The sequence below is a fragment of the Pseudomonas cremoricolorata DSM 17059 = NBRC 16634 genome (assembly GCF_000425745.1).
In the GTDB taxonomy this organism is placed as follows: domain Bacteria; phylum Pseudomonadota; class Gammaproteobacteria; order Pseudomonadales; family Pseudomonadaceae; genus Aquipseudomonas; species Aquipseudomonas cremoricolorata.
Genome location: NZ_AUEA01000006.1, coordinates 1 through 110224 on the forward strand (window position 1 = coordinate 1; position 110224 = coordinate 110224).

The 110224-nt window shown below is 62.8% G+C and carries 116 protein-coding genes, 3 tRNA genes and 1 pseudogene (1 of these 120 cut by a window edge); 32 read left to right on the forward strand and 88 right to left on the reverse strand.

All coding sequences use genetic code 11. The features are described from left to right. Window positions 1-722: 722 nt before the first annotated feature. The 42 genes from H618_RS22335 to H618_RS0106815 all read right to left on the reverse strand — a co-directional run bounded on the left by H618_RS22335 (window position 723) and on the right by H618_RS0106815 (window position 33293). A complete protein-coding gene (locus tag H618_RS22335) occupies window positions 723-1418 on the reverse strand; it encodes a GNAT family N-acetyltransferase (protein WP_081673726.1) in 696 nt (231 codons plus the stop codon). Window positions 1419-1465: 47 nt separating this feature from the next. Next, complete coding sequence (locus H618_RS22735) at window positions 1466-2248, reverse strand: hypothetical protein (RefSeq protein ID WP_154660627.1); 783 nt, start codon at window positions 2246-2248, stop codon at window positions 1466-1468. Window positions 2249-2450: 202 nt separating this feature from the next. Then, window positions 2451-2852 (reverse strand): hypothetical protein, encoded by a 402-nt coding sequence (locus H618_RS23435; protein WP_211232353.1) that lies wholly within the window; start codon window positions 2850-2852, stop codon window positions 2451-2453. After that, entirely contained in the window at window positions 2849-3145 is a 297-nt protein-coding gene (locus H618_RS0106615; protein WP_028694322.1) for a hypothetical protein, read from the reverse strand. The genes H618_RS23435 and H618_RS0106615 overlap by 4 nt, the downstream gene beginning before the upstream one ends. Before the next feature lie 77 nt (window positions 3146-3222). After that, window positions 3223-3432, reverse strand: coding sequence for a hypothetical protein (locus H618_RS0106620; RefSeq protein ID WP_028694323.1), 210 nt, complete (start codon window positions 3430-3432; stop codon window positions 3223-3225). A gap of 71 nt (window positions 3433-3503) precedes the next feature. After that, window positions 3504-4298 (reverse strand): DNA adenine methylase, encoded by a 795-nt coding sequence (locus tag H618_RS0106625; RefSeq protein WP_028694324.1) that lies wholly within the window; start codon window positions 4296-4298, stop codon window positions 3504-3506. A 151-nt stretch (window positions 4299-4449) separates the two neighbouring features. After that, window positions 4450-5001 carry a lysis system spanin subunit gene (locus H618_RS22340; protein WP_081673737.1) on the reverse strand — a complete coding sequence of 184 codons (552 nt, stop codon included), beginning with the start codon at window positions 4999-5001 and terminating at the stop codon, window positions 4450-4452. 2 nt (window positions 5002-5003) lie between these two features. Then, complete coding sequence (locus H618_RS0106640; RefSeq protein ID WP_028694326.1) at window positions 5004-5573, reverse strand: glycoside hydrolase family 19 protein; 570 nt, start codon at window positions 5571-5573, stop codon at window positions 5004-5006. 37 nt (window positions 5574-5610) lie between these two features. Next, window positions 5611-6654, reverse strand: a complete 1044-nt coding sequence (locus tag H618_RS0106645) for a phage late control D family protein (RefSeq protein ID WP_028694327.1) — start codon at window positions 6652-6654, stop codon at window positions 5611-5613. Window positions 6655-6709: 55 nt separating this feature from the next. Then, window positions 6710-6916 carry a tail protein X gene (locus tag H618_RS0106650; RefSeq protein WP_028694328.1) on the reverse strand — a complete coding sequence of 69 codons (207 nt, stop codon included), beginning with the start codon at window positions 6914-6916 and terminating at the stop codon, window positions 6710-6712. Further along, a complete protein-coding gene (locus H618_RS0106655) occupies window positions 6891-7745 on the reverse strand; it encodes a phage tail protein (protein WP_028694329.1) in 855 nt (284 codons plus the stop codon). Before H618_RS0106655 ends, H618_RS0106650 begins: the two co-directional genes overlap by 26 nt. 9 nt (window positions 7746-7754) lie before the next feature. Beyond that, window positions 7755-11702: a phage tail tape measure protein gene (locus H618_RS23140; RefSeq protein WP_050577237.1), complete on the reverse strand. Its 3948-nt coding sequence runs from the start codon at window positions 11700-11702 to the stop codon at window positions 7755-7757. A 128-nt stretch (window positions 11703-11830) separates the two neighbouring features. Next, complete coding sequence (locus H618_RS0106670; protein WP_028694330.1) at window positions 11831-12127, reverse strand: phage tail assembly protein; 297 nt, start codon at window positions 12125-12127, stop codon at window positions 11831-11833. Window positions 12128-12169: 42 nt separating this feature from the next. Further along, window positions 12170-12679: a phage major tail tube protein gene (locus tag H618_RS0106675; protein WP_028694331.1), complete on the reverse strand. Its 510-nt coding sequence runs from the start codon at window positions 12677-12679 to the stop codon at window positions 12170-12172. Window positions 12680-12691: 12 nt separating this feature from the next. Next, entirely contained in the window at window positions 12692-13858 is a 1167-nt protein-coding gene (locus H618_RS0106680) for a phage tail sheath subtilisin-like domain-containing protein (protein ID WP_028694332.1), read from the reverse strand. Window positions 13859-13942: 84 nt separating this feature from the next. Beyond that, complete coding sequence (locus tag H618_RS22745; protein ID WP_154660628.1) at window positions 13943-14089, reverse strand: hypothetical protein; 147 nt, start codon at window positions 14087-14089, stop codon at window positions 13943-13945. A gap of 33 nt (window positions 14090-14122) precedes the next feature. Further along, entirely contained in the window at window positions 14123-14263 is a 141-nt protein-coding gene (locus H618_RS22750; protein WP_154660629.1) for a hypothetical protein, read from the reverse strand. 66 nt (window positions 14264-14329) lie between these two features. Then, entirely contained in the window at window positions 14330-14794 is a 465-nt protein-coding gene (locus tag H618_RS0106695) for a hypothetical protein (RefSeq protein ID WP_028694333.1), read from the reverse strand. A gap of 10 nt (window positions 14795-14804) precedes the next feature. Beyond that, the gene (locus H618_RS0106700; RefSeq protein ID WP_028694334.1) at window positions 14805-15560 is read right to left on the reverse strand and encodes a hypothetical protein; all 756 of its coding nucleotides are present in this window, start codon (window positions 15558-15560) and stop codon (window positions 14805-14807) included. Between the two features lie 6 nt (window positions 15561-15566). Next, a complete protein-coding gene (locus H618_RS0106705) occupies window positions 15567-16433 on the reverse strand; it encodes a phage tail-collar fiber domain-containing protein (protein ID WP_028694335.1) in 867 nt (288 codons plus the stop codon). Beyond that, on the reverse strand, window positions 16430-17152 hold the full coding sequence (locus tag H618_RS0106710; protein WP_028694336.1) for a phage tail protein I: 723 nt from the start codon (window positions 17150-17152) through the stop codon (window positions 16430-16432). The genes H618_RS0106705 and H618_RS0106710 overlap by 4 nt, the downstream gene beginning before the upstream one ends. After that, a complete protein-coding gene (locus H618_RS0106715; protein WP_028694337.1) occupies window positions 17149-18114 on the reverse strand; it encodes a baseplate assembly protein in 966 nt (321 codons plus the stop codon). The genes H618_RS0106710 and H618_RS0106715 overlap by 4 nt, the downstream gene beginning before the upstream one ends. After that, window positions 18111-18437 (reverse strand): GPW/gp25 family protein, encoded by a 327-nt coding sequence (locus tag H618_RS0106720; protein ID WP_028694338.1) that lies wholly within the window; start codon window positions 18435-18437, stop codon window positions 18111-18113. The genes H618_RS0106715 and H618_RS0106720 overlap by 4 nt, the downstream gene beginning before the upstream one ends. Before the next feature lie 2 nt (window positions 18438-18439). Continuing rightward, complete coding sequence (locus tag H618_RS0106725; protein ID WP_028694339.1) at window positions 18440-18664, reverse strand: hypothetical protein; 225 nt, start codon at window positions 18662-18664, stop codon at window positions 18440-18442. A 43-nt stretch (window positions 18665-18707) separates the two neighbouring features. Next, complete coding sequence (locus tag H618_RS0106730; protein WP_028694340.1) at window positions 18708-19289, reverse strand: phage baseplate assembly protein V; 582 nt, start codon at window positions 19287-19289, stop codon at window positions 18708-18710. Further along, window positions 19286-19822 (reverse strand): hypothetical protein, encoded by a 537-nt coding sequence (locus H618_RS0106735; protein ID WP_028694341.1) that lies wholly within the window; start codon window positions 19820-19822, stop codon window positions 19286-19288. Before H618_RS0106735 ends, H618_RS0106730 begins: the two co-directional genes overlap by 4 nt. Next, window positions 19815-20474, reverse strand: a complete 660-nt coding sequence (locus H618_RS0106740) for a hypothetical protein (protein WP_028694342.1) — start codon at window positions 20472-20474, stop codon at window positions 19815-19817. Before H618_RS0106740 ends, H618_RS0106735 begins: the two co-directional genes overlap by 8 nt. Further along, the gene (locus tag H618_RS0106745; protein ID WP_028694343.1) at window positions 20471-20791 is read right to left on the reverse strand and encodes a head-tail joining protein; all 321 of its coding nucleotides are present in this window, start codon (window positions 20789-20791) and stop codon (window positions 20471-20473) included. Before H618_RS0106745 ends, H618_RS0106740 begins: the two co-directional genes overlap by 4 nt. A 2-nt stretch (window positions 20792-20793) precedes the next feature. Continuing rightward, on the reverse strand, window positions 20794-20979 hold the full coding sequence (locus H618_RS0106750; protein ID WP_028694344.1) for a hypothetical protein: 186 nt from the start codon (window positions 20977-20979) through the stop codon (window positions 20794-20796). 1 nt (window position 20980) lies between these two features. Beyond that, window positions 20981-22012, reverse strand: a complete 1032-nt coding sequence (locus H618_RS0106755) for a major capsid protein (protein WP_028694345.1) — start codon at window positions 22010-22012, stop codon at window positions 20981-20983. Between the two features lie 10 nt (window positions 22013-22022). Beyond that, window positions 22023-22373 carry a head decoration protein gene (locus tag H618_RS0106760; RefSeq protein WP_028694346.1) on the reverse strand — a complete coding sequence of 117 codons (351 nt, stop codon included), beginning with the start codon at window positions 22371-22373 and terminating at the stop codon, window positions 22023-22025. Window positions 22374-22385: 12 nt separating this feature from the next. Continuing rightward, window positions 22386-23606, reverse strand: a complete 1221-nt coding sequence (locus tag H618_RS0106765; RefSeq protein WP_028694347.1) for a S49 family peptidase — start codon at window positions 23604-23606, stop codon at window positions 22386-22388. A gap of 2 nt (window positions 23607-23608) precedes the next feature. Beyond that, window positions 23609-25216 (reverse strand): phage portal protein, encoded by a 1608-nt coding sequence (locus H618_RS0106770; RefSeq protein WP_028694348.1) that lies wholly within the window; start codon window positions 25214-25216, stop codon window positions 23609-23611. Window positions 25217-25218: 2 nt separating this feature from the next. Continuing rightward, window positions 25219-25434 (reverse strand): hypothetical protein, encoded by a 216-nt coding sequence (locus H618_RS0106775; protein WP_028694349.1) that lies wholly within the window; start codon window positions 25432-25434, stop codon window positions 25219-25221. A gap of 12 nt (window positions 25435-25446) precedes the next feature. After that, entirely contained in the window at window positions 25447-27453 is a 2007-nt protein-coding gene (locus H618_RS0106780) for a phage terminase large subunit family protein (protein WP_342663821.1), read from the reverse strand. Next, on the reverse strand, window positions 27377-27898 hold the full coding sequence (locus H618_RS0106785; RefSeq protein ID WP_028694351.1) for a terminase small subunit: 522 nt from the start codon (window positions 27896-27898) through the stop codon (window positions 27377-27379). Before H618_RS0106785 ends, H618_RS0106780 begins: the two co-directional genes overlap by 77 nt. Window positions 27899-28040: 142 nt before the next feature. Further along, window positions 28041-28385, reverse strand: coding sequence for a phage holin family protein (locus tag H618_RS0106790; protein WP_028694352.1), 345 nt, complete (start codon window positions 28383-28385; stop codon window positions 28041-28043). Between the two features lie 203 nt (window positions 28386-28588). After that, complete coding sequence (locus tag H618_RS0106795) at window positions 28589-29077, reverse strand: hypothetical protein (protein WP_033727553.1); 489 nt, start codon at window positions 29075-29077, stop codon at window positions 28589-28591. Between the two features lie 388 nt (window positions 29078-29465). Beyond that, window positions 29466-32258 (reverse strand): bifunctional DNA primase/polymerase, encoded by a 2793-nt coding sequence (locus tag H618_RS0106800; protein WP_028694354.1) that lies wholly within the window; start codon window positions 32256-32258, stop codon window positions 29466-29468. After that, window positions 32255-32458 (reverse strand): TraR/DksA C4-type zinc finger protein, encoded by a 204-nt coding sequence (locus H618_RS0106805; protein ID WP_028694355.1) that lies wholly within the window; start codon window positions 32456-32458, stop codon window positions 32255-32257. Before H618_RS0106805 ends, H618_RS0106800 begins: the two co-directional genes overlap by 4 nt. Then, window positions 32451-32939 (reverse strand): phage regulatory CII family protein, encoded by a 489-nt coding sequence (locus H618_RS0106810; RefSeq protein ID WP_028694356.1) that lies wholly within the window; start codon window positions 32937-32939, stop codon window positions 32451-32453. Before H618_RS0106810 ends, H618_RS0106805 begins: the two co-directional genes overlap by 8 nt. A gap of 129 nt (window positions 32940-33068) precedes the next feature. Continuing rightward, on the reverse strand, window positions 33069-33293 hold the full coding sequence (locus tag H618_RS0106815; protein ID WP_028694357.1) for a transcriptional regulator: 225 nt from the start codon (window positions 33291-33293) through the stop codon (window positions 33069-33071). A gap of 98 nt (window positions 33294-33391) precedes the next feature. On the opposite strand from H618_RS0106815, the gene H618_RS0106820 reads away from it, so the two are divergent. The 6 genes from H618_RS0106820 to H618_RS0106840 all read left to right on the forward strand — a co-directional run bounded on the left by H618_RS0106820 (window position 33392) and on the right by H618_RS0106840 (window position 36286). After that, a complete protein-coding gene (locus tag H618_RS0106820; protein ID WP_028694358.1) occupies window positions 33392-34096 on the forward strand; it encodes a LexA family transcriptional regulator in 705 nt (234 codons plus the stop codon). 303 nt (window positions 34097-34399) lie between these two features. Further along, the gene (locus H618_RS0106825) at window positions 34400-34909 is read left to right on the forward strand and encodes a hypothetical protein (protein ID WP_028694359.1); all 510 of its coding nucleotides are present in this window, start codon (window positions 34400-34402) and stop codon (window positions 34907-34909) included. After that, complete coding sequence (locus H618_RS0106830) at window positions 34906-35154, forward strand: pyocin activator PrtN family protein (RefSeq protein WP_028694360.1); 249 nt, start codon at window positions 34906-34908, stop codon at window positions 35152-35154. Before H618_RS0106825 ends, H618_RS0106830 begins: the two co-directional genes overlap by 4 nt. Before the next feature lie 84 nt (window positions 35155-35238). Further along, window positions 35239-35736, forward strand: a complete 498-nt coding sequence (locus H618_RS0106835) for a hypothetical protein (RefSeq protein ID WP_028694361.1) — start codon at window positions 35239-35241, stop codon at window positions 35734-35736. Beyond that, window positions 35733-36020, forward strand: coding sequence for a hypothetical protein (locus H618_RS22755; RefSeq protein ID WP_154660630.1), 288 nt, complete (start codon window positions 35733-35735; stop codon window positions 36018-36020). The genes H618_RS0106835 and H618_RS22755 overlap by 4 nt, the downstream gene beginning before the upstream one ends. Further along, window positions 36017-36286 (forward strand): pyocin activator PrtN family protein, encoded by a 270-nt coding sequence (locus tag H618_RS0106840; protein WP_028694362.1) that lies wholly within the window; start codon window positions 36017-36019, stop codon window positions 36284-36286. The genes H618_RS22755 and H618_RS0106840 overlap by 4 nt, the downstream gene beginning before the upstream one ends. A 290-nt stretch (window positions 36287-36576) precedes the next feature. On the opposite strand, the gene H618_RS21385 is transcribed toward H618_RS0106840, so the two are convergent. Both H618_RS21385 and H618_RS0106850 read right to left on the reverse strand, forming a co-directional pair. Next, complete coding sequence (locus H618_RS21385; RefSeq protein WP_050577238.1) at window positions 36577-38325, reverse strand: AIPR family protein; 1749 nt, start codon at window positions 38323-38325, stop codon at window positions 36577-36579. 314 nt (window positions 38326-38639) lie between these two features. Further along, window positions 38640-39773, reverse strand: a complete 1134-nt coding sequence (locus H618_RS0106850) for a site-specific integrase (protein WP_028694363.1) — start codon at window positions 39771-39773, stop codon at window positions 38640-38642. A gap of 137 nt (window positions 39774-39910) precedes the next feature. Between H618_RS0106850 and dusA the strand changes: the two genes are divergently transcribed. Beyond that, a complete protein-coding gene (gene dusA / locus H618_RS0106855; RefSeq protein WP_161628443.1) occupies window positions 39911-40888 on the forward strand; it encodes a tRNA dihydrouridine(20/20a) synthase DusA in 978 nt (325 codons plus the stop codon). A gap of 121 nt (window positions 40889-41009) precedes the next feature. Beyond that, window positions 41010-41930, forward strand: coding sequence for a transaldolase (gene tal, locus H618_RS0106860; protein WP_028694365.1), 921 nt, complete (start codon window positions 41010-41012; stop codon window positions 41928-41930). Between the two features lie 46 nt (window positions 41931-41976). On the opposite strand, the gene H618_RS0106865 is transcribed toward tal, so the two are convergent. The 9 genes and pseudogenes from H618_RS0106865 to oxdA form a co-directional block, all read right to left on the reverse strand. Beyond that, window positions 41977-42546 (reverse strand): TetR/AcrR family transcriptional regulator, encoded by a 570-nt coding sequence (locus H618_RS0106865; RefSeq protein ID WP_033727554.1) that lies wholly within the window; start codon window positions 42544-42546, stop codon window positions 41977-41979. Between the two features lie 12 nt (window positions 42547-42558). Beyond that, on the reverse strand, window positions 42559-44199 hold the full coding sequence (locus tag H618_RS0106870) for an AMP-binding protein (protein ID WP_028694367.1): 1641 nt from the start codon (window positions 44197-44199) through the stop codon (window positions 42559-42561). Window positions 44200-44318: 119 nt separating this feature from the next. Then, window positions 44319-45596, reverse strand: a pseudogene (locus H618_RS23270) (methyl-accepting chemotaxis protein); the annotation flags it as partial. A 107-nt stretch (window positions 45597-45703) separates the two neighbouring features. Next, entirely contained in the window at window positions 45704-46933 is a 1230-nt protein-coding gene (locus H618_RS0106880) for a GTP-binding protein (protein WP_028694369.1), read from the reverse strand. After that, a complete protein-coding gene (gene nthB, locus H618_RS0106885; protein ID WP_028694370.1) occupies window positions 46930-47589 on the reverse strand; it encodes a nitrile hydratase subunit beta in 660 nt (219 codons plus the stop codon). Before nthB ends, H618_RS0106880 begins: the two co-directional genes overlap by 4 nt. Before the next feature lie 35 nt (window positions 47590-47624). After that, on the reverse strand, window positions 47625-48224 hold the full coding sequence (gene nthA / locus H618_RS0106890) for a nitrile hydratase subunit alpha (RefSeq protein WP_028694371.1): 600 nt from the start codon (window positions 48222-48224) through the stop codon (window positions 47625-47627). A 77-nt stretch (window positions 48225-48301) separates the two neighbouring features. Continuing rightward, window positions 48302-49816 carry an amidase gene (locus H618_RS0106895; protein WP_028694372.1) on the reverse strand — a complete coding sequence of 505 codons (1515 nt, stop codon included), beginning with the start codon at window positions 49814-49816 and terminating at the stop codon, window positions 48302-48304. 171 nt (window positions 49817-49987) lie between these two features. After that, window positions 49988-50857 (reverse strand): transporter, encoded by an 870-nt coding sequence (locus H618_RS0106900; RefSeq protein ID WP_028694373.1) that lies wholly within the window; start codon window positions 50855-50857, stop codon window positions 49988-49990. A 92-nt stretch (window positions 50858-50949) separates the two neighbouring features. Continuing rightward, window positions 50950-52008 carry an aliphatic aldoxime dehydratase gene (oxdA, locus tag H618_RS0106905; protein WP_028694374.1) on the reverse strand — a complete coding sequence of 353 codons (1059 nt, stop codon included), beginning with the start codon at window positions 52006-52008 and terminating at the stop codon, window positions 50950-50952. A gap of 354 nt (window positions 52009-52362) precedes the next feature. Between oxdA and H618_RS0106910 the strand changes: the two genes are divergently transcribed. Then, window positions 52363-53298, forward strand: coding sequence for an AraC-like ligand-binding domain-containing protein (locus H618_RS0106910; RefSeq protein ID WP_028694375.1), 936 nt, complete (start codon window positions 52363-52365; stop codon window positions 53296-53298). Between the two features lie 3 nt (window positions 53299-53301). Here H618_RS0106910 and rssC read toward each other — a convergent pair whose 3' ends face one another. Both rssC and rssB read right to left on the reverse strand, forming a co-directional pair. Beyond that, complete coding sequence (rssC, locus tag H618_RS0106915) at window positions 53302-53784, reverse strand: anti-sigma factor antagonist RssC (RefSeq protein WP_028694376.1); 483 nt, start codon at window positions 53782-53784, stop codon at window positions 53302-53304. Next, window positions 53781-54965: a two-component system response regulator RssB gene (rssB, locus tag H618_RS0106920; protein ID WP_028694377.1), complete on the reverse strand. Its 1185-nt coding sequence runs from the start codon at window positions 54963-54965 to the stop codon at window positions 53781-53783. Before rssB ends, rssC begins: the two co-directional genes overlap by 4 nt. A 275-nt stretch (window positions 54966-55240) precedes the next feature. On the opposite strand from rssB, the gene H618_RS0106925 reads away from it, so the two are divergent. Continuing rightward, window positions 55241-55540, forward strand: a complete 300-nt coding sequence (locus H618_RS0106925) for a PilZ domain-containing protein (RefSeq protein WP_028694378.1) — start codon at window positions 55241-55243, stop codon at window positions 55538-55540. 18 nt (window positions 55541-55558) lie between these two features. On the opposite strand, the gene H618_RS0106930 is transcribed toward H618_RS0106925, so the two are convergent. Then, window positions 55559-56260, reverse strand: coding sequence for an MlaA family lipoprotein (locus tag H618_RS0106930; RefSeq protein WP_028694379.1), 702 nt, complete (start codon window positions 56258-56260; stop codon window positions 55559-55561). A 189-nt stretch (window positions 56261-56449) separates the two neighbouring features. Here H618_RS0106930 and H618_RS0106935 point away from each other — a divergent pair, with 189 nt between their 5' ends. Both H618_RS0106935 and H618_RS0106940 read left to right on the forward strand, forming a co-directional pair. Beyond that, the gene (locus H618_RS0106935; protein ID WP_033727555.1) at window positions 56450-57028 is read left to right on the forward strand and encodes a hypothetical protein; all 579 of its coding nucleotides are present in this window, start codon (window positions 56450-56452) and stop codon (window positions 57026-57028) included. A gap of 120 nt (window positions 57029-57148) precedes the next feature. After that, window positions 57149-57412 carry a DUF4404 family protein gene (locus H618_RS0106940; RefSeq protein WP_028694381.1) on the forward strand — a complete coding sequence of 88 codons (264 nt, stop codon included), beginning with the start codon at window positions 57149-57151 and terminating at the stop codon, window positions 57410-57412. A 39-nt stretch (window positions 57413-57451) separates the two neighbouring features. On the opposite strand, the gene queF is transcribed toward H618_RS0106940, so the two are convergent. Further along, entirely contained in the window at window positions 57452-58282 is an 831-nt protein-coding gene (queF, locus tag H618_RS0106945) for an NADPH-dependent 7-cyano-7-deazaguanine reductase QueF (protein WP_028694382.1), read from the reverse strand. Between the two features lie 62 nt (window positions 58283-58344). Next, window positions 58345-58845, reverse strand: a complete 501-nt coding sequence (locus H618_RS0106950; protein ID WP_028694383.1) for a cupredoxin domain-containing protein — start codon at window positions 58843-58845, stop codon at window positions 58345-58347. A 146-nt stretch (window positions 58846-58991) separates the two neighbouring features. Here H618_RS0106950 and H618_RS0106955 point away from each other — a divergent pair, with 146 nt between their 5' ends. Both H618_RS0106955 and H618_RS0106960 read left to right on the forward strand, forming a co-directional pair. Further along, entirely contained in the window at window positions 58992-59672 is a 681-nt protein-coding gene (locus H618_RS0106955) for a heavy metal response regulator transcription factor (RefSeq protein ID WP_028694384.1), read from the forward strand. Beyond that, complete coding sequence (locus H618_RS0106960) at window positions 59672-61024, forward strand: heavy metal sensor histidine kinase (protein WP_033727556.1); 1353 nt, start codon at window positions 59672-59674, stop codon at window positions 61022-61024. Before H618_RS0106955 ends, H618_RS0106960 begins: the two co-directional genes overlap by 1 nt. 36 nt (window positions 61025-61060) lie before the next feature. Here the strand turns inward: H618_RS0106960 and prpF are convergent, their stop codons facing one another. From prpF to H618_RS0106985, 5 genes are all read right to left on the reverse strand, one after another. Beyond that, complete coding sequence (prpF, locus tag H618_RS0106965; protein WP_028694386.1) at window positions 61061-62251, reverse strand: 2-methylaconitate cis-trans isomerase PrpF; 1191 nt, start codon at window positions 62249-62251, stop codon at window positions 61061-61063. 52 nt (window positions 62252-62303) lie between these two features. Further along, window positions 62304-64892 carry a Fe/S-dependent 2-methylisocitrate dehydratase AcnD gene (acnD, locus tag H618_RS0106970; RefSeq protein WP_028694387.1) on the reverse strand — a complete coding sequence of 863 codons (2589 nt, stop codon included), beginning with the start codon at window positions 64890-64892 and terminating at the stop codon, window positions 62304-62306. A 70-nt stretch (window positions 64893-64962) separates the two neighbouring features. Then, window positions 64963-66090 carry a bifunctional 2-methylcitrate synthase/citrate synthase gene (gene prpC, locus H618_RS0106975; RefSeq protein WP_028694388.1) on the reverse strand — a complete coding sequence of 376 codons (1128 nt, stop codon included), beginning with the start codon at window positions 66088-66090 and terminating at the stop codon, window positions 64963-64965. Window positions 66091-66168: 78 nt separating this feature from the next. Further along, window positions 66169-67059, reverse strand: a complete 891-nt coding sequence (gene prpB, locus H618_RS0106980; RefSeq protein ID WP_028694389.1) for a methylisocitrate lyase — start codon at window positions 67057-67059, stop codon at window positions 66169-66171. After that, complete coding sequence (locus H618_RS0106985) at window positions 67056-67772, reverse strand: GntR family transcriptional regulator (RefSeq protein WP_028694390.1); 717 nt, start codon at window positions 67770-67772, stop codon at window positions 67056-67058. The genes prpB and H618_RS0106985 overlap by 4 nt, the downstream gene beginning before the upstream one ends. A 294-nt stretch (window positions 67773-68066) precedes the next feature. Between H618_RS0106985 and rloA the strand changes: the two genes are divergently transcribed. The 5 genes from rloA to H618_RS0107010 all read left to right on the forward strand — a co-directional run bounded on the left by rloA (window position 68067) and on the right by H618_RS0107010 (window position 73478). Then, window positions 68067-68603, forward strand: a complete 537-nt coding sequence (gene rloA, locus H618_RS0106990) for a retropepsin-like aspartic peptidase RloA (protein ID WP_028694391.1) — start codon at window positions 68067-68069, stop codon at window positions 68601-68603. 5 nt (window positions 68604-68608) lie between these two features. Then, on the forward strand, window positions 68609-70144 hold the full coding sequence (rloB, locus tag H618_RS0106995; protein WP_028694392.1) for an osmotic stress tolerance membrane protein RloB: 1536 nt from the start codon (window positions 68609-68611) through the stop codon (window positions 70142-70144). Next, the gene (locus H618_RS0107000) at window positions 70144-71124 is read left to right on the forward strand and encodes an alpha-L-glutamate ligase-like protein (RefSeq protein ID WP_028694393.1); all 981 of its coding nucleotides are present in this window, start codon (window positions 70144-70146) and stop codon (window positions 71122-71124) included. Before rloB ends, H618_RS0107000 begins: the two co-directional genes overlap by 1 nt. A 181-nt stretch (window positions 71125-71305) precedes the next feature. Further along, window positions 71306-72649, forward strand: a complete 1344-nt coding sequence (pabB, locus tag H618_RS0107005) for an aminodeoxychorismate synthase component I (protein ID WP_028694394.1) — start codon at window positions 71306-71308, stop codon at window positions 72647-72649. 94 nt (window positions 72650-72743) lie between these two features. Then, the gene (locus H618_RS0107010; RefSeq protein ID WP_028694395.1) at window positions 72744-73478 is read left to right on the forward strand and encodes a phosphoadenylyl-sulfate reductase; all 735 of its coding nucleotides are present in this window, start codon (window positions 72744-72746) and stop codon (window positions 73476-73478) included. A 177-nt stretch (window positions 73479-73655) separates the two neighbouring features. Here H618_RS0107010 and cysB read toward each other — a convergent pair whose 3' ends face one another. From cysB to H618_RS0107025, 3 genes are all read right to left on the reverse strand, one after another. Then, window positions 73656-74630: an HTH-type transcriptional regulator CysB gene (gene cysB / locus H618_RS0107015; protein ID WP_028694396.1), complete on the reverse strand. Its 975-nt coding sequence runs from the start codon at window positions 74628-74630 to the stop codon at window positions 73656-73658. A 121-nt stretch (window positions 74631-74751) separates the two neighbouring features. Then, the gene (locus tag H618_RS0107020) at window positions 74752-75249 is read right to left on the reverse strand and encodes a universal stress protein (protein ID WP_028694397.1); all 498 of its coding nucleotides are present in this window, start codon (window positions 75247-75249) and stop codon (window positions 74752-74754) included. A gap of 71 nt (window positions 75250-75320) precedes the next feature. Further along, window positions 75321-76271, reverse strand: coding sequence for a putative 2-dehydropantoate 2-reductase (locus tag H618_RS0107025; protein ID WP_028694398.1), 951 nt, complete (start codon window positions 76269-76271; stop codon window positions 75321-75323). 251 nt (window positions 76272-76522) lie between these two features. Here H618_RS0107025 and H618_RS0107030 point away from each other — a divergent pair, with 251 nt between their 5' ends. Further along, a complete protein-coding gene (locus tag H618_RS0107030; RefSeq protein WP_028694399.1) occupies window positions 76523-77599 on the forward strand; it encodes a 3-deoxy-7-phosphoheptulonate synthase in 1077 nt (358 codons plus the stop codon). Window positions 77600-77663: 64 nt separating this feature from the next. Here the strand turns inward: H618_RS0107030 and H618_RS0107035 are convergent, their stop codons facing one another. Next, a complete protein-coding gene (locus H618_RS0107035) occupies window positions 77664-77945 on the reverse strand; it encodes a GNAT family N-acetyltransferase (protein ID WP_028694400.1) in 282 nt (93 codons plus the stop codon). Window positions 77946-78421: 476 nt separating this feature from the next. On the opposite strand from H618_RS0107035, the gene oprI reads away from it, so the two are divergent. Then, on the forward strand, window positions 78422-78673 hold the full coding sequence (gene oprI / locus H618_RS0107040) for an outer membrane lipoprotei OprI (RefSeq protein WP_003259780.1): 252 nt from the start codon (window positions 78422-78424) through the stop codon (window positions 78671-78673). A 143-nt stretch (window positions 78674-78816) separates the two neighbouring features. On the opposite strand, the gene H618_RS0107045 is transcribed toward oprI, so the two are convergent. The 3 genes from H618_RS0107045 to H618_RS0107055 all read right to left on the reverse strand — a co-directional run bounded on the left by H618_RS0107045 (window position 78817) and on the right by H618_RS0107055 (window position 80839). Next, a complete protein-coding gene (locus tag H618_RS0107045) occupies window positions 78817-79788 on the reverse strand; it encodes a L,D-transpeptidase family protein (RefSeq protein WP_028694401.1) in 972 nt (323 codons plus the stop codon). A gap of 105 nt (window positions 79789-79893) precedes the next feature. Beyond that, window positions 79894-80175, reverse strand: a complete 282-nt coding sequence (locus tag H618_RS0107050) for a hypothetical protein (RefSeq protein WP_028694402.1) — start codon at window positions 80173-80175, stop codon at window positions 79894-79896. A 58-nt stretch (window positions 80176-80233) separates the two neighbouring features. Then, a complete protein-coding gene (locus H618_RS0107055) occupies window positions 80234-80839 on the reverse strand; it encodes an arylesterase (protein ID WP_028694403.1) in 606 nt (201 codons plus the stop codon). 10 nt (window positions 80840-80849) lie between these two features. On the opposite strand from H618_RS0107055, the gene H618_RS0107060 reads away from it, so the two are divergent. Both H618_RS0107060 and H618_RS0107065 read left to right on the forward strand, forming a co-directional pair. Next, on the forward strand, window positions 80850-81533 hold the full coding sequence (locus H618_RS0107060; protein WP_028694404.1) for an ABC transporter ATP-binding protein: 684 nt from the start codon (window positions 80850-80852) through the stop codon (window positions 81531-81533). After that, window positions 81533-84040, forward strand: coding sequence for an ABC transporter permease (locus H618_RS0107065; RefSeq protein WP_028694405.1), 2508 nt, complete (start codon window positions 81533-81535; stop codon window positions 84038-84040). Before H618_RS0107060 ends, H618_RS0107065 begins: the two co-directional genes overlap by 1 nt. Here the strand turns inward: H618_RS0107065 and greB are convergent, their stop codons facing one another. The 3 genes from greB to H618_RS0107080 all read right to left on the reverse strand — a co-directional run bounded on the left by greB (window position 84041) and on the right by H618_RS0107080 (window position 86530). Further along, on the reverse strand, window positions 84041-84523 hold the full coding sequence (gene greB / locus H618_RS0107070) for a transcription elongation factor GreB (protein WP_028694406.1): 483 nt from the start codon (window positions 84521-84523) through the stop codon (window positions 84041-84043). Between the two features lie 72 nt (window positions 84524-84595). After that, window positions 84596-84904: a hypothetical protein gene (locus tag H618_RS0107075; protein ID WP_028694407.1), complete on the reverse strand. Its 309-nt coding sequence runs from the start codon at window positions 84902-84904 to the stop codon at window positions 84596-84598. A gap of 216 nt (window positions 84905-85120) precedes the next feature. After that, a complete protein-coding gene (locus H618_RS0107080; RefSeq protein ID WP_028694408.1) occupies window positions 85121-86530 on the reverse strand; it encodes an MltF family protein in 1410 nt (469 codons plus the stop codon). Window positions 86531-86681: 151 nt separating this feature from the next. Between H618_RS0107080 and H618_RS0107085 the strand changes: the two genes are divergently transcribed. From H618_RS0107085 to H618_RS21390, 3 genes are all read left to right on the forward strand, one after another. Further along, window positions 86682-87488 carry a TatD family hydrolase gene (locus H618_RS0107085; protein ID WP_028694409.1) on the forward strand — a complete coding sequence of 269 codons (807 nt, stop codon included), beginning with the start codon at window positions 86682-86684 and terminating at the stop codon, window positions 87486-87488. An 86-nt stretch (window positions 87489-87574) separates the two neighbouring features. Further along, entirely contained in the window at window positions 87575-89053 is a 1479-nt protein-coding gene (locus tag H618_RS0107090; RefSeq protein ID WP_028694410.1) for a methyl-accepting chemotaxis protein, read from the forward strand. 75 nt (window positions 89054-89128) lie between these two features. Further along, window positions 89129-89362: a hypothetical protein gene (locus H618_RS21390; protein WP_050577240.1), complete on the forward strand. Its 234-nt coding sequence runs from the start codon at window positions 89129-89131 to the stop codon at window positions 89360-89362. Window positions 89363-89373: 11 nt separating this feature from the next. Here H618_RS21390 and H618_RS0107100 read toward each other — a convergent pair whose 3' ends face one another. Further along, window positions 89374-90141: a CHAD domain-containing protein gene (locus tag H618_RS0107100; RefSeq protein ID WP_028694411.1), complete on the reverse strand. Its 768-nt coding sequence runs from the start codon at window positions 90139-90141 to the stop codon at window positions 89374-89376. 14 nt (window positions 90142-90155) lie between these two features. After that, window positions 90156-90434, reverse strand: coding sequence for a hypothetical protein (locus H618_RS0107105; RefSeq protein ID WP_028694412.1), 279 nt, complete (start codon window positions 90432-90434; stop codon window positions 90156-90158). 150 nt (window positions 90435-90584) lie between these two features. Here H618_RS0107105 and H618_RS0107110 point away from each other — a divergent pair, with 150 nt between their 5' ends. After that, a complete protein-coding gene (locus tag H618_RS0107110) occupies window positions 90585-91625 on the forward strand; it encodes a patatin-like phospholipase family protein (RefSeq protein WP_028694413.1) in 1041 nt (346 codons plus the stop codon). A gap of 52 nt (window positions 91626-91677) precedes the next feature. Here H618_RS0107110 and H618_RS0107115 read toward each other — a convergent pair whose 3' ends face one another. The 7 genes from H618_RS0107115 to H618_RS0107145 form a co-directional block, all read right to left on the reverse strand. Beyond that, complete coding sequence (locus H618_RS0107115; protein ID WP_028694414.1) at window positions 91678-93549, reverse strand: SurA N-terminal domain-containing protein; 1872 nt, start codon at window positions 93547-93549, stop codon at window positions 91678-91680. A 183-nt stretch (window positions 93550-93732) separates the two neighbouring features. Continuing rightward, window positions 93733-94005, reverse strand: coding sequence for an HU family DNA-binding protein (locus tag H618_RS0107120; RefSeq protein WP_028694415.1), 273 nt, complete (start codon window positions 94003-94005; stop codon window positions 93733-93735). 152 nt (window positions 94006-94157) lie between these two features. Beyond that, window positions 94158-96554 carry an endopeptidase La gene (gene lon / locus H618_RS0107125; RefSeq protein WP_028694416.1) on the reverse strand — a complete coding sequence of 799 codons (2397 nt, stop codon included), beginning with the start codon at window positions 96552-96554 and terminating at the stop codon, window positions 94158-94160. A gap of 160 nt (window positions 96555-96714) precedes the next feature. Next, entirely contained in the window at window positions 96715-97998 is a 1284-nt protein-coding gene (gene clpX, locus H618_RS0107130; RefSeq protein ID WP_028694417.1) for an ATP-dependent Clp protease ATP-binding subunit ClpX, read from the reverse strand. A 109-nt stretch (window positions 97999-98107) separates the two neighbouring features. After that, window positions 98108-98749, reverse strand: coding sequence for an ATP-dependent Clp endopeptidase proteolytic subunit ClpP (gene clpP, locus H618_RS0107135; RefSeq protein ID WP_028694418.1), 642 nt, complete (start codon window positions 98747-98749; stop codon window positions 98108-98110). Between the two features lie 92 nt (window positions 98750-98841). Continuing rightward, window positions 98842-100152: a trigger factor gene (gene tig, locus H618_RS0107140; protein WP_028694419.1), complete on the reverse strand. Its 1311-nt coding sequence runs from the start codon at window positions 100150-100152 to the stop codon at window positions 98842-98844. Between the two features lie 198 nt (window positions 100153-100350). After that, window positions 100351-100656 carry a DUF6388 family protein gene (locus tag H618_RS0107145; protein WP_028694420.1) on the reverse strand — a complete coding sequence of 102 codons (306 nt, stop codon included), beginning with the start codon at window positions 100654-100656 and terminating at the stop codon, window positions 100351-100353. Window positions 100657-100907: 251 nt separating this feature from the next. Here H618_RS0107145 and H618_RS0107150 point away from each other — a divergent pair, with 251 nt between their 5' ends. The 3 genes from H618_RS0107150 to H618_RS0107160 all read left to right on the forward strand — a co-directional run bounded on the left by H618_RS0107150 (window position 100908) and on the right by H618_RS0107160 (window position 102929). Continuing rightward, window positions 100908-101621: a helix-turn-helix transcriptional regulator gene (locus tag H618_RS0107150; RefSeq protein WP_028694421.1), complete on the forward strand. Its 714-nt coding sequence runs from the start codon at window positions 100908-100910 to the stop codon at window positions 101619-101621. A gap of 41 nt (window positions 101622-101662) precedes the next feature. After that, entirely contained in the window at window positions 101663-101971 is a 309-nt protein-coding gene (locus H618_RS0107155) for an antibiotic biosynthesis monooxygenase (RefSeq protein WP_028694422.1), read from the forward strand. 79 nt (window positions 101972-102050) lie between these two features. Beyond that, window positions 102051-102929 (forward strand): hypothetical protein, encoded by an 879-nt coding sequence (locus H618_RS0107160; protein WP_028694423.1) that lies wholly within the window; start codon window positions 102051-102053, stop codon window positions 102927-102929. Window positions 102930-103004: 75 nt separating this feature from the next. On the opposite strand, the gene H618_RS0107165 is transcribed toward H618_RS0107160, so the two are convergent. The 6 genes from H618_RS0107165 to H618_RS0107190 form a co-directional block, all read right to left on the reverse strand. Continuing rightward, entirely contained in the window at window positions 103005-105407 is a 2403-nt protein-coding gene (locus tag H618_RS0107165; RefSeq protein WP_028694424.1) for a TonB-dependent siderophore receptor, read from the reverse strand. Between the two features lie 117 nt (window positions 105408-105524). Next, window positions 105525-106472, reverse strand: coding sequence for a FecR domain-containing protein (locus tag H618_RS0107170; protein ID WP_028694425.1), 948 nt, complete (start codon window positions 106470-106472; stop codon window positions 105525-105527). Further along, window positions 106469-106975 (reverse strand): sigma-70 family RNA polymerase sigma factor, encoded by a 507-nt coding sequence (locus tag H618_RS0107175; RefSeq protein ID WP_028694426.1) that lies wholly within the window; start codon window positions 106973-106975, stop codon window positions 106469-106471. Before H618_RS0107175 ends, H618_RS0107170 begins: the two co-directional genes overlap by 4 nt. Window positions 106976-107290: 315 nt before the next feature. Further along, window positions 107291-107375 (reverse strand) — tRNA-Leu (locus H618_RS0107180). A 57-nt stretch (window positions 107376-107432) separates the two neighbouring features. After that, a tRNA-His gene (locus H618_RS0107185) sits at window positions 107433-107508 on the reverse strand. Between the two features lie 51 nt (window positions 107509-107559). Next, window positions 107560-107636, reverse strand: a tRNA-Arg gene (locus H618_RS0107190). Window positions 107637-107925: 289 nt separating this feature from the next. On the opposite strand from H618_RS0107190, the gene folD reads away from it, so the two are divergent. After that, entirely contained in the window at window positions 107926-108780 is an 855-nt protein-coding gene (gene folD, locus H618_RS0107195; protein WP_028694427.1) for a bifunctional methylenetetrahydrofolate dehydrogenase/methenyltetrahydrofolate cyclohydrolase FolD, read from the forward strand. Window positions 108781-109059: 279 nt separating this feature from the next. Beyond that, window positions 109060-110224: the 5' portion of a C4-dicarboxylate transporter DctA gene (locus H618_RS0107200; protein ID WP_028694428.1), read on the forward strand. It continues 137 nt past the right edge of the window; the window shows 1165 of its 1302 coding nt (coding positions 1-1165); it begins with the start codon at window positions 109060-109062; the stop codon falls past the right edge of the window.

Sequence of the window (110224 nt, forward strand, 5' to 3'; positions counted from 1 at the left end):
TGTTGGAGGCAATGAAACCAACAGCGCAGATGGACGCCATGTTGGAGGCAATGAAACCAACAGCGCAGATTTCAGCCTGGCTGGGCGCTGATAGCGACGGCGCAAATCCGCAGATCCATAGGTAGTGAGCACCCAAACACACCCCGATTGTGCTGGAGTATTAACGAGAAAAAGCGCCAAAGCCCCGTATGCAAAGGGCTTTGGCGCTTTTTATGCATGTCGAATTGGGGCTCAAAAGGGCATAGATGCGCATAGAATGGCCCTCGGGTTGCCCCATTTTTGCCCCAATACAAACGCTTGGACGGCCATTGGCGCCCTAACGGAGTCGCCCTGCCTTATACGCCGCCTTCTCCTCTGCGCTCAGCGCAACAGTTTTCAATGTCGCACTCGTCACTTCGCTGCTGACTGTAGTGAAGCAGTCTGGACAATCAATGTCCTCTCGCTCTTTTCCCCCGGGAAAGGTGCCACTGGTATAGACGACTTTGAACAATTCACCGCAGTTTGGGCAGGTATACGTGCTCATCAACCATGACTCCATTTCTTGATTGGTGCCGCATTGATATCACAGCAGCGGGCCAGTAGCTAGCCGCTAAAACCATGGTCTGATTCGTAGGGATTTGAACCCGCCCGCTTGGGCACATAGGCCGTATTAGGCCAGTAAACCTGCAAGGGCAAACATCCTCGATTGGCACACCTTGGCCTGTTACGGCCTCATATTTGCCCTAATTTTGCCCTAAGTCCCGCTGCTGCTGATCCTCTGCTCGCTGCTTCAGGCGCTGCTTTAGATATTGCTTCGCTTTGCCTTCTCCAGCCTTCTGAAGTTTCTTCATAGCCTTGTTCGCCTGGTCGACCGCGCGCTTGGTCGAACGACGCGATGCCGCCAACTGCTCCTGCAAAATCGGCGGCTGTTGCTTGAGTTGATCCTCATCCAGGACCGGCGTCTCCTCCTGAGGATAACCTATGACCATAACAATATGGTTCTTGCGCACCGAGGCAGGCACGAATCCATACCTCTCATAACGGGAGACTTGGTGCACGTCGCAAGAGAGGCTGATGACTGAATATCTACTCACTATATCACGCATCATCAAACTCATAATGCCTTGGTTGCGACGGGCCTTGCTGACAGCCGTGTAGTAGACACCGCATTCACCACTAGGTGAAAGACCGCATAATGCGAAACCAAGAACCGCGCCATTTTCAGCAGCAGTCACCAACTCGATCTGAGACGGTGAGGGGCGAGCTAAATAAGCACGAATCTCCGTAAGCAAGCTCAAGCGGTATGCACTGAACAAAGGATGAGAGACAGGTGGGTGAGCCATTACCAATTCTGTGACATTCTCAGCAACGAGGTCTAACACCTGCTCTCCGAGAGCTTGAATAACGGGAGCAAAAGCTCTATTGATTACGATCATCATGATTCCTCGTACTTATATCTATCCATGGCAATTCAAAAACTGCAAGATTAAAAAGCCCCAGGTTTGTGGGGCGGCTGGACCTGCCAAACCCAGTGACCGGTCCCAGACCAGTCGTCCACCCCCCACTGTGGTATTACTCGTGAAGAAACAATATTGTATGAGTACGGCCTATTCCAAACTGGAGAGTAGTTAAAGGACGCACGCCATGACGCAAGGAACCTCTCACACCAACTTGCATATGCCGCAACAAGCCAGTGCAAGCTTTCTGGAATATGCCTCAACGTCACCTTAGACTGCAGGCCTACGCGAAACTCCCAGATCAAGCCACTAGGCAATACTAAACAGTCTGTCGTTTGAGCTTCACCATTATTGTGAACCAGATAATTCCTAAGATTTATAAATTTTTTCCAAACCACCTCATCGGCTGTCGTGACCCAACCAAGCTTTCGACTTCGCTCAATCATATTCACCAGATAAATCTTGTCAGGCACCTTCCCATACACACTTGGCGCCCATCGAATTGCTTTTCTGGCACATGACTCGAAAGATGACATTATGGCGACAAAACAGCCATTCAAAACATCAATTAGTCTTTGCGCAGACTCCGGAACATCGTTTAGATATTCCTCCATACTTCCCCGCATTGACCGAGGCAAAACTTGATTATAGTAGCCAATAAGCTCAATGGCTTTTATAAGATGATTGTGCGCCATATTCAACCCAGCCAGAGGCATCAGATTAGTCTCAACCGCATAGCTGGCACATAGCTTTTTATTCAACTCAAAACAAGAATTCTTGAGAACCATCAGCCTGCGCATGAGGTTTTCCAATGGCCTACTCCTGAGTATTATTTCCTAAATTAGAGCTACTGAATCAACGCAAGTCAAGGCTGATGCGGCTTGGCGCGTTGCAATTTATGGCCTCCTGCATTCATCGATTGATTATCTCAGGCGCGCACGCTTGACACGCCTTAAGCGCAACCAGTTCACCATCAAGCTTCTCAGCGATGCCCTCGACTGGTTGAGTGTCCGCCTAATCAGCCCCGCGCGACTTGTCGAACTCCAGCCAAGTTTCCGCACCTCCATTTGTGTGCACGACCGGAATATCCAAATGCTTCCAACCTCCTGTATACGGCGTTGGTTTATTTTCCACGGTGATGGTGTGCAGCTTTTCAATCACCCTGTCCCTGGCAATCAGCTCCGGTATCGGAAACACTTCGTCTAATCCCACCAAGAACTCCAACTCCTGCAGCGCCCATAATCGACCGGCCTCGGCAAGCTCGAGCATGTCGGACAGCTCAGCGTCTCCCACCTCCCCTCGCTTCCAGGCCGCATGGGCCATCTCACTGAGCACCGCCTCTCGGCTGTCAGGATCTGTCAGGAGTTCGTAGCGGTCATCCAGTTCATCCTTCCATGCCTTCGGAATCCCCCTCATGAGCACACCCTGCACCACCAGGACTGCGCGTACAGCACGCCGTCTATCTCTTCAACGCCCGAGATATGCATGCCTAGTTGAGCCATGTTGCTGATCTTGGCGTCGTGCAGCCGTGGGATAACGTCGGGCCCGGGCGCTGGGTTGAACACCCACGCCTGGGTCGCAAAGCGGTTAAGCGGATCGCTGTGGCAATTAATAATGTGAACGTCGGCATGCATAGGGGTCATCCTCCTGATTTGGTCGGCTGGGATGGCCACTCCATGCTCGCGACGGCGAACGAGTAGGAAATACATGGCACACCAATACTGTATATAAGAACAGTATCCTACTCAGAATTTTGCGCGCTTGAGAATACCCTCCGGCTGGACGGTTAATGCTTCGTGATCGAGATCTGGCCGGAGGCGTACAGCTGGTAATCCGTAACGGCTTGAAACGCTGACTCAGCCACCAACCGCAGTCGCTCGACCTCAGCAGCAGGCGAACCCTTCGCCTGCGCTTGGTGATAAACCCGTAGAGCGGCGATTGCCTCTTGGATCAAGGGCTCACCAGCGCTCGCCAGTCCTGCAATCGTCCGCTTCATGACTCTACCTGCTGGGCTTAGAAGGCACAGTGTAGGTGACCTCGCACCCCGGCTCCGAGCGCCGAGAGGAACTAAAACAGCTGACCCAAGCTGGCCGGCTTCCAGTTCATGATCACCAGCTCGCCTGTCACGTGCGCTTGGACGTGGCGCTGGTTCGTAGTGCTATACCGAATTTCGAGATGCTCGAAGTGAAAGCCGTCGAACGCTCGGCGAATGTCCGGGTGGTCGTTAATACTGACCATGACCTTGCCTTTGCAAGTGCGCATGAACTCGGCCATGCGCTCGTATTCTTGGAACGGGAAATCTAAGCCGTAGCCTGCGGTGCCCCAATAAGGGGGGTCCATGTAGAAAAAGGTATGCGGTCGATCGTAGCGCTCTGCGCACGTGAGCCAAGGCAGGTTTTCTACATACGTTCCTGCCAAGCGCTGCCACGCTGCGGAAAGGTTTTCTTCGATGCGAAGCAGATTGATTGCAGGGCCGGTAGTAGCGGTACCGAATACCTGACTCGTGATCTTGCTACCGAAGGCGTGCTGCTGCAGATAGAAAAACCGGGCTGCGCGCTGAATGTCGGTGAGCGTTTCGGGCCGTGTCATTTTCTGCCACTCGAAGATCTGCCTCGAGCTGAGGGCCCATTTGAATTGGCGCACGAACTCTTCTAGGTGATTCTGCACAACGCGGTAGAGGGTAACCAAGTCGCCATTGAGGTCGTTGAGGACTTCGACCGGCGCGGGCTGAGGACGCATGAAGAACAACGCGGCGCCGCCGGCGAAGACTTCGACGTAGCATTCATGAGGGGGAAAGAGGGGGATCAAGCGGTCGGCTAGGCGGCGTTTGCCGCCCATCCAGGGAATGATGGGGGAGGTCATAGAGTCGCAAGTCTTTACTGTATGGATAAACAGGTGTTAGGCTCGCCGCGCTTTGTGCACGAAGCAGGAGCCTAGGCTGGACTTGCAGGGAGAGTCTGCGGGTTCGGCGGGCCGGGCTTGATGTTGACGCATCCGCCCGGCTCGCTTCTTTTCAGCGGGTTGTTTCGCGCACATAGGCCTGACAGACCTTGAGTGCGATCAGTCCTCGATCACCTTCGTCGGTGATCGCGATAATTCGTTGAGCATGCGCTGGGTCAAGGTCGGCTCGAATGGCTCCATGAACCAGGCCTGCGGTGCCGGCGGTTTCTCGCACCCCACCGTCACAACCCTGGGCGGCAAAGGCTCCGGCGTCGACAAGGACTGACAGCCGCAGATCGCTGGTAGCCAGCCGATCACGCAAGCGAGCTTGAGTTTGTTGAGCATCGTGCAACTCCTTTGAATGCGTTTGTGCCTGCTGTGCCAGGCGTTCCTCCAGGTCACGGCGCTGTGCCTGTTGCTCGGCTATCTGGTCAAGCGCCGCAGCTGCTGCTTGCTCGCGCTCATGGCCACTGGCAGCGCGCAGATCCTGCAGCTGTCGACTGTAGTCAGCTGATTGCTCGGCCAGTTGACGGCTGTAGTCGTTCGCTTGCCACAACCACGCTCCTGCCCCGCCGATTACGACGCCTGCGGTCAACGCCGCCACCGTCGGCAACCACGCCGGCAGGATCACTGCAGCACCTCAAGCGCACGCCGGTAGAGCGCCTGGCGATCTGCCAGGCCGTTGGTGCCACCGTTGATTTTCCGTGTGATCTGCTCGAACACCGCATCGTCGGCGCGAGTCACCTTGTCGGCCAGGCTGTTGAGCGCTGCCCGCTGCCAGAACCAGCCGGCCGACAGCGAGGCATAAACCGGCTGTTCGAGCAGATCCGGTGTGTTCAACAAGCGGCTGTCACCGAACAGCGCCTCGCTGCAGTCGCGGTAGTTGCTGCGGCCGGTGACCTGAATCAAACCACGGCCCCGGTAAAGCTGGCCGTCGCCGTCGGCTTCGGGCGTGTTGCCCAGGCGCTGTGCGAGGCGGCCGGTGTCGTACTTGGCGAGGTAGGCGTCGCTGCCCAGTTCGCGCACGTAGCGCAACTGGCCAGACTCGTGCCCAACTTGGGCGAGAAATGCGGCCATGCGCAGGCGGGTGATGATCGCGTATTTGCCTAGCGTGGCATTCAGGCCAGGAACAAAAACGCCGGCTCTTTGGCCGGCGTTGGGGAAGATCTGCTGCAGCTGGTGAACGGTAATTGCCATGTGTGTTTGACTCCATGCGGCCGCTTCCGGCCGGGGGTTAAAGGTCCACGACCTTGACGGGTTTCTTCTCTTTCTTTTTCTTGCCGGCGGCCTTCGCCTTGCCCTTCTTGCCGCCGTTGCACTCGACCGTGGTCGTCCACCCGGACTGAGTGAATACCTGCTCAACGCCATCCACCAGGTACTCGCCATCGAGCCCCACCTTGAAGCCCTGTGCATTGATCCGGCGTTCGGCGAACAGATCCGTGCGGCCGGGCATTTCAAGGCGCACGCCGGCGGTGCTGCGGTTGAACGCGGCCAGCCGCGCCTTGGCGGCCTGCTCGGCAGCGGTCTTGTTGGGGTAGATGTGGCGGTCGGTGTGCACGGCGGGCAGGCCCGTAGGCACGTCGCCGTTGTCGACCTCGACCACCTTGAGGACGCCGCTCTTCTTGTCCTGATGCTGGGTCTTCACCTGCTTCTGAGTGGTGCGGTCGCCTAGCCGGAACTGATAGCGCGTCACATCCGTTTTGTTGAGGGTGATGATCGGCAGCGACTTGCCGGAGGCGCTCTGCCCACCTTGTCGCGGCATGACCAGCAGCTTGCCCTCGGCCACCTTGGCCGTGCTGTCGTACTGCCTGGCGAGGCGCGTGATGAAATTAAAGTCTGATTCGTTGCGCTGATCGGCGCGCTCGACCTTGGTCTGGGTCGGGCACACCGCCTCCCAGCCGTTGCGCTTGGCGATGTCGCTGACGATCTGCGCGAGCGGGACGCCCTCCCAATTGCCGTTGCGCACGGTCTTGCCGCTGCCGCGCATGTCGCTGGCCTTGCCGCGAATGGTCATTTCATCCGGCGGGCCGCTCATCTGCACTTCGTCGACCATGTAAGCGCCGAGTCGGGTCAGCGAGTGGCCCTCATAGCCCATCCAGATCTCGACCTTGCCGCCTCGCGCGGGGAGGGCCACCGCCTGATCGCGGTCATCGATGCGCAGCTCGAATTCGTCCGACTCGGTACCGGGTTTGTCCGAAGTGCGCAGCAACAGCAGACGGTCGTTGATCAGCGCGGTGATGTTCTTGCCATCCGCGACTATCCGAAAAGCAGGTTTCATAGGCGCTCCAGAAACAGAAAACCCCGCACAGGGCGGGGTCAGTGAGGTGTTACGGTCAGTCGAACAGCTGCAGCAGCTCCACGGTGGCCGCCGACAACTCGGGCAACAGGATCTGCAGGCCGGCGCGGTATGGCTGCGCCTGCCTGGCGAGATCCGGGTTCTGCTCGAGCACGGCTTCGACTGTGCCGTTGAGGTGGCCGTAGTGGTGCTGGCAGATCACGTCCAGTAGATCTCCTTCAGACGTTCTGCAGGTCGTCGCCATAGCTCACAAACTCCAGGGTGAAGCCTTGTTTTCGGGGAATGCCGCCGGCCAGCAGGTTGCTCTGCTCTTCCTCGATGCTGACCAGGCACCAGTTGCCCAGTACCTCGCCAAAGCCAGTGACCAGATTGAGCGGCTGCAGACGCCGGCCAATGCTGCGCAGCACGTTGAGTTGCTTCAGGCCGCCTTTGTGGTGAGGGAAGATCGCGCCTTTGAGCGTGATCTTTTCCTCGCCCAGGCCAACGGCCTGCTGTGCGGTCGAGCGGCGCAGGCGCTCCTGGCCAGCCCAGCGGAACAACGCCTGCCGGCGCAGTTCCTCGAAGGCGGCGGTGTCGAGGTTGAAGTAGTACGGCTGCAGCTTGGGATCTCGCGGCTGAATGATCAGCAAGTGTGGGAACGGTGCGACCGCTTCCGCTGCCGGCGTCGCCGCTTTAACGACCCCAGCCGAGGGCAGGATATTTTTCAGTGCAGGGCTTGCCACCCCGGCGGCGGCCGTTAAGCGAGACACCTGCGCTTTCGCCTTGTCGGCCAGCTGCTTGAACGTGCCCAGGCGCTCCTGCACCTGGGCCGCCCCGGAAACAGCCCGGCTGTACGTTGCAGCCACCTGGCCGACCCGCGCTTGTGCAGCACCAATGCCACGCATCACCCGGCCCAGTTTCTGCCCGGCGACGGGTCCGACAAAGGGGATGCTCTCAAGGTCGGCCGCCGCTCCGGTGATGCTTCCGATAGCGCCGTTGAGCGGCCCCATCATGCCGTCCAGATCCTTGCGGCCAGCCTCCCCGGCTGCGACCAATCCGCTGAGGCTCGATTGCAGCTGTTCCATGTAGGCCATGGCACCTCCTTAAACGTGTGGGGCGTCGAACAGTTGGACGGACGACATCCGCTGGTTGCTTTCGCGCATGAACTGCTCGAACAGGCGGCGCAGCGGCGCTTCAATGTCTCGCACGATTTGCGCACTGTCCTTCACGTCGCCTTGCACGGTGATGGGCATGTGCGGGGCAAACGTAAACGTCTGCTCGACCTTTGGCGGCTTCGGCGCTGGCACGCTGGCCGGCTTCGAGGCCTCGGGAAGCTTCACCAGCTGAGCCTGAGGCCGGTCCATTCGCCTGACGATTTCGCCGATGTCATTGGGCACGGTCTTGCTGGTCGACGGCGCGGGGTATGGAGGGCGATCCACACGCTGCGCCGGCCGTTCGGGCAGAACCAAAGGCGTTGGTTCGGGCAGCCGCGCCACCGGAGTTGGCTCCGCTGCGGCCAGTGCCGCGATGGGACGCAGGACAACCGGCGACGGTGCTTCAGGCTTGATTCTTGTCAGCTCGCTGCGCAGAACGCTGCCAAGCGGCGACGGCGGCGCAGGTGGAAAATCAAGCACCGCACGATCAACCGCAGGCTGCTCCATAGTCGCTGGCTTGGCGGCATCGGCCCGCGCTGGAGGCGGCGTTGGGATCTTGGCTTTGGACCGCTCCCGCAAGGCTTCACCCAAGGCAGGCGGCAGTGCAGCCACCTGCTGTTGCGCGACCGGCGTAGCGGTCACAGGCTGGATTGGCACAACCGGGCTGACCACGACAGCCCGCTCAGGCCGGGGCGCAGGTACCACGCGCGCGTTGGTCTGCGCGATGTCGCGTAACGCGTCGCCCATTGCAGGCGACAAAGCGGGCACAAGCTGAACTCGCGCATGGCGATCCGTTGCCGCCTCCGGCGCTTGGGCGACCACAACAGGCCGGACTTGCGCAGGCTCTGAAGGCTCGGTCGGCGCTGCCAGCCGCTCCGGTACCGTCTTTCCTATCACTTGCGTCAGCGGGCGCTGAGGCGCAGCGGTAGGCCGCTGAAGGCTTGGGCCAGTAACGTTTACTACAGGTGCAGCAGGAGCAGCGGCGTTGACCGTCACCTGCGGCGCTGGAGCGGCAATGCTGCGCGCAGGCGATACAGGTGGCAGCGGTGGAGCTACCAGCGGCGCGGTTGCGACAGGTGTCTGTCCCGCGCTGCGCTCCACAATGACCGGCAGCGCAGGTGGCACTGGCGCAGGCACTGGCTCACGAACAACCTGGCCCAGCGCCGGCACCGGCAACGTCTGCACCGATGCGTTGTTGCTCACATTGACCACAGGTGCCGTCGCGATGACGGGCCGAGCCGATGGCGCTGCAGCTGGCAACGCGATGGGATTGACGGTCAGGGGCGCGGGTTCGGCTGCAGGCTTCGCCGCTGTTCCCGGTTCAATCGGTGCCGTCTCATCCCCATCCCCGGGCTTGGCTTTGTCCTTGGACTTGCCTTCCTCTTCGTCGTCGCCGAACAGCCGCTTGCTCAGCCAGCTCCCCAGCGACTCGCCGCCCATGCCGCCTAGGGCAGCCCCAACAGCGCCACCAATGGCGGTACCGATCACAGGCACCACCGAACCAATGGCCGCACCGGCGGCTGCGCCTGCCAGTGACCCGGCCAGGCCTCCTGCCGCCGTGCCGTAGCCTTCGACCTTCTCTTCCCGCGTCTTGGCGGTCATGGCGGTTTTCATCATCGACATGCCGGCGTCGAACAACGCACCGCCCGGCAGTCGCTTGCCCACCATGGAAACCTTGCCGCCTACCGCGCCCAGCGCCGAGCCGATCCGGCGCAGCCGCGTGGGCGGCGGTACAGGTGGCGGCGCAGGCGGTCGCGGAGGTCGCGGCGGACGCGGCCCGGTCGAGCGGTCGTTTCCGCCGGTACCGCCGCGATTACGCCGACGTCCGTTATTTCGACCACTGCCGGCGCTGCCGCCATTGCGCCGTCCCTGCCGACGACTGCCACGCCGACCACCGACGCTGCTACCGATCCCCCGGAAGTCAGCGACGTTGACCACGAAGACTTTCTGCGGACCCGCGTCCGCCCCATCGCCGTCACCGCCCTCCCCGCCCTTGGCTTCGCGGAACGTATCCAGCACCTTGAGACCGGCATCCACCAGGCCCAACGCACCTGCCGGCTTGTCCTCTCCATCACCTGCAGGCGCGCCCTCGCCCGGTTCACCGCCATCCCCGCCACCGGCCTCGGCGGGTTCGTCTTTCTTGAAAACCTTGAGCCCCGCCTGCAGCAGGCCGAGAACTCTGGAGCGCCGAGAGTCGCCGTTGCCGCCGTTCCCACCACCCTCGCCGCCTTCGGCGTGGTTGGTGACAAAAACCTTCTGGATCTCGTTCTTGCCACCGATCCCGCCCAGCAGCTTGCCTCGGGCCAGGTCGAAGATCCCTTTGCCGATCTTGAACGTGCTCCAGGCGGACCCGACCGCGATCAGCGCTGCACTGATGCCCATGATACCAGCGACGACGTTCGGTGCCTTGTCTGCCAGCTCGCCAATCTTGTAGGCGATCTGGCCGATAACATCGGCCGCACGGTCCGTGAGTGGCCGGATGGCGTCACCGATTTTCGTCAGCGCTGCTTCACTGCCCGCCTTGACCGTGCCCCATTTTGCATTCGAGGTATCGCGCGCCTTGCCGGCGTCGCCTTCGATCTTGGCCTTGCCATCGGTGTCCTTGATGGTGGCCATGTCGTCCTTGATGACATCGCCATACTTGATCTGAGCCAGCAAACCCGCACTGGCCGACTGATCGCTGACGATGGTCGCAAGGCCGGCCGACTGCAGCAGCGAGGCCATGGCCTGAGCTTCCTCAGCGCTGCCCTCCGCACTTTCCTGAATGCGCTTCTTGAGCGCCTGCACTTCCTTGAACTTGGTCGGGTTCTGTTGCTTGAGCAGCACATCGGTGAGCTTGATGTACGCCTCAACCGGGTTTGCTGCCTTGCCGGTCTTGACCGCTCTGCCAATGGAACCGGCAAGGTCGATGCCTTCCTTGGCAAAGCGCTCCTGACTGGTACTGCTGATGACCGCGTTCAGCAGGTTGTTCATGTTGGTGGCGGCTGCAGCCGAGTCCTGGGTCTGCTTGTACTGCGACTGCAGACTTGCGCCCAGGAACCGGACCGCCTCGGGGCCTTCCATGCCCAGCGTCTTGATGGTGCCCAACAGGCTTGGCATGTAGCGCGCCATGTCCTTGGGACCGAACGCACCGATGTCACCTGCAGCGGCCACCTGGCCGAGCATGGCGCCCATGTCTTCCTTCTTGACGCCCGCTTCCTTGAAGGCGCTGAACAGCGTTGCAATGGTCTCGCCTTCCATGCCTTGGCCGTCAATCAGGTCGGCAATGAGCGGGGCATAGTCGACCGACTCCTGCCAATCGATGCCCTTCTCGATCAGGCCGCCCACCGCCGTGGCCAGCGCCTGTTGACCCATGCCGACGTCGGCCGCCACCTTGGCGATCCGGTCGGCCATCTGCTGCTCTTCACCTTCGCCGGCGATGTGTGCCCACAGCGCCATCTGGCGAATGTTCGCCTGATAGTCGCCGGACACCTTCGTCGGGATGGCGAGCGCGCCGGTCAATGCCATGGCGCGGCCGGCATTGGACTTGAGGCCCTTCACGCCGTCATCGATCTGCACGCGGCCCTTGATCTGCAGATCTACAGCTTTCGCCTCGCGGCCAAGGCGTTGGTATTCGCGGCCAAGCCGCCCGACCTCGATCCCTTGATCGCGCAAGGTCTTGAGGTTGCGCTCGAACCGACTCTGCAGCTTGTCGGCACCGGCGGCACCGGTGTCGTGGGCGCGCTTCCATTCATCGCGCAGCTTGATAGTTTCGCCAATGGTGCTTTTGAGCACCTTGGCCCTGTTGCCCTGCTGCTCCAGCTGCTTGATGCCGCTTTTGACGGTACCGAGCGCCGAGCCGACCGTCGACGAAACCACACCGCCGATGACCAGGGATAACGCGAGTTTGCCCGCCATCGATCATCCTCCGGGCTCAGTCGGACAGCCACCAGACCATGTCCGCGAAGGTCATGGTCGTCAGCTCTGCGGCCGAGAAATTAAGCTCGGCCGCCAAGCGCTTGGCGGCCTGTTTCTGCACGACCGGGTTAAACCCCGTCCTCTCGCACCAGAAAGTTGTAACCGGTGGCGATGCGGTTGTAGTCCTTGTAGGGCAGCTCTTCGAGATCGCTGACACCGACCTGGGCGAGCGTCGCGAACAGGTTCAGCTCGCGCTGCTCGTCGTCATAACTGCTGGTCGCAGTGGAGTTACGGATATCGCGCACGGTCGGGGCGCGCAGCTTGATGGTGTCCTGCTCGACGCCGTTCAGCGTGGCCGGCTTGGTCAGTTTGATGGTCGCGCTTTCAGCGTCCAGGGTCAGGAACTTTGGTTGTGGCTTGCTCATGTGTCGGATCCTTGTGAATGTGCTGGAGAGGGTTCTGGTGGGTTACAGGCCCAGGTCGCGGCGCTGGCTGGCGAGCTGGTCGACGCCGTTGATCACGCGCTTCATACCGATCGGATCGATCTCGTAGATGACCTCGCCGCCGACTTCGAGCTTGTAATAGGTGACGGCGATGCCGTGCTTGTTCTCGGCTTTGTCACCGGGCTTCCAGTCGCCCATTTCCAGTTCCTTGAGCGTGCCGCGCAGAGTGACGATGACCGCTTTGGTTTCACCGCGCTGGCCTTTGAACGAGCCACGGAACACGCCGTTGAATGCGTTGCCATCGGCCAGGCCAAAGAACTTCAGCGATTCCTTGCGCACCCCGGTGGTGACAAAGTTGGCTTCCATCTTCTCCATGCCCACGTCCATCTCGATGGGCATGTCCATGCCGCCGGGGCGGTGCTCTTCGGTCTTGAGCGTGAGCTTGGGCAGGGTCAGGCTCGGCACGTCGCCCTGAAAGCTGATGCCGTCGGCAAACATGTTCATGTTCGCCAGGATTTCGGGAATCATTGCCATGTGCTGCGCTCCTTAAGCGACTTGATCGAGCACTTCGGTCAGCCATTGGTTGGTGACCTCCACGCGGAAGTTGGGGTTTTCGGCAGGGGGCACGTCGGTGAAGCGGATGTTCCAGTACACCTTGCCCTGCTCCAGCTGGCTGGACGTATTGAGCACGGGGTCCGCGTAGACCTCGAAGTTGATGATCGCGCCCTGGGCCTTGAGGTCGCGCATGAACGCCTGCAGGCCTTCGGTCACGTCGCGGATGTAGGTCGAGGTGATGCCCCGGTCCACCGCCCACTTGTGGCCGTAGAGGATGGCGTCCATGACCATGTCCATCGTGCGCACGCGGGTGACGAACGCCCATTTCGAATCGCTGGACAGCGTGCGGTTGCCCCACAGACGGAAGCCGTCGTCGCGGATGATCGTGGTGATGTTTGCGTTGTTGAGCAGGTTGGCCCGGCAGCTCTCGTCGCCGTCCAGGTACTCGATGGCGCGGGTGGTGCCGGTAATGCCGACGAACTCCTTGTTCGAGGGCGAGGCCCAGAATCCATATTCGCTGTCGGTGTAGGCGAACACACCAGCCGCCCAGGCCGAGGCCGGTGCATCGATGGTCTTGCTGGTCACCGTGTCCCACAGCTGCACGCCGGGGTCGACCAGGAACAGACGCTTGGAGCCGAACTGCTTGGCGTAAGCCAGCGCCGCCTCATCGGTGGTACCGGGGCCGTCGATAATGCCCACGGCGCGCAGCTTGCCAGCCAGCGCATCGATGGCGGTCGCCACCGCCTGGGTCGCGCTGTGCTTGGGCGCGACGATCAGCCGGGGCTGGGCGTTGAATCGGCTCTTGCCGTCGAGCAGCGCCTGCAGCCCGGTCCGCTTGCCGTTGGCCTGCACGCCGCCGATAACGGCGGAGATCTGCGCAGCGCTGTCGGTGACCTTGGCGACGCCCGAGGCGACAATCACCGGCTTGGAGCGTGTGTAGATCGCCAGACACGCCTGGGTAATGGCCGAGGCCGGGCCGAAGGCCGCGACCGCCTCGCGCTCGTTGGTGATCAGCACCAGGTCGCCCACCTTGGCCGTGGCGGTGGCACCCTCGGTGAAGGTATCGACCAGGCCAATGATCGAGGACGACGGCAGCGAGACGTTGCGCGCCCCGGTGTCAACACTCGTTACGGTAACGCCGTGAAAGAAACCAGGCATGGAAAAACTCCAGAAAGCAGCAGGCCGCGACGTGCACGGCCTGGGGAATGGATAGGTAAAGGATTGCTGCGGGTCGGGGTAGGCTCAAAGCAGCAACGGCAACCACTGCAGCAGCAGCGCCGCGACCAGACAGGCCAGCAGGGGACAGAGCAGGTCGAGCTGGCCGTCGCGCGTCCAGCGCCAGACCCGCAGCCCGTCGTACCAGCGCAGATGGCTGATGTGCAGCGACACCCTGTGCGCGATGTAGCGTTCGCCCTGGGTGTACTAGCGGCCGACGAAGAACGAGACGGCGGCCGTGGCGCCGAGCCAGTGGCCGGCCGGCAGGCCGAGCAGATACACCAGGCCCGACACGGCGGCCATGATCAGCAGCGCGGCGACCACATGTTCAAGATGGGTACGGTTCATCAGTGCCCTCCAGGCACAAAAAAAGCCGCTTAGCGGCCCTTGGGGTTGACGGTGTTGCCGGTGGATTTAGGCGGCGTTGCCGACGCCCTGCACGCTGGCTTTGATGGCCTCGATGGCAGTGTCTGCAATGCCCTCGATGGCAGCGTGGGTCGTAGCCTTGGCCGCGTCCTGCTTGCCCTTGAGGCGGATGGCGCGCAGCTTGTACAACGCCTCTTTCCAGGCCGCCGCTTTCGCCAGAATGTCGTCTGCAGCTTCCCACGCGCTCAGACCTGCAGCATCGACCCAGGCCTGCACCGACGGCGGCACCTCGCCGCTGTAGTCGGCATCTGCGAACGCTCGCGCCTCATGGGCTGCGACGTTGTATTCGACGACGCGCAGCGGCTCACCGAGCACGGCCAGGCGGGCCAGGTCGGCGGCTTGATCGATTTGCTGTTGGGCCACCAGCATGGCAGCGCCCAGTGGCAGCTCACCGAATTGGAAGCCAGTCAGCGACTGGCCGTCGAACACGACATTGAGGTTCATTTTCTGCATGTTGGGTTCCTTACAGGCTGGCAAGGTTGCTCAGCACGTTGTTGGTATCTTTGGGCGCAGTACCGGAGGCAATGCCCATGATGTATTTGCCGCCGAATCCGCTTGGGAACGACGTGCTGATGGTGATTAGAGAGACCGAGGCCACCGTGTTGCCGATCAGCGCACCGATGAAGTCTGACGGCGCCGTCACCTTGGCGGCCGACAGGGCCAGGCCAATCACAGGCGGCACACCGCCGGTGCTGTTGGTGCGCAGGAAACCGGTGTTCAAGCTCATGGAAGGCGGTGTAGGCGACACCCCGGCGCTGCTTGGCAGCTCCAGAGTGGTGTTGCGCAGCTCCACGCTGTTGGAGTAGGTAACGAGGTTGAAACCGCCCATGGCGGTGGAGGTAGCAACATCGCCGGACATGATCGGGTAGTACTTGGGGATCACCTTGAAACCACTGGTGCCGCCCGACAGGACCAAGGTCGAGCACTTCATCGACACGCGATCAGTCATCACGTAATCGGACAACAGTTCAATGGTGCACATACCGTAGTTGGGCGTAGCGTTGATGGCCTTGTTGACGGTCTTGAACGGCGCTTCCTTAGTGCCGGGGTTGGTGTCCAGTCCGTTGACCTGATCGACGTACCAGGTCCGCACAGTTTCCGGGATGGCGGCGATGGCGGCAGCCACTGCGGCTTCGATGCCGGCTTTCTTGCTGCCAAAGAAGTCGATCAGCTTGGTGTTCTGGGTAACCAGATTGGCTACATCACTTTCGAGACTCATGCTCTGTCATTCTCCGTAAACGGTTTTCATGGTTTGGGTTTGCAGGGCGACGATGGCCGCCGTGTTGCAGATGGCGAGACTCAACAAGCCCTCCCGGTCGGTGTCCTGGCGCAGCTCAACCGTTTTCAGGCGTTGGCCTTGATTGTCCGCGCGAGCCTCGGTGCGGCCCTGTCGCGCGGCCAGGTCGTCGAGCTGATCCTGACGCTGCAGCTCACGGAGCTGCCCACCGGCCACCGCCGAGGCCAGGGCCAGCGAGCTACTGAGCTGGTCCTCTCGCACGGCAGCGGCGTTCTGTTCGGCGTCTTTCATGCGCAGCAGCAGACCCGCGATGGCTTCGCCGGCAAGACGCTGCTTGACTGCCTGCTGCTCGATTTGCTCCTGACGCAACAAGCCGCGCAGCTGCTCGGCAATGAGCGCCTGCGCCTGTGCGGCCAACGGCGCCGCCAGACTGAGGCTCAGCCCGGCTTCGTTGCTGACGATGGTCACGCTGTCCGCCGGCAGGGCCGACAACGACACGTCGTAGGCCAGCAGCACGCTGCTGCTTGCGGGCTTGTACGTCAGCGGGGTGGATGGGTCCGACCAGACCGCCAGCAACGTGCCGTCGCTCAGCAGAAAGCCGATTTCCTTGACCCAGTAGCTGCGGCTATCGTCGGCCAGCGCCGTCAGGTGCAGCAGGGTCGGGCTTAGCCGCTCACCGCCGGCAATGGGAAACTTTGCCGTCTGTGAGACCAGACTTTCCTGATCGTTCGAGGGCGTGTAGCCAGCGGTGCCGAGCACCACATGGGTAATCTGCGCAGAAATGCCGGTCTTGTCGGCCCGGAAAATGGCTGCCAGACCCGCCTTGGTGATGATGGGTTGTAACGGTGTACTCATGTAACGGCCTCCATCGTGACGCGCACGACGACAAGGGCACGGGCCGCATTGGCGACCCTGATGCCCGATTCTGCGTTGAGGGGGATGCCTTGGGCCTCGACCGAGCGCCGAGCGACCGTAAGCGCACGCGTAGCGTTTGCCAGCTGCAAACCCTGCACGGCGGTGTCGATCGGCACCGGCTGCAATTCCACCTGCAGGCGCTGCAGCGCCCGTGCTCGCGTGGCATTGGCGACCACCAGGCCACCGTCGAAGCGTGCGCCGAGGCGGAATGTGTATTGGCTACGCTCGTTCTTCGTTGCGTCGACCAGGGCGCGCAGACGTTGCCCCAGTTGCGGGGAAAGCACGCTGCCCTCGCCCGCGCGGTTGTCATTGGCCCACGCCGTGACTTCGAAGGTGTACGGCGCCGCGTTGGGCACCTGATGCCACTCCTTGACCTCAGCGTTAACCCGCACGGCCTTGAGCACCCGGCGCACGGCTCCCAGCGTGCCCTTGGTCTTGTGTACCGGAATGGCTTCACGGATCAGCTCGCGGCGGTCGGCCTCGGTGTCGGCCGCCTCCCAGCCTTCGACCTTGAGCGCCCAGCCGAGCCAGGGCAGGAAGTGCGCCGGGCAGCGCGTCGAGTCGGCAATGCCCCGAATGATCTCCGGGTCGATGCCCTGACCGCAGGCGGCCTCCAACGCACGTTCCAGCAGCGTGGCGTTGAGTGGTAGCAGGCTCACTTGATCACCACCGACGTGCAGTTGGGGTAATGGCGCTTGTCACAGCTCACGCCTTCGCGCGGCTGCAGCAGCTCGACCTTGCTGATCCCGGTGACGTGCAACGCTGCATAGATGGCCGAAAGCGGCATCTGCCCCTCCAGCTTGCGCGCCTCGGCCAGGGCCGCGTTCAGGCTTTTGCGCGCCGAAGCCTTGACCACGGTCGGGTCGGGGCCTGCCTCCACTTGCAGCACGGCTTGCACGACGAAGTCGGTGGCAATGCCCACCTGCACACGCGGTCGGTCGGTGATCGGCCGCACGCTCTCGGCCGATAGCGCCGCCTCTACCGTCGCGACCAGTTCGCCGGCCTCCACGGTGCTCTCCGGCCGGGCCAGCACGGCCAGGGATACATCGCCCGGCAGGGGGTTGGTCAGGCCGGCGGCATCGTCGCAGACCAGCACAATAGCCCCGGTCGGCAGCAGCGCCCGCGCCTCTACCGGCACCGCCACCCCGGAAAAGCGCGGGGAATCGACCGACACATTGTTCAGCTCGGCCGAGGCCGTCAGACCGTGGTATTCGTAGGCACCGCGGCTGCCGGCGACAGACAGCGCTTCCAGCGACAGCCGCGTGCGATAGCGCAGCGCTTCGTCACCTTCCATGACCGCGTCCACCGGCGGCATGGCGTCGGGATCTGCTTCCTGCAGGGTGAGCCGCTGCACGCCGTAGTCGGCCGCGCGGTTGTCGAGATCCGCGCCTTTGGCGTAGGCCAGCAGACTGGCCTTGGCCGCCGCGTTGACTCGCGCCAGGCTCAGCATGCGCTGGTAGGCCGCGACCTCCAGCAGCTTAACCACGGGATCGGACTCCAGCTCCGCCGTCCACTGGTCGTCCATGTACGCGCGGAACGTGTCGAGCATGTCCTGATAGAGCGCTTCAAACTCCAGCGTCTCGACCACGTCCGGCGGTGGTAACAGGGAAAGATCGATCATGCGGTTATCTCCAATACGGCCGAGTCGCCCAGGTACTGGCCGCTCAGCAGCAGCCCGATCTGGCCGCCGACTACCGACACCACCTTGACCCGCTCCAGCTGCAGACGCGGCTCCCAGCGGGCCAGCGCTCGGGCCACCTCGGCCTGCACGGCGCTCTTCCAGCCGTCGTTGACCGGCAGGTCGACATAGCGGCGCAGGTTGCAGCCGTAGTCCGGGCGCATGCGTCGGCTACCCAAGGGCGTGGTCAGGATGTCTTCGATGGATTGGCGCAGGTGATCCAGGCCGCTGGCCGGTTGCCCGGTGCGGCGGTCCAGGCCGATCATGCTCAGCTGCCCAGCCGCTGCAGCTCGGACTGGCTTTCGAGGAAGGCCAGGCCCTCGGCGTCGTCGCCCGCCACGCTCAGCCGCTGGGCGACCACGTCGAACTGGCGCAGCGTGTCGCCCTGTTGCAGGAACAGCGAGCGCGAGGTGTAAGTGGTGTCGGTAAACGTCACGCGCGCGGGCACCGCCGCCACCGGCTCATCGCCAGCGGCCACTTTCTTGAGGTTCATGGGTTAATGCTCCAGACAAGACAAAGCCCGCAAGGGCGGGCTGTCAGTGTTTGTGGTTGGGTGTGTTGCCGGCAGTATCGATGATGCTTCCGCCGCTGAAGATGTTGCCGGTGACGTTGAGTTCGCCGTTGATTTGCACGATGCCCTCCAGGGTGATGGCAGAGGCCTTGGCCGTGATCACGGTCGACTCGGCGGTAATGGCATCGTCAGTGACGACCGCCTTGCTGCTGCCGACCTCGACGGTGACCGTGCCGCTGGGCAGCGTGATGGTGTAGCTCTGGGCCTCCCAGTCGTAGACCAGCGAGCCGCCGTCGTCGAAGCGCCACACCTCGACATGGTCGCGATTGTCCGGCTGCGCGCCAACGTTACCGTACAGACCGGGGATGAACGTGCCCTGCGCCGGGTCGCCGCTGGGGCTCACCAGAGCGCCCTGCTCGCCCAGGCTTGGCGCACGCCAGTGCCGGGCCTTGCCGGCGGCCAAGGCGTGCCAGCGGACCCAGGCGCTGGTCCAGTCGCTGCCGTCCGATACCCGCACCATGGCTGCTGCCAGGTCCACTGCAACCACCCGGCAGGGAATCACCAAGCCGGCCAGCATGCGGTCGTGCTCGGCGGTCGCATAGCTCATGGAAACCCCTCTTCCGGTGATCGGTAGAGCGGCTCGTTGCCCGGACCGGTGTCAGGGTCGAAGCCAACGACCAGCGAGCCCGGTGGCTGGATCTCCCACGGCCATTCTTCCTTGCCGAGGTAGAGCACTTGGCTCCACTCCACAACCCAGACCGCAAAGCTGTCTAGCTCAGGCCGGCCCCAGTCACGCTCGGCGCGGATAAACTCGGCAAAGCCGATGGGCAGCCCCCAGGTCTGCATACGCAGCAGCACCGCGATCTGCGCCGCGACGAAAGCGGCGATGTGCAGGCAGTTGGCTTCCTCGGCCGGCACGATCACCCGCGCCTCGAAGCGGGCATCGATAGCCGTCTCGCCGGTACCGGGATCGCTTTCGGCCGCTTCGAAGCCGGCCAGTTCCAGCACCACCGCAGGCGGCGGCACCACTTCGAGGCGCTCCGGCATCGTGCCGACGTAGGCCAGGCCCGGTACCGCGTCCCTGATGTGCTGCTCGATGGCCGCATACACCCCGGCCAGCGGAATCGTCTCTTCATCCATTGCCCGTTTTCCTCAAGTATTTGAGCAGTTCGAAGTTCAGCTCCTGCTCCATGACCACCCGCAGGCGTTCGTGCGCCTTGCGAGTCCAGGCCTCGAAATGCGGCCGCACGTCATCCAGCGAGATCTTGGCTTTCGCCAGCGGGAAGCGGTTGCCGTTTTCCGCGATCCAGCCAGAGCGATTACCGCCGCGCGCGGCCTCGACATCGGGGAACTGGCTGGCATCGAAGTGCTTGCTGGCCGTGCGTATCCAGATGTCAGGCCGACCGCCATAGACAGTCTTGAAGAACGCACCTTGGTAGCGCCGCCCTGCCACCGACACACCGGTGCGACTCTGCCGCGCGCGGCCAGCTCGGCTGGCTTCGAGCGGACGGATGCCGAACCAGAGCTTCCCTTGGCCGTTGCTGCCCGACATGTACGCCTTGAGCCGCTGCCTGACGGCGGTAACCGCAATGCGCTGCTCACGGCCCACCTCGCGGGAAACCTGGCTGCGCAGCCAGCGCAGGGTTTTGTTGATAGCTCGGCGCTGGGCAGCCGTGATGGCCTTGGGGACCAGCCGGGCGAACTCGTCATAGCCGCTCAGGCTTTTCGGGTCGAGCTGCAAGGTCAGCAGGCCGGCGTCGGCGGAGATCTTGTGGTAACTACCTACGCTCATCGAACCTCCCGCAGAGTCAGGTTGATCCACCCCGTGCCATCTGGCTTGCGAGCGGCGATGACATACCGTCCGCCACCGTCTTCCGGCGCGAGCTTGATGACCAGGTGCATACCTTCCTTGATGCCATTCGCGTGCATGATCCGCACGGCAAACGTGGGCTCGCGCAGGCCGGTGTTGATCTGGCCGAGCTTGGGTTGCAGCCAGGGGGCCGAGAAGAAGCCAGTGACCGGGTCAGCCATGCCATCGATCTCCGCCTCATCGCCGAGCACCTCCAGCAGCGCGGAGTCCATGAACGCGACGTTTTCCCGGAAGACCATGGTCAGGCCCCGTCGTCATCGTCGGTCCCAGCAGCCGGCAGCTGCCCTCGACGCCCGATCTTGCCTTCCTTGATCAGTTGCTCGGTCAGCTCCTTGCTCGAGGACGAGTAGACCTCGCCCTTCTTGACGATCTGCTTGCCGTCCTGAATGCAGCCATCGACCACGACGTATTCAACCTTACCGGCCATGTCACACCACCTTCGCGAAGAGGAAAGCGTTTGGTTCGAGCAGGCCGGCCAGCGGGGCCGACTGCAGTTTCAACCAGCGCATGCTTGGCTCCTGAGTCACCCAGCTCTTAGGGAAGCGCGCCGCTTCGACCAGACCGCTCTCGATGGCTTCCATGTCCTGAATCGCGGCGTACAGCATGGCATTGCGGGTCGAAGTGGAACCGAGGATCAGGCCGCCTTCGGGGATCACTGGCTGATCCTTGCCGTCGTCGTCGGCGTACCACTCGTCATAGGCGTACAAGTCGACGCCGGGGTCGTTCAGGTAGCCGATGTAGGTCACGCCGTCCGGCAACTCTTGGGGCTTGATGAGGCCCATGTCGACCCGGCGGCTGTTGAGTTGCTCCAGCACTTTCTTGTTGCTCTGGAACGCATCCTGCGCACCGCTGCTCAGCACGGCGACGTTGGCCGAACGGCCGGAGTCCTTGGCAATCAGACGCCGCCACTGACGCAGATTGCCGATAGGGTCAGAGCTGTCGGTGTCCCAACGGCCATTCGCCAGCGTGACCTTATGGGTTTCCTCCATCAGAAAGTCGATGGTGTCGTCTACTCCATCGCCTACCACACGGATCTTGCCGGTGGTCAGCGCCTGGGCGCACATCCACTCTTCCCGGCGGATGATTTCTTCGTCCAGTTCCAGCAGGTCGCGGCCAAGCCGCTCACCCGCACGCTCCAGCGCGGTACGTGTGGAGAACGGGTTGTCGCCGGCCGAACGCTTCAGGATCAGCTCTGCACGCGTGGAACGCTTGGGCTGGATGTAAGGCGGCTTGTAGGTAGAGGACGTGAAACCCGTGCGCTGCGAAACGCTACCAGGCAGCGTCGGGTGAACGAACGGTGCCATCTTGCGCTGGCCCTTGATGATGTCGATGGTCACCGCCTCGGTGCCAAACGTCTCGGGCATGCCGCCGTTGAAAAAGGTGTTGAGCAGGAAGCGGCGCGGCGGACTCATCTGCTCAACGGCTTCCAGCATGGTCAGGGTGTCGAAAATATCGGTCATGGGGGCTCCGTTAACGGATGAAGAGGCAGAGAGGTCGCAGCGCGGCCTTGGCAGCTGCGAGGGTCAGACCCTCGCCAAGCGAGAGCTGGTTGCCGAGCACCTGGCCGGTGAGCCGGATGGGAGCGGTCTTGGCGCCATCCGTGGTGTCGACGTCTTGATCGAGGATGGCTGTCGGTGCCTTCGATCCGTCCTGAGCAGCGGTCTTGCACAGCACGTATTCATGACTGTCGGTGACCTGCCCCAAGACAGCGCCGCGCTTGAGTACCTGACCGGCCGCAATCACGCCGGTGTCGATGACGATGGGGAAATCGCCTGCCGACAGCTGGGTCGGCAGGAAGGTCTTGCGTTCGGGGTTGGACATGTCGGGCTCCTATCAACGGCGCGAAGCGCCTGCAACGATTGCGCTGACGGCAGCTTTGCGCTCGCCTTCCTTGCCGCCTGCGGGTGGGGTGGTAGCGCTCACGCCCTGGGCATCGGTCTTGATGCCGGAGAGCGAAATGCCGCGATCTTGCGCCGCCTTGAACATCACCATGGCGGTCGCCTCGACGCTGCTGCCATCTTCAATGGCCGCCTCGACTTCCTTCTCGAAGCCCTTGCTGGCCAGCGCGTTGATGCCCTTGATGCGCTCACGCTCGGCGGTCGCGGCCTCGGTACGAATAGCCGCGAGGTCTGGCTGATCCGCCTGAGCGATTTCGATGGTGGCTGGGTCAGTACCCGCTGCGAGCGCGGTACGCAGGTCTGCCGTGGTCTTAACAGTGGTCATGGTGTGGGTCCTTGTTGAGTTGAAGGCCGGTTTGGCCAGTTCGGTGATCAGCGATTCCAGCGACCCCACCCGATGGGCCAGGCCGTGCTTGACGGCATCGGCACCGACGCGGATGCCGCCGTGGTCACCCATCTCGGGGACTTGCTCCGCCGTCACATCAAGGTTGCGGGCCACCTTGCCGACGAAGACGTCGCCCAATGCGTCGATGGTCTCGCCGAGCTTGGCGCGGCCTTCTTCGGTGGCAAGATCCGGGCGCTTGTTAGGCGCGTTGCGGCTGACGATCTGGTAGCGGGTACGGCCGCTGGCCTTCTCGTCATCGATGACGGCTTCCACTACCACGCCAATGCTTCCGGCGAGGCTGGCTTCGTCGATGACAATTTCGTGCGCCGCCGAGGCGATCCAGTAGGCCGCGCTCGCGCCGAGGCCGCCGATGTAAGCGACGATGCGTTTGCGCGAACGCCCCTGATAGATCAGCTCGGCCAGCTCGTTGATGCCCGACGCCACGCCGCCTGGGCTGTCAATGTTGAGGACGATGGACTTGACCTTGGGGTCGTCCAGCGCCCGCTGGATATCACTGGCCAGCACTTGGGTGCTGGTCGCGCCGCTGATCTCGGTGAACAGGTTGGCGTAGCGGAAGATCGGCCCGATGACGGGCACCAATGCAACGTTGCCCCGCAGCGTGACCCGGCGGGTCTCTTCCAGTTGTTCGCCGCGCTTGGTAGCCAGCGCGAGCGGATCACCCATGCGGTCCGAGATGGTCAGCAGGTTGTCCAGGGCGTCAGGCAGCATCAGCCAGGGCTGCGAGGCAGCCAGCTCCAGTGCTCTTGGCATGGTCAGTTCTCTTTGGGTTCGGGTTCGGGCGGGTCTTCCAGACCGCCCTTGGGCAGGGCCTGGATGTTGTGCTCGCGCCGGTAGCTGACTTCGCGGGTGCGTTGCCGGATGACTTGCTGCCAGGGCTCGCCGGTCATGGCAGCGGTTTCCAGCGTCTCGTTGCTGACGCCGATCTCGATGCGCTTGCCTGCCGCGTTGGCTTCCTTGAGTTCATCGATGGCACCGCGTGCCGGGCCGATCCAGATGGCCTGGCAATAGGCTTTGCGCTTGGCGGTATCGCTGTAGCCGGGCAGGCTGATCAGCCCACGGGCCACCGCCTCATCGATGATCAGCTCCCTGCTCGGCTGGCAGAAGTCGCACGCCAGCCACCAGCGACGCAGGCTGTAGAACCGCCACGCCTGCAGCATGGCGGCACGCGCGGCGCTGTAGCTGCTGCTGTAATGCAACAGCAGCTCTTCCATCGGCAGCTCCAGCGCTGCGCCGATCTCTTTCACCACTGCCGTGAAGAACGGATCGAACTGCGCATTCGGCCGGCTGGGGTTGGCCACCATTGGCTCTTCGCCCACGCCAAGGTCCACGATGGCACCCTCGCCCAGCGCCAGCTCGCCGTCCGACGTGTCGTCACCGCCGGGCTGCTCTTCTGCCAGCGCCGACATCGGCAGGTTGCCCGACTGGAAGTTGTCGCCCTTCTTGATGAAGACGGTGAACATGGCCGAGATCACGGCGGCCATCAGTTCGGCGCTGCTGTAGCGCTCCAGCTTTTGCAACGGCTCCAGTACAGGTGACAGGTACGGCGCGCCGCGCTTCTGGCCGGGCCGCTCTTTGTCCGACATGACGTGAAGCACTCGTCGGCGTCCTGTTGCCTCACCGAACACTTGCAGACGCTCCCAGCGCAGGGGATTGCCTGCCAGATGCTCACCGGGATAGCCGGTGCAGACGTGGTAGGCCACTGGCGCGCCCAGGCCGTCGAACTCGATACCCTCGACCAGATCTGCCCGATCCATGCCGCTGTTTGGATTGCCCACCCGGTCGGACTCGATCAGCTGCAGACGTGTGCTGAACAGGCAGCCAGCGCGCTCCTGATCAGGGCTGGCCACGAACACATCGCCAGCCACCATCGAGGACACCAGCACCAGGGCCTGCAACTGGTAATGGTTGAGCGTGGCTTCGGCATCGCATTCACGCGGGTCGTCGGCATACAGCGACCAGAGTCTGTCGAGCTTGGCGTTGAGCTGCTCGGCTTGCTCTTCGGTGATGCCCAGCGCTTCATGGTCGACCTGAGACCGACAGACCAGGCCAGTGCCCACCACGTTGGTACGCAGCCGGGTGATCGCAGCGCGAGCCACCAGGTGGTTACGCATCGCATCGCGTGAGCGCGCCACCAGCATGCGCCGCTCGCTTTGGTTGAAGTCACGCCGTGGGCTGCCCAGGCCAGGTATCCAGCTCGCAACGCTACGCAGTACCCGCGAGGCACCGCGCCAGCGGGTTTCAACACCGCCGCCGCCACCTTGGGCAACGATCTGCTGGCCTTCGACCGAAGCCCTCGCCACCCGGATCGCCTCCCCCATCAGCTGCTCAGCTGCGGATTCTCGTTTACGAAACGGCCACATGCTCAAAGCCCCACGTAGGAGATGCGGTTGCGCCCACGTCGTGCCCGCGCGGCTTGCTCCAGCGCGACCTGATCGGCGTACTGCTTTTCCAGCAGCCGCAGGCTGTTGAGTTCGGCCAACTGGATCTCCCGGTCGGCACGGCGCAGCCGCTGGCCGTTCTTCAGGACGGCCGAGATCGCCGCCCTGACTTCCGCCAGGCGTTGTTCTGCTTCTGTCATGGTGAACCTCGATTAGCCGACGCGACTCCGCGTGCCACGACCGCGAGCGACCGCTCGACGTGGGACCGGCGCCACCGCCTGCTCGGTATTGAAAAGGGTGGGCTGCAGCTGTTGCTGCTCCAGTTGGTCCCATTCGTGATCGCGCAGCAGGTGCGTTTTCAGGCTGCGCGCGGCGTGAAGGGCGTACACCTCGCAGTCGAGCGCCTCATTGCGCCGGCCGGCCTTTTTCTGCCAGACCATGCGGCTGGGGATGCGCGGATGGGGGGCCAGGACTTCATTGGTCAACTGCTCGTAGTAGTCCGCGCGGATTTCGCTGTACCAGTGCATGCGCCCAGGCCCGCTACCCTTGAGCCGCATGCGGCCGTCGATCAGCGTCTTGGCCTTGTGCGTTCCAACGATGAATACGCGCAGGCCGTACTTGGCCGCCTTGGTGTTGTCCTGGCTGGTATCGGTCGACTGCGCCGGCTTGGTGAAGATCTCCCGGTCGCGGCTGTCAATCGACGCGCCCTTGATCGCCATGATGTTGAAGCGCTGACGGTCGCGCACGTAGGTGTAAACCGCATCACTGGTGTTGCCGTCCGAACTGTCGATACTGACGGCCGAAACCGCGATCTGCGCGCCGCCCTCGGTCGGGATGGGCGTAGCGATGATGCGATCCAGCTCGCCCCACACAGCGTCGTTCGGATCGATGGGATTACCGGGCAGCTCGCCCCAGTACAACCGCCAGGACTCTTCTCCCCTGCCCCAGCCGATGATCACCAGCGCCAGGCGGTCGCCCTGCACGTCCACACCGACCGTAACCAGCAAAACGCCTTTCGGCGCTGTCAGCTCGGCATAGGGCTCGGCGCGTTTCTCCAGTTCGTCGGTCTTGGGCGCGTTGCTCTTGTACTCGTAGCTTTCGCCCATCGAGCTGTTGGTGAAGGCGATCATCGGCCCAATGTTGCCCATTGAGGCGGCATGCTCGGCCTGCAGCTTCTTCTCCATCAGCACTTCAAACCGCGAGCCGTGGAACGTGGCATACAGCTCGTTGAGGATGTAGCCGGCGATCCCGCGAAACTCGGCGGTGGCCTCCCAGCGCCCGTGCCGCAGGTTGGCGTTTTTCTGGTGGTCGTCCCATATCTCGCCGCAGTGCGGGCAAGCGTAATAGGCCGTCTCCGGTCGGCGCTTGCGGTAGACCTCATGGGTGTAGTGCGGGTCTTCGTCGCAGTGCAGATGCTCGAAGCTCAACGCGTGCGATTGCCCGCAGCCATGACACGGCACCAGGCCCACGCGCTTGTCAGACAGCTCAAGCTCTGCGTCGATGGCCGACAGCCCTTTGATGGTCGGCGTGCCGCCGATAATGATCTTCGAGCGCCGGAAGGTCTTCAGACGCTCCTTCGCCAGCTTGATGCTGTCGCCCTGCCCGCGCAGGTTGAGGTTGCAGTCGTCGGGCTCTTCGATAGCCACGCGCGGTACCGGCGTCGACTTCACGCTGGCAGGGCTGTTGGAGCCGACCATTTTCAGGAAGCCGCCGGGGAAGCGCTTGAAGTCCTGGCGCTGCTGCAGCTTACGGCTGCGCAGGTCGACCTTCTTGCCCAGCCGTCTGGTCGCCTCGATCATCGGCTCCAGCTTTTCCGCCACGTACTGCTTGGCGGCCTCGGCCTTGGGGAACAGGATCAGGATCGGTGAGGGATCAAGGTCGATCCACTTGCCCAGTGCGTTGCCCAGCACGCCTGACGTCCAGGCCACCTGGGCCGACTTGCGGCCGACGATCTCACCGACGTTCGGGTCGTCAAGCGCCTCCAGTGGGCCGCCCGGCCAGATCAGATGCGGTGTCTTGTCGAAGCGGTATTTGCCAGGGGTGGCGGATTCTTCCGGGGCCAGCCAACGGTACTTGTCGGCCCACTCGATGATGGTCATGCGTGGCGGCGGAGCCCACTTGCGGCATACCCGCCCCATTGCCTTACTCGCCGTCTTCTTCAGAGCCCTCCGCATCGTCCGGCTCGTCAGAATCCCCAGCGAGATCGTCGTCCTCGTCATACGCGGACAGTCTCCTAAGTATCGATTCGATGGGTTGGCGAATCAGCTGGTCATCGATCTGCACGCCGTACTGCGCGGACAACGTCTCGGCCAGTTCATCGGGTAGCGTGTTGAGCAGCTCGATCTTGGCGGCGGTGATCACCGCCTCGAAGCGCTGCACCAGGTCGGCTTCGATCACGACCTCGCCCAGGTCCTTTGCCAGCGCCAGCTCTTCGCGGTCGCCCCGGATTCGGTCCAGGCGATCACGGGTGGATTCCTTCTTGCCGTTAAGGGCGGCCTGGCGCATCAGCCAGTCGATGACCAGCTGCGTGTCGTACTGGTTTTCGTTGCCCCGCCCTACGCCAAACTCGATTACCGGCATGCCGTCCTTTTGCCAGCGGCTCAAGGTGCGTTCATCACGCCCGACGATTTCGCTCAGTTCGAGTTTGGTAACTGTCTTGCCCATCGCTAAGTCCTTGAAAAGACGGACATCCCTGTTAAAACTCCTGCTGCAGGGAAACCGCGAGTCTGCGCACCCGTGTAGGGGGCGGGGCCGGGGGAGGACCCAAAAAGCTGGGGCCCCGGCGCCGGCCGGGAAATTTTCGGGGTCACTGGGCTGGCCCGCCAGGCGGCGGCAGATCGCAGACGCCCAGCCGCTTGGCGGCCCAGCGCTCGTACAGGCCGATGGCGACGTCAGCGCCGGCGGTGGCGGTCAGGCAACCGAATGCCGCCGCCGCCCAAATCGAAGCGCCCATCGAATAGAGCAACATGATTGTCGCCATGCCGCACACCACACATGCCCCAGAGCGCAGCACGATTCGTCGCACCAAGCTCCACCCGCGCGCTCCCGCTCGATCCGCCCGCCACATCTCGCCTGACACCCCGCCGACCAAAGACAAGATGATCACCATCCAGATCGGCATCTCCACTAACGCTTGTTGCTCGCTGTTCATGTAAGCCTCATAGGCAGAGCACGGCACCGGAAAAAGAAAACCCCGCCATTTGGCAGGGTTCTCAATGCGCCGACAGGTCGGAGCGTTTGCACAGCGCGGTGCTTGCAGGGGAAGCGCCTAAGCGCACTTTTGATATCGTGACGCCTTTTTACAGGCCACCGGAAAAACCGAAAAGGTACTGTTTTCGGTAGTCCGCTTCAGCGCTACTTCGGCGCATCCTCGACGCACACTCGGCGCATTCCTACCCGACGAACGGTCTGCCCACGTACGCGACCCGTGCGCGCTGCCAGAATGGCGAACACCTGCAAATGCAGGGCCTTAACCCAGTTCCGGTAGGTCCGATCAGCGCCTTCGGCCAAGCCAACCTCGCGCATCTGATCCCGTACCGTTAATTCGTGCAGGTACCGCAGCTCAGCCAGCTTGGCCAGCACCTGACCGCGTGAGTCGCGGCGCTCAAGCTGGCACACCGCCGCCTCCACTTCTGCCGCCGCATGATCCAGGCCCGCACCACTCACTAAAATCCGGGCGCCCGAAGTGCCGCCCCTTGGTGCTGCTCCTTTCCACTCCATGATCGTCCCCATCTGGCTGCCAAGACTGGCGCCCAGTCCATGCTGGCGGCGCTTCTCGCCCCAATGCTTCATCAGTTCGCCTACCAACCGCAGCCGTGAGGCTTGATCAATGAGGTCTGACATTTCTATCTGATGCTCTGCCAGCCGGAGCAGGCGTCGCACTTCCGATTCGCTGACGCACGTCACTGGGAAGCCCCCTCTAACAAAGCCAACACTGAATTGGCACAACCCAACACATACCCAACACTGCTCAAACCCAATAAATTCAATGATCTAAAACGGTACTTGTTGAGTGTGTTGGGTGTGTTGGGTTGTTTGAAGCTCGCATAGAAAAAAATTGCCTTCACTTTTTCAGCCTTGAAACAGATGCGCATGCGCGTGCGCGTACTCAAACCCAACACACCCGACACACAGCACCTCAACGCCACGACATACGGGGTCCGAACGTGTGTTGTGTTGAAAGAACCGACCCAACACATACCCAACACACCCGACACAATTCTGGATAGCGTCATGCGGCAAGCACCCGTTTAACGTGATCCCAGCCGTCCACATTCCAGCCAGACCGCTTTGCCCTAGCCCGCCACTCGATCACGTTTGCCCCCAGCTCGGCCGACTTCAACGATGGGGGCAGGGAAGGATCGCCATCGGTGGGCATGAAGAACGCAGCAAACCGTCTTGTGTTGGCATCGGTCCAGGGAATGGCGCGCGTCTTCTCCACCTTCGCACCGAGCATCAGCGAGAATTTGGTGTGGCTCATGGAGTTTTCCTTATTGTGTGAACACCATTCGAGAAACATGGCGTAGACGTCAGAGGTCAGGCAGCAGCCCCAAAGGCCCTGCCCTAGCTCGCCGGCGCGCCAAAGGTAGAAGAAGGTCTGCCAGGCTGTGCGGCTCAACTCGACCAGCCGCTGCCGAGCCTCGGTCTTCGGTGGTCGGGTGCGTTGGTTGAAATCCCCCAGGTCTACCGACAGCAACCAGCCGTAGAGCGCTGCTACGCCACCGTTGGCCAGCTCGCGTGCCACTGCTTTCTGACGCTCGGGCGAGAGGGTTTCCAGCGGCCACATCACCAGCATCCGGCGGTCGTCTTCGCTGATCGGCCACGGCATGATCTCGTTGCTCAGGAATGCCGAGTTCATATGGTTGGTCTCTTCCCAGCCGTTGATGAACTTGGATTCCATGCGCACCGTCTTGCCGGTGATCATGTGTTTGATCTTGCCCACTTGGTTGTAACGTTGGTCGCGGCTGACCACCTCTTCAAACACCGCCCACAGCTTGCCGCTCTGCCAGGCGTTGAAATTGCCTTCCAGCTGAGTCTGACCGACCGTTGCACCGTACCGGCCGTAAAGCTCGCCAATGATGTCGGCGAACAGCAGGCTTTTGCCGGAGCCCTCCATGGTGGAGTGGAAGAGGATCGCGGTATCCATCTTTGCGCCCATGTGCTGTAGCGGGTACGCCAGCCACTTGGTTAGCCAGTCCAGAGCCTCCACGTCGTTGTTGCACAGGAACGCGATCAGCCAGCGCAGGTTCTCGCACGCGGCATCGTCGCGGACAGGCTCAAGCGGAAGACCTTCGAAAGTGTTTATGTACAGCGCTGGATCTTTGGTCATGGTCGGGTCGAACACGATGTGGTCGACATCAACCACACGCCGATCCGGGCTGTTCAACCAAAGCTGATAGGCGTCGCCCAGTGCCATCTTGACGCTGCCCTCGGGCAGACGACGTTTCTTCTCGCGATCCCAGGCCTCTTTCGTCCCGTCGATGTAGATGTAGCGTTCGAGCGGGTCGAGCTTGAGTGCTCCACCCTTCTTGCTTGCCAGACGCTTCGCCTGCTCCAGCTCCTGCACCTGCTCAGCGGCGATCAGCTTCTTATTGACCTGTTCCATCCACTCCTTGTGGAGCGGCTTGCCGACCAACGCTTCAAAGCCAGTCCGCTTCATGAGGCGTGCTTTATCGAGATCCCATACGTGGGTAGTGCCTTCGACGAGCGCGAAGCGGCGCATGGCCGAGTCCAGGTTGAGCCCTGCGCCCCCTGCCCCCCCAGTGGCCGAGGAGTCGGCCTGGCTGGGTATAACGCTTGGAGTAGGTGGCTGAGGGTCGTGCTGTGCGTCGTCTTCACCCGCAACAGCCCGCTCAGCCTGCTCGGCCTGCTCGGCCTGCTCAGCCAATGATGGGGCACGGGGAAGCTCCCCCAAGGGCGGTGGGCTGGGTGGGCTGGGTGGGCGGGACTTTGCCTCGATACCGAGGATCTGTGCAGCCGCTCGCGTCGCAGCACGACGGTCGCCATCGTGCATCAGCATGCAAAAAACATCGAACGCATCGTTTTTGTGGCCGTTGGCCAGAGGATCGGAGGTGTGATGCGAGTAGAGCTTGCCATCAATGATGGTCACACCCGGATCGCCGCTGCTGCTCTGCGGACAAAGCCACTTCCCGTCGATCCGCTGGTAGCCGTGAGCCTCGATCATCGTGGCGATATCATGGCGACGATTGAACTCAGGAATCACTTCGGGCAGTCGCTCGCCGCTTCGCACGGCTGCAGCTGCCTGCCTTGGCGCGGGTCGCGATGCGACAGAGGCAGGCTTTGGTTTCCAAGGGCAAGCATCCTCCGCCTGCGACTTGAAGCTGTCCCAGTCCTGCCAGATGCCCAGCAGCTCGGCGGGCAGCTCCGGCAACCCACCAGCCTGTGGCGGTGTGCGCCATATGTAGGGCTGACCGGTAGCTGGGTGAATGGAAGGCGGCAGCACATCCTGTACCAAGCCCCCTCTCAGCTCGAAGACAGTGATTTTCTTGAACGGGTCGGCCGCCATGCGAAATGCCGACTCCCGTACCTCGTCTCCCGCATCCTTGGCGAGCTTCACTTGAGCCATGAGGCCCTTGTAGATGGAGCCGTCAGGGTCGGTCTTGTTGGGCCAGACCAGCGAGTGTCGGCTCAGCTCTACACCGTCAGGGACTCGGAACATGACTCTGAACCGTGCGGGGTTGCCGACACAGGTCGGATAGGCGGCGGCAATGGCGTCCACGTCGAGCCCAAGCGTCTGGGTCAGCACCAGGCGGGTCAGCTCCACGTCATCCACATCAAGCGAGCAGACGCGGCTAGGCCCGAGCACGACGCCCAAGTTGTGTTGCGGGCGGGTCTGCCAGAACGCTTCGGCTTCGGAGGCATCGGTGTAGTAACCACCAGGATTGTTCCAGCCCTTACCTTTCGGACCCTTCTCGCCTGGCTCGATGGGAACCAGGGCCAGACCGAAGGTTTCGATGTAACGCCGCGCCCAAGCAGCTGTGGCAGTAGTTGGGCGCTCGCTCATCGGCGCAGCTCCCGCAGTTGCTGGCAATTGACGCAGGTTTCGCAGCCGGCGACGAACTGCTGACGCGCCAACGGAATGGGCTCGCCGCAGTCGTCGCAGAACTCTGCACTGGGTTTCACCACCGCCCGGCTACGGCGGTCCAGCGAGACCTGAAGGAAGTATTCGACCTGATCGTTTGCAATGTCGACTGCATCAGCCATGGACAGCGTCCTCCATCGCCTGACGGGCACCTGCCATGATGGCGAGTACCTGACGAATAACGTCCATCCCGCGCTGCTCAAGATCCAGCACTTCGCTGAGCTTCCAGACGTTGTCAGCGGCACCGCTGTGCAGACTACCGACAAACTGGCTGGATTCTTCGAGTAAGTGGGCAACGGCCTTCAAGGCCTGATTGGTTGCAGGGACTGGCTCGGGTCGATACCAGACAGCACCTGCAGGTCGCACAAGGGCGTCAAGCAAACGAGAGTCGCCCGTCCACTGCACGATCTCTTCCAGCTCGTCTGGTGTCGGCCAGCGACGCTCTTCGTTGTGGTGCAGCTTCTTCTGCAGGGTATCGACCTCAAGCCCCATGTCGAACGCGAGCTTGGTAATGCCGCCATGGTAATCGCGACCTGCGCGATAAATCGCTTGGCGAAGCGTTAGCACCGGACCTGCGTCCGGCAGTAAATCAATGCGACTCATAACCGTAAAACCTCGATTTACGGTGTAGTCACAGGATCAGGTAAGACCTATCCTACAACCACGACCGATGTGCTGTGCTGTGCGTCGTCGTCGCTGGACTGGGGAGGTGAGAGGCCCCGGTCCAGCACCCTAATTACTGGCGTTTCTCAAGTAGGCCCAATCGATATCAGGCCGCATTACTTCGCAGCGGATTGTCCCGTGCGTTTCCCGATCCAGGCACACCGCCAATCCAGCGCTCGCGCGTCGATTACCGTAGGCCACCTGCTTTAACTGGCCGGCAGACGTCCCACAGCAGCGGGCGAAGTCTGCAAGCCCTTCCTTGTCCATCGTTTTCAGGTACTCGCTCAGCGTCATAGGACACCTCCATGGGCGGCGAGATTAGCAATTGCTAATCATCAAGACAATAGCATCCTGTAATTTACTGTTTGCTAACGGAAAGCAATTATCGCGGTATGGATATCAACGCACGGCGTATCGCCGCCCTTCGCAAGCTCATGGGAGCTCTCAGCCAAAAAGAATTCGCTGAGACGCACGACCTTGACGCGTCGTACCTTTCGCAGCTGCTGAACGGCCATCGCAAACTGGGCGAGAAAGCTGCGCTCACGCTCGAAACCAAGATCGGGGTGGCGGCGGGCACGCTGACGTCCCCGCCTGCAGACGGGGCGATAGTTCCCAAACCGGACAATGTCGTCCGCTTGTCAGCCAGGAAGGCCCCAGACAAGAACTATGTGGTGATCCCCCATCTGGACGTCGCTGCGTCCATGGGTCATGGCAAGGCCGTGCCGCTCTCGCACATCGAAGTCATCCGGGACATGACCGTGCATTTAGACTGGCTGCGGATGCAGGGCCTGACATTCTCGAAAGTCGAGAACCTCGCCATTATCTCCGGCTCTGGCGATAGCATGTCGGGTACTTTCGCAGATGGGGATGCGCTGCTGGTCGACCGTGGGATCGATGAGGTCAAAACAGATGCCATCTACGTTTTCTCGCTCGACGGTGACCTCTACATCAAGCGGCTGCAGCGCATGACTGGGGGCCAGCTGCGGATGATTTCGGACAACCCTATCTACCCTCCCATCATCATCGATCTGACGATGATTGACCGCATGAACATTCAAGCCAGGGTCCTGCTGGCTTGGAACGCCAAGCGCCTCTGATTCCTTACCTCCACTGAGAATTGCCTAGGCGGGCAGCTCTCAGCCGCGCCCAAGAAATTTAGCATTTGCTATTGAATAGCTGATTAGCTTTTGCTAATTTCAGACCGTGTCATCCTCTCTCATACAGGACACGGTAATGAAAACAGCACAGCACAACGGGCCTCATACGGTCGTAGTCCATCCCACAGCCTGCAGCAGCTCGCGCGCTGTACACGACTTCCAAAACAGCACCGGTCTGCGAGTCATCGTCACAGCATCAGGTACGGCCCTGGCCGTTCGTGGCGCTCAAACAGGGTCGCGGCCATGAGCGAATTCACACTCTCCCTCAAGCAGGTGATGCTGCTGCAGAACGTGCTCGACGTAGGTGGTACCACTCACTGCCTTCTCTCGCGGCCAGAGACGACTTGTCCGGCTGTGATTCAGGTCGAAAACGACACCAATGCACATCACCTGACCGTTGAGTTCGGTCCATGCATGGCTTCGCTGACGCTATGCCGGAGCGAACCCAACAAGTACATGTCACTGCGCGACTTCCTACAGGACGTGGCTAATGGCCGTACCGAGTCCGGGCATCTATCACAGGAAGAGATGGCCTTGCGTGACGCTCTCGACAGCGTGAACAGCGTCATCTCAGCAGACCAGGTCGCGTACATCACGACCACTACCAACCCAGACCTCCCCGTAGGCGCGGTCGTGACCAACGAGCGCGGGGAGATTTGTGCGGCTGCGACTGGCAGTTGCAAGGGTCATCTGGCTCAGGCCGTGCACGCCCAGCTCCGGCCCATACAAGAGGGGCTCGGGGAGCGCGCATGAGTCCGACCTTGCAACAGTTGCGAACCCAGTGGTCTACGCCGTGCCCGACGCTGACCGCTGTGCGAGAGCACTACTTCTCTCATATCAGGACGGACCGGCGCTTCCGGGAGCTGATCCAGAAAGGGCAGATCAAACTGAAGCTAAGGAAGCTGCACAACTCAACCAAAGCGCAGCATGTGATCTACCTGCATGACCTAGCTGACTATCTGGACGGTCAGGCACAAGAAGTATCACAACCAAAATGAAATAGACGGCCCCGGTCTTCAGGGGCATTTCGCCCGCAGCCGACCTCTCACAGCCTCGGCGCTGGGTGATAAGGAGCACAGCACATGCAACCACATCACCAAGCTATTGCTTTGGCCGTTACTTGGCTCGCCACGTTGGTGGCGCTTCCTCTCCTGTTGTCAGCAACTCGCCGAGGCGCTCACTCACTCGGCGTCGATGAGGGGAAGCAAGTACAGCAGGCGCTTCACACGGCTCAGATTAAAGATCTCGAACGAGCAGTGGCCGACAAGCGGGCCGAGCTGGCATACCTCCAGGCCCACTTTGATAATTCCATGGAGGCGCGCCGTCTGACCATTGTGGATCTGGAAGAACGCATCATGTCCTACACCGGCCTGGCAGTGGCTCGCGCGGATTTTGAGGCATTAGTCAGTGCGTCCGAGACGCTCAACCTAGCCGTGCGGACTTGGTGGCAAATGAAAGGAGCTGAGCTTTGGGTCAGGCGTGCTGAGCAACAGGCCACCTACTTGCGCTCTCTCGCGCTTCGAGTGCAGAGCGAACTTGAGGCTAACGCCGCTACCTCAGTAACAGGAGAAGTCGCATGACTCACTCGAATAGCCCATCACGCGACGTCACCCTCGTTACATTTACTGAGAACTCACTAGCCTACGCAATAGGGAACGTCAGTTGCTATGGAGACCTTGCGCCAGAGCTGATTGCGAAAGAGGTCTTCAGGCAGCTTTCTCAGGTCATCGATCAAAGTGTGAATATCCCGTCCGCAACAATTTGGCTGAGTCGGTTAGGGACCTACGCAAGCAAGCTCGAAGCAGTACGTAATGGCGATCAACTGATCGCACCAGCAGAGATCGCATGGGGGGTTTGGATATGAACACCGCTTTTATACTCATGGCGCAGTACAACGGGAAAGCGATAATTTCTCTAGAGCAGATCTGCTGTGACTATTTCACCCACCTCACTCCTGAGATTTTTCAGCGAAAAGTGCTAGCCGGACAGATCAAATTGCCTATTACTAGATTGGAATCAAGCCAGAAGAGTGCTAAAGGAATACACATTGCAGACCTAGCAATTTATCTCGACCAGCAGAGAGATGCTGCTAGAAAAGAATTCATTCAATTAAGCAGAGGAACGAGCTAAAACCGATAAGATAATTAATTTATTTTAGAAAATCTTGCTTTCACCAAGTATAAATCTACTGTCGCACTGACTACCAAGTAGCACTAACATATATAATCATCCCGGCACGATACGCTGGTAAAAGCTATTAACTTGATGCTGCCAGATTCGAGATATGAAGCCGGCAGCTTCAAGAAATTCCACTCTAAAATCTTGGAATGATAAAATCATCCTTTACCGACTATCTAAAAAATGACAGCCACCAATCGAGACCACTTTAATACTGATATAGAAGAACTATGAGAGACCATTTAAACCTTGGTCCGCACTGCACTTCGAGGTTTTTTAGCAGAACTAGTATCAGGCACCGCGGCAAGCATTTCGTCAAGAACGACCTGCCTCTTCAGCCTATCGTCTGAAATCTCACCAAAAGTGTTGAGTATATCAACTGCCTGCTTAAATGGGGCTAGAGCATGTTCGCTGGGCTTGGTTAGCTTATCGATAATTTTCTGACAGTAAGCCTCCATCTTTTTAGACTTTAGCCCAGGCTTTTCTTTGCCGGCGATAATCGCGCATACCAAGACAAGAATATGCCATTTGAACCGCCTCATATTTTGAGGGACGCTACTGCTAGCAACATATAGGTGAAGTCGATACAAGACCAAGCAAGAGGCGTAGAATATAACCTCCTTGTTTTCTTCATCAAACATCACGCCAGACAAGGTCTCGTACATTTTCTTGGGGTAGCGATAAGCCAAATCAGGACGATGACAAAACATCGAAGCGACGCACTTGGCAACAGTATTGATATTAAAGGTACGAATGGCAGGCACCTCTTTACCGAAATACTGTTTCTCTCTACGCTCAAAGTAGAGACGCCCATCCTGCCCCTCAAAAGAATTAAATAATTGCTCAACACGTTTTATAATAGGGCGCAGAGTTAAAAATTGAGTCTCATCAACTTTAGACTGACTGTTCGTAGCTCTCACCAACTCCGAAAACACATCTTCACTGGATGTCTCAATTACCTTAAGCGTAACCATAACCTTGTCATCGTACTTCCCTCTATTTTCATAAAGAATGTTAGAGGTTTGACAACCATTTACTATCTGGAAATTTTCCAGATGCAATATATTCCCCTGTAAGCGAATGTCCGGACTGACTATTGTTATCCCATTGTTCAGCACAGGGAAGCGAGTAGAAGCTGCACTGCTGTTGAGCGTCTCAGCAATTGACTGGTTTACGGTATTATCACCACCTAAGTATGCTCGCACATTCTCTTCGAAAACTTGAGTCCGAAGACTGCCGTCTTCTGCAACCAGCAAGTTAGCCACCACATCCACTGCCCGCGCAACAACCAAATAACCCTCTTCAATACCAGCAATTGTTGGTAGTGGAGCGGAGCCAAAAAGAGGAAGCTGTGCTGTGATCCCAGAATAGGTAGAAACCCATAGCTCAGTCAACTCATTACGACCAAAGCACTTTATATCTGCTTCCGAAAAGTAGCCTAAATCCTCGACTTGTTTTTCAAAAGCAGCAATTGCATTGACAAATTCTTTTGGAGCAAGGTAGTTACCAGTACTGATGAAGCGAACAGTTAGCCTGGGCTTGCCATTGCGAATTTTAGGAACATTTCCAATACACTCGTCAAATACGCATCTTGCATTTTTCTGAACCGCATCTACTGCCAGGTAAGGGTCTTCACTCAGAAACCGCAAAATTGACTCTTTAAATTTTAAGAAATCGCCGAGGTCGAAGCCATCAGAAGTTTTAGCTTGAATGAAAACGACTTCCATATCATGATTCTTACGATCAGTCCGGAATGCTGAACGGGCATCTTCATCAGATATTATGATTTCCTCATCGAGTATAATTGCTATCCCGTCTACTCCATCATCTCCGGCGCTTGTTGTAATGTCGTCCAAATCAAAGCCAGACGCACACCGCGAGTAAAGCACTGCATAGTTACAAAAGTATTCAAACTGCTGATCCTCTGGATCGCTCTCAAACCCAAAGCTCTTTACGAAGTTATTTAGATGGGACTTAACAATGCGGTGCATATCGCTTCCTTGGCTGGTTGTCATCCACTACGGCCATTTGCTCCCATGCCATAGCTTGCCTGAAGCTACTATTTTGCCACCTACCTGTCTACTAGCGGCTTTCGGACGTAGCAAGGACCTGCCGCATGCAGCCTCATTCTATGACAACCGCTCGTAATCGGCAGCTCCGGACAACGACCTCAGACGGTCAACGCGACTGTGCTGCGACCTGGAGAAAATCAGATTGCCGATTCCACCTACCGCCCAGTTTGGCTATTACACCGATATCCTCTGTTCCTCCGATGTATTCCTCAAGCGGAAAAGATGGGGCTTCATTACGCGCCTTTATTAACAACCCGCCCGCCGAGACTGACTTGGGATTTGACAATCAGCTCCAACCAAGGCCAATCCTTATACCGATCACCACGTCCGCGCAGGTGTGTATAACGTCGCATCGAGTTCCAGTCTCGGTGGCCTGATACGCTCGCTACCCTCGGAATATCCCAATCCATCTCAAACAGCCTACTCACTCCCTCATGACGCAGGTCATGGAAATGCAGACCATCAATGCCCATGAGCCTGCAAGCTCTCGCCCACGCTGTACCGATGGAGTCTGTGTTGTAGGGAAAAATCACGTCGCACTCTTTAGGCATACTCTGCACGATCTGCCATGCTTCATCTGGCAAATGGCACCACACATCGTTGCCAATTTTCTGACCAGGGTTTTTCATGTCTCGCACCTTGACTGCCTGCCGGTGCTCATCGAGATCCTGCCAGCGAATTCGGGCAATCTCGTCCATCCGGCGTGTCGAGTAGATAGCAAACGCCACGACTTTCGGCATGTGTATGACCGTGGGCCTGCGCTGCAGCATCTCGAAGAAGTGCTCAAGCACCAGATCAAGCTCAGCCAAGGTCGGTCTACGATCTCGCTCGCGGCTACGCATGTTGTAGCCGAACTGTTTGAGCACGAGGCGTGCGTCTTTCATGGCAAGGGCATTCACTTCATAGCCCCAGGCGGCTCGAGCGAGTGACATTACCGAGCCCAGGTGAGCTAGGTCATTGCCGGCAGTTTGCGGCTTCACTTCCCCACCCTCAGGGCTCATACGCCACAATGCATAGTCAACCAGCACCTTCTGCGAAATATCTGAGTCGACTACGTCACCCAGCGGGCTTCGCTGGATAGCACCAAGCGTGCGTCGCTTACTTTCGCCTAGGGGCCGAGCCTTCTCAGCTTCCAACAGATAGCGCTCGATCATGTGCCTGACCGTCAGGCCCTGACGCTTAGCGCGCTCGATTGCACCCGGCTCGGCCAACTCGGTTTCACGTCGCTTGGCCCATGCCTGAGCGGCCTGCTTTCGGGCGAAGGTCTGGGCTTCTTGGTAGACTATGACACCTTTTTTCTTGAGGCGGATCTGGGCGGTGTAGCTAACCGTCCCATCGGCCTTTTTCCTTGCTCTGATCGTCGCCATGGTTTCCGGTGGTACAAGCGCAATTGGTGGTGGTACAGCGTACCACTGTCACACCGAAAACGCCCAAAAACGCTCGAAAATGGCACCAAAACGCGTAAGTCAAAATGCCCCTAAATATTGAGTCAAAACCAGCAAACATGCGCCCTGAGCCGTCTCACCGCTTCAGCGTTGCGCCGATGATGGATTGGACCGACCGTCACTGCCGCTACTTCCTGCGCCTGCTCTCGCGCCATACGCTTCTGTATACGGAAATGGTCACCACCGGCGCCCTGCTGCACGGGGACGCGCAGCGTTTCCTGCGCCATGACGAGGCGGAGCATCCGTTGGCGTTGCAGTTGGGTGGGAGTGTGCCGGCGGATTTGGCGGGGTGTGCGCGGTTGGCGGAGGGTGCGGGGTATGACGAGGTCAACCTAAACGTTGGCTGTCCGAGTGATCGGGTGCAGAACAACATGATCGGCGCGTGCCTGATGGCTCATCCGGGGTTGGTGGCCGATTGTGTCAAAGCGATGCGCGATGCGGTGGGGATTGCGGTGACGGTCAAGCACCGCATCGGCATCAATGGCCGTGACAGTTATGCCGAGCTGTGCGATTTCGTCGGGCGGGTGCGTGAGGCAGGATGCCGGAGTTTCACCGTGCATGCGCGGATCGCCATTCTCGAAGGGCTGTCGCCGAAGGAGAACCGTGACATTCCGCCGTTGCGCTATGACGTGGCGGCGCAGTTGAAGGCGGATTTTCCCGATCTTGAAATCGTCCTCAACGGCGGCATCAAGACTCTGGACGAATGCGAGCAGCACTTGCAGACCTTCGATGGGGTGATGCTGGGGCGTGAGGCGTACCACAATCCTTACCTGCTGGCGGAGGTCGATCAGCGCTTGTTCGGCAGTTCGGCGCCGGTGATCAGTCGGGCCGAGACCATTGCCAGGCTGCGACCCTACATCGTCGCGCATCTGCAAAGCGGCGGCGCGTTGCACCATGTGACGCGGCACATTCTGGGGCTGGGTCAGGGTTTTGCCGGGGCGCGGCGGTTCCGCCAGTTGCTGTCGTCGGACATTCACAAGCATCCCGAGCCGCTGGCGGTGTTCGATCAGGCCGCTGAGCTGTTGCAGGGCCGATGAACTGAACCCTGGCGCGCGACGCCGACTCGAAACTGACAGCCCTATCCGACTTGTCCTGCCATCCTTGAGCGGCTGGTGGGGCTCGGGTAATGTCGAGTCCTCGCACAGGAAAGAGCACGCCATGACCTCCAAGCTGGAACAACTCAAGCAGTTCACCACCGTGGTCGCCGACACCGGTGACCTGGATGCCATTACCCGTCTCAAACCGGTCGATGCCACCACCAACCCTTCGTTGCTGCTCAAGGCAGCCGCCATCGCCGGTTATGCCGACCTGCTGAGCAAGGTCAAGGCCGAGGCCAAGGGCGATGTCGATCTTGCCTGCGACCGCTTCGCGGTGGCGGTGGGCAGCGGCATTCTCAAGGCGATTCCGGGGCGCATTTCCACTGAAGTCGATGCGCGGCTGTCGTTCGATGAAGCGGCGCTGCTGAACAAGGCTCGGCATCTGATCGAGCTGTACGAGCAGTCCGGGGTCAGCAAAGACCGCGTGCTGATCAAGCTGGCCTCCACCTGGGAAGGCATCCGCGCCGCCGAGAAGCTGGAGAAGGAAGGCATCCAGACCAACCTGACCCTGCTGTTCTCCTTCGCCCAAGCCCAGGCCTGCGCCGATGCCGGGGTGTTTCTGATTTCGCCGTTCGTGGGGCGTATCTACGACTGGTACAAGAAGAGCACCGGCAAGGAATACACCGGCGCCGATGATCCGGGGGTGCAGTCGGTCACGCGCATCTACGACTACTACAAGACCAACGGCTACGACACCGTGGTGATGGGCGCAAGCTTTCGCAACGTCAACCAGATCGAGCAACTGGCTGGCTGCGACCGCCTGACCATCAGCCCGGAACTGTTGCAACAGCTGAGCGACGACAACGGTGAGCTGCCGCGCAAGCTCAAGCCAGGCAACCACGGTGAGGCGCGCCAGCAACTCAACGAGAGCCAGTTCCGCTGGGGCATGAACGAAGATGCCATGGCCACCGAGAAGCTGGCCGAGGGCATTCGTCAGTTCGCCCGCGACCAGGAAAAGCTCGAAGCCCTGATGACGCAGTAGCGCCCTCTGCCCGAGGTCGCTCGCAGGCCTCGGGCCCTCCCCTTCCCTATGCCAACGAGCGCGCCCCTTGTAGCGCGCCGCCAAGCATGCTGCGCGCGACTTGCCGGCGCTGCGCGCCGTCGAGCTGCGGATCGAGCCAGCCGGGCAGTGCGTGGAGCATGGCGAACAGCGCCAGCAACGCCGCGTCACCCAGTTGGCCGTCGCCGCCATCGGCCTCGCTGCGAAACAGTTCGAGCATCTGTTGCTGATAGCGGCTGCGCAGCAGCGCGATGTCGGCGGCAAGCGGCGGGCTGAGCTGGCCGTGCTCCATGTTGGCCAGGCGGAAATGCCCGGGCATGCGCTCGTACAGCTCTAGGTGGCCGTCGATGACCAGCGCAAGGGCCTTGGCCGTGGCCAGGCGGCGGCGTTTCACTGTGCGCAGCTGGGCATTGAGCGCCTGGTACAGCTCGAACAACAGCTCGTAGAGCAAGGTTTCCTTGTTCTCGATGTGGTGATAGATCGAGCCGGGGCTGATGCCGACATGGGCGGCCAGCTCGCGCATGCTCACCGAACTGAAGCCGCGCTGCTGAAACAGCTCGACCGCCTTGCGCTGAAACTCCACTCGACTCAACACCATCGGCCTCCCCGCTCAGGCATCGACTGCGCGTTGCTTGGCGATTTCCTGATTTCGCAGGATGAAGCGCTGCAGCTTACCGCTGGGGGTCTTGGGCAGTTGCTCGACGAACTCGATCTCACGCGGGTAGGCATGCGCGGCCAGGCGGTGGCGCACATGCAGGCGCAAGGCTTCGGCAAGCTCCGGGCTTGGCGGGTGCTGGCCGTTGAGCACGACGAAGGCCTTGATCAGCTCGGTGCGCTGCGGGTCGGGCTTGCCGACCACGGCGGCTTCGATCACCGCCGGGTGTTCGATCAACGCGCTCTCGACATCGAACGGCCCCACGCGGTAACCCGAGGTGGTGATGACGTCGTCGTCGCGGCCAACGAAGGCGATGCTGCCGTCGTCGTTGAGCTCGACCACATCGCCGCTCAGGTAATAACGGCCGACGAAGGCCTTGGTTTTCATGCCCAAGTAGCCGCCGAACCAGCACAGCGGCGAGCGCTCGCGGTCGATGGCGAGGATGCCCGGCTGGCCCGGCGACAGCTCGCGCTGGGCCGGGTCGAGCACCACCACCCGGTAGCCCGGCACGGCATAGCCGGCCGAGCCTTCGCGCACGCCGTGCTGCAAGCCGTGGTGATTGCACAGCACCATGCCAACCTCGGTCTGCCCGTAGTGGTCGTGGATGACCACGTCGAGGTTGTCGGCGAACCAGCGGATCACCTGCGGGTTGAGCGGCTCGCCAGCGCTGCTGACCGCGCGCAGATGGCCGCGCACGCCGTCTGCGAACTGCTGCTCGGCGGCGATCAGCAGGCGGTAGGCGGTCGGTGAGCCGGCGAGGTTGCTGATGGCGTATTTGGCGATGACCCGACAGGTGCTTTCGACTGAGAACGGCCCATCGAAGAACAGCGTGGCATGGCCGCAGGCCAGCGGCCCGGTGACGGCGTAGTACAGGCCGTAGGCCCAGCCGGGATCGGCGAGGTTCCAGAAGCGGTCGTCTGCGCGCAGGCCAATGGCATCGCGCATGTAGCCCTTGAAGGCAAGAATCGCCGCCAGTGGCACTTCCAGTGGCTTGGCAGGGCCGGTGGTGCCGGAGGTGCACATCAGCAGGAACGGCGCGCTGGCCGGCTGCAGCAGCGGTTCGCAGTCAGTGCTCTGGCGCTGCACCTGGCTCCAAAAGTCGAGATCGTGGGCGTGCTCGGCATCGGCGTCGACCAACAGCACGGTCGGGCACGGCGACACTTCGTCGAGCTTGCTGCGGTTGAGCCGGTCGGTGACGATCCAGCGCGCACCGGAACAACCCAGGCGCTGCTCGATGGCCTTGGGGCCGAAGGCGGTGAACAGTGGCTGATACACCGCGCCGACGCGCCAGGTGCCGAGAATCACCACCATCAGTTCGACAGTGCGCGGCAGCAGCCCGGCCACGCGGTCGCCGGGCTGTACGCCCTGCTTGCGCAGGAAGTTGCCGAAGCGCGCGGCCTGCGCTTGCAGGTGCTCGAAGCTGTACTGCGAGGCGCGGCCATCCTGGGTTTCGCAGTACAGGGCGATGGCGTCGCTGCCGACATGACGGTCGCAGCATTCGACGCAGGCGTTGAGGGCTTCGAGACTGCCGTGCAGGTCGGCCTGGGCAGTGTGCAGATAGTCGAACGACGCAGCAGCTGACTGATGATCACGCATAGCGGTACCTATTGTTATTGTTGCGCTGGTGAGGATGAATACTCGGCGGCGCCCGCCGCCGGAACAATGGCAAAACACATCAATGGCGGTGAACGGCTTTGCCAATCGGCGGCCTACCCTTCGATCATGTTGGCCGCCTGTTGCGTGGCCTGGCTGGTGCGCGTGGCCAGCTTGCGCACCTCGTCGGCCACCACCGCGAAGCCGCGCCCGGCCTCGCCGGCGCGGGCGGCCTCGATGGCGGCATTGAGCGCCAGCAGGTTGGTCTGGCTGGCGATGCCCTGGATGCTGGCGACGATCTGCGTCAGCTTGCCCAAGGTTTCCTGCATCACCTGATGCTGCTGGGCCTGGGCCTGGCGCATCTGCTCCTGTTCGTGGCTGGCGTGGATGTCGGTGATGGCGCCGACCACCCGCAGCGGCGCGCCGTCGGCGCTGCGCCGGGTCTGGCCGCGGCCGCGGAACCAGCGGTAGGCGCCGTCGCGGTGGCGCAGGCGATAGTCGACGTCGAAGGGCGTGCGGCCGCTGCGGTCTTCGACATGGGCGACGAAGGCGGCAATCGCCCGGGCGCTGTCCTCCGGGTGCAGCCGCGAGGTCCAGCTTTCCAAGGTGTTGGGGAAGGCTTCTTCGCTGTCGTAGCCGAGCAGCCGGCGCATCTGCGACGACCACCAGATGGTGTTGCGAGGGTTGGCCGGATCGCCCGCCACCACTTCGATGTCCCACAGGCCGTCGTGGAGCATTTCCCGGGCGATGTCGAAGCGGGTGGCAGCCAGGTTCAGCTGTTCCTCGTGGGTCGATTGCTCATGGATATCGCGCAGCGTGCCGCCCAGGGCGACGGCGGCGCCCTCGGCATCGCGTTGGCAGAGGGCGCTCAATTGGCACTGGCGATACTCGCCGTTGGCCGTCAGGCGCACGCGCAGGCGGGTGCGCCAGGGTGGGCCGCCCGCCGCGTGCGCCAGGCAGGCGCGCAGGCCGTGCAGAACGTGCTGGCGGTCGTCCGGGTGCAGGGATTCGCTGAACGCATGCAGGTGATCGAGGCCTGGCAGTGCGCCGGCCATCCAAAGCAGTGGGGTCTGCGCTTCGAGGGTGTTGCCGGCACTGAGGTCGAGTCGCCAGATGTGCTGCTCGGGGTCGCTGGCCAGCAGCGCCCAGCGCGCCTGCTGCTGGTGCAGTTGGCTGGCGCTGGCCTGCACCTGCTCGGTCAGCGCCTGATTGGCCTGCTCGAGCAGTTGTACCTGAGCCTTGAGTGCGCGGCGTTCGTCGAGCAGGCGGCTGACCCCGGCAAGAATGCGCCGCAGCAGCGGATGGCGCGATGACAACGGCGCGCGTGCGTGGTCCGGATCGTCCAGATGCTCGGCCAGCGGTGCCAGCACCCAGCGGCTGGTTCGGGTGAACAGGAACATGCGCTACCTCCTTGGATCGATGGGGACTGGGGCTGCTTTGCAGCCCTTCGCGGCTAAACCGGAGTGCCGGCCCGGCCGCTTCCTACAACAACCGCGCCTGATGCTCACTACGCCGCTAAGGCCGCCTGGTCGAAGGCCTGGGCGTCGGGCAGTGCGCTCCAGTCGCTGGGGCCTTGCAGGATCTCTTCGGTGCTGAGCAGGCAGGCATCGAGTTGCGCCTGCAATTGCGTGGTATCCAGGCCTTGGCCGATGAACACCAGTTCCTGCCGGCAATCGCCGACGATGTCGTCCCATTTGCCCAGCACGCCCTGCAGGCGGTAGTCGTCCTGCGGCCACTGGGCCTGGTCGATGAAGGTCCACCAGTGGCCGACGAAGTCCCACTGGAACTGCCCGCCGCTCTGCACCAGCAGGCCGATTTCGCGGTGGCGGTGGGCGACCCAGAAGTAGCCTTTGCTGCGCAGCAGGCGGCCGTTGCGCCACGGCGTGCGCAACCAGGCGAGCAGCCGTTGCGGGTGAAACGGTGCCCGTTGGCGGTAGGTCCAGGCGCTGATGCCGTAGGTGTCGGCCTCCGAGGCGGGCTGCTCGTCCGCGGCCATGGCGCGCATCCAGCCCGGGGCCTGGGCCAGGCTTGGCAGGTCGAACAGGCCGGTGCCCATGATCCGCGCCGGCGGCACACGGCCGTGCCGCATCGGCAGAATCTGTGCGCTGGGGTTGAGCCCGGCGAGCAGCGCGCGCAAGGCGGCATAGCCTTCGTCGCCGAGCAGGTCGAGCTTGTTCACCAGAATCACGTTGGCGTACTCCACCTGCTCGATCAGCAGGTCGGCCAGCGGCCGCTGGCCCTCGCCGTCCGCGCTGGCGCGGGCAACCTGCTGTTGGCTGCCGAGCATCTCGACGAACTGGCTGGCGTCGACCACCGTCACCAAGGTATCCAGCCGCGCCAGTTCACTGAGGCTAAAGCCCTCGGTGTCGAGAAAGGCGAAGGTTTCGGCCACCGGCATCGGCTCGGAAATGCCGGTGGACTCGATCAGCAGGTAGTCGAACCGCTGCTGCCGGGCCAGGGCGCTGATCTGCTCGAGCAGGTCGGCGCGCAGGGTGCAGCAGATGCAGCCGTTGCTCATCTCGATCAACTCGTCCTGGCCGCGCTGCAGGCTGACTTCGCGCTGCACCTGCTGCACGTCGATGTTGATTTCGCTCATGTCGTTGACGATCACCGCCACGCGCAGTCCTTCGCGGTTGCGCAACACATGGTTGAGCACGCTGGTTTTGCCGGCGCCGAGAAACCCCGACAGCACGGTCACCGGCAGTCGCCCTGCATCCTCGGCCTGCGCCAGGTTCATGGCTGCACCGCAGGGCTGTCGAGCTTGTCGAGGTAGCTCTCGAACAGGTCGACCACCACCAGGCCATCGTCAGTGGCATCGCCCCACAGGTCCTTGACGCGAAACTCGACGTGGTAGGTCGGCTGCAAGGCCGCGCTCTGGTCACCGTGGCCGATGGCATCGGGGAACGGCCACTGCACGCGGGTGCGATGGCGCACGATGCCCTGCTTGCCGCGCACATAGGCCGGCAGGCGAATATGCCCGGCGACGTACTCGTCACGCACGCGCACGCGGTCACCGACCTCGAACGGCGCGCGCCCGGTGAGCGCCGGGCGGCCCTTGGCGTGGGCCGGGTTGGCCAGCTTGAACGGCTGGCCGAGGGCCTCGTCCAGTTCGGCCTGGGTGATGACCCCGGTTTCCACCAGCAAGGTGGCGGTGGCGATGACGTAACGCTCGTAGTACTGGGTGCCGACATGCTGGCGAACGTCGATGCGCTCGACGGCATGGCGCACCTCATCGACGCTGAATTTCTTCAGTTGATCGACGCCGATGAACATCAGGCTGTAGGCCAGATGCTCCCAGTCCTGTTTGAATACCTTCTTGTAATCGAGGCTGTTGACGGCATGGGGCACTTTGCCAAAGCCCTGGAAACCGCCCAGATCATGAAAACCGTCCATTGGAGAACTCCTGCACAGGTTGAGGGTGGGCCGGCTCAGGCCAGCTGTGGCAAGGCCACGCCGATCAGCACGTCTTTGCTGACCAGTTGACGCAGCTGTTCTTCGCTGAGGTGCTCGGTGCCGGCCGGGCGCAGCGGCAGCACCAGGTAGCGGCTTTCGGCGGTGGTGTCCCAGACCTTGACCTGCACGTTGGCCGGCAGCTCGGTGCCCAGTTCGCGCAGTACCGTGCGGCCCTCGCGAACCAGGCGGGCGCGGAATTCGAAGCCCTTGTACCACTCCGGTGGCAGGCCCAGCACCGGCCAGTTGGTGCACGAACACAGGCTGCAGACGATGACGTTCTTCAGCGTGGGGGTGTCTTCCAGGGCGACGATGTACTCACCCTGCGGGCCGGTGTAGCCGAACTGCGCACAGGCGGCGGTGGCGTCTTCGAGCAGCAGCGCGCGATACGCCGGGTCGACCCAGGCCTTGGCCACCACGCGGGCGCCGTTTTCCGGGGTCCAGTCGTGGGCCATCAGTTGCGTCAGTTGCTCGATGTAGCCAGTGGGGATCAGCTCTTTGCGCTTGAGCACCTCGAACAGCGCCCAGGCGCGTTCGCCTGGGGTCGAGGGGTTGGCGCTGGGGTCGGTTTTGCTCATCAGGTGTCTCCTCGTGTCTTGGCGTTGTTGTTCTTCGGGCCACGGTTCTTGGGGTCGATAGGGCGTTCGCCCAGCGCCTACAGCGTTCGCCAGTCATGGGCCGCTTCGAAGGCGGCGGCGGCCTGGTAAAGGGTGCCTTCGCGGTGGTGGCCGGCGACCAGCATCAGGCCCACCGGCAAGCCATCGACCAGGCCGCAGGGAATCGACATGGCCGGGTGGCCGGTGATGTCCTGGGCCGAGGTGTTGCCGATCATCTCCAGGGCGCGGCCGACGTATTCGCTGATCGAGCAGCCGGCCGGCGGGTGCGGCTGGGCGATGATCGGTGTGGTCGGCAGCACCAGCAGGTCGAAGCGCTGCAAGGCGTTGTCGTAGGCGCGGCGGGCGAAACGGGCGAGGTTCTGTGCCTTGGCGTAGTAGCGCCCGTGGTAGTGATTCAGGCCGAACTGGCCGACCAGCATGCACAGCTTGAGCGAGGCCGAAAGCTGCTCGGCGTGCTGGCGCCAGCCGGCCTGCTTGTCGAGCAGGCCGACGTCATACAGGCCCTTCCAGTTAAAGCCTGCGCCATTGCCATGCATCATCTGCATGGTCAGCCCTTCGCAGCCGATCGGGTGCCACAGCGCCCCGGCCAGGCCGTGCTCGGGCACCGACACCGGCTCGATGTGCGCGCCGAGCGCCTCCAGGCGGGCAATGGCCTGGTTGACGCTGTCGCTGACCCGTGGGTCCTGGTTGGGCAGGCTGAAGCCCTCTTGCAACACGCCGATGCGCAAGCCGGCGACGCCACGGTCGAGGTAGCTGCAGTAGTCATCGACCTGCGGCGCGCTCTGCCGCGGGTCGAGGCCGTCGGCACCGGCCATCACTTGCAGCATCAGCGCGTTGTCACGCACGTTGCGGGTGATCGGCCCGGCATGGTCAAGCGTCGCCTCGATGGCCATGATGCCGCTGTAGGGCACCAGACCATGGGTCGGCTTCATGCCGTAGGTGCCGCAGAACGACGACGGAATGCGGATCGAGCCGCCCTGATCGCCGCCCACTGCCAGGTCGACTTCACCGGCGGCCACCAACGCGGCGCTGCCGGACGACGAGCCGCCGGCGGCATAGCCGTGGCGGTGCGGGTTGTGCACCGGCGCAGGGTCGGAGGTGTGGCTGCCCCCCGACAGGCAATAGTGCTCGCAGGTGGCCTTGCCGAGAATGGTGGCGCCAGCGTCCAGCAAGCGGGTGACCACCGTGGCATCGAAGGCCGGCACGTAACCTTCCAAGGGCGCGGCGCCGTTCATCATCGCCACACCGGCCAGGGCGATGTTGTCTTTGAGCGCCACGCTGCGCCCGGCCAGCGGACCTTCGCTGGCGCCTTGCACCTCGGCGCGTTGGTACCAGGCGCCCAGCGGGTTTTCAGCGGCCGTCGGGCGATGTCCGGCATTGCGCGGGTAGCGCACCGGCGGAGTGAAATCGGGCAGTTCATCGACCAGGTCGTAGGCGTCGAAGCTGGCCTGCATCAGCGCCAGGTATTCGCCGACGTGCTCGGCGCTCAGGGGAATGTTCAGCTCGATGGCGATGGCCGACAGCTCGGCAGGGGTAGGACGTTTAATGGCCATGGTGATCCTGTCTGGTAGCGAGGAACGGCGCCTGCCAGGCAGGCGGTTCGGGCCGGTCTTGAGCCTTGCGGCCGCGGGGTCGCGGCCGGGCGCTGTGGTTCAAATTAGGCAGCGCCAGGCGCGGGTGCTTGGTGCAGCGTGACATCCGCTTGGCTGAGCAGGACAACCCGCTCAGAACACCTTGAGGATGCGCAGGTTGAGCCGCGCACGTTCCTTGAAGCCTTCCTCGACCTCAAAATCCTGGCCCAGCTGCGCCTGCACTTGCAGGGTCGGCTCGATGAAATGGCTGACCGTCAGGCGCCCGTAGGAGGTCGACAGGCGGTTGTGCTGATCGACGCCATCGACCGTGGTCGCAGCGCCGGTGACATAGCCGCCGCCCAGGGCGATGCTGGTCTTTTCCGTCAGGGCGTAGCGCAGCGCCATCTGGTATTCGTAGCGGGTGTCTTCTTCGAGCTTGACCCCAGCCGGGCCGAAGTCGTCGTTGTTCGACACCCACGACGCTTCGGCCACCGTGTCCAGCGCCAGACGCGGGGTGAAGCGGTGGATGTAGGCGGCCTGAAGGGTTGCCCGCCAGCGGTTTTCACCCAGATTCAGGGCGTCGTCCTTGTCATAGCTGCCCACCGGTATGAACAGGTACGGCGCCAGCGAGAAAATGTCGCCATGGGCGGTGGGCAAGGTCCACTTCAGCGGCGCGGCAAGAATCGGGTCACCGATACCGTGGGTATCGCCCAGCGCGCCGACATCGCCGGAGGCATTGAGGTAGCCGAACGGCAACAGCACCTGCGGTTCCCACACCAGGTTGTCGGCCAAGCCCACGGCGTGGATGTAACGCAGGATCCCGACGTCGCTCTTGAGCCGGGCATTGTCCGAGACCCGGTCGCCGTCGGCATACAGCGCCTTGCGCTCAGCGTGCTGGTAGTACAGCGCCGCGGCATCGGCGCCGGCCGGAAGCGGCTCGTAGTCGCCGGGTGCGACTTCGATGGCCTGGCTGTGTGCCCACGGCAAGGCGGCGAGCAGCGGAACAATTCGAATTATTTTCATGGTTCACTTCCCATCGGCAAGGTCATGCCCTGCCCTGCGCCAACGCGGCGCGGGCCAGGCAAGCAAAAAGACTGAGGGTGGTTGGTGCCGGCCTAGGCGGCGGCCTGCTGGGCGTCGCGCAACATGCCGGTCTGCGGGTGGCAGTTGATGTACTCGAAGACCTGGCTGCTGGCGTCCGACACCGACACTTCGTGGTACAGGCGCAGTTTTTCCAGGCCCGCGGCGACACGGACAAAGGTCACGAAGATGCGCAGATGGGTGGGGTGCGATTCGGCCCAGCGCTCGAGCTTTTCCAGCGAGCGCCAGTGGCCGATGTTGTAGCTCATGTCGAGCAGGTTGCCCTGCAGGTCGATGTTGCGCACGAAGCGATTGCTGTAGCAGCCCAGTGCTGCGCCCTGGTCGCGGAGAAAGTCCATGCCGTCCTGCAAGGTCGGGAGGATTTCATCGAGGTACAGCGAGCGCTCCTTGGCCTCGGCCGAGGCCCAGTCCTGGCCCGAGCGAATCAGCGCGATGTTGTCGTGCCCAAGCACCAGCACCCGCCCGCCCTTGCTCGGGTCGCCGGCCACCACCTGGAGCGTGCCGTTGGGGTGCATCCAGTCGGTTTGCGACACCGGGAAGCGGTCGCGCATCGAGCCCCAGTAGCCGTGCTCTTCGATCTCGCCGCTGGTGCTGCCCATCACCTCACCCACGCCCGGCAGTTGCTCGCGGAAGGCGTACAGGGTTTCGAACTGCTCGGCGCGCGGCGCGCTGATCTCCTGGAAATAGCCCAGGCCATCGTTGGCCTGCTCCAACCCGCTCCACCACTGTTGCACCTCGGCCGAGCGCCACCAGCGACAGTAGGCAGCAGGGTCGGGCCAGTAGCCGACCACCATCAGATTTTGGTAGCCGCTGTTGTCTTCATGCTGGGTCAGGTCGTGGGACTGCGGACCATCGGCCAGGGCGAAGCGGCCAACGATGTCGCGCAGCGCCTGCAAGGCCTGCTCGCGCTGCCCCGGGTCGCGGTACTGCACGCCCAGGTAGGCCATCACCACCTGCTTGAGCTGCTCATCGGCGCGCCCGACCCACATCGGGAACGGCGGCTGGTAGTCGTCGGGCACTCGGCGCGACAGCGTGCGCGGGCACTTGAGGTGTTTGTCGATTGCAGATTCCATCACGGTTCCTCTCAGGTCAGACGGCCAGGCTCGGCCGTCGAATGGCAGGGCATCGCTGCGGGCACCGGGCCACGCGCTGCTGTTCTCGAGGCCTTGCTCGGCGCAGGTCGTTGAACGCTGAGGTGAAATTAGGCAGCCGCGGGTGCTGGCGCTTGGTTACTGCGGACAACCGTTTGGCTGGTCGGGACAGGGCCGTTGATGGCTATGGATCGGGGGGGGCTGTTACGAAACGCAGCGAATGCGTAGTGCAAAGGTAAGACCCAACACGCGCTGTAGGAATGGTCTGGTTATTGCTTTGGAGATAGTCGGTCGCGCCGCTGTGCGGCCTCTCGCCGACGCATCAAGGTAATCGCCATGGCTCAGCAGAACCAGTATTCCACCCTGGCCGTCTCCCAGCCCCGTCGCTTCGACTACTGGAAAGAGGTGGTCTGTCGGCACTGCCTGAGCGCCGACAGCAAACCCTCGTCGCAGAGCGATTTCGAAGGCACCTTGCAGGTCAATCAGATTGGCGCGTTGAGCATCTCGACGCTGTCCTCGCCCCTGCATCACTGGGTCCGCAGCGAGCAGCACGTGCGCAGCGACGCCGCCGAAGATTTGTGGCTGGGGTTCACCCGCAACGGCTTCGGCGAGCTGGAACAGGGTGCACAGAAGACCCGTCTTGGTGCAGGCAATCTGTTTCTTTATGACGCAACCCAGCCTTTTCGTTTCAGCCTGGGTGGTACTGAAAACCACCTCCTGCGCATTCCACGGCAGTTGATCGCGCCCCGGCTGCCACGCATCGCCGAATGCACCGCGCGGGTGCTCGACGAAAGCCGTCCGGGGGCCATACCGCTGCGCGAGATGTGTCAGCAGGCAGCCAGCAACCCGGCGTTGTTGCAGGACGCGGGCCTGGCGCAGCGCTATGCCAGCACCCTGCTCGACCTGCTGGTGCTGAGCCTTGAGTTGCAGGACACCGAGGTCGGCCATCAGGAAAAGGATTTGTATGGACGGGTGATGCTGTACATCCAGCGCCACCTGAGCGATGCGCAGTTGTCGCTGGAGCAGATTGCCCAGGCGCATCACGTTTCGACCCGCACCGTGACCCGCGCGTTCGCCCGGCACCAGAAGACCCCGGCGGCAGAAATCTGGAAGGAGCGCCTCAGCGCCAGCCGCCATGCCCTCGAGCAGGGCCAGGTGCGCAGCGTGTCACAGGCGGCGCTGGACTATGGGTTTTCCGACTTTTCCCACTACAGCCATGCGTTTCGCAAAGCCTTTGGCGTCACGCCGCAGTCGCTGCTGGCACGCGGCTGAGGCTCAGGTACGCTCCAGCGCACTGACCAGGTCGCGGAAGGCTTCGCGGTTGGACTCGTTCAGGCCCATGAGAATGCGGTGCGCTTCGAGCACCTTGGCGCGCACCACCTCTTCGCTCTGATCCTGCGCGGGCAGGTCATCCAGGCATTCCGGGCAGGGCAACGGGTAGTCGACGATGTTGAACACCTGGTCGAAGCCCATCGACTGCAACAGCCTTGAGATGTCCGGGTTGGTGGTGACCACGGTGGGCAGCAGCCCCACTCGCTGACGCGAAAGAATCGACAGCTTGGCCAACAGGCCCAGGGTGGTGCTGTCCATGCTCTCGGTTTCGGTCAGGTCGATGACGATGTTGGAGAAATTCAACGCGCTGAAGATCTTCTCGATCGTGGCATCCAGGGCTGTACACAGGGTTAAACGCACTTCACCGACGAACTTCAGAACGAAGGTGCCGTTCTGCTCGGCAAACTGGATTCTTCCAGTACTCATTGAAGGTTCCTGCTCAACACCAATAGGGCGATATCATCCGGCATCTCCCCAAGCGTAGACAATCCGAATCGTTGGCGCAGACCATCCAGGCTGCCCCCTGCGGCCTTGATCAACTCAGGCAGGCCGGCTTCCTTGTCTTTCAGCGTGGCGCCGGGCAACAGGTCGAGAATCCCGTCCGACAGCAAGGTCAGGCTGAACTGCGGCGGCAGTTCGACCACGTGATCCTGGTAACTGGCCTCATCGAACAGGCCGACCGGCAGGCCGCGGCCCTCCAGGTAACGGGCCTGACCGGGGGTGTACAGCACCGGCAATGGCAGGTGCCCGCCCACCGCGTAGGTCAGAAGCCCGGTGTCTTCATCGATGACCCCACCGACCATGGTCACGTGCTTGCCCAGCTTGCAGTTGATCAGGCCGCGGTTGATGTGCCCGAGCACATCGGACGGCTTGAAGTCGCGCAGGCGGCTGTTGCGCTTGAATTCGAACAGCAGGCGGGTGGTCATGAACTTCAGCAGCACGGTGACGAACGCCGACGACGCACCATGGCCCGAGACATCGGCCAGGTAGAACGCGATGCGGTGTTCGTCGACGCGGAAGTAGTCGACGAAATCCCCCGACAGGTACAGCGAGGGGATGATCTGATGCTCGAAGGCGATTCCCGCCGCACGCCAGGGGTTTTCCGGGAGCATGTTCATCTGCACCTGGCGCCCGGCGGTCTGGTCTTCCTGCAACAGGTGCAGGCTGGCCTGCAATTCGCGGTTGGCGGTTTCCAGGTCTTCGCGGTAGCGCTGGTTCTCGTGCTGCAGGCGCGCGCGCTCGAGCGCACGGTGCACCGAGTGCTCCAGCACGGCGAGGTCTTCCAGGGGTTTGATCAGGTAGTCGGCCGCGCCCAGGCGCAGCGCCTCGACGGCGTCGGTCATCACCCCTGCGCCGGAGACCACGATCACCGGCAATTGCGGGACGCGCTCGGTGAGCAGGCCAATCAGCTCGAGCCCGCCCATGTGCGGCATGCGCAGGTCACAGATGACCAGGTCGGGGGGCTGCTGTTCGAAGAGCGTCAAGCCCTGCTGGCCGTTACTGGCCTGAAGCACGCGGAAGCCGCTGTCTTCGAGATAGGCTGCGAGGCTCGCGCGCACTACGTCGTCGTCGTCGATGATCAGCAGCGTTGCACTGGTTTTCTGCATGTGGGCGAACGGCGCCAGAAATAGGTTGGCGTAGCGGCTGGGCTAGGGCTGACAGGCGGCTACTGGAATTCTCTCTGACACTCACCGCTGGGGGCAACGGATGCGAAGATGCATTGCCCAACACCGGGTAGAGGTGCCCTGTAAGGCGCAGACGGTACTCCCATCCGCCAGGTGTTTCAAGCATGGCGCGGGCGCGACGTTCACGCACTTTACACGCCAAATTGCCGGGAGTTATAAGAAAGTCCCCAAGCCCTACCAGATGGAAGGTTGACCCCATGTCAGATACCCCCACCAGCTACAGCGAGAAGCGCGATTTCATTCGCATGCGCGTCGACGCTGCCGCCACCCTGCTGCACGCTGGCGAGGTGATTGCCGCCGTGTGCATCGATCTGTCCAGCAGCGGCATGCAGGTTCAGGCGCCGCAGCAGTTTCAGGTCGGTGATCGTCTGCAGGTGTGCATCGAGTCGGAACACGCGGCGCTCGAAGGGCTGCGCGCCAGTACCGAAGTGGTGTGGATCGCCGACCAGCCGGACGGCGAACAGAAGCTGGGCCTGCGCATCCTGGCGATGCACTGAGGCCCAGCCGGGCTGCGATCAGAAGTCGTCTTCGACCTCGCCATCCTTGACCCGGAATTCGCGGTTCTGCAGGTAGGCGTTGCGGATGAAGATGTACTTGTCGCCGCTGATCAGCTTTTCTGCCGAGAGCAACTGCGCGCGGGTGTCGACAACATCAAGCGCGAAGATCGAATTGCGCGTCGGCACGTGGTCGATGTAGCGATACGGCTTTGTGTAGGTGTCCGGGTAGCGGGCAAGGCCATCACGCACGGTGCTCGGGCCGAGCAGCGGAATGACTACGTACGGACCGCTCGGCACGCCCCAGTAGCCCAGGGTCTGGCCGAAGTCTTCGTCGCTGCGCTGCAAGCCCATGCGCGTGCCGACGTCGATGAAGCCGCCCAGGCCGAAGGTGGTGTTGACGATCAGCCGCGCAGTGTCGACGCCAGCGGCGTGGTACTTGAGCTGCAACACGTTGTTGGCGAGGTTGGTGACATCGCCCAGGTTGCTGAAGAAGTTGTGCACGCCATCTTCGACGAACTGCGGCGTGACCGCCTGATAGCCCTTGGCCAGAGGCTTGAGCGCATAGGTGTCGAGCACGTCGTTGAACCTGAAGATCGGCCGGTTGACGGCCTCCCAGGGGTCTTCCTCGGTGGCAGCCTGCACGGCGACCAGCGGGGCCAGCGCCAGGCTGGCGCAGATACAGGCCTGGGTGACGCGATCGATCACTCCGGTCCTACGCATAGATGCTTCTCCATAAGGGTTCACGACCACAGGTCGCGGGCGGTTGCCTGACAAGCGGCCAGTATAAGGACTCCGTGGTTTAAGAACAGCCTCGGCGGTCGACTGGGAAATATTGTCAGCAAACATTACCGCTGTCATGCAACGGTAACCTGCCGCCCATAGCGTGGGGGTTCTTTTCCGGACGCTGCCATGCCAATCGCCACGCCCGCCCCCTCCCCCATCAACGCCGTGCTGTTCGGCCTGCGCGGCTGCCTGGTGCTGGCGAGCCCAGATTCAGCCGCGCCGGCCCCTGGCGCCCTGGGTTGCCTGCGCCAATTGCGCCAGCAGGCGGTGCCCTGCCTGTGGCTGGATGATCGCGGTGAAACGGCTGAGCGCCAGGCGTTGCTCGATAGCCTGCCGGCATGGCTGCCCGGACACGTCGCCCAAGGCCGCCCGTACCCCGCGCCAGACGCCTGCTGGCAAGCCCTGATCAGCCTGGGCAGTACGCACCTGACCGGCAGCGTGCTGGTCAGTGGCGATCCGGCGTTGCTTCAAGCCGCACTCAACGCGGGGTTGTGGACGGTCGGCCTTGCCGCCTGCAGCCCGTGCTGCGCCAGCAGCGCGCGACGCTGGCAGGGCATGAGCGGCGCCGAGCAGGCCCAGGCCCGCGGCCAGGCGACCCTGGCCCTGTTCAGCCTCGGCGTGCACTCGGTGATCGACCATCTGGAGGCGCTGCACGGTTGCCTGCAAGACATCCGCCAGCGCATGGCCAAGGGCGAAAAGCCCTGATCGCAGGTTGATGCCGATCAGGCAAAGCCCTCGCCAGTGGATTACCCTTGCAGCAGGCTAGAAACCTTTCGCCGGCTGCGAAGGTCCATGCCTTGTTAAGTCATTGATGGAGAACCCCCTATGCCCGCCCGCGAACTGCAAGACCGTCTGAACAGCCTGCGCGAGCAACTGGATCGCAACGTGCCGCTGACCGACGAAGAAGTCGCCACGCTGCACGAGGAAGCCCGGCAGATCGAAGCCCAGCTGAAACTCGAAGAAGCCACCCCGGACAACAACATGGCCGACGGCGTGAACCTGGCAGTGGAGCGCTTCGAGGCCGACCACCCCGACCTCACCGCTACCCTGCGCAGCATCGCCAACTCGCTGCACAGCATGGGTATCTGAGACGCCGCCCTGGGGCGCAATCGCGCCCCACCGGCGGAGTTACTGACGGGCCAGGCGCAGGTTGCGCGGGCTGATCAGCGCGCTGCTGCGGTAGGGGTTGATATCCAGCCCGCCGCGGCGCACATAGCGCGCGTACACCGTCAGGCGCTCAGGCTTGAGCAGCGTCAGCAGGTCGAGGTAGATGCGCTCGACGCACTGCTCATGGAAATCGGCGTGCTGGCGGAAGCTCACCAGGTAGGCCAGGAGGCTGGCGTGATCCAGCGCCGCGCCGTGATAGTCGACCACCACACTGCCCCAGTCCGGCTGACCGGTGACGGGACAGTTGGATTTGAGCAAGTGGCTGTGCACGGTTTCTTCGACCACCCGTTCAGGGTTGCAGCGCAGCAGCTCAGGCTGCGGCTGGTCGTAGCTGCTGATGGTCACATCGAGTGCATCGATGCACTGCCCAGGCAACGCCGCCAGGCCTTCGGCCTCGACTTCGGCCAAGGTCCGCACACGCACCCCGACCGGCTTGCCGGCAACCGCAGACAGATCGCGCACCAGGCACTCGCGCAGCTCGGCGATCGAGGCGAAGGGGGTTTGGTTCAGCGAGTTGAGGTAGAGCTTGAACGACTTCGACTCGATGATGTTCGGCGAGTCGGCCGGGATGGCGAACTCACCCATGGCCACCACTGGCTTGCCCGAAGGCAGCAGCCAGGACAGCTCGAAGCAGTTCCAAAAATCCACCCCTTGCCACGGCAGATTGCCGGCGGCAACGCCCAGCTCTGCCCATTTCGCCTGACGCGGGATGGCGAACAGCAGCGAGGGCGTGTAGGTGGCGACGTATTCGCTGGACTTGCCCAGCGGGGAATGTTCGGCGGCGGGATGCATGGCGTCTGTCCTGCTAAATCAAAATGCCGTCCAGTCTACCGGTTTCGCCCGCCGCCTGCAGGTCACTCGATGTTCAGCGGGCCGACCATCCCGGCCTGATAGTGCCCCGGCACGTTGCAAGCGAACTCGATCGCCTCGGCGCCGCGGAAGGTCCAGGTCAGTTCGCCGCGCTGGCCCGGCTGCACCAGCACGGTGTTGCCTTCGCCGTGGGCATGCACTTCATCACCACCATGCCCACCATGCCCGCCATGGCCGCCGGCCTCGGCGGTGGCATTGAAGATCTTGCCCTGCATGGCGAGCATTTCCTTCTGGTGATCGACGTGCATGGCCTTGGTGCCCAGGTTGAACTCATGGGGCAACTGGCCTTCATTGATCAGCACGAAACGCACCGTCTCCCCCGCCTTCACCTGCAGGCTGGAGGGTTCGAAGGCGATGTCCTTGAGCAGTACCTCGACCGTGCGCGTGGCTTCGGCGGCGGGCGCCGGTTCGCCGAAGGCGAAACTCTCGGCCAAGGCCGGCAGGCTGAGCGCAGACACGGCCGCGGCAAGCAACAACGATTTCATGACGACTCCCACTCACTGACAGAATGCCGCGCAGTCTAGCGTGCAAGCGCTGGCGCCTGGCTGACCGGCAGATTACAAAACTGTCAGCTTGGCCGCTGCCGGCCGCGCTGGCGTATCCTTGCGCTCTCGTTCCTCAAGGCCGCGCCATGAAACTGCTGATCGTCGAAGACCAGGCCAAGACCGGCCAGTACCTGTGCCAGGGGCTGCGTGAGGCCGGTTTCGCCACCGAGCTTGCCAGCGACGGCGACAGCGGCCAGCACCTGGCCCTGACCGGCGACTACGACCTGCTGCTGCTCGATGTGATGCTGCCCGGCCGCGATGGCTGGCAGATTCTGCAGAGCGTGCGCCAGGCCGGGCTGGACACGCCGGTGCTGTTTCTCACCGCCCGCGACGCCGTGCAGGACCGCGTGCATGGCCTCGAGCTGGGCGCCGACGATTATCTGGTCAAGCCCTTCGCGTTCTCGGAACTGCTGGCGCGGGTGCGCAGCCTGCTGCGCCGCGGTGCCAGCCCGAGCCAGGACACCTGCCTGAGCCTGGCCGACCTCAAGCTCGACCTGATCCGTCGCCGGGTCGAGCGCGCCGGCCAGCGCCTGGACCTCACCGCCAAGGAATTCGCCCTGCTCGAACTGCTGCTGCGCCGCCAGGGCGAGGTACTGCCCAAGTCGCTGATCGCCTCGCAGGTGTGGGACATGAATTTCGACAGCGACACCAACGTCATCGAAGTCGCCATCCGCCGCTTGCGCCTGAAGGTCGATGACGCCCATCCACACAAGCTGATCCATACCGTGCGCGGCATGGGTTACGTGCTCGAAGTGCGCCACGACTGATGCGCCTGTCACTGGGAACCCGCCTTGCGCTGTTGTTCGCTGCCTGTACCGCAGCGGTGTCGCTGGGCGCCGGGCTGCTGTTCAGCCAGGCCAGCGCGCGGCACTTCATCGAACTCGACCAGCAACTGCTCAGCGCCCGCCTGACGCAAATGCGTAGCCAGCTTGGGCCGTTGTCCAGCGCCGACCAGCTGACCGCCCACCTGCCCCAGCTGCGCAGCCAGCTCAGCCACCAGTCGGACCTGGCCCTGCGCATCAGCGGCGGCGACGGGCAAACCTGGTTCGCCAGCCGCAGCGGGCTGCCGAGCGAGCCAGCGGCTACCGGGCTTGCCACCTTGCATGCCAACGGCACCGACTTTCGCAGCCTGGGCATTGCCCTGCGCAGCGATGGCCCGGGCGCTGCGCGGATGACGTTGTTCCTCGACATCACCCACCACCAGCACTTTCTGCAACGCATGCAGCAGTTGATCTGGTCGACGGTCGGCCTGTCGGCCCTGGCCACGGCACTGCTCGGGGCCTGGGCGGTGCGCCGCGGGCTACGGCCATTGCGGCAGATGGGCAAGGTCGCCGCCAGCGTGTCGGCGCGCTCACTGACTACGCGCCTGCCAGTCGGCCAACTGCCCGATGAACTGGCCGAGCTGGCCGCTGCGGTCAACGCCATGCTGCAACGCCTGGACGATGCCTTTCAGCGGCTGTCGGCATTCTCCGCCGACATCGCCCATGAACTGCGCACGCCGCTGTCCAACCTGTTGACCCACACCCAGGTAACCCTGACCCGCCCGCGCAGCCTCGAGCAGTACCGCGAGGCGCTGCATGGCAACCTCGAAGAGCTGCAGCGCATGGCGCAGATGGTCAACGACATGCTGTTTCTGGCCAAGGCCGATCACGGCCTGCTGGTACCGGGCCAGCAGCCTCTACAGCTCGAAGATGAAGTCGACGCGTTGCTGGAGTACTACGCGGCGCTGGCCGAAGAGGCTGACATACGCTTGCAGCGCGACGGCACGGCGGCGCTGAACGGTGATCGGCACATGCTGCGTCGGGCACTGTCGAACCTGCTCGACAATGCCTTGCGCTTCACCCCCGCAGGCGGCGAGATTCGCGTCACCTTGCAGCCCGGCGCGCGCCTGTGCGTGGCCAACACCGGCCCTGCCATCGACCCGGACGCTCTGCCGCGGCTGTTCGACCGCTTCTACCGCGCCGACCCCGCCCGCCGCGACGGTGGCCGCGAACACGCCGGACTGGGCCTGGCCATCACCCGCTCGATCGTCCAGGCCCACGGCGGGCAGATCGGCATCGACAGCCAGGCGGGCTGGACCCGGGTGACCCTTGACCTGCCGGCGGTGCAGGACGGCTAAGGCAAACGCTGTCGCAGGGGCAACTGCGCAAGCTCCTCAGAACGCGTCCCCCGGCACCCGCACCCAACCTTCCATCAACACCCGCGCACTGCGACTCATCAGCACTTGGGTGACCTGCCACTGGCCGTCCACCTGACGCGCCTCGGCGCCAACGCGCAAGGTGCCGGAGGGGTGGCCGAAGCGCACCGACTGGCGCGTGCCGCCGCCGGCGGCGAGGTTGACCAGGGTGCCGGGGATCGCCGCAGCGGTGCCGATGGCCACGGCTGCGGTGCCCATCATCGCGTGGTGCAACTTGCCCATGGACATCGCCCGCACCAGCAGGTCGACCTGATCGGCGGCGACCGGCTTGCCACTGGAGGCGGTGTAGTCCATGGGCGGCGCGACGAAGGCCACTTTCGGCGTGTGCTGCCGGGCCGCGGCGTCCTCCAGGCGGGCGATCAGGCCCATGCGCAGGGCGCCGTGGGCACGCAGGGTCTCGAGGCGCGCCAGCGCAGCGGGGTCGGCGTTGATCGCCTCCTGCAACTCACAGCCGCGGTAACCCAGATCAGCGGCGTTGACGAAGATGGTCGGAATGCCGGCGTTGATCAGCGTTGCCTTGAGCGTGCCGATGCCCGGCACCGTCAGCTCATCGACCAGTTTGCCGGTGGGGAATAGCGCCCCGCCCTCGCCGTCTTCGTCGGCGGCCGGATCGACGAAGGCCAGTTGCACCTCGGCTGCGGGAAAGGTCACGCCATCGAGTTCGAAGTCACCGGTTTCCTGCACCTGGCCTGCGCTGATCGGCACCTGGGCGGTGATGCTCTTGCCGATGTTGGCCTGCCAGATACGCACCGTCGCCACGCCGTCCTGGGGAATGCGCGCCGGGTCGATCAACCCGCTGCTGATGGCAAACGCCCCGACGGCGGCGGTGAGGTTGCCGCAATTGCCGCTCCAGTCGACGAAGGGCTGATCGATCGAGACCTGGCCGAACAGGTAGTCGACGTCGTGTTCGGCGCGCTGGCTGGCAGCGACGATCACCGCCTTGCTGGTGCTGGAAGTGGCGCCGCCCATGCCGTCGATCTGCTTGCCGTAGGGGTCGGGGCTGCCGATCACCCGAAGCAGCAGGGCGTCACGGGCAGGCCCGGGCACCTGGGCGGGCTCGGGCAGTTGGTCGAGGCGAAAGAACACGCCCTTGCTGGTGCCGCCACGCATGTAGGTGGCGGCAATCCGGATCTGCGCTGGGTAGGTCATGCGGGCATCCTGTTGGCCGGCCAGCGCGGAGGGCTGGCGCGGCTCGGTTGAGTCAGACGGTGGCTTCGAGGAAGTCTTGGGCGAAACGCTGCAGCACGCCACCGGCCTCATAGATCGACACTTCTTCACCGGTGTCCAGGCGACAGGTCACCGGCACCTCCAGGCGTTCGCCGTCGCGCCGGGTGATGACTAACGTCAGGGTCGCGCGTGGCGTGCGCTGGCCGACCACGTCATAGGTTTCGCTGCCATCGAGGGCCAACGTGCGGCGGTCGGTGCCGGGGTGAAACTCCAGCGGCAGCACGCCCATGCCCACCAGGTTGGTGCGGTGGATGCGCTCGAAGCCCTCGGCGACGATGGCCTCGACCCCAGCCAGGCGCACGCCCTTGGCCGCCCAGTCGCGGGACGAGCCCTGGCCGTAGTCGCCGCCGGCCACGATGATCAGCGGCTGCTTGCGCGCCATGTAGGTTTCGATCGCCTCCCACATGCGCGTCACCTGGCCTTCCGGCTCCAGGCGGGTCAACGAGCCCTGGCGCACCTTGCCGTCGGCGTCGCGGACCATCTCGTTGAACAGCTTGGGGTTGGCGAAGGTGGCGCGCTGCGCGGTGAGGTGGTCGCCGCGGTGGGTGGCGTAGGAGTTGAAGTCCTCTTCCGGCAGGCCCATCTTGGCCAGGTACTCGCCGGCAGCGCTGTCACGCATGATGGCGTTGGACGGCGACAGGTGGTCGGTGGTGATGTTGTCCGGCAGCACCGCCAGCGGGCGCATGCCGGTCAGGCTGCGTTCACCGGCCAGGGCGCCTTCCCAGTACGGCGGGCGGCGAATGTAGGTGCTCATTGGCCGCCACTGGTACAACGGCGGCACGCTCGGGCCGCTGTGGCTGTCGATGGCGAACATGGGGATGTACACCTGGCGGAACTGCTCGGGCCTGACCGCTGCCTTGACCATGGCGTCGATCTCGGCATCGCTCGGCCAGATGTCCTTGAGGCGGATTTCCCGGCCATCGACCACGCCAAGCACATCCTTCTCGATGTCGAAACGGATGGTGCCAGCAATCGCGTAGGCCACCACCAGCGGCGGCGAGGCGAGGAACGCCTGCTTGGCGTACGGGTGGATGCGCCCGTCGAAGTTGCGGTTGCCCGACAGCACGGCGGTGGCGTACAGGTCGCGGTCGATGATCTCTTGCTGGATCTGCGCATCCAGCGCACCCGACATGCCGTTGCAGGTGGTGCAGGCGAAGGCGACGATGCCAAAACCCAATTGCTCGAGTTCCTGCTCCAGCCCGGCCTCTTGCAGGTACAGCTGTACCGCCCGCGAACCCGGCGCCAGCGATGATTTGACCCACGGCTTGCGGCTCAGCCCGAGGCGGTTGGCATTGCGCGCCAGCAGCCCGGCGGCGATGACGTTGCGCGGGTTGCTGGTGTTGGTGCAACTGGTGATGGCGGCGATGATCACCGCGCCGTCGGGCATCTGCCCGGGCACATCGTCCCAGGCGCCGGCGATGCCCTTGGTCGCCAGATCACTGGTGGCGACCCGCGCGTGCGGGTTGGAGGGCCCGGCGAGGTTACGCACCACGCTGCCCAGGTCGAAGCTCAGCACCCGCTCATAGTCGGCCTGCACCAAGCTGTCGGCCCACAGCCCGGCCACCTTGGCGTAGGTTTCCACCAGTTGCACCTGCTGCTCTTCACGGCCGGTCAGGCGCAGATAGTCGAGGGTCTGTTGGTCGATGGCGAACATCGCCGCAGTGGCGCCGTATTCGGGGGCCATGTTGGAGATGGTCGCGCGGTCGCCCAGGGTCAGCGCCGCAGCGCCGCTGCCGTAGAACTCCAGATACGCGCCAACCACTTTCTGCTGACGCAGGTACTCGGTCAGCGCCAGCACTAGGTCGGTGGCCGTCACATTCGGCGCCAGACGCCCGCGCAGCTCGACGCCGACGATTTCCGGCAGGCGCATCCACGAGGCGCGGCCAAGCATGACGTTCTCGGCTTCCAGGCCACCGACGCCGATGGCGATCACCCCCAGGGCATCGACATGCGGGGTGTGGCTATCGGTGCCGACGCAAGTGTCGGGGTAGGCCACGCCCTGCTCGCTGTGAATCACCGGCGACATTTTCTCGAGGTTGATCTGGTGCATGATGCCGTTGCCCGGCGGAATCACGTCGACATTCTTGAACGCTTGCTTGGTCCAGTTGATGAAATGGAAACGGTCTTCGTTGCGCCGGTCTTCGATGGCGCGGTTGCGCTCGAAGGCCTGCGGGTCGTAGCCGCCGCATTCCACCGCCAGCGAGTGATCGACTATCAGTTGCACCGGCACCACCGGGTTGACCTGCGCCGGGTCGCCGCCCTTGTCGGCGATGGCATCGCGCAGGCCGGCCAGATCGACCAGGGCGGTCTGGCCGAGGATGTCATGGCACACCACTCGCGCCGGGTACCAGGGGAAATCGAGGTCACGCTTGCGCTCGATCAGTTGCCCCAGGCTGGCGTCGAGGGTCGCAGGGTTGCAGCGGCGCACCAGGTTTTCCGCCAGCACCCTTGAGGTGTATGGCAGCCGGGCGTAGGCGCCAGGCTGAATAGCCTCGACCGCTGCGCGGGCGTCGAAATAGTCCAGCGCGGTGCCTGGCAAAGCTTTGCGGTATGCAGTGTTCATATCGTTATCAGGCTCTATCACAGTAATCGGGCCAGGCCCGAGGCGGCCGGGGCGGCCCCCGGCCTGTGGTTCAGCGCTGCTCGATGGCCACGAACGGGCGCTGCTCGACGCCGGTGTACTCTGCACTGGGTCGGATGATGCGGTTGTTGGCGCGCTGCTCGAACACGTGCGCTGCCCAGCCGGTGAGGCGCGAGCAGACGAAGATCGGCGTGAACAGCTTGGTCGGGATGCCCATGAAGTGGTACGCCGAGGCGTGATAGAAGTCGGCGTTGGGGAACAGCTTCTTCTGCTCCCACATGGTCTTGTCGATAGCCTCGGAGACCGGGAACAGCACACTGTCGCCAGCCTCTTGCGAAAGCTTGTGCGCCCAGCCCTTGATCACTTCGTTGCGCGGATCGCTCTCTTTATAGATGGCGTGGCCGAAGCCCATGATCTTGTCCTTGCGCTCGAGCATGCGCAGCAGTTCGGCGCTGGCCTCCTGCGGGCTGCTGAACCGCTCGATCAGCTCCATCGCCGCCTCGTTGGCGCCGCCGTGCAGCGGGCCACGCAGCGCGCCGATGGCGGCAGTGATGCACGAATACAGGTCAGACAAGGTCGAGGCGCAGACTCGCGCGGTGAAGGTCGAGGCGTTGAATTCATGTTCGGCGTAGAGAATCAGCGACACGTTCATCACCTTCACGTGCAGCGCGCTCGGGGTCTTGCCGTGCAGCAGGTAGAGGAAGTGCCCGCCGAGGGTGTCCTGGTCGCTCTCGCAGTCGATGCGCACGCCATGGTGGCTGAAGCGATACCAGTAGCAGACGATGGCCGGGAACAGCGCCAGCAGGCGGTCGGTGCGGTCGTGCTGGGCATCGAAGGTCAGTTCCGGCTCCAGCGTGCCGAGCATCGAGCAGCCAGTGCGCATGACGTCCATCGGGTGGGCATCACGAGGGATGCGCTCGAGTACCTCCTTGAGCGCCTGGGGCAGGCTGCGCAGGCCCTTGAGGGTGTGCTTGTAGTCGGCAAGCTCGGCGGCGCTGGGCAGTTTGCCGTACAGCAGCAGGTAGGCGACTTCTTCGAATTCGGCGCCTGCGGCCAGGTCACGTACGTCATAACCGCGGTAGGTCAGCCCGGCGCCGGCCTGACCCACGGTGGACAACGCGGTCTGTCCGGCAACCTGGCCACGCAGGCCTGCGCCACTGAGTACTTTTGCTTCGGCCATGGTGTTTCTCCTCATCTTGGAATTGTCTTGTAGGAACGGCCGGGTGGTTCGGCCCAGGCAACCGGGCCCCGCCTGCCTCTAGCCTTTCTTCTGCGCGAACAACGCATCGAGGCTCTGCTCGAAGGCGTGATAACCAATGGCGTCGTACAGCTCCATGCGCGTCTGCATGGTGTCGATCACCTGCTGCTGGGTACCGTCGCGGCGCAGCGCGGCATACACATTCTCGGCCGCCTTGTTCATCGCGCGGAACGCCGACAGCGGGTACAGCACCAGCGCCACGTCGACTTCGGCGAGCTGCGCGGTGGTGTACAGCGGGGTGGCGCCGAACTCGGTGATATTGGCCAGAATCGGTGCGCGCACCCGCTCAGCGAAGGTCTTGTACATCGACAGCTCGGTGATGGCCTCGGGGAAGACCATGTCGGCGCCGGCCTCGACACAGGCGGCAGCCCGCTCCAGGGCTGCCTCCAGCCCTTCCACGGCCAGGGCATCGGTGCGCGCCATGATCACAAAGCTGTCGTCCTGGCGGGCATCGACCGCCGCCTTGATGCGGTCGACCATCTCCTGCTGGGTGACGATTTCCTTGTTCGGCCGGTGTCCGCAGCGCTTGGCGCCGACCTGGTCTTCGATATGAATGGCCGCCGCGCCGAACTTTTCCATCGAGCGCACGGTGCGGGCGACGTTGAAGGCCGAAGCGCCGAAGCCGGTGTCGACATCGACCAGCAGCGGCAGGTCGCACACGTCGGTGATACGCCGCACGTCGGTCAGCACGTCATCGAGGTTGCTGATGCCCAGGTCAGGCAAGCCCAGGGAGCCTGCGGCCACGCCGCCGCCAGACAGGTAAATGGCCTTGAACCCGGCGCGCTTGGCCAGCAGCGCGTGGTTGGCATTGATGGCACCGACCACCTGCAGCGGATGCTCGGCGGCGACCGCCTCGCGAAAACGTTGGCCGGGCGTGCTCTTGACTGTCATGACTCACCTCGAAGGCTGGGGGTGGAGGCGCCCTGGTAGTGGCGCTCGATATTGCGTCGGGAGGCGCCGATGTGACGGCGCATCAACAGTTCGGCCAGCTCACCGTCGCCGGCTTCGATGGCATCGAGAATTCGGTGATGTTCGGTGAAGGCCTGGCGCGGCCGGTTGGGCATGCTGGAAAACTGCAGGCGGTACATGCGCACCAGCTGGTACAGCTCGCCGCAGAGCATCTTCACCAGGGTCTGGTTGCCGCTGCCATGGATGATCCGGTAGTGGAAATCGTAGTCACCCTCTTGCTGGTAGTAGCCGACCCCGGCCTGGAACGCCGCGTCGCGCTCATGGGTGTCGAGCACCTCGCGCAGTTCGCGGATCTGTTCCTGGCCCATGCGCTCGGCGGCCAGGCGGCAGGCCATGCCTTCGAGGGATTCGCGAATCTGGTACAGCTCGATCAGCTCGCTGTGGCTGAGCGATACCACCCGCGCGCCGACGTGGGGCACGCGCACCAGCAGGCGCTGGCCTTCCAGACGGTGAATGGCCTCGCGCAGCGGGCCGCGGCTGATGCCGTAGGTGCGCGCCAGCTCGGGCTCGGAAATCTTGCTGCCCGGGGCGATCTCACCCTCGACGATGGCCGCCTGAATGCGCCGGAACACGTGCTCGGAGAGGGTTTCGCCTTCATCGGCGAGGCTGGCCAGGGGCTGTACGGTATCCCGCATTATTGTCGACACCTTTTTCGCTTTGAACGGAAAAGTAGCGCTATATCGACCAATCGTCAAACTCAACCACACGGATTGTCGACAATATAACAGACGAGAAACTCCCCAGACGCTTCGCTGTCAGAACGCGGCGCGCTGGCGTCAAGACCTCGGCGTGATAGAATGCCGCGCCAGTTGCTGGCACACGGACACTATGCCTGCCAGCGTTTCGCGCGCCTGGCAGTTGAATGAGGATGCTCGCGCAGTCACTGCCAGTCGCCTTGCCCCAACCTTGCACTGAACTGCGTCAGGAATATGAAATTCACACCTGTTTTATCGCTGCTGTGCCTCTTCCTGCTGCCGGCTACCGCCTCGGCCGTAGAGAAAGCCGTGTACGGCCTCAACGAATACGCACACCTGGGCGAGCTCGATCTGGAGGTGGCGGCCAAGCTCGACACCGGCGCCAAGACCGCTTCGCTGAGCGCCCGTGACATCAAGCGCTTCAAGCGTAACGGCGAGAGCTGGGTGCGCTTCTACCTGGCCATCGACACCGCGCACAAACACCCCATCGAGCGTCCACTGGCGCGGGTCAGCAAGATCAAGCGCCGCGCCAGCGACTACGACGGCGAGTCGGGCAAGGCCTATACTGCTCGCCCGGTGATCGAACTGCAGATCTGCATGGGGCAGCGCCAACGCACCATCGACGTCAACCTGACGGACCGCAGCACGTTCCAGTTTCCACTGCTGATCGGCTCGGAGGCGCTCAAGCAGTTTGGCGCACAGGTCGATCCAAGCCTCAAATACGCGGCCGGCAAACCTGCCTGTGCCTCCAAAGCTCCCACCGCAGAGTAATTCCGATGCGTTCTCTTACCCTTCACCTGAAAGTCCTGATCACCGTTCTGGTGCTGCTGGGCGTAATGGTCACGGCCTATCAGATCTTCTTCCTCGGCATCCCGGTGACCGAAGACGAGACCGACGACTTGTGGAACATCGACGCCAAGGTCGAGTTCGTGGCCAGCTCCAAGGACCCAGTCAAGGTGCAGATGTTCGTGCCGCCGCTGAATCGGGACTACGTCAGCCTCAACGAGAGCTTCATTTCCAACAACTACGGTGTCAGCGTCAACCGCGCCGATGGCAACCGCAAGGTGACCTGGTCGGCGCGCCGCGCCAACGGCAACCAGACTCTCTACTACCGCCTTGTGCTGACCAAGCGCTACAGCACGGAGAAAGCCGCCATCAAAGGCGCCACCTTCCGTGACAGCCTGGCCGTCGACGGCCCCGAGAAGGTTGCCGCCGAAGCGCTGATGGCGCCGATTCGCCAGCACTCGGCAGACGTCGAGACCTTCGTCGGCGAGACCATCAAGCGGGTCAACAACCTCAACGACGACAACGTCAAGCTGCTGCTGGCCGGTGACACCTCGGCGCAGAACAAGGCGCGCGTGGTCGACCTGCTGCTGTCCATCGCCCACGTGCCGATGGAAAAAGTGCACACCATCCGCCTGGTCGCCGACACCCCGCAAAGCCCTGAACTGTGGCTGCGCAGCTTCAATGGCAACGACTGGCTGTACTTCAACCCGGACACCGGCGAGCAGGGCCTGCCCAACGATCGCCTGCTGTGGTGGACCGGCGATGACAACCTGGTCACCGTCGATGGCGGCAAGAAAGCCAACGTCACCTTCAGCCTGAACAACAGCGAGATGAACGCCATCCGCCTGGCCAAGCTGACCGACGAGAACACCGACGCCGACTTCCTCGAATACTCGCTGTACAGCCTGCCGCTGCAAACCCAGCAGACCTTCATGATCATGGTCATGATCCCCATCGGCGTGCTGGTGATCCTGGTGCTGCGCAACCTGATCGGCATCCAGACCCTGGGTACCTTCACCCCGGTACTGATCGCCCTGGCCTTCCGCGAAACCCAACTGGGCTTCGGCATCATGCTGTTCACGGTGATCACCGCGCTCGGGTTGTCGCTACGCTCCTACCTCGAACACCTCAAGTTGCAGATGCTGCCGCGGCTGTCGGTGGTGCTGACCTTCGTCGTGGTGCTGATCGCCGCCATCAGCCTGTTCAGCCACAAGCTGGGCCTTGAACGTGGCCTGTCGGTGGCGCTGTTCCCGATGGTGATTCTGACCATGACCATCGAACGCCTGTCGATCACCTGGGAAGAGCGTGGCGGTGGCCATGCCATGAAGGTCGCCATCGGTACGCTGTTCGCCGCTTCCCTGGCGCACCTGCTGATGATGGTTCCGGAACTGGTGTACTTCGTCTTCACCTTCCCGGCGGTGCTGCTGGTTCTGGTGGGCTTCATGCTGGCGATGGGTCGCTACCGCGGCTACCGCCTGACCGAGCTCGTACGCTTCAAGGCGTTCCTGAAAAAGGCTGATGCCTGATGTTCGGACTGATCAAGACCTGGAAGGCCCTGGAAGCCCGGGGCATCATGGGCATCAACCGGCGTAACGCCGACTACGTGCTCAAGTACAACAAGCGCAACCTGTATCCGGTGGTCGATGACAAGATCATCACCAAGGAACGGGCGATGGCCGCCGGCATCCACGTGCCGGAGATGTTCGGAGTGATCGAGACCGAGAAGGAAATCGACAAGCTCGAGCAGATCATCGGCGGGCGCAGCGACTTCGTCATCAAGCCGGCCCAGGGCGCCGGCGGTGACGGCATTCTGGTGGTCGCCGACCGCTTCGAAGACCGTTACCGCACGGTGTCGGGCAAGATCATCAGCCACGAGGAAATCGAGCACCAGGTGTCGAGCATCCTCACCGGGCTGTACTCGCTGGGCGGGCACCGCGACCGCGCATTGATCGAGTACCGCGTCACTCCCGACCAGATCTTCAAGAGCATCAGCTACGAAGGCGTGCCCGACATTCGCATCATCGTGCTGATGGGCTACCCGGTGATGGCCATGCTGCGCCTGCCGACCCGCCAGTCGGGCGGCAAGGCCAACCTGCACCAGGGCGCCATCGGCGTCGGTGTCGACCTGGCCACCGGCGTCACCCTGCGCGGCACTTGGCTCAACCGCATCATCAGCAAGCACCCCGACACCACCAACTCGGTGGACGGCGTGCAACTGCCCAACTGGGACGGCTTCATGAAGCTTGCGGCCAACTGCTACGAGCTGTGCGGGCTGGGCTACATCGGTGTGGACATGGTGCTGGACCAGGACAAGGGCCCGTTGATTCTCGAGCTCAACGCGCGCCCCGGCCTGAACATCCAGATTGCCAACGACTGCGGCCTGACCCAGCGCACCCACGCCATCGAAGCGCACCTGGAAGCCTTGGCCAAGGACGGCATCACGGAAGATGCCGAGCAGCGCGTCAAGGTCGCCCAGGGCCTGTTCGGCCACGTGCTCGGGCACTAGCCACGCAGCGTGCGACCAACCGGGGCGCCCGCTCCGGTTGGTCGCACGTCCAGCCTGTCGCTCACGCCTGCAACCCCAAGCCCAGGCGATTCCCGCTGAGTAAACGTCGCTCCGGCGCTAGGCGCATTTCCTACACAGGTCTACAATCGCCCTCCCCGCTTTGACATCGCCGTCCACACTGATGCCGACTTGCACGCTTCACCCCCTGCCCTATCATGCCGACCCCGCGGGCTACTTCGCACACCTTCGCGACGCCCCCGGCGCGGTACTGCTCGACAGCGCGCGCCCAGGCGCCGAGCGCGGGCGTTTCGACCTGCTCAGCGCCTGGCCCGTACAGGCACTTCAGGTTCGCCCGCAGGAGAGCGGCGAGGCGTACCTGCAGCGCCTGCGCGAGGCACTCGCGCAGCTGGGCCCGGCCGAGTTGCCGGACGCAGTCGAGCTGCCCTTCGCCGGCGGACTGATCGGCTACCTGAGCTATGACTTTGGCCGGCGCCTGGAGCAATTGCCGGAGCGCGCCGTGGACGATCTGCACCTGCCCGACGCGAGCCTTGGCGTGTATGCCTGGGCCTTGGTCAGCGACCATCACTTGCGCACCAGCCAGTTGGTATTTCATCCGCAGCTGGACGCTGACGAACGTACACGCCTGATCGCGCTGCTCACCGCGCCTGCGCCCCGGCATGAAGCCCGCTTCAGCTTGCGTGGGGCGATGCGCGGCGACCTCGACAGCGAACAGTACCGCCAGGCGTTCGACCGCGTGCAGACGTACATCCACGCAGGTGACTGCTACCAGATCAACCTCACGCAACGCTTCCGCGCGCCGTGCCAGGGCGACCCGTGGCAGGCCTACCGTGCGTTGCGCCAGGCCTGCCCGACGCCGTTTTCCGGCTTCATGCAACTGGCTGACGGCAGCGCCTTGCTCAGCCTGTCGCCCGAGCGCTTCGTGCAAGTCAGCCAGGGCCGAGTGGAAACCCGGCCGATCAAGGGCACCCGCCCGCGCGCCAGCGACGCCTTACAGGATGCTGCCAACGCTGAGGAACTGCTCGGCAGCAGCAAGGATCGCTCGGAAAACCTGATGATCGTCGACCTGCTGCGCAACGACCTTGGGCGCACCTGCGAGATCGGTTCGGTGCGGGTGCCGGAGCTGTTCAGCCTCGAGAGCTACCCCAACGTGCATCACCTGGTGAGCAGCGTCACCGGCCGCCTGGCCGCTGGCCGCGATGCCTTCGACCTGATCGCCGGCAGCTTCCCCGGCGGCTCGATCACCGGGGCGCCGAAGATCCGTGCCATGCAGATCATCGACGAACTGGAACCCACCCGCCGCGCGCTGTACTGCGGCTCGCTGCTGTACGTGGATGTGCGCGGCGAAATGGACAGCTCGATCGCCATCCGCAGCCTGCTGATCAAGGACGGTCAGGTGTGTTGCTGGGGCGGCGGTGCGGTGGTGGCCGACTCGCAATGGCAGGCCGAGTACGAAGAGTCGATCGCCAAGGTGAGAATTCTGCTGGAGACGCTGCAGGCACTGTGAGCGCCGGGGGTGACGCTGCGTCTGTTCCGGCTTTTTTGTTACCATCGGCTTCACTACGAGCGCCAAGCGCCATATTCAAGATGGAAACCGCCTGATGAGCCAACCCTTCGACGTCGCCGCCCTGGCCGCCACCTACGCCAGCAAGTCCCCTCAGGACATCCTCAAGCTCGCCTTCGAGCATTTCGGTGATGACCTGTGGATTTCCTTCAGCGGCGCCGAAGACGTGGTGCTGGTGGACATGGCCTGGAGGCTCAACAAGCAGGTCAAGGTGTTCAGCCTCGACACCGGTCGTCTGCACCCGGAAACCTATCGCTTCATCGAGCAGGTGCGCGAGCAGTACAACCTGCCCATCGAGCTGCTCAGCCCGGACCGTGACAAGCTCGATGCCTTCGTCAAGGACAAGGGCTTGTTCAGCTTCTACCGCGATGGCCATGGCGAATGCTGCGGCGTGCGCAAGATCGAACCACTGCGGCGCAAGCTGGCGACCGTCAGCGCCTGGGCCACCGGCCAGCGCCGCGACCAGAGCCCCGGCACCCGTAGCCAGGTGGCTGCACTGGAAATCGACACTGCGTTCTCCACCCTCGAGCGCCCGCTGTACAAGTTCAACCCGCTGGCGCAGATGACCAGCGAGGAAGTCTGGGGCTATATACGCATGATGGAGCTGCCCTACAACAGCCTGCACGAGCGCGGCTTCATCAGCATCGGCTGCGAACCCTGCACCCGCCCGGTCCTGCCCCGCCAGCACGAGCGCGAGGGTCGCTGGTGGTGGGAAGAATCGACGCAGAAAGAATGCGGCCTGCACGCTGGCAACCTCATCAGCAAGGCCTGACGGCAGCGGCTAGCTTTAAGCGGCAAGCGGCAAGTAAGAGCGGTCCGTGGTGGGGCGGCTGTTTCTTGTGGCTTGGCGCTTTGCTTTAGGCAAAGAAAAAGAGCAGACCGGCGCGGACTGCTCTTTCTTGTAGCTTGCAGCTCGTAGCTTATCGCTTGGCACTAGCCGCCGCGGCGGCTAGTGCACCGGCAATTCGACCCCTTCGAACAGTGCCTCGAGCTCTTGCTTGTTGTGGCACTGAATCGCCTTGGCCATGACTTCGCGGGTCAGGTGCGGGGCGAACTTTTCGATGAAGTCGCACATGAAGCCGCGCAGGAAGGTGCCGCGGCGGAAACCGATCTTGGTGATGCTCGGTTCGAACAACTCGCTGGCATCCAGGGCGATCAGGTCGGCATCGAGCTTGGCGTCGACCGCCATGCCGGCGACGATGCCCACACCCAGGCCCAGACGCACGTAGGTCTTGATCACGTCGGCGTCGGCTGCGGTGAACACCACTTTGGGCACCAGGCCGCGCTGGCTGAAGGCTTCGTCGAGCTTGGAGCGGCCGGTGAAGCCGAATACGTAAGTGACGATGGGGTATTCGGCCAGCGCTTCGAGGGTCAGTTTCGGCAACTTGGCCAGCGGGTGACCCTGGGGCACCACGACGCAGCGGTTCCACTTGTAGCACGGCATCATGATCAGGTCGTTGAACAGCTCCAGCGCTTCGGTGGCGATAGCGAAATCCACCGTGCCATCAGCGGCCATCTCGGCGATCTGCATCGGCGAGCCCTGATGCATGTGCAGGGCCACTTCCGGGTACTGCTTGATGAAGCTGCTGATCACCGGCGGCAGTGCATAGCGCGCCTGGGTGTGGGTGGTAGCGATGGACAGCGTGCCTTTCTTCTCGTTGGAGAATTCCTGGGCGATCTGCTTGATGCTCTCGACCTTGCGCAGGATCTCGCCAGCGGTATTGATGATGCGCTCACCGGCGGGGGTGACGCGGGTCAGGTGCTTGCCGCTGCGGGCGAACACTTCGACGCCCAGTTCATCTTCGAGCAGGCGAATCTGTTTGCTGATGCCGGGCTGCGAGGTGTACAGGCTCTGCGCCGTGGCGGATACGTTGAGGTCGTGGTGCGCTACCTCCCAGATGTAGCGCAGTTGTTGCAGCTTCATAGATATCCCTCGGATCAGCAAAAGGTCAGCAGGCGGCGACGGTTTATAACTATATTAGTGGTCAAAGAAATAAATCTAGAACTTTTTCTTCAATGGGCAGGGATTTTACAACAGCGCTGCTTCACACTTTCCGACGACCCAGGTGCTGCGATAGCGGCACCATGTACACCGGCACTTGGGCCAGCTGCAGCAGCCTGACCGCAGTGCGCCCGATCGGCACGTCTACCCCAGCGCCCTGGCTGTGGCTGCCGAAGATCAGCAGATCGGCGCCCAGCCGCTCGACCTGGTCGAGAATCACCTGCGCCGGATCGCCCTGGCGCACCCTGACCGCCTTGATGACCGCCAGATCAGCCGCCTCACCCAGCTCTTCGCGCAAATTGCCCAGTACCCGCTGCTCGATGCTCGCCAGCACGGCGTCCACGCCCTGACCGTGCAGGCGGTCGAGGGTCTGCTCGTCGAGGCAGCTCTGCAGCAGTGACTCGGCGAACTGGCCCATGGGCTCGACCGCATGAATGATGTACAGGTCGGCCTGGAAGGTGCGCGCCAGGGCCAGAGCATGCTGCATGACGAACGGCGCGTAGACGCCAAGGTCGCTGGCGTACAGCAGAGAACGAATCATGCGGCCTCCTCGACTGCCAGGACGGCAGAGCAAGGTTGAGCTTAGCAGCGCCTCCGGGCAACGACGCCGCGTCACTCGAGCGTGCGGTTGCGCCGGTCGATGAAGGCCAAGGCTTCATACAGCGCCTGCATGCGCGGCAGCACGCATCCGGCTGCCCGCGCCTGGGCCAGGGGCGCTGCGTAGATTGCCTGCAACTCCAGCGGGCGCTGCTGGACATGGTCGTGGTACATGCTCGGCCAGTAGTCGGGCATCTGCTCGGTGACCCGCAGCAGGTGCGCCGCATAGCCATCATCCAGCACCTGGCCACAGGCTCTGGCGCCCTCGACCACTTCAGCCATCAGCGCCTCGATCGAGGCGCGGCTGTCAGGGTCGCCCATCAAGGCACTGGTGCTGGCCCCGAGCAGCACCGAAAGACCGTTGTACGGCACGTTCCACACCAGTTTCTGCCAACGCGCCAGGGCCAGGTCGGGCATGGCCTGCGAGTCGATACCGGCGCGCTGGAACAACTCGGCGCCGGCCTCGACGATGGCCTGGCCGCCGTCAGCCGCAGGCCCGCTGTGATAACCCAGGTTGACCGCGCCGAGCGCCTGGTGGCGGATGTTGCCCGGGCCTTCCCGGTGCACGCAGATGAAACACAACCCGCCGAGCAGGTGCATGTCGTCGCGAAGTGCCGGGCGCAGTTGATCTTCCATGCCCAGGCCATTCTGCAGCAACAGCACCTTTGCCCCGGGTGCCGCCGCCTGCACCAGCAACGGCGCCAGCTCGGCGTTGCTGGTGGCCTTGGCGCCCACCAGCAGCCAATCGCAGGGCGGCAGGTCGGCGGCATTGGCATACGCCTGCACCGGCAGGCTCAGCACGCCGTGCACGCGACTGTCGACGGTCAACCCGCGCTCGGCCACTGCCGCGTACTCGCTGCGCAGCAAAAAATGCACATCGAAACCGGCCCGGGCCAGCATCAGGCCGTAGAAACCACCAATGGCGCCACTGCCAATGATGCCGATTCGGACGGGTTGGGTGCTCATGCAGCTCTCCAAATGCGCGTGGTCGAGCCGACGATCTTGGCACGAGCGCCGGGTGCATTTCGAGCCTGGGCCGATCGAGCCTGCGCGATGGGCGCCGGGAACCGGCAAAAACCCCACGCCGGCTGGGGTTTGCCCATTGTCGCCGCCCCCTTGAACGCGCTAAGGTTCTGCCCTCCCCGCTGCGAACAAACTGCTGCTGGGCCGCACGGGGATTGCTGGCGGCCGGCACCCGTGACCTGACGAGTAACACGATGGCTGATTTACCGATCGATGACCTTAACGTTGCCTCCAACGAGACTTTGATCACCCCTGATCAGCTCAAGAAGGAAATCCCCCTCAGCAGCAAGGCCCTGCACACCGTGACTACAGGTCGCGAAGTGGTGCGCAATATTCTCGATGGCAAGGACCACCGCCTGTTCGTGGTGGTCGGCCCCTGCTCGATCCACGACATCGACGCCGCCCATGCCTACGCCGAGCGCCTCAAGGTGCTGGCCGAGGAAGTGTCCGACACGCTGTATCTGGTCATGCGCGTGTATTTCGAAAAGCCGCGCACCACGGTCGGCTGGAAAGGCCTGATCAACGATCCGTACCTGGATGACTCGTTCAAGATTCAGGACGGTCTGCACATCGGCCGCAAGCTGCTGCTCGATCTGGCGGAAAAGGGTCTGCCCACCGCCACCGAAGCCCTCGACCCGATTTCCCCGCAGTACCTGCAAGACCTCATCAGCTGGTCAGCCATCGGCGCGCGTACCACCGAGTCGCAGACGCACCGGGAAATGGCTTCCGGGCTGTCGTCGGCGGTCGGCTTCAAGAACGGCACCGACGGCGGCCTGACCGTCGCCATCAATGCACTGCAGTCGGTGTCCAAGCCGCACCGCTTCCTCGGCATCAACCAGGAAGGCGGCGTGTCGATCGTCACCACCAAGGGCAACGCCTACGGTCACGTGGTATTGCGCGGTGGCAACGGCAAGCCCAACTATGATTCGGTCAGCGTTGCGCTGTGCGAGCAAGACCTGACCAAGGCCAAGATCAAGCCGAACATCATGGTCGACTGCAGCCACGCCAACTCCAACAAGGACCCTGCTTTGCAGCCGTTGGTCATGGACAACGTCGCCAACCAGATCCTGGAAGGCAACCAGTCGATCATCGGCCTGATGGTGGAGAGCCACCTGAACTGGGGTGCGCAGTCGATTCCGAAGAATCTTGCCGAACTGCAATACGGCGTGTCGGTCACTGACGCCTGCATCGACTGGGCCACCACTGAAACGGCCCTGCGCAGCATGCACGCCAAGCTCAAGGATGTTCTGCCCAAGCGCCAGCGCGGCTGAGGCCAACACCTGAACATGAAAACGCCGGGCATTGCCCGGCGTTTTCGTTGTGATCAGTTGGTCATCACGCCTGGTTGGAGTGGCGCTGCTGACGCTCCATGTAGCGCTCCACGTACGAACACGACGGAATGACCGTGTAGCCCATCTGCTCGGCATAGGCCAGCGCCCGCTCGGTCAGGGCCGCAGCGATGCCACGCCCGCGCAGGGCGTCAGGGACGAAGGTGCGATAGATGTCCAGCGTCTGCTTGCCCAGGTCCATGTAGGTCAGGTAAGCCCGATGACCGTCCACATGGGTCTCGAACTGATGACCAGTCTGGTCATGGCGGATGGTCAGCGCTTCGCTCATCACAACTCCTCGCAGGTCTTCTGGCAGACCCCAGCCTTATCGATGTAATCGTTGCAGCCCGACAGCTTCATGCGCGTTGGACAGTACCGCACGCAGTATCGTTCGGCGCTGGGTATCTGGCAACTAGTCTGCTGCCGGTCGACCCTGGCCTACTGCGTCAAGTGCGCATACAGTGCGCGCTGGGAAGTGCGTAGTGTGCGCCGGCAAGAGGGTTGTTCGCCATGACCACGCATGACCGAAAAGCTCACGCTTAGTTCCACAAAAGTTATCCGCCCGGGTGCATACGGCCTGCGCGAAGGATTGCCGATGACCGTCTGTTTACAGGGCCGAGGCGCTGTTGGCGACAAGATTTTTTTGCGCTTCTTGCTTTCAGTCAGTTTACTTACTACAAGTAATGGGTACTATGTACGCCGGCCAGTTTCTCACGTTCGAGAGATGGCTATTTAATAGATATAAAGTCCTTGAAGGGGAACACGATGAACAACGTTCTGAAATTCTCTGCTCTGGCTCTGGCCGCAGTTCTGGCTACCGGTTGCAGCAGCGTCTCCAAAGAAACCGAAGCTCGCCTGACTGCTACCGAAGACGCAGCAGCTCGCGCCCAAGCCCGTGCCGATGAAGCCTACCGCAAGGCCGACGACGCTCTGGCCGCAGCTCAGAAGGCTCAGCAGACCGCTGACGAAGCCAACGAGCGCGCTCTGCGTATGCTGGACAAAGCCAGCCGCAAGTAATAATCCTTCGGGGTTATGCCTAAGCCGATCCAGACTGGATCGGCTTTTTTGTGCCTGTCGATGATGCGCCAGGGCCGAAAAACGGTCGCTGGGGCCCGCCCTGCGGCCCCAGACCGTCCGGCACGCCGCTCAGATGAGCAGCCTCATTGCAGCTCGGGCGGCAACTCGGAGGCAACCGTGGCGCTGGCAGCACCCGGCACGGCGATTTCCACGGGCAGGCCATCTTCGGCCGCCACGACATCACGCACCATGTCCCAGTTGATGCGCACGTTGTTGGCCAGGTCTTCGCGCTTGAGCAAAGCGTTGATCACCGCGGTATGTTTGTCGACCACCGACGGATTGCCACTGTCGTCCAGCGGCGTATGCGCTTCGAGGTAGACCTTGCCGCCACTGACACCGAACTTGTAAGGCTCGTTGATGATGCGCACCGGCGTACCGACGGGGACCAGGGTGGAGAGTTCCAGCACGTTGTTGTTCAACATGCGGAAGCAACCATGACTGGTGCGCATGCCAATGCCGAACTTCTTGTTGGAACCATGGATGAGGTAACCGGGCACGCCGAGGGTGAACTTGAACGGCCCCAGCGGGTTGTCCGGGCCGGCAGGCACTACCGCCGGCAGGATATCGCCATCGGCGGCATGTTCGGCACGGATCGAGGCCGGCGGCGTCCAGGTCGGGTTGGGTGTCTTGGCGATGATCTTGGTGTTGGCAATGGGCGAGCCCCAGCCTTCGCGGCCGATACCCAGCGGGAAGGTGTACACAACGTCTTCGCCCTTGGGATAGTAGTACAGGCGATATTCAGCCAGGTTGATCACCACCCCCTCGCGCGGGCCCGGCGGCAGGATGTAGCGCGTCGGCAGCACGATTTCGGTGCCCGCCCCCGGCAACCAGGGATCGACGCCCGGGTTGGCGGCGATCATTTCCAGGTAGCCCAGGTCGTTGGCGGTGCCGATGTCGGCGAAGGTGTCTTCGTACTTGGCGGTGAGGGTACGGACCTGACCAACGACGTCCTCACCCTGAGGCGGCAATGGCAGCTGCAGCGCGGTGGCGGGGCCTGCGACCAGCAGGGCAGCCAGGCTCAGGCAGCGGGTGACGGCAGGCAAACGCGGCAACATCCGGTGAATCCTTAGCAATGGGTTCAAGACATTCAAGTGTACACGCGGCCCGCGACGAGCGGGAGGCGCAAGGCCTGCAGGCTGATCGCAGATGATGAAAGGCGCCTACAGCTGCGGCCAGACCGGCCGGGTGCCGCGCCGCTGCGCCTCGAGGATCGCCCGGCACAAAGCGCACAAGCGCTGGTCGCGGTAGATGCTGCGTGCCACGGTCGACCAGCGCGGCTGTGCAGGCAGCAGGCCACCACAGAGGGTGCGGTCGGCGGGCGCGCCGAGTTCCAGCTGGCGGGTGACGAGGTGAACGCGAACTTCCTGGCAGGCGAACAGATCGAGTTGTTCATCAGGCTCGATCAGTTGATAGGCGTACAGGGACCAGGCAGGGCGCGGCATCGGGGGCACTCGAAACGGGGGGCGCAACATTATCCGAAAGCGGCCCCCGATTAAAGCGTCAGAGCAGGGGTTTGAGCGTCGGCCAGGCATTTTCCAGAAGCTGCTTCTGGGCGCCTGAGCCGGGATGGATGCCGTCGGCCTGCATCAGCTCGGGCACCCCGCCGACGCCCTCGAGAAAGAACGGCACCAGCGCGACATCAGTCTGCTTCGCCACCTCGCTGTAGGTCTGGGCGAAGGCCGTGGTGTAACGCTCACCGTAGTTGGGCGGCAGACGCATACCCAGCAGCAGCACCTTGGCACCCGCAGCCTTGGACTGGTCAACCATCGCCGCAAGATTTTGTCGCAATTGCTTTGGGCTCTGCCCGCGCAGGCCATCGTTGCCGCCAAGCTCGAGCACCACGACCGCCGGCTTGTGCTCGGCCAGCAGCGCGGGAAGGCGCGCCTTGCCGCCTGCGCTGGTGTCCCCGCTGATCGACGCATTGACCACCTTGAGCGGATAACCGGAGCCCTTCAGGCGCTGTTCGAGCAGGCTGACCCAACCTTGGCGGGTATCCAGGCCAAAACCTGCGCTGATACTATCGCCGACGATCAGCAGTGTTCCCGCCATCGCGGTCTGGGCCAGGCAATACAGGGCCAGACCTGCACTCAATAACCACACTCGCATTGGATTCTCCATGGGCCCCAGCATTCTCGTTGCGCAGAACCTTAGCAAAGTGGTACCCAGCGCGGAAGGCGACCTGACCATTCTCCACCCCCTGTCGCTGACCCTCGCCGAAGGCGACAGCCTGGCCATCGTCGGCGCTTCGGGTTCGGGCAAGTCCACCCTGCTCGGCCTGCTCGCCGGGCTCGACCAGCCGAGTGCCGGCAGCGTCGCCCTGGCCGGGCACGATCTCGGCCCGCTCGATGAAGACCAGCGCGCGCAAGTGCGCGCCGAGCATGTCGGCTTCGTGTTCCAGTCGTTCCAGTTGCTCGACAGCCTCAATGCTCTGGAGAACGTCATGCTGCCCCTTGAACTGGATGGCCGCCGCGATGCCCGCGAGCAGGCCCGCAGCCTGCTCGAACGAGTTGGCCTCGGCCAGCGCCTGAGCCATACCCCGCGCCAGCTCTCCGGCGGCGAACAACAACGGGTGGCGATTGCCCGGGCCTTTGCCGCACAGCCCTCGGTGCTGTTCGCCGACGAACCCACCGGCAACCTCGACAGCCACACCGGCGCGCGCATCAGCGACCTGCTGTTCGAACTCAACCAGGAACGCGGCACCACTCTGGTGCTGGTGACCCATGACGAGCGCCTGGCCGCGCGCTGCCGGCGCTCGATCCGCCTGGAAGCCGGGCGCCTGGTCGCGCCCGTGGAGGCCTGATGACGCGTCTCGACTTTTTCGGGCTGTTGAGCCTGGCCGCTCGGCAACTGCGTCGCGATGCCCGCGCCAGCGAAGTCCGCGTGCTGTTCTTCGCTCTGCTGGTGGCGGTCGCCGCCAGCACCGCCATCGGCTTTTTCGGCGCCCGCCTGAACGGCGCGATGCAGCTGCGTGCCAGCGAATTCCTCGGCGCAGACCTGGTGCTGCAGGGCACCTCGCCGGCCCGCGCCGAACAACTGCAGCGAGGCGTCGATCTGGGCCTGGCGCCGGCCCACCTGGTTGAGTTCAGCAGCGTGGTGACCGCAGACGAGGGCATCCAGTTGTCCAGCGTCAAAGCGGTCGACGCTGCCTACCCGCTGCGCGGCGAGCTGCGCAGTGCCCCTGCGCCGTACGCACCGGAGACCGCCGGCGGCGGACCTGCCGTCGGCGAAGCCTGGGTCGAGTCACGCCTGCTGGCGGCGCTGAACCTGAACATCGGCGACAGCATCGATGTCGGCAAGAAAACCTTGCGCCTGACCCGCGTGCTGACCTACGAGCCCGACCGCGCCGGCAATTTCTACAGCCTCACCCCACGGGTGCTGATGAACCTTGCCGACCTCGACGCCACCGGGGTGATCCAGCCCGGCAGCCGGGTCAGTTACCGCGACCTGTGGCGCGGTGAAGCGCCAGCGTTGACGGCTTACCGCCAGGACATGGAGAAGAACCTCGGCGCTAACCAGCGCCTGCTCGATACCCGCGATGGCAACCGGCAGATTGGCGGTGCGCTGGGCAAGGCCGAGCGCTACCTGAACATGGCAAGCCTGGTGGCGGTGCTGCTGGCCGGCGTGGCAGTGGCGTTGTCGGCCAGCCGCTATGCCGCCCGCCGTCTCGACGCCAGCGCCCTGCTGCGCTGCCTTGGCTTGTCGCGGCGCCAGGCCCTGGGCCTGTACTGCCTGCAACTGGCCATGCTTGGTGTGCTCGCGGCGGTGACCGGCGCGCTGCTCGGCTGGCTGGCCCAGCTGGGCCTGTTCCGCCTGCTGCAAGGCCTGCTGCCCAGCACCCTGCCGGCCGGTGGCATAGGCCCTGCCCTGGCAGGTATCGCCACCGGGCTGGTGGCCTTGGCCGGCTTTGCCCTGCCACCATTGGCCGCGCTGGGTCGGGTGCCGCCGCTGCGGGTGCTGCGCCGCGACCTGTTGCCGGTGCCACCGAGCAGTTGGCTGGTGTATGGCGCGGCGCTGCTGGCGCTGGGCCTGATCATGTGGCGACTGAGCCTCGATCTGCTGCTGACCTTCGCCCTGCTCGGCGGCGGTCTGATCGCCGCGCTGGTGCTCGGCGGCCTGCTGCTGCTCGGCTTGCGCAGCCTGCGCCGGCTACTGGCCGATGCGCCACTGACCTGGCGCCTTGGGCTCGGGCAGCTGCTGCGTCATCCGCTGGCCGCCGCCGGACAATCGCTGGCGTTCGGCCTGATTCTGTTGGCCATGGGTCTGGTGGCGTTGCTGCGGGTCGAACTGCTCGACACTTGGCAGGCGCAACTGCCCGCCGATGCGCCGAACCACTTCGCCTTGAACATCCTGCCCGACGAGCGCCAACCCTTTGCCGAGCAATTGCAAAGCCTCAATGCCCGGTCGGCACCGCTGTATCCGGTCATCCCCGGTCGCCTGGTGGCGATCAACGATGAAGCGGTGCAAGAGATCGTCAGCAAGGACTCGGCAGGCGAACGTGCGGTTCAGCGCGACCTGAGCCTTACTTGGGCCGCCGAGCTGCCTGAAGGCAACGCCCTGAGCGAGGGCACCTGGTGGAGCGCTGCGCCCACTGCGCAAGCGCTGCCGGGGGTGTCGGTGGAAGCGGAACTGGCCGCGAGCCTGGGGCTTCAACTGGGCGACCAGCTGACCTTCGACATCGCCGGCGAGCAGCACAAGGCTCAGGTCAGCAGCCTGCGCAGCGTGCACTGGGACAGCTTCCAACCCAATTTCTTCATGATCTTCCAGCCCGGCACGCTGCAAGGTCTGCCGACCACCTACCTGACCAGCTTCTACCTGGGCAGTGGTCACGAGCAAGACATCGTCGCCCTGGCACGGGCATTCCCGGCGGTGACCATTCTTCAGGTAGATGCCCTGCTCAGCCAGCTGCGCAGCATCCTCGCCCAGGTCACCCTGGCGGTGGAATACGTGCTGCTGTTCGTCCTTGCCGCGGGCCTGGCAGTGCTGTTCGCAGGCTTGCAGGCGACTCTGGATGAGCGCATCCACCAGGGCGCCCTGTTACGCGCACTCGGCGCACGCAGAGCGCTGCTGGTTCGCACCCGGCGTATCGAATTCGGCCTGCTGGGCGCGGCCAGCGGCGTCTTGGCGGCGCTGGGCTGCGAGCTGATCACCTGGGTGCTGTACCGCTACGCGTTCGACCTGAGCTGGAGCCCGCACCCTGCGTTGCTGCTGCTGCCGCTGGTGGGCGCGCTGCTGGTGGGCGGTGCCGGTGTACTGGGTACGCGGCGGGCGCTCAATGCCAGCCCGCTGCAGGTGCTGCGCGAGGGCTGATCAACCGCCCTCTGGCAAGTACCAGATGCGGTTCACGTACCACAACGCCTCGCCCGTAGGCGTTTGCACCACCACCTCGTCGTCCTGCTGTTTCTTCAGCAGGGCGCGAGCCATGGGCGAGTCGATCGAGATGTAGTCGTTGCGCCCGTAGATCTCGTCGTAGCCGACCACGCGCAAGGTCAGCACCTCGCCCTGCTCGCTCTCGATCTCGACCCAGGCACCGAAGAACACCCGGCCCTCCTGCTCGGGGGCGTAGGCGACGACCTTGACGTCCTCCAGGCGCTTGCGCAGGTAGCGCACGCGGCGGTCGATCTCACGCAGCAGCTTTTTGTTGTACTGGTAATCGGCGTTCTCGCTGCGATCCCCCAACGACGCCGCCCAGGCCACCTTCTGGGTGATCTCCGGACGGTACACGCGCCACAGGTGATCGAGTTCCTGCTTGAGCGCCTGATGGCCTTCGGTGGTGATGATGTTGGTGCTCAACGACAACTCCTGAAGAGGGCACGCCAGGCATCGCAACCTGCCGGCGCCCACGCCTGACGACAGCGCCGCATGTCAGCGCCGGGTAATGAGGCCCTGGCGGGCGATACGGGTCAGTTGCGCGATGACCTCGCCGGCAACCTCGGCGGCGGGCGACTGGATCACCGCCAGGTCGAAGCGGTCGCTGGCATAGCGTGCCAGGTCGCTGTCGCGGTCGGCGAACTGGATGAGAAAGGCGCGGGCATGCCCCTTGCGCCGGGACAGGCCTTCGAGGTGGCGCAACAAGGTGGGCTGGTGCTGACCGCCGAGCAGGATGCGCGGGGTGCGGGCAGCCTGGTGGGCCGTCAGCGGGCTCAGGCAGACACTGGTGCGTGGACAACTCATGGGGGTTTATTCTCCGCCTCGCGAATCCCGCTGGGCAGCGGTGGGAGGCGTCACCGAACCAGCGCTTTAGCGGTATTTCGTCGACCTCCACGGAGGCCGTCATGCGCCCCGCAAGTAGCTGTTTAAATCGGCGCAGTTGCCAATGCTAGGGGCTTGCGCGCCAAGATACAAGCCGCACGTTACAGCCCGTCAGCCGCACGGCAGAGCGCCGGCACCTCAGCGTTGGCGGGTGCGCTCCAGCGCCAGACGCTCGCGGTTGTAGGCCAGGTAGTACTTGTTGACGCTATTGACGAAGTTGACCGGCCCCATGCCCACCTGCTCCATCGCCACCCGCTCGGTCTGGAAGAACCACTGATTGCCGTTCAGACCCCGGCGCCGTGCTTCGGCGCGCATGGCCTGGACCCGTTCGGGGCCGAGGTTGTAGGCGGCCAGGGTAAAGGCCATGCGCTCACGGTCATTGAGCGCGGGGCTGGCGAAGAACTTGCGGCGAATCAGCGCCAGGTAGCGCGCCCCGGCCTGCACGTTGCCGTCGACCGTTGCAGTGTTGTTGACCCCTACCCGCTGCGCCGCCGACGGGGTGATCTGCATCAGGCCATGGGCCCCGCCGCCGCCCCGCGCCTGGGGATTGAGGGTCGACTCCTTGTAGGCCAGCGCCGCCAGATTCAGCCAGTCGATCGATTGCGCCTCGCCGTGGCGCTGCAACACGCTGCGCACCGCCTCCAGGCGCTGGCGCTCCTTGCGCGCCAGAGGATTGTGCACCCGGTACTGACGGCGATAGATGCGTTCGAAGGCGGCATTCTGGTTCTCGGGCGCGCGGTAGGTGGCCAGGAAACGGTTGAGGGTTTCCAGCAGCACCGGAGCGTCGCGGCGCACGTACCAGCGCACGGCCTGGGGTTCGCCAAGCTTGACCCGGGTGTCCAGGCGCAGCTTGGGCATGACCCGCTGCCAGCGTTCGGCAATCGGCCGCTCGACCACCGTCAGCGGGTAGATGCCGGCCTGGACCATCTCCAGAACGTCTTCCACAGCCAAGGTCGGGTCGACCCATTCGATCTTGATCGGCGCGCGCTTGCGCAGCGCCAACTGGCGGTTCACCGCCTCGATTGCAGCGCCCGCGGCACTGGCGCTGATCAGCGCGACGGTGCGCCCGGACAACTGCTCGGCACGCGCCACGCTGCGCCCGCCCTTGCGCCCGACCAGCACCAGCGACACACGATCGACCACCGGGTTGCTGACCGCCAGTTGATGCACCAGCGCCGGGTCGAACAGCTCACCGGGCGCGGCGATGTCACCCTCGCCGCGCAACAAGGCGCCGGGCAACTGACCCTTGGCCTTGGGCACCAGCTTGACCTGCAAACGGTGGTTTTCGCCCAGACGGGCGTTGAGGTAATGCTCGAGTGCCCGGACCCGGTGGTACTCGATACCCACCGGCTCGCCCTTGACCTCGCCGGAACTGTTGCGGCTCTGATTGACCAGAACCCGCAGCACCTTGGCCGAGCTGATCTGCGGCAGATCACGCGGTTGACCGTGGCTCACGGTCTGCTCGGGACCGGCCAGCCGCGCGCTGGCAGGGCCTGCGCTCAGCAGCCCGATTAACAGGGAAAGGGTCAGCAGAATGCGTGCTGTCACATGGCATGTCCCGGTGGAAGTGAGCGTTATCAACGCAAGCGAAGGTGACAACTGACATCAAAAGACACTGGCAAGCCGTTGAGGTTCGACGATTATTTGTTCCGCCGCCCGCTTTGTTATGCTGGCCTGCCCGGGGCACGAGGTAGCAACCATGCAACTGATCGATATTGGCGTCAACCTGACCAACAGCAGTTTCCACGACCGCCAGTCGGAGGTTATCGAGCGCGCCCGCGAAGCAGGCGTGGTGCAAATGCTCTTGACCGGTACCAGCCTTGAAGTCAGCGAGCAGGCTCTGGAGCTGTGCCACAGCCTCGATGACAGTGGACAGGCGCTGTTCGCCACCGCCGGCGTGCACCCCCACGAGGCCAGCAGCTGGAATGCCGACAGCGAACGGCAACTGCGCCAACTGCTGGCCCAGCCACGGGTACGCGCGGTGGGCGAATGTGGACTGGATTTCAATCGTGACTTCTCGCCACGGCCCTTGCAGGAAAAAGCCTTCGAAGCCCAATTGGCGCTGGCGGCAGCGCTGCAACTGCCAGTATTCGTGCATGAGCGCGACGCCAGTGAGCGCCTGCTGGCGGTGCTCAAGGATTTCCGTGATCAGTTGCCCGGCGTCGTGGTGCATTGCTTTACCGGCGAACGCGAGGCGCTGTTCGCCTACCTCGACCTCGACCTGCACATCGGCATTACCGGCTGGATCTGCGATGAACGCCGCGGCACGCATCTGCATGGGCTGGTCGGCAACATTCCCGAAGGCCGCCTGATGCTGGAGAGCGATGCGCCGTATCTGCTGCCGCGCACGCTCAGACCCAAGCCCAAGAGTGGACGCAACGAACCGGCGTTTCTGCCCGCCGTGCTGCAGGAAGTCGCTCGTCACCGAGGAGAATCCGTGCAGCATACCGCCGCCCATACCAGCGCCTGCGCCCGGGCATTCTTCGCCTTGCCCGAGATTTCTTGACGAGCGTCAACGACAGCTCTCTACGCTGGCGGCACAATGATGGCACCTTGCCAATGCTGTTTCCGCCAACTCAGAGAAAACCTGCCATGGGTGCCTGGCTTAGCAACGTTTCACTCAAATACAAGTTCTGGGCCGTCAATGCGGTGGCCTTCTTCACCACACTGCTGCTGGTGCTCTACGCCGTGCACCTGGAACAGGATGCGCGCATCCAGAGCGCCCGGGCGCACGCGCAAGCCGAAGCGCAACTGCTCGGCGCATGGCCGGCCGAGCAAGCCTTGCCTGCTCAGCCGCGGCTGATCAGTTGGCGTGTGGGCCAATCCCCGAGCGTTGCAGGCGCAGCGCTGTCCCTCCCAAGCGACGCCCAGGGCTGGATCGATCTCGCAGACGGCCCGCTGCTGGATGACCAGCGCGTGCGCGGTGCCCAGGTGTTCGCACGCGGTGATACGCGCATCGGCGTGCTCGCCACTGCGCCCAGCTTCACCCAGGTGTTCTTCGACCGCTTCGGCAACTACGCCCTGTGCGTGCTGCTGCTGATGCTGCTCATGCTCGGCGCCTCGCAGTTGCTGATCCGCTTCTTGCTGCGTCAGCTCAATACCCTCAGGAGCGTCATGCTTCATGTCGAGAAGACCGGCGACTTGTCTGCCCGCGTGCCGCTGACCGGCGGCGATGAAGTCGGGCAGATGGCCGTGGCCTTCAATGCCATGCAATCGACCTATCACCGCGTGGTCGGCACCGTGGCGCAGTCGGCGGCCCAGCTCGATGCCGGTGCCGCGCAGCTGGCCGCAAGCATGAGCGACGTGCGCCAAGGCATGCTGGGCCAGCAGAGCGAGACCGACCAGGCGGCGACGGCGATCAATCAGATGACCGCCACGGTCCACCACATCGCCCAGCACGCAGGCGCCACCCGCGACCTGTCGCAGACCGCCGATGCGTTGGCCGGCAGCGGTCAGCAGGTGGTCGGCAGGGTTCAGGCTTCGATTGCCGGACTCTCGAGTGGCGTGCAGCAGACCGCCGAGATGATTCGCCAACTGGCCGACGACAGCCAGAAGATCACCGGCGTGGTGGGAGTGATTCACAGCATCGCCGAACAAACCAACCTGCTGGCGCTCAATGCCGCGATCGAAGCGGCCCGCGCCGGTGACCTGGGCCGCGGCTTTGCCGTGGTGGCCGATGAGGTGCGCAACCTGGCCAAGCGCGTGCAAAGCTCCACCGATGAAATCACCGGGATGATTTCGACCCTGCACAGCGGCACCCGCGATGCTGTCGACTTCATGCATGAAAGCTCATTGAAAGCAGATGATTGCGTGCGCCAGGCCCAGGAAGCCGGGGCCGCGCTGGCCGAGATCACCAGCGCCGTGGCGCAGATGCGCGAGAGCAATACGCAAATCGCCGTAGCCGCCGAGCAGCAAAGCCAGGTCGCCGAGGAAATGAACCGCGCCATCGTCAGCATTCGCGATGTCACCGAAGACACCGTGCAGCAAACCGTCGGCTCCGCCACCACCAGCCGCGAGCTGGCGACCCTGGCCGGCGAGCTGAACCGAGCCATCGGCCAGTTGGCGCTATAACCCTTATAGCCAGGCTCGATTGGCTGGCATCGCTGATGGGCACTAGGCTCATGCAATCACCGCGAGGAAGATTCCATGAGCAAACGTCTGCATCACCTGCTTGCCAATCACTGGCGCATCCAGCCCCTGAGCCTGCATCCAAGCAGTGCGCAAGTCATGCAACTGCTTGCCCTGGCGCTGATCGTGCCCGGCGCGCTGCTGGTGGTCAGTGGCCTGGCCGCACTGGATATCGCGCAACTGGCAGTTGGTGTCATCGCCATCGCCGCGGGCTGGCAGATGCGCCCTCGCCCTGCCCACTCAAGCCACTGAATACCCCTTGATCAGCGCCGCGACAGCGCGGCGTCGAGGCGCTTGAGGGTGCGGTCCGATTTGCCCTCGAACCCTTTCATTTCCTCGTGCCACTGCTCGACGCACGACGCCAGATCAGCCTGCTCATCGGCCAACAGCAGCCATTGCAAACGGTCGTGCCAGTCGCCCAGATCGCTCTGCGCACGCTTGAGCACGTTGCGCAGTTTCTTGCCGGCGTGATCGAGCTGCGGGTAAGCCTCATCGCCGTAGCGCACGCGCTTGATCAGCAGGCGCAGGCGATGGCGATCATGTGCAGGATCGGCCAGGGCCTTTTCCAGCTTGCGCCACTGCTTGCCCAGACGCTTGTCGACATCGGCCTTCAGGGTATCGAGCGACCCTTCGCGTTCGGCTGCGCGCAGAAATGACGGGAACGCGTCGAGAATGGCCAGCAGGCGCGAGAGCTCGGCGCTGGCAGCGACGCTGTGAAAATCATAGGTGCGCTGGCGCATGCGCTGCTGGCCCGCCGCCTGTTGCCCGCGTTCGAGCAGGTGCGCCGCCAGCACCTCGCGGTCGCGCAGTGGCGTGGTCAGGCTGCCCAGGGCGCGGGCTGCCTGCTCCAGCGGCTCGACGCCTGGCACACCGCGCAGCGGCCGCACCAGGCTGCGCAGGCGCCGGGTGCTGGTGCGCAGGTCGTGCAGCGCCTCGCTGTCGGTGTCAGCCGCCAGGCGTTCGCGGCACGCCAGCAGGCGCACCTGAAGTCCAAGCACCTGGGCGACGATGTGATCAACCATGGCAGACATGCAAAGCTCCTCGATCAACGACCGGCGCGCGATTCACGAATGTAGAAGCGTGCCTTTTCGGCTTTCTTGGTGCAGCCCTCGAACCCTTCGAACTGCTGCTGGGTCTTGGCTCCGGTCAGCAGCGACAGGGCTTTGGAATAGCTGACGGTGCCGGCAAAACCCTCGGCCTTGGCAAGGTCCAGCTCCTTCCAGGCTGCATTGAGCTGAGCGCCGCAGCTTTCGCGGTAGGCCGTCTTGCCGGCACAGCCAGACAGCGCCAGAACGATCATGGGCAGGCAAATCCAGGCTTTCATGTTGGGAACCTCTAAAGGTGGACACTCGGTGCCTGTGAGACTCTCGAAACGGAGTAAAAGTGCCCAGGCACGCCGCCTGCCACCGCGCCGATTGAATCGCGCTGGCCAGTGGTTCATTGTGGCGCGGGTGCAGACTAGGCGGAGACCTTCATGAGTAAGCGGGTGGCATTGGTTCTGGGCTCGGGTGGCGCGCGCGGCTACGCGCATATCGGCGTCATCGAGGAGCTTGAACGACGCGGTTATGACATCGCCTGCATCGCAGGCTGTTCGATGGGCGCCGTGATCGGCGGTATCTACGCGGCGGGCAAACTGCCCGAATACCGCCGCTGGATCGAAAGCCTGGACTACCTCGATGTGCTGCGTCTGGTCGATGTCAGCTTCCGCCTTGGGGCGATCCGCGGCGACAAGGTGTTCGGGCAAATCCGCAAGATCGTCGGTGAAATCAACATCGAGCAATTGCGCATTCCCTACACCGCCATCGCTGCCGACCTGACCCACCAACAGGAAATCTGGTTTCAGGAGGGGTGCCTGCACCAGGCGATGCGCGCCTCCGCCGCGATCCCCAGCCTGTTCACCCCGGTCCAGCAAGGCAATCGCGTGCTGGTCGACGGCGGCATCCTCAATCCGCTGCCGATCGTTCCGGTGGTCTCCAGCCACTGCGACCTGATCGTTGCGGTCAACCTCAACGCCACCAATCACAACCATTACCAACTGCCGGTGATCGAGCGCCCTGCCGCGTTCAAGATGCGCTTCGATGCGCTGATCAACTCGCTGGGCTCGCACCTGCCTTTTCGCCGCAAACCGGCCGAGCGGCTCATGCGCATCGACCGAGAGATCAGTGCAGGCCAGCCGCCGCAGACCAACCCATGGCTCAACGATGGGGCGGACCCGGAAAGCCAGCAGCCGGCCGCCGCCCCCGAAACCGACGCTGCACCGAAGTCTGCCACCGGCTCGTTCATCATCGACAACGTCGGCCCGGCTTCGCTGCTGGATTTGATCAACCAGAGCTTCGAGGTCATGCAGACCTCGTTGGCGCAGTACAAGATCGCCGGCTATCCGCCGGATGTACTGATCAACGTGCCCAAGCGGGTATGCCGGTTCTTCGAGTTCTACAAAGCGCCCGAGCTGATTGCCCTGGGCCGGGAAATCGCTCGCGACACACTGGACACCTACGAGCGCCAACAGCGCTGAAAACACAAACGAAACAGGCCGCAAAAGCGGCCTGTTTCATTCAGCGGGAAACTCAATAGCGCGTGATATCGGCCTTGGCTTCAAGCTGCTTGCGGAACGCTGCGAAGTCCTGCTGACCTTCACGCGAGGCGAGGTAGCGGGAAATCTGCTGCTTTTCCTGGTCGGTGGCTGCGGCACCTTCGTTGACACCCTTGAGCTTGAGCACCACCAGGCTGCCATCGTTGAGCACAGCGCTGCCATACACCGGTTTGTTGGCCGCTGCCGGCTTGGCCATGCGGAACACCGCTTGCAGCTCGACCGGGTCTATACCGTCCTGACCGCGACTCACCGCTTCCTGCACCTTCCAGGTCTGACCATCATGGGCAGCATCGGCGTTGATGGAGCCATCTTCCAGACCGGCAACCAGCTTGTCAGCCTTGGCCTTCAGCTCAGCCGTGGCCTTGTCCTTGGCCAGTTGCTGACGAATGCTCTGGGCAACGGCGTCGAGCGGCAACTGAGTCGGACGGCGGTGCTCCTTGACGCGCAGCACCACGATGGTTTCCGGATCGAGTTCGAGTGCGCTGCTATTGGCGCCCTCATCCAACACTTCTTCGCTGAAGGCCGCCTGGACCACGGCGCGATTGGCAGTGATGCCCTCGCCGCCTTCACGACCGAACGGTGCCGAGGTCTGCACCTTCAAGCCCAGGTCCTGAGCCGGCTGAGCCAGATCGGAGGCTTCGAACGCGGAGTCTTCAAGTTGCTTGGTGACTTCGACGAAGCGCTGCTCGACCTGCTGGGTTTTCAGCTCGCGAGACAGTTTGTCCTTCAGGCTGGCAAAGCTTGGGACCTCGGGCGCTTCCACACCCAGCAGCTTGATCAGGTGATAGCCGAATTCGGTATGCACCGGGGCCGACACCTGGTCCTGGTTGAGCTTGTACAGCGCATCTTCGAAGCTTGGGTCGTATACACCCGGACCTGCGAAGCCCAGATCACCGCCACTGGCCGCAGAACCTGGGTCCTGGGAGAACTCCTTGGCGAGCGTGGCGAAATCTTCGCCCTTGCTCAGGCGCTGCTGGATTTCCTCGATGCGCGCCTTGGCCTGGGCATCGGTGGTCTTGTCATTGACTTCGATGAGGATGTGCGCAGCGTGACGCTGCTCGGCGAGGTTGGCGGTTTCCTTCTCGTACAGGGCTTGCAGCGCTTCATCGCTGACCTTGACCTGATCGAAGAACGCCGACTTCTTCAGCTCGATGTAGTCGATGACCGCTTGATCAGGGGTCATGAACTCCTTGGCATGTTGCTCGTAATGCGCCTTGACCTCGTCATCGCTGACCTGCACAGCGCCCGGGTTGGCCTTGAAGGTCAACGCGGCGAAGTCACGGGTCTGCTTCTCGAGCCGGGCAAACGCCTCGACCTGCTTGTCGGTAACGAAGCTGCTGCCGGCAATACCAGTACGCAGCTGGCCGATGAGCATTTCCTCACCGAGCATGTCGCGGAACTGCATACGGCCGTAGCCCAGCTGGCGAATGACCTGATCGAAGCGCTCGGCGCTGAATTTGCCGTCAACCTGGAATTCAGGTGTTTGCAGGATGACCTGGTCCAAGGCTGCCTCGGAGAAGGCGAACTTGGCATCCTTGGCACCGTGCAGCAGCAACTTGCGCTCGATCAGCCCTTTCAAGGCTTCCTCACGCAGCATCTTGTCATCCAGCCGGGCCGGATCGAAGTCCTTGCCCAGTTGCTGCATGAGTTGCCGGCGCTGCATGTCGACAGCCTGGCTCAGCTCGTTCTGGCTGATGGTTTCACCGTTGACCTTGGCCGCATCCTGGCTGTGGCTGGCGGCCTGAAAAATGGCTTCGAAGCCGGTCAAAGCCATCAGCACTACGATGAGGCCGATGATGGTCTTGGCAATCCAACCCTGTGAATTGTCCCTGATATTCTGCAGCATGCGTCCCCCAGAAACGGTTGTACCACTGCGTAAACAACCGCGGAGCGTGGGTAGAGTCCTGATATGAAGAAAGGCGCATCCAGTGGATGCGCCTTCTCGAAGCGGGCGTGCCCGGCGGGGATGGAGTGTCCCGCCATCACGCGGTCGGCCCGGGCATTGCCAGGGCCGGCTGAAAAAGACGCCTTAGTTGACGGCTTCTTTCAGGCCTTTGCCAGGCTTGAAGCCAGGCACTTTTGCAGCGGCGATGGTGATCGATTTGCCCGTCTGTGGGTTACGGCCGGTGCGCTCGGCGCGGTCCTTGACGTGGAAAGAGCCGAAGCCTACCAATACAACTTCCTCGCCCTTCTGCATGGCACCGGTGATGGACTCGATTACAGCATCCAGGGCCTTACCGGCAGTGGCTTTGGAAATGTCAGCAGAAGCGGCAATAGCGTCAATCAGTTCCGACTTGTTCACTCTAAGTCCCCTTGTTTCTCTGTTTGAGTTTAATTCTGAATGCGTGATGAAGATGTACGAATAAGTGCCTGGGGTTCCGGTTTGACGCGGGCGGGCATCGTGTAACAAGCCACCAAAAAACTGTCAAGCCAGGTAACCCAGACAACTCTCTACTAATGCGTGCTGATTCTGTCCTTGGCATCGCTGTCGCGCTTTTCTTCTTTGGCGACAATCTCCGGAGCCACGTCTGGCAAGGGCTCGGGGGCGTATTGCAGCGCAATTTGGAGGACTTCGTCAATCCATTTGACCGGTTTGATCTGCAGATCCTGTTTGATATTTTCAGGAATGTCCTTCAAATCCCGAACATTTTCCTCCGGGATGATCACCGTCTTGATTCCGCCACGGTGCGCGGCCAGCAGTTTTTCCTTCAGGCCACCGATGGCCAACACCTGTCCGCGCAGAGTGATTTCACCGGTCATGGCGACGTCGGCACGCACCGGAATCTGGGTCAGCGCCGAGACCAAGGCGGTGCACATACCGACACCAGCGCTAGGGCCATCCTTCGGCGTGGCGCCTTCAGGCATGTGGATGTGCACGTCGTGCTTCTCGTGGAAATCAGCCGCGATACCGAGGCTGCGAGCGCGGCTGCGCACGACTGTTTGCGCCGCAGTGATGGACTCGACCATGACATCGCCCAGCGAACCGGTCTTGATCAGCTGGCCTTTGCCCGGGATCACCACAGACTCGATGGTCAGCAGCTCACCGCCCACCTGGGTCCAGGCAAGTCCGGTCACCTGACCGATCTGATCCTGCTGTTCGGCCAGGCCGTAACGGAACTTGCGAACGCCCAGCAGATGCTCCAGCTGCTCGCCAGTGACCTTGACGTGGAACTGCTTCTGAGCGCTGTGCTCCTTGACCACTTTGCGGCAAACCTTGGCAATCTGCCGCTCCAGACCCCGCACCCCTGCTTCACGGGTGTAGTAGCGGATGATGTCGCGGATGGCACTGACGTCGATCTCGACCTCGGTCTTTTTCAGACCGTTGGCCTTGATCTGCTTGGGCGTCAGGTACTTGACGGCAATGTTGATCTTCTCGTCTTCGGTGTAGCCCGGCAGACGGATGATTTCCATCCGGTCAAGCAGCGCCGGCGGGATGTTCATCGAGTTCGAGGTGCACAGGAACATCACGTCGGAGAGGTCGTAGTCGACTTCCAGGTAATGGTCGTTGAAGTTGTGGTTCTGCTCGGGATCGAGCACTTCCAGCAGCGCCGACGCAGGGTCGCCGCGCATGTCGCTGCCCATCTTGTCGATTTCATCGAGCAGGAACAGCGGGTTGCGCACGCCGACCTTGGTCATCTTCTGGATCAGGCGACCGGGCATCGAGCCAATGTAGGTGCGACGGTGGCCACGGATCTCGGCCTCGTCGCGTACGCCACCCAACGCCATGCGCACGAACTTGCGATTGGTCGCGGTGGCGATGGATTCTGCCAGCGAGGTCTTGCCCACACCGGGGGGCCCCACCAGGCACAGCACGGGGCCGCGAATCTTCTTCACCCGCTTCTGCACCGCGAGGTATTCGAGAATCCGCTCTTTGACTTCTTCCAGGCCATAGTGGTCGGCATCGAGGATTTCCTCGGCCTTGTTCAGGTCCAGACGGACTTTGCTCTGCGCCTTCCACGGTACCTGCACCAGCCAATCGAGGTAGGAACGCACGACAGTGGCTTCGGCAGACATCGGCGACATCTGCTTGAGCTTGTTCAGCTCGGCCTGAGCTTTGGTCAGCGCATCCTTGGGCAAACCTGCCGCTTCGATGCGTTTTTTCAGCTCTTCGATTTCATTGTGGCCTTCGTCGCCGTCGCCCAGTTCTTTCTGAATGGCCTTCATCTGCTCATTCAGGTAGTACTCGCGCTGACTGCGCTCCATCTGTTTCTTCACGCGGCCGCGGATGCGTTTTTCCACCTGCAGCAGGTCGATTTCACCATCGAGCAACGCCAAAACATGTTCGACGCGGGCCGACAGGTCGATGATCTCGAGGATTTCCTGCTTTTGCTCGATCTTCAAGGCCATGTGCGCGGCCATGGTATCGACCAGGCGCCCCGGCTCATCGATGCTGTTCAGCGACGAGAGCACTTCGGAGGGCACTTTCTTGCCCAATTGCACGTACTGCTCGAACTGCGACAGCAAGGTGCGAACGAACACCTCCGACTCACGCTCGGCGGTATCGACCTCGTCGATCAGCGTCACTTGCGCGCGGATGTGTCCTTCAACTTCATTGAACTGCTCGACTGCCCCGCGCTGCTCGCCCTCGACCAGCACCTTGACCGTGCCATCGGGCAATTTCAGCAGTTGCAGTACGGTTGCGACGGTGCCGACCTGGTAGAGCGCGTCTTCGCCAGGATCATCATCGGCAGGATTTTTCTGGGCCAGCAGGAGGATCTGCTTTTCGCCCGTCATCGCAGCTTCGAGGGCTTCGATGGACTTTTCACGCCCCACAAACAGCGGGATGACCATGTGCGGGTATACGACGACATCGCGCAATGGCAAAAGAGGCAAGTCGAGGGTGGTCTTCATGATTTCGCCTCTACAGCGGCCCAGGGGCCGGAAACCGGTGGAAATATTGCTTGGGGGTTAATGTGGGGGTAGGTCTGCAAAATTACAAGCGCTTAAGCCAGTAAAAGCAGAAAGGGGCCCGTAGGCCCCTTTCGGTGTCGCTTGCGCGTGACTGCCGGACTCAGACGTCCGGAGCAGCCTTGGCTTGCGGCTCGCTGTTCTCGTAAATCAACAGCGGCTGCGAGCTGCCTTCGATGACGCTCTCGTCGATCACCACTTTGCTGACTTCCTTCTGCGAAGGGATGTCGTACATGGTGTCGAGCAAGATGCCTTCAAGGATCGAGCGCAGGCCACGGGCGCCGGTCTTGCGCTCCAGGGCCTTGCGTGCGACGGCCTTGAGCGCATCGCTGCGGAACTCGAGGTCAACGCCTTCCATCTCGAACAGCTTGCCGTACTGCTTGGTCAGCGCGTTCTTCGGCTCGGTGAGAATCTGCACCAGGGCAGCCTCGTCAAGCTCGTCGAGGGTCGCCAGCACCGGCAGACGCCCGACGAATTCAGGAATCAGGCCGAACTTGACCAGATCGTCCGGCTCGACTTCGCGCAGCGATTCGCCGACCTTCTTGCCCTCTTCCTTGCTGCGCACTTGCGCACCAAAGCCGATACCGCCCTTGGCAGAGCGGTTCTGGATGACTTTCTCGAGACCCGAGAAGGCGCCGCCACAGATGAACAGGATGTTGCGCGTATCGACCTGCAGGAACTCCTGCTGCGGATGCTTGCGACCGCCTTGCGGCGGAACCGAAGCGACCGTGCCTTCGATCAGCTTGAGCAGCGCCTGCTGCACGCCCTCGCCCGACACATCACGGGTGATGGAAGGGTTGTCGGACTTGCGCGAAATCTTGTCGATTTCATCGATGTAGACGATGCCCATCTGGGCTTTCTCGACATCGTAATCGCACTTTTGCAGCAGCTTCTGGATGATGTTCTCGACGTCTTCGCCTACGTAGCCCGCTTCGGTCAACGTAGTGGCGTCTGCGATAGTGAACGGAACGTTCAACAGTCGCGCAAGGGTTTCGGCCAGCAAGGTCTTGCCCGAGCCGGTAGGCCCGATCAGCAGGATGTTGCTCTTGCCAAGCTCGACTTCTTCGCCCTTCTTGTCACGCTGATTGAGGCGCTTGTAGTGGTTGTAGACCGCTACGGCAAGCACCTTTTTCGCGCGCTCCTGACCAATCACGTACTGATCAAGGATGCCGCTGATTTCTTTAGGCGAAGGCAATTTGTGCGCGCTGCTCTCGGCCTGGGCTTCCTGCACCTCCTCGCGGATGATGTCGTTGCACAGGTCGACGCACTCGTCGCAGATAAATACCGAGGGTCCAGCAATCAATTTGCGCACTTCATGCTGGCTTTTGCCGCAGAAGGAGCAATAGAGCAATTTGCCGCTGTCCTCGCCGTTACGGGTGTCAGTCATTCGATCGATCCAATCCGGGTAGGCTTGCAACACAAGATGAAGGCAACTGCGGGCTTTTTCAAGTCCGCAGGCCGGGGCATCGCGCACCGGCCTGCGTGGTGTGCCAGCGTCAGGACGCCAGTTGCCGCTTGTCGTAGACCGAGTCGACCAGGCCGTACTCGGCCGCACGCGAGGCGCTCATGAAGTTGTCGCGCTCGGTGTCACGCTTGATGGTTTCCAGGTCTTGCCCGGTGTGATAGGCCAGCAGCTCGTTCAGGCGCGCCTTGATGCTGAGGATCTCTTGCGCGTGAATTTCGATGTCGGTGGCCTGACCCTGGAAGCCGCCCAGCGGCTGGTGAATCATCACCCGCGAGTTCGGCAGGCAGTGACGCTTGCCCTTGGCACCGGCCGCCAGCAGGAACGCGCCCATGCTGCACGCCTGACCGATACAGATGGTCGAGACGTCTGGCTTGATGAACTGCATGGTGTCGTAGATCGACATGCCCGCAGTCACCGAACCACCCGGCGAGTTGATGTAGAGATGGATGTCTTTGTCGGGGTTTTCCGCCTCGAGGAACAGCATCTGCGCCACGACCAGGTTGGCCATGTAATCCTCGACGGGACCGACCAGGAAAATCACGCGTTCCTTGAGAAGACGCGAGTAGATGTCGTAGGCACGTTCGCCACGGGCGGACTGCTCGACTACCATCGGGACCAGACCGCCTGCGGCCTGAATGTCAGAGCTCTGCTGCATATAAGAATTGCGGGACATGTCCTGCACTCACTCCCAAATAGTCATGGCTTGAATACACACAAGCCAGCGCGAAGGCTGGCTTGTGTGGGCTTCCTACGATTAAAGCAGTGTTACTCAGCGGCAGGAGCCTGTGCTGGTTTTACCGCATCTTCGTACGAGACCGACTTGTCGGTCACAGTCGCTTTCTGCAGAACAGTATCTACAACTTGTTCTTCCAGCACAACCGAACGAACCTCGTTCATTTGCTGGTCGTTCTTGTAGTACCAGGCGATGACTTGCTCAGGTTCCTGGTAGGCCGACGCCATTTCTTCAATGACTTCACGCACTTTAGCGTCTTCTGGCTTGAGGTCGAACTGCTTGACCACTTCAGCGACGATCAGGCCCAGTACGACGCGGCGCTTGGCCTGCTCTTCGAACAGTTCGGCCGGCAGTTGATCAGGCTTGATGTTGCCACCGAACTGCTGAACGGCCTGCACGCGCAGACGGTCGACTTCGTTCTGCAGCAGCGCCTTGGGCACTTCGACCGGGTTGGCGGCCAGCAGACCGTCCATGACCTGGGTCTTGACCTTGGCCTTGATGGCCTGGCGCAGTTCACGCTCCATGTTCTTGCGAACTTCGGTACGGAAACCTTCCAGCGACGATTCCTTGATGCCGAACTGGGCGAAGAAGGCTTCGTTCAGCTCAGGCAGCTCGGGCGCGGCCACGGCATTGACGGTGATGGTGAACTCGGCGGCCTTGCCGGCCAGCTCGAGGTTCTGGTAGTCCTCGGGGAAGGTGACGTTGACGACACGCTCTTCACCCGCCTTGGCGCCTACCAGGCCATCTTCGAAGCCAGGGATCATGCGGCCGGAGCCCAGCACCAGCTGAGTGCCTTTGGCCGAGCCGCCCTGGAACACTTCGCCGTCGACCTTGCCGACGAAATCGATGGTCACCTGGTCGTCGTTCTGCGCTGCGCGCTCGACAGCCTCGAAACGGACGTTCTGCTTGCGCAGCACTTCCAGCATGTTGTCGAGGTCCGACTCGGCCACTTCGGCGCTCAGGCGCTCGACGTTGATCGACTCGAGGCCGGCAACGGTGAACTCGGGGAACACTTCGAAGACTGCGACGAACTCGAGGTCGCCGCCTTTTTCGAACGACTTGGGCTCGACCGACGGCGCGCCTGCCGGGTTCAGCTTCTGCTCGACCACAGCTTCATAGAAGGACGACTGCACCAGGTCACCGAAGGCTTCCTGGCGAGCGGCTTCTTCATAGCGCTGACGGATGACGCTCATGGGCACCTTGCCTGGACGGAAGCCCGGGACCTTGGCACGACGGGCAGTCTGTTGCAGACGCTTGTTGACTTCGCTCTCGACGCGCTCGGCCGGAACGGCGATGGTCATGCGGCGCTCGAGAGCAGAAGTGTTTTCAACAGAAACTTGCATGGATATTCCTCGTTGCACAGACGTTAGCCGGCGATAGCCCGACTCCAGAATCAAGGGCGAACATTCTAGTGATTCATCCACCAGAAGTCACCCCACCCCGTCGACGGAACGCCACGCCGGACGATTACCTTCAAAGCCCCGGCGACAGCACGCCGAGCCCAGATATCGACTTCACTGACGACCACCCTGATCGAACGATCAGGGCGCCGCCGGATCGAGTTCGTTGAACCCGCAATATTCTTCCCATTCCAGACCGAGCGCCTGCGCCACTTCCTGATGGGTTTCCAGGCGCATGGTGGCGAGCGCCTGCGGCGACTCGGCGATCAGCTCGAGCGCATACTCCCAGGCTTGCAAGCCCTTGCTCTGGGCTTGATCCTCGAAGGCCCAGGCGATCTGCTGGGCTTGCTCGCGCGCATCGAGCCCGGCGATTTCCTCGAGCAACTCTGGGTTGGCCTGAGCGAACCGCTCTAGCGCGGCGCTCTGGCGGTGTTCCTTGGCGATCATCAAGTGTTCCTCTGCAAGCACGACGTCCTGATTGACGATCTGCCTTGCCCCGTTCGGTTGGCAAAGCCTGTTTCGAGTGCCTTGGGAAATGGGGCCTTGGGTGCAGATTTCAAGGCCTTGCGATGCAAATTCTGGCCTGGGCGATCGCTGCGCACAATTACACCGGCATCGCCCGCACCACGCTAGACTTGCCGGCTTGACACGCGGCGCGCCCAGCACGCTGTTCCATCTGCACAACGCCACCAAACCCTATGCGCAAAGCCGATCGCCTGTTCCAACTGGTCAACCTGATTCGCGCCCACCAGCCCATTTGCGCAGAAAGACTCGCCGAGCGTATGCAGGTGTCGGTGCGCAGCATCTACCGCTATATCGACGACATCTCGCTCAGCGGCATTCCGGTCTATGGCACGCCAGGCGTCGGCTACGCCCTGCACGATACGTTCGAACTGCCGCCGCTGTCGCTGACCTCGCTCGAGTTCGAGGCACTGATGCTGGCCGTGGACATGCTTGCCAGCACCGCCGATCAAGCGCTGGGGGCTGCAGCGAGGTCATTGCTCGGCAAAGTGGCCGCCTCGCTACCCGGCGCAGCGCCAGCACCGGACCAGGCGCCATTACGCGCACTGGGCCGTACCCCGCCGGTCATGCGTGATCATTTCGGCACGCTGCGCCGAGCCATCGAGCAAGGCCGGAGCGTACGCATCACCTATCTGAGCCTGACCGGTCAACTGTCGCATCGCTTGGTCTATCCGCTGGGGTTGTTCTACTGGGGCGGCAAGTGGACCCTGGGCAGTTGGTGCACGACGCGCGGTGCCTACCGCGACTTTCGCGTCGACCGTATCGCGGCAGCCACGCTCGACGCGCTATTCGTCGCCGACCGTCACGAACTCACGCTGCAGGCCTACACCCGCCATCAGGCTGAACAGTGGAAATCGCTGATCGGCACTGACAGCATGCTGTCAGGATGATCCACCACACTGGCGTCTCATCCACAACCAAGACCCTTGCCATGCCTGATTCCACTCACGTTCTCGAACTGGCCGTTTTCACCGTCAAGCCTGACCAGGTTGCCCACATGCCGGCACTTCGCAGCGAGCTTCGCCAGACGCTGCGAGACTTTCCGGGCCTGATCGACTACCGCCCCTACAGCCCGATCAGCGCGGACCGCACGTTCGTCGACCTCGCCGTGTGGGACACCCTGAAACACGCCAAGGACGTCGCCGCCGCCTTCAATCAGGGCGACCCGCGCTTCGCCCGCTACATGAACGCAATCGAGTCGTTGACCTTCATGAGCCATTTGCGCCCCGACCAGAGCTGAGTGACGCCCCGCGCCAACGCTTCAGTTCGAGGCGCTGGCGCTGTACTTTGCGCAATTTGACTCAATGGATGATATGACGATGATCAGGAAGGCCCTGCTCGCACTGAGCCTATTGCCACTCGCAGCCAATGCCGGGTGGTCGCAGCAGCAGATCAACGACCCTTCGCAGCCAGGTCCCAGCACCGCTTACACGCAACCGGCCAGCCCCATCGGTGGCCATGGCCCGGAACTGCAGTTGATGGTCATCGACAGCCACGATGGCGAACCTGCGGCTTTGCTGAATTTCGCCGATGGCGGCCCAGACAGCTGCCAGGGCGGGCAAGGGACGGCCTGCACGGCCAAGGTGCGCTTCGATCAAGGTGCAACCACTGAACTGAAGTTCTTGAGCGACAATGGCCGTCAACTGGCGCCGACCGACCTGGGCGCCTTCACTGGCGCTCTGCTGCACGCACGCAGCCTGACGGTGGAAGTGGCATTCTCGGGCAAACCCATGCGGTACCGCTATGATCTGGCACCGCTGAACATCGAGCAGTCCAGACCTGCGACCGTGACGGTCATGGGCTTCGACCTGGGCCGCGCCTATCCCGACAAAAAGCCTGCGCTGAGCAAGGGCAAGAGCGCCAATGGCAGCACGTGCTACGACGGCAAGAATGTGGCCAATGCCCTGGCCGGCAACACCGCTGCGGCGGTGACCTTGTGCTTCTACAAGGACGTGCTCTACAGCGCCCTGGTGACGCCCGGCAGCGAGCGCAGCTACAACGCCGCCTACACCTACTTCAGCGAACGCTTCGGCGAGCCGCCGGCGGATTCACCCGTGCTGTTCTGGCCGGATGTCGACACCCGCATCAACCGAGCTCAGACCAAGGTCATAGCCTTCACCAGCGAAGACGGCACCTTCGATTCACCTTTCATCATCACCGATCAGCGCTGGTCATTGCTGGCGCCGCCGGTGAAATGACACCTGGCGCTCAGGCCGCCCCGTTTACCGGGCCGGCCTGGCTGCCTTCTATTTATAGCCGCAGGCTCATCGCGCTCAGAAATCCCCGCGCAGGGACAGCATGTAGCTGCGTGGCGTGCCGTAGGTGGTGCCGCGGGTCCAGTAGCCGGTCGAGTCGAAGTATTTGCGATCGAGCAAGTTCTCCACATCCACTCCCACCGTCCAGTGCCGGTCGAGCTTGTACGCGGCCCGCGCATCGAAGATCGCCCGGCCACTGTTGCTGACGCCGTTGTAGGCGTCGTAGTAATGCGACTGCGCTGACACTCCGCCACCGACACTCAGGCGGTTCCACTGCCCCGGCAAGGTGTAGTTACTGTTGAGTCGCAGCATGTGCTTGGGCGTCTGCGCCGAGATCGGCCCGCCGGTTTCCGCTTGCGTAGTGTTGAAGGTGTAGCCGGCGGCCACCTGCAGGCCCGGCAGCAGCTCGCCACTGGCTTCAGCCTCGAAACCCTTGCTGCGGCTGATGCCATCGCTGTTGACGAAGCAGCGCCCGGCAACGTCGTTGGGGCACTCGCCATCGTTGGCGTAGTCGCGTGCCGCGACCTTCTCCTGCTCGATATAGAACAGCGCCAGCGACACGTTCAGGCGCTTGTCGAACAGCTCGCCCTTGATGCCGGTTTCGTAGTTGGAGCCCACCGCAGGATCGAGCATCTGCCCGCCGACGGTGCGATAACCGGCCTGCGGCATGAAGATATCGGCATAGCTGGCGTACCACGACCAGTGCTCGTCGAGGTCATAGATCGTACCCACGAAGGGGGTGAACTCATGCTTCTGCTGGTTGGTATTGCTCACGTCTTCGCTGAGGGTTTCGGTCTTGTACCAGCTCAGGCGCCCACCGAGGATCAGGCTCAGGTCTTCGGTCATGTGCAGACGCGCATTGAGGTAGGTGCCGTAGCGCGTGTCGAAGGTGTCCTGCTTGTAGTCCCAGCCCTGACGGCGCAGCTTCGGCACGTTGCTGTGATCGGGCCGGTACACGTTCAGCGGAATCGGCTCATCGAGGGCGACGGTCGCTTCCTTGTCGTTCATCTTGCGCTTCGACCAGTTGGCACCCAGCGACAGTTGATGGCTCAGGCCAAAGGCCTCGAACTCACCATCGAGATGACCATCCACCGCGTTCGCGGTGACGTCGAACTTGTGGTAGCTGACGTCGTTGACCATCGGCCCGGTCGGGCTACCGTACTCCAGCGTGTCTTCGGCGCCCCACTCGATGGCACTGCGGTTGTAGCCGCTTTCGGAATGCGACAGGGCCAGCTTGCCGGTCCAGTTGTCATTGAAGCGGTGGTTGAGGTCGGCGAAGACTTCATCGGTATGGCTCTGCAAGGTGGCCCAGTCCTGCCCCAGGAAGGTCGAGCGCGGCAGATGCGGGTTACTGCCATCGGGATTTCTCGGCAGGCCCAGCACGCTGTAGCCATCGGTGCGCGAGGTCTGCCGGCGCAGGCCGAGTGCCACGGTGGTGGCGTCGCTCAGGTCGCCCTCGAGGATGCCGTACAGCAGCGGCCGCTTGGACTTGGTGACGTCGGTGAAGTAGCCGCGGTCCTCGTAAGAGGCAACCATGCGACCGCGCAGGGTGCCTTCGTCGTTGAGTTTGCCGCTGGCATCCAGGTCGAGGCGATAGTTGTCCCACGAGCCGGCACGCGTGGTGACGGAGAAGCGCGGGTCTACTGTAGGACGCTTACGCACCAGGTTCACCGCACCACCAGGGTTTCCCGCCCCCACCAGCAACCCAGAGGCCCCGCGCAGCACTTCCACGCGATCGAACACCGCCATGTCCGGGACCATCCAGCCGGTATAGGCGTAGGCTTGCCCGGCGACACCGTCGACCATGTAGCTGTCGTCGGTCAGGTCGAAGCCGCGGGAGCTGAAATGGTGGTTGCCGTAGCCACGATTGGCGCGGGTGATGCCGGTGGTCTGCGCCATCACCTGATCCAGCGACACCAGGTTCTTGTCGTCCATCAGCTTGCGCGTCACCACGGTCACCGACTGCGGGGTTTGCCGCAGCGTCTGCGCGGTCTTGCCGATGGTCACCGCACCGGTGGTGTAGGAGCCGGAAAACTCAGTGGTCTCGCCCAGGGTCTGGCTATCGATGGTGGTGGCGCCAAGCTCCAGCGCACCTTCGGTGTCCACCGCCGTTTCGACGCTGAACGTGCCGTTGCCCGTGACGATCGCCTGCAGGCCGCTACCTGCCAGGGCCTGTTGCACGGCTTGCAGCGGGCTCATCTGACCGCGAATGGCCGGCGCGCGCTTGCCGGCGACCAGTGCCGGGTTCAGCGACATCACCTGCCCGCCCTGCCGGGCGATGGCGTTGAGGGTCTGCGCCAGGCTGGCGGCGGGCAGATCGAAGCGCTGCTGCTGTTGCTGCGCGGAACCTTCCGCCCAGGCAGGCGCTGCAGAGAGGGTGGCCAGCGCGATGGCGAGGGCAAGGGGCCAGGGTTTGAACACGTGGATACTCCTGAGTTTTTTCTGTTGTCAGGAGCTATGTGCAACGAAGCTGAAAAAGTGGACACGAATGAGGCGAGTTTTCATTCGGATTATCATCGAGCTGCTTGACCGGGCCACTCAGCGGCGCTCGATGAGGGTCAACCAGCTGCCGTAGCGCCTGACTCGAATCGGCATCGTATCCTCCAGAGCCGCAAGGGTGCGCTCGCTGTCATCCAGCGGGAATACGCCCTGCACGCGCAGATTGCGCACTTCGGGGTCAACCCGCATCAGCCCTGGGCGATACGGGCGCAGCGCCTCGATGACCGCCTGCAGCGGCTCGTCCAATACACTGAGACGGCCTTCGAGCCAATCGGCGCGGTACACCTGCGAGTCGCTGCACAGCTCGACACGCGGCCCGCGCAGCAGGGCCGCCTGCCCTTCAGCCAGATCGAGCCAGGCGCCGTCCGGCACCGAGGCACGCACGCTGTGCTCGAGCACCACCACGCGGGTAGCACCCTGCAGTTGTTCGACCAGAAAGCGCGTCCCGAGCGCGCGCGCATCGCCCTGCTCGCTGCGCACCAGCAGCGGGCGCCTGGCATCAGGCGCCACCTCAATGACCAGCGCGCCCTGGTACAGACGCAACAGACGCTGACCTGCCGAGAAGTCGACGTCCAGCGACGTCCCGGCGTTCAGGCTCAGTCGACTGCCATCGGCCAGGGTCACAGTGCGCCGCTCGCCCGTACCGGTGCGCAGATCCGCGGTCAGCATACGGGCGCTGTCGCTGCGTACCCCCATCCACAAGCCCCCGCCGAACAGCGCCAGACCACCCAGCCCGCGCAGCACGTCGCGCCGACCCAGTTGGGGCTGCAACAACGCATCGCGCAGCACCTGCGGCGCCCGCCTCGCGACCTCGTAATGGCCGCCCATGCCGCGCTGCAACTGCTCCCAGGCCTGGGCATTGGCCGGATCCTGCGCCAGCCAGCGCTGAAATCGCGCCTCCTGCCGCGCATCCGTGCGGCCCGAGCGCAGCCGCACCATCCAGGCAATGGCCTGCTCTGCGGCCGGCCCCAGCGCGCTACCGCTCAAGGATGTGCACCGCTGAGGTAGCACTGACGCAAGGCCTGGGTCATGTAGCGCCCCACCGTGCGCTCGGATACCCCGAGTTTGCAGCTGATTTCGGCGTAGCCCAAACCGTCGAGCTGACTGAGCAGAAAGGCCTTCTTCACCACCAGCGGCAGGCCAGCCAGGCTGCTGTCGATGGCATGCAACGCCTCGAGCAGCAAATGGGTTTGCTCCGGCGACTGGGCCAAGGCCTCCGGCAGCAGCATCAAGCGCTCCAGATAGGCCTCTTCCAGCCGCCGCCGCCGATAGCGATCGAAGATCAGGCGCCGGGCGATGGTCGCAAGATAAGCGCGCGGCTGCTCGATGGCCGCAGGATCGACCCGCGCCGCGATGATCTGACAGAACGTCTCGGCCGCTGTGTCCTCGGCATCCGGGCGATGACTCAACTGGCGCTGCACATAATGCAGCAGCCAGCGATGGTGATCGCTGAAGAAGTAACTCAACTTGGAGGTATCGGATACGGACACGGGCGAGACCAGGAGTAAATGAGAACTGGTCGCACTTTATAGACAGCGGGCGGCAAGTGCCAGAGGGATGTGGCGAGTTGAGGGCGCAGGTGTGACCAACTCAGATACGAATGTGGAGCGAGACTGACGAGACGCGCGAAGCGCAGCTAAGGACGGCGACGCGTGTTCTATTCACAGGAAGGGGAAGATAGATCAAGTACGGGAGAGGTGCCGAGCGAGACGCATGAACAATCGCGCTCACGCTCTGTTCACGCTAGAGTTCCAGCGGGTCAAGGGGGAGCGTCGTTAAAGCTCGTAACCCCTTGATTTAAAAGATGGTGCGGACGAAGAGACTCGAACTCTTACAGCTTGCGCCGCTGGAACCTAAATCCAGTGTGTCTACCAATTTCACCACGTCCGCATGCAACACTTAAAACAAAGGCGCCAGATTATACAATCAAGGCGCCTTTGAAGAATATGGGGTGGACGATGGGAATCGAACCCACGACAACTGGAATCACAATCCAGCGCTCTACCAACTGAGCTACGCCCACCATATTGCGGTGTTACGTTGAAACTTCACTTGCTTGCCAAAGCTGCCTTAGTGGCGCACCCGGCAGGACTCGAACCTGCGACCATCCGCTTAGAAGGCGGATGCTCTATCCAGCTGAGCTACGGGCGCATATTCAATCTGCTTTCTACTAGGATTGCAAATCAACTTTTAGCCGTACCGAACAAGCCGATAAATCCGCTCATTCTGCCTGACCTTGCTAACCAGTGCTAGGCTCTGCCCGACAAGTGCGACGAATGTTATAGACGAGCCTTCAGGTCGTCAACAGGTTTTTCAAAAAAAATTTAGCTTATTGAAGGAGTTAGGGGATTTGCCCGACCGCGTGCTTTTGCCCTCACGGTCGGTCGTGCGAGAATGCCGCCTCTTTTATGTTCTCATCTCGATGGTTAAACACGCGTCTATGACTGCACACCTTATCGATGGCAAGGCGATCGCCGCCAACCTGCGCAAGCAGATCGCCCAACGTGTCGCTGAACGCCGCCAACAGGGCCTGCGTACACCGGGCCTGGCGGTGATTCTGGTCGGTACCGACCCCGCCTCCCAAGTCTATGTCTCGCACAAGCGCAAGGACTGCGAAGAGGTTGGCTTCATGTCCCAGGCCTTCGACCTGCCTGGCACCACCACGCAAGATGACCTCACCGCGCTGATCGATCGCCTCAACGACGATGCCAGCATCGACGGCATTCTGCTGCAACTGCCGCTGCCGGCCCACCTCGACGCCTCCAAGCTGCTCGAGCGGATCCGCCCGGACAAGGACGTCGATGGTTTCCACCCCTATAACGTCGGCCGTCTGGCCCAGCGCATCCCGCTGCTGCGCCCGTGCACGCCCAAGGGCATCATGACCCTGCTGGAAAGCACCGGTCAGAGCCTGTATGGCATGAACGCGGTGATCGTCGGTGCTTCCAACATCGTTGGCCGGCCCATGGCGATGGAACTGCTGCTGGCCGGCTGCACCATTACTGTTTGCCACCGCTTCACCGAGGATCTTGCCGGCCACGTCGGCCGCGCCGACCTGGTGGTGGTAGCTGCTGGCAAGCCCGGTCTGGTCAAGGGTGAATGGATCAAGCCTGGCGCCATCGTCATCGACGTCGGCATCAACCGTCAGGAAGACGGCAAGCTGGTGGGCGATGTGGTGTACGAAACCGCCCTGCCCCGCGCCGGATGGATCACCCCGGTGCCGGGTGGCGTTGGCCCGATGACCCGCGCCTGCCTGCTGGAAAACACCTTGTTCGCCGCTGAAGAACTGCACAGCTGATCGACTGCCCGCGCGAACCGGAACGGCATGCCCACCTCGGCATGCCGTTTTTTTCGCCTGGACTAAAGGGATGAGCCGTCGCAGAGCGGCTGGCGCAGAAACACGCTGCAACTGGTCAGACCAGCACAAGCAAAACACCTTGCAATGCCGAAAACATGGGGCGTAGAGTGGGCCCGCACTGGACAAACCGGTAAGACCACAATAATTAAGTCCGCGCTTTCAGGGTTTCGCTCACGGGAAAGGCTGTGAAGCAAGGACACCGACCAAGAGACTCCTCCCATGCTCAAGTGGTGCTCGCGTTCGATCTTCCTGCAAGTGGTGCTAGGCCTCGCCCTCGGCGTCATCTGTGGCCTCAGCTTCCCTGAAGTGTCCCTCCAGCTCAAACCCCTCGGTGACGGGTTCATCAAACTGATCAAGATGCTCATCGGCATCATCGTGTTCTGCGTGGTGGTCAGCGGCATTTCCGGCGCCGGCGACCTGAAGAAAGTCGGCCGTATCGGCCTGAAGTCGGTGATCTACTTCGAAGTGCTGACCACCCTGGCACTGGTTATCGGCCTGGTGTTCGCCTTCACCAGCGGCATCGGCACCGGCGCCAACATCCACCTTGACCAGCTGTCGAGCGCCGACGCCAATGGCCTGGCCGAACGCGGCCAGCACATCCACGGCACTGCCGCGTTCCTCATGGACCTGATCCCGACCTCGGTGGTCGGCGCCTTCGCCGACAACAACATCCTCCAGGTGCTGCTGTTTTCGGTGCTGTTCGGCAGCGCGCTGAACCTGGTCGGCGAACCGGCCTCGGGCATTTCCCGGTTGATCAACGAACTGAGCCACGTGGTGTTTCGCATCATGGGCATGATCGTGCGCCTGGCGCCGATCGGCGTGTTCGGCGCCATCGCCTTCACCACCAGCAAGTACGGCCTGGAGTCGCTGCAGCACCTGGGTGGCCTGGTGGCGCTGTTCTACCTGACCTGCGCAGGCTTCGTGCTGATCATTCTCGGCACCGTCATGCGCGTTTCCGGGCTCAAGCTGATTCCGCTAATCAAGTACCTGCGCGAAGAGCTGACCATCGTGTTGGGCACGGCGTCTTCCGATGCGGTACTGCCGCAGATCATGCGCAAGCTGGAACATCTGGGCATCGGCAGCTCGACGGTAGGCCTGGTGATCCCCACCGGCTACTCGTTCAACCTCGACGGTTTCTCGATCTACCTGACCCTGGCTATCGTCTTCATCGCCAATGCCACCGGCACCCCCCTGGCGATGACCGATCTGCTTACAATCCTGCTGGTGTCGTTGGTGACTTCCAAGGGGGCTCACGGCATCCCAGGCTCCGCGCTGGTGATTCTTGCCGCGACGCTGACGGCCGTGCCGGCGATTCCGGTGGTCGGCCTGGTACTGGTGCTGGCGGTCGACTGGTTCATGGGGATCGGCCGCGCACTGACCAACC

What these genes read in the sequence shown, in the direction of transcription:
- H618_RS22335 (WP_081673726.1), bottom strand. Translation starts at nt 1,418, where the DNA reads ATGATGATCGTAATCAATAGAGCTTTTGCTCCCGTTATTCAAGCTCTC.
- H618_RS23435 (WP_211232353.1), bottom strand. Translation starts at nt 2,852, where the DNA reads ATGAGGGGGATTCCGAAGGCATGGAAGGATGAACTGGATGACCGCTAC.
- H618_RS0106615 (WP_028694322.1), bottom strand. Translation starts at nt 3,145, where the DNA reads ATGTATTTCCTACTCGTTCGCCGTCGCGAGCATGGAGTGGCCATCCCA.
- H618_RS0106620 (WP_028694323.1), bottom strand. Translation starts at nt 3,432, where the DNA reads ATGAAGCGGACGATTGCAGGACTGGCGAGCGCTGGTGAGCCCTTGATC.
- H618_RS0106625 (WP_028694324.1), bottom strand. Translation starts at nt 4,298, where the DNA reads ATGACCTCCCCCATCATTCCCTGGATGGGCGGCAAACGCCGCCTAGCC.
- H618_RS0106640 (WP_028694326.1), bottom strand. Translation starts at nt 5,573, where the DNA reads ATGGCAATTACCGTTCACCAGCTGCAGCAGATCTTCCCCAACGCCGGC.
- H618_RS0106645 (WP_028694327.1), bottom strand. Translation starts at nt 6,654, where the DNA reads ATGAAACCTGCTTTTCGGATAGTCGCGGATGGCAAGAACATCACCGCG.
- H618_RS0106650 (WP_028694328.1), bottom strand. Translation starts at nt 6,916, where the DNA reads ATGGCGACGACCTGCAGAACGTCTGAAGGAGATCTACTGGACGTGATC.
- H618_RS0106655 (WP_028694329.1), bottom strand. Translation starts at nt 7,745, where the DNA reads ATGGCCTACATGGAACAGCTGCAATCGAGCCTCAGCGGATTGGTCGCA.
- H618_RS23140 (WP_050577237.1), bottom strand. Translation starts at nt 11,702, where the DNA reads ATGGCGGGCAAACTCGCGTTATCCCTGGTCATCGGCGGTGTGGTTTCG.
- H618_RS0106670 (WP_028694330.1), bottom strand. Translation starts at nt 12,127, where the DNA reads ATGAGCAAGCCACAACCAAAGTTCCTGACCCTGGACGCTGAAAGCGCG.
- H618_RS0106675 (WP_028694331.1), bottom strand. Translation starts at nt 12,679, where the DNA reads ATGGCAATGATTCCCGAAATCCTGGCGAACATGAACATGTTTGCCGAC.
- H618_RS0106680 (WP_028694332.1), bottom strand. Translation starts at nt 13,858, where the DNA reads ATGCCTGGTTTCTTTCACGGCGTTACCGTAACGAGTGTTGACACCGGG.
- H618_RS22750 (WP_154660629.1), bottom strand. Translation starts at nt 14,263, where the DNA reads ATGAACCGTACCCATCTTGAACATGTGGTCGCCGCGCTGCTGATCATG.
- H618_RS0106695 (WP_028694333.1), bottom strand. Translation starts at nt 14,794, where the DNA reads ATGCAGAAAATGAACCTCAATGTCGTGTTCGACGGCCAGTCGCTGACT.
- H618_RS0106700 (WP_028694334.1), bottom strand. Translation starts at nt 15,560, where the DNA reads ATGAGTCTCGAAAGTGATGTAGCCAATCTGGTTACCCAGAACACCAAG.
- H618_RS0106705 (WP_028694335.1), bottom strand. Translation starts at nt 16,433, where the DNA reads ATGAGTACACCGTTACAACCCATCATCACCAAGGCGGGTCTGGCAGCC.
- H618_RS0106715 (WP_028694337.1), bottom strand. Translation starts at nt 18,114, where the DNA reads ATGATCGATCTTTCCCTGTTACCACCGCCGGACGTGGTCGAGACGCTG.
- H618_RS0106720 (WP_028694338.1), bottom strand. Translation starts at nt 18,437, where the DNA reads ATGATCGGCCTGGACCGCCGCACCGGGCAACCGGCCAGCGGCCTGGAT.
- H618_RS0106725 (WP_028694339.1), bottom strand. Translation starts at nt 18,664, where the DNA reads ATGAACCTCAAGAAAGTGGCCGCTGGCGATGAGCCGGTGGCGGCGGTG.
- H618_RS0106730 (WP_028694340.1), bottom strand. Translation starts at nt 19,289, where the DNA reads ATGAGCTATGCGACCGCCGAGCACGACCGCATGCTGGCCGGCTTGGTG.
- H618_RS0106735 (WP_028694341.1), bottom strand. Translation starts at nt 19,822, where the DNA reads ATGGATGAAGAGACGATTCCGCTGGCCGGGGTGTATGCGGCCATCGAG.
- H618_RS0106740 (WP_028694342.1), bottom strand. Translation starts at nt 20,474, where the DNA reads ATGAGCGTAGGTAGTTACCACAAGATCTCCGCCGACGCCGGCCTGCTG.
- H618_RS0106745 (WP_028694343.1), bottom strand. Translation starts at nt 20,791, where the DNA reads ATGGTCTTCCGGGAAAACGTCGCGTTCATGGACTCCGCGCTGCTGGAG.
- H618_RS0106750 (WP_028694344.1), bottom strand. Translation starts at nt 20,979, where the DNA reads ATGGCCGGTAAGGTTGAATACGTCGTGGTCGATGGCTGCATTCAGGAC.
- H618_RS0106755 (WP_028694345.1), bottom strand. Translation starts at nt 22,012, where the DNA reads ATGACCGATATTTTCGACACCCTGACCATGCTGGAAGCCGTTGAGCAG.
- H618_RS0106760 (WP_028694346.1), bottom strand. Translation starts at nt 22,373, where the DNA reads ATGTCCAACCCCGAACGCAAGACCTTCCTGCCGACCCAGCTGTCGGCA.
- H618_RS0106765 (WP_028694347.1), bottom strand. Translation starts at nt 23,606, where the DNA reads ATGCCAAGAGCACTGGAGCTGGCTGCCTCGCAGCCCTGGCTGATGCTG.
- H618_RS0106770 (WP_028694348.1), bottom strand. Translation starts at nt 25,216, where the DNA reads ATGTGGCCGTTTCGTAAACGAGAATCCGCAGCTGAGCAGCTGATGGGG.
- H618_RS0106775 (WP_028694349.1), bottom strand. Translation starts at nt 25,434, where the DNA reads ATGACAGAAGCAGAACAACGCCTGGCGGAAGTCAGGGCGGCGATCTCG.
- H618_RS0106780 (WP_342663821.1), bottom strand. Translation starts at nt 27,453, where the DNA reads ATGACGAGGACGACGATCTCGCTGGGGATTCTGACGAGCCGGACGATG.
- H618_RS0106785 (WP_028694351.1), bottom strand. Translation starts at nt 27,898, where the DNA reads ATGGGCAAGACAGTTACCAAACTCGAACTGAGCGAAATCGTCGGGCGT.
- H618_RS0106790 (WP_028694352.1), bottom strand. Translation starts at nt 28,385, where the DNA reads ATGAACAGCGAGCAACAAGCGTTAGTGGAGATGCCGATCTGGATGGTG.
- H618_RS0106795 (WP_033727553.1), bottom strand. Translation starts at nt 29,077, where the DNA reads ATGTCAGACCTCATTGATCAAGCCTCACGGCTGCGGTTGGTAGGCGAA.
- H618_RS0106800 (WP_028694354.1), bottom strand. Translation starts at nt 32,258, where the DNA reads ATGAGCGAGCGCCCAACTACTGCCACAGCTGCTTGGGCGCGGCGTTAC.
- H618_RS0106805 (WP_028694355.1), bottom strand. Translation starts at nt 32,458, where the DNA reads ATGGCTGATGCAGTCGACATTGCAAACGATCAGGTCGAATACTTCCTT.
- H618_RS0106810 (WP_028694356.1), bottom strand. Translation starts at nt 32,939, where the DNA reads ATGAGTCGCATTGATTTACTGCCGGACGCAGGTCCGGTGCTAACGCTT.
- H618_RS0106815 (WP_028694357.1), bottom strand. Translation starts at nt 33,293, where the DNA reads ATGACGCTGAGCGAGTACCTGAAAACGATGGACAAGGAAGGGCTTGCA.
- H618_RS0106820 (WP_028694358.1), top strand. Translation starts at nt 33,392, where the DNA reads ATGGATATCAACGCACGGCGTATCGCCGCCCTTCGCAAGCTCATGGGA.
- H618_RS0106825 (WP_028694359.1), top strand. Translation starts at nt 34,400, where the DNA reads ATGAGCGAATTCACACTCTCCCTCAAGCAGGTGATGCTGCTGCAGAAC.
- H618_RS0106830 (WP_028694360.1), top strand. Translation starts at nt 34,906, where the DNA reads ATGAGTCCGACCTTGCAACAGTTGCGAACCCAGTGGTCTACGCCGTGC.
- H618_RS0106835 (WP_028694361.1), top strand. Translation starts at nt 35,239, where the DNA reads ATGCAACCACATCACCAAGCTATTGCTTTGGCCGTTACTTGGCTCGCC.
- H618_RS22755 (WP_154660630.1), top strand. Translation starts at nt 35,733, where the DNA reads ATGACTCACTCGAATAGCCCATCACGCGACGTCACCCTCGTTACATTT.
- H618_RS0106840 (WP_028694362.1), top strand. Translation starts at nt 36,017, where the DNA reads ATGAACACCGCTTTTATACTCATGGCGCAGTACAACGGGAAAGCGATA.
- H618_RS21385 (WP_050577238.1), bottom strand. Translation starts at nt 38,325, where the DNA reads ATGCACCGCATTGTTAAGTCCCATCTAAATAACTTCGTAAAGAGCTTT.
- H618_RS0106850 (WP_028694363.1), bottom strand. Translation starts at nt 39,773, where the DNA reads ATGGCGACGATCAGAGCAAGGAAAAAGGCCGATGGGACGGTTAGCTAC.
- dusA (WP_161628443.1), top strand. Translation starts at nt 39,911, where the DNA reads ATGCGCCCTGAGCCGTCTCACCGCTTCAGCGTTGCGCCGATGATGGAT.
- tal (WP_028694365.1), top strand. Translation starts at nt 41,010, where the DNA reads ATGACCTCCAAGCTGGAACAACTCAAGCAGTTCACCACCGTGGTCGCC.
- H618_RS0106865 (WP_033727554.1), bottom strand. Translation starts at nt 42,546, where the DNA reads ATGGTGTTGAGTCGAGTGGAGTTTCAGCGCAAGGCGGTCGAGCTGTTT.
- H618_RS0106870 (WP_028694367.1), bottom strand. Translation starts at nt 44,199, where the DNA reads ATGCGTGATCATCAGTCAGCTGCTGCGTCGTTCGACTATCTGCACACT.
- H618_RS0106880 (WP_028694369.1), bottom strand. Translation starts at nt 46,933, where the DNA reads ATGAACCTGGCGCAGGCCGAGGATGCAGGGCGACTGCCGGTGACCGTG.
- nthB (WP_028694370.1), bottom strand. Translation starts at nt 47,589, where the DNA reads ATGGACGGTTTTCATGATCTGGGCGGTTTCCAGGGCTTTGGCAAAGTG.
- nthA (WP_028694371.1), bottom strand. Translation starts at nt 48,224, where the DNA reads ATGAGCAAAACCGACCCCAGCGCCAACCCCTCGACCCCAGGCGAACGC.
- H618_RS0106895 (WP_028694372.1), bottom strand. Translation starts at nt 49,816, where the DNA reads ATGGCCATTAAACGTCCTACCCCTGCCGAGCTGTCGGCCATCGCCATC.
- H618_RS0106900 (WP_028694373.1), bottom strand. Translation starts at nt 50,857, where the DNA reads ATGAAAATAATTCGAATTGTTCCGCTGCTCGCCGCCTTGCCGTGGGCA.
- oxdA (WP_028694374.1), bottom strand. Translation starts at nt 52,008, where the DNA reads ATGGAATCTGCAATCGACAAACACCTCAAGTGCCCGCGCACGCTGTCG.
- H618_RS0106910 (WP_028694375.1), top strand. Translation starts at nt 52,363, where the DNA reads ATGGCTCAGCAGAACCAGTATTCCACCCTGGCCGTCTCCCAGCCCCGT.
- rssC (WP_028694376.1), bottom strand. Translation starts at nt 53,784, where the DNA reads ATGAGTACTGGAAGAATCCAGTTTGCCGAGCAGAACGGCACCTTCGTT.
- rssB (WP_028694377.1), bottom strand. Translation starts at nt 54,965, where the DNA reads ATGCAGAAAACCAGTGCAACGCTGCTGATCATCGACGACGACGACGTA.
- H618_RS0106925 (WP_028694378.1), top strand. Translation starts at nt 55,241, where the DNA reads ATGTCAGATACCCCCACCAGCTACAGCGAGAAGCGCGATTTCATTCGC.
- H618_RS0106930 (WP_028694379.1), bottom strand. Translation starts at nt 56,260, where the DNA reads ATGCGTAGGACCGGAGTGATCGATCGCGTCACCCAGGCCTGTATCTGC.
- H618_RS0106935 (WP_033727555.1), top strand. Translation starts at nt 56,450, where the DNA reads ATGCCAATCGCCACGCCCGCCCCCTCCCCCATCAACGCCGTGCTGTTC.
- H618_RS0106940 (WP_028694381.1), top strand. Translation starts at nt 57,149, where the DNA reads ATGCCCGCCCGCGAACTGCAAGACCGTCTGAACAGCCTGCGCGAGCAA.
- queF (WP_028694382.1), bottom strand. Translation starts at nt 58,282, where the DNA reads ATGCATCCCGCCGCCGAACATTCCCCGCTGGGCAAGTCCAGCGAATAC.
- H618_RS0106950 (WP_028694383.1), bottom strand. Translation starts at nt 58,845, where the DNA reads ATGAAATCGTTGTTGCTTGCCGCGGCCGTGTCTGCGCTCAGCCTGCCG.
- H618_RS0106955 (WP_028694384.1), top strand. Translation starts at nt 58,992, where the DNA reads ATGAAACTGCTGATCGTCGAAGACCAGGCCAAGACCGGCCAGTACCTG.
- H618_RS0106960 (WP_033727556.1), top strand. Translation starts at nt 59,672, where the DNA reads ATGCGCCTGTCACTGGGAACCCGCCTTGCGCTGTTGTTCGCTGCCTGT.
- prpF (WP_028694386.1), bottom strand. Translation starts at nt 62,251, where the DNA reads ATGACCTACCCAGCGCAGATCCGGATTGCCGCCACCTACATGCGTGGC.
- acnD (WP_028694387.1), bottom strand. Translation starts at nt 64,892, where the DNA reads ATGAACACTGCATACCGCAAAGCTTTGCCAGGCACCGCGCTGGACTAT.
- prpC (WP_028694388.1), bottom strand. Translation starts at nt 66,090, where the DNA reads ATGGCCGAAGCAAAAGTACTCAGTGGCGCAGGCCTGCGTGGCCAGGTT.
- prpB (WP_028694389.1), bottom strand. Translation starts at nt 67,059, where the DNA reads ATGACAGTCAAGAGCACGCCCGGCCAACGTTTTCGCGAGGCGGTCGCC.
- H618_RS0106985 (WP_028694390.1), bottom strand. Translation starts at nt 67,772, where the DNA reads ATGCGGGATACCGTACAGCCCCTGGCCAGCCTCGCCGATGAAGGCGAA.
- rloA (WP_028694391.1), top strand. Translation starts at nt 68,067, where the DNA reads ATGAAATTCACACCTGTTTTATCGCTGCTGTGCCTCTTCCTGCTGCCG.
- rloB (WP_028694392.1), top strand. Translation starts at nt 68,609, where the DNA reads ATGCGTTCTCTTACCCTTCACCTGAAAGTCCTGATCACCGTTCTGGTG.
- H618_RS0107000 (WP_028694393.1), top strand. Translation starts at nt 70,144, where the DNA reads ATGTTCGGACTGATCAAGACCTGGAAGGCCCTGGAAGCCCGGGGCATC.
- pabB (WP_028694394.1), top strand. Translation starts at nt 71,306, where the DNA reads ATGCCGACTTGCACGCTTCACCCCCTGCCCTATCATGCCGACCCCGCG.
- H618_RS0107010 (WP_028694395.1), top strand. Translation starts at nt 72,744, where the DNA reads ATGAGCCAACCCTTCGACGTCGCCGCCCTGGCCGCCACCTACGCCAGC.
- cysB (WP_028694396.1), bottom strand. Translation starts at nt 74,630, where the DNA reads ATGAAGCTGCAACAACTGCGCTACATCTGGGAGGTAGCGCACCACGAC.
- H618_RS0107020 (WP_028694397.1), bottom strand. Translation starts at nt 75,249, where the DNA reads ATGATTCGTTCTCTGCTGTACGCCAGCGACCTTGGCGTCTACGCGCCG.
- H618_RS0107025 (WP_028694398.1), bottom strand. Translation starts at nt 76,271, where the DNA reads ATGAGCACCCAACCCGTCCGAATCGGCATCATTGGCAGTGGCGCCATT.
- H618_RS0107030 (WP_028694399.1), top strand. Translation starts at nt 76,523, where the DNA reads ATGGCTGATTTACCGATCGATGACCTTAACGTTGCCTCCAACGAGACT.
- H618_RS0107035 (WP_028694400.1), bottom strand. Translation starts at nt 77,945, where the DNA reads ATGAGCGAAGCGCTGACCATCCGCCATGACCAGACTGGTCATCAGTTC.
- oprI (WP_003259780.1), top strand. Translation starts at nt 78,422, where the DNA reads ATGAACAACGTTCTGAAATTCTCTGCTCTGGCTCTGGCCGCAGTTCTG.
- H618_RS0107045 (WP_028694401.1), bottom strand. Translation starts at nt 79,788, where the DNA reads ATGTTGCCGCGTTTGCCTGCCGTCACCCGCTGCCTGAGCCTGGCTGCC.
- H618_RS0107050 (WP_028694402.1), bottom strand. Translation starts at nt 80,175, where the DNA reads ATGCCGCGCCCTGCCTGGTCCCTGTACGCCTATCAACTGATCGAGCCT.
- H618_RS0107055 (WP_028694403.1), bottom strand. Translation starts at nt 80,839, where the DNA reads ATGCGAGTGTGGTTATTGAGTGCAGGTCTGGCCCTGTATTGCCTGGCC.
- H618_RS0107060 (WP_028694404.1), top strand. Translation starts at nt 80,850, where the DNA reads ATGGGCCCCAGCATTCTCGTTGCGCAGAACCTTAGCAAAGTGGTACCC.
- H618_RS0107065 (WP_028694405.1), top strand. Translation starts at nt 81,533, where the DNA reads ATGACGCGTCTCGACTTTTTCGGGCTGTTGAGCCTGGCCGCTCGGCAA.
- H618_RS0107075 (WP_028694407.1), bottom strand. Translation starts at nt 84,904, where the DNA reads ATGAGTTGTCCACGCACCAGTGTCTGCCTGAGCCCGCTGACGGCCCAC.
- H618_RS0107085 (WP_028694409.1), top strand. Translation starts at nt 86,682, where the DNA reads ATGCAACTGATCGATATTGGCGTCAACCTGACCAACAGCAGTTTCCAC.
- H618_RS0107090 (WP_028694410.1), top strand. Translation starts at nt 87,575, where the DNA reads ATGGGTGCCTGGCTTAGCAACGTTTCACTCAAATACAAGTTCTGGGCC.
- H618_RS21390 (WP_050577240.1), top strand. Translation starts at nt 89,129, where the DNA reads ATGAGCAAACGTCTGCATCACCTGCTTGCCAATCACTGGCGCATCCAG.
- H618_RS0107100 (WP_028694411.1), bottom strand. Translation starts at nt 90,141, where the DNA reads ATGTCTGCCATGGTTGATCACATCGTCGCCCAGGTGCTTGGACTTCAG.
- H618_RS0107105 (WP_028694412.1), bottom strand. Translation starts at nt 90,434, where the DNA reads ATGAAAGCCTGGATTTGCCTGCCCATGATCGTTCTGGCGCTGTCTGGC.
- H618_RS0107110 (WP_028694413.1), top strand. Translation starts at nt 90,585, where the DNA reads ATGAGTAAGCGGGTGGCATTGGTTCTGGGCTCGGGTGGCGCGCGCGGC.
- H618_RS0107115 (WP_028694414.1), bottom strand. Translation starts at nt 93,549, where the DNA reads ATGCTGCAGAATATCAGGGACAATTCACAGGGTTGGATTGCCAAGACC.
- lon (WP_028694416.1), bottom strand. Translation starts at nt 96,554, where the DNA reads ATGAAGACCACCCTCGACTTGCCTCTTTTGCCATTGCGCGATGTCGTC.
- clpX (WP_028694417.1), bottom strand. Translation starts at nt 97,998, where the DNA reads ATGACTGACACCCGTAACGGCGAGGACAGCGGCAAATTGCTCTATTGC.
- clpP (WP_028694418.1), bottom strand. Translation starts at nt 98,749, where the DNA reads ATGTCCCGCAATTCTTATATGCAGCAGAGCTCTGACATTCAGGCCGCA.
- tig (WP_028694419.1), bottom strand. Translation starts at nt 100,152, where the DNA reads ATGCAAGTTTCTGTTGAAAACACTTCTGCTCTCGAGCGCCGCATGACC.
- H618_RS0107145 (WP_028694420.1), bottom strand. Translation starts at nt 100,656, where the DNA reads ATGATCGCCAAGGAACACCGCCAGAGCGCCGCGCTAGAGCGGTTCGCT.
- H618_RS0107150 (WP_028694421.1), top strand. Translation starts at nt 100,908, where the DNA reads ATGCGCAAAGCCGATCGCCTGTTCCAACTGGTCAACCTGATTCGCGCC.
- H618_RS0107155 (WP_028694422.1), top strand. Translation starts at nt 101,663, where the DNA reads ATGCCTGATTCCACTCACGTTCTCGAACTGGCCGTTTTCACCGTCAAG.
- H618_RS0107160 (WP_028694423.1), top strand. Translation starts at nt 102,051, where the DNA reads ATGATCAGGAAGGCCCTGCTCGCACTGAGCCTATTGCCACTCGCAGCC.
- folD (WP_028694427.1), top strand. Translation starts at nt 107,926, where the DNA reads ATGACTGCACACCTTATCGATGGCAAGGCGATCGCCGCCAACCTGCGC.